Here is a 115,343-nt window from a genome sequence, read left to right on the forward strand (position 1 = left end):
AGCTCAGGAAGAAGTCTGGATCCGTCAAGGGATTAAAGCACGTCGTACCCGTAATGAAGGGCGAGTTCGGGCGCTGAAAGCGATGCGTAATGAACATGCCGCTCGCCGTAGTACCATGGGGACAGCGAAAATGCAGGTGGAAGAGTCACTGCGCTCAGGGAAAATCATTTTTGAACTGGAGAATGTAAGCTATAGCGTGGCGGGAAAAACGCTGGTAAAAGACTTTTCAGTTCAGGTTCAGCGCGGAGACAAGATTGCCCTGATTGGTCCAAATGGCTGCGGTAAAACGACATTATTAAAGCTGATGCTACAGCAGTTGCAGCCCGAAAGCGGTAAGGTGTATTGTGGGACTAAGCTGGAAGTCGCCTATTTCGATCAGCATCGGGCTGAATTAGATCCGAATAAAACCGTTATTGATAATCTGGCGGATGGCAAACAAGAAGTGATGGTTAATGGTCGTTCTCGTCACGTATTGGGCTATCTGCAAGACTTTCTGTTTCATCCTAAACGCGCCATGACACCGGTGCGAGCATTGTCTGGTGGGGAACGTAATCGTCTGTTACTGGCCCGTTTGTTTTTAAAACCCAGCAACTTACTGATCCTCGATGAACCAACCAACGATCTGGATATTGAAACGCTGGAACTGCTGGAAGAGTTATTAAATGACTATAGCGGCACCGTGCTGTTGGTCAGTCACGATAGACAATTTGTTGATAACTCGGTAACCGACTGCTGGATTTTTGAAGGGCAGGGGGTAATTAAGCAGTATGTTGGTGGTTATTTTGATGCCCATCAACAACAGGCGAATGTCAAAGAATTACGCGCTCCGTCCTCTGCTTATGCTGTAGACTCTAAGTCTGTGGCACAAAAAGCGGAAGAAAAGAAACGCACTAACAATAAATTAAGCTATAACCAACAGCGTGAACTGGAAGGGTTACCCGCTCAAATAGAGAAACTTGAGGCTGAGGTTGCTGAGTTTCAGGCTAAAGTCAGTGATGCTTCGTTCTTTAATCAACCCCATGACGTAACGCAAAAAATACTCATGGATTTGGCAACTAAAGAGCTAGAGTTTGAAAAGGCGTTTCTGCGTTGGGAAGAGCTTGAATCTCAGAAAAACGGATAACGCAGGACATAAAACCTGTGTTAAATGATTTAAAAACAGCCAGTTGATCGAATAAAATCAAGTTTTTGATGAACTTTATTAACAGAAAAAATAAATAATATGATAAAAATATTATTCGAAATGATGGTTAATAAGGTAATTATCAGCCTGTTTGAAGATACTTTTCAATTTGATGGATTATACTTGAGCGATCTAATGGGTGTTTTTTCTGAATGATAAAAGGTGGTAGCAATGTGTACTGATGCGGGTTGTTCCCATGCATCACTGCCACGGGTAAATATCAAACAGGCCCAAGGTGATGCAGTAATAATAGAAAAAACGGATGATAAGTTGGTTTTATGTCCACAATGTGATTGGATGGTAAAACTTCCAGATATCAACGAAGGGGACAAGGCTGTTTGTCCCCGCTGCCACACGACTTTGAGTGCATCATGGGTAGAACCCGTGTTACAACCCGTCTGTTGTGCCATTAGTGCATTATTGATGATGGTGTTTGCCAATCTGTTTTCTTTTGTCAATATGCAGGTTTCCGGTATCTACAATCAGATTAAACTGATGGAGATTGCCGAGGCGATGGTCAGTGATGATTACGCCAGTCTAGCAACATTATTCATTGTTTTTGTTCAGTTGATTCCGGCATTTTGTATGGTTGCCATCATCTTGCTGTGTCTAAAAGTTAAACTCCCTTACCGGCTGAAAGTGATTATGGGGCGCGTTATCTACCTCGCCAAAGTGTGGTGTATGGTGGAGATTTTTCTGGTCGGTGTCTTAGTAAGTTTTGTAAAATTAATGGCTTATGGAGACATTGGCATCGGCCCGAGCTTTGTGCCTTACTGTCTGTTCTGTTTGCTTCAGGTACGGGCGTTCCAGTGTTTAGATCGTTATTGGCTATGGCAAACGATTCAGCCCGCGCCGGATTTGCATCAAACTCCTCGGGTTGGGATGTCCGGTTTGAAACAAGGGCTAAGATCATGTCCTTGTTGTATGGCAATTTTACCGATTGATGAGCATAAATGCCCTCGTTGTCATACGGTTGGTTACGCCAGACGGCCTAATAGTTTGCAGTGGACGCTCGCACTATTAGCGACATCCATTATGCTTTATATACCCGCTAATATTTTGCCTATCATGGTGACTGAAGTATTAGGGAATCCAATGGCATCCAATATTATTTCCGGTGTGATCATTTTGTGGGAGGATGGTTCTTATCCTGTCTCATTGGTGATATTTATTGCCAGTATTCTGGTTCCTACCTTGAAAATAATGGCTATCGGTTGGTTGTGCTATGACGCTTCTGGAGCGGGGAAGAGAGATAGCAAACTGGATCGTGAGAAGATGCATTATCTTTATGAAGTTGTTGAGTTTGTTGGCCGCTGGTCAATGATAGATGTATTTGTGATCGGGGTATTGTCATCACTGGTTCGAATGGGACAATTGATGAGTATCTATCCTGACGTTGGTGCCGTACTGTTTGCTGTGGTGGTTATTTTAACCATGATTGCGGCTATGATGTTTGATCCCCGTCTTTTGTGGGATCGTAAAAAGTGATTAACCAATAAGGAGCCTGATCGTGCAGGAAAGTCATCAGGACGTAGCTAAAGTTGAAAAAATGAAACGCTGGTCGCCAGTGTGGATCATTCCGATTGTGACGGTACTCATTGGTGCCTGGATTCTTTTTTACCACTTTAGTACCCAAGGGCCCGTGGTTACGTTAATTGCGGCTAATGCAGAAGGTATTGAGGCAGGAAAAACAGCAATTAAGAGTCGTAACGTCGGTATTGGTATGGTGGAGAGCGTCAGTCTAAGTGATGACCTGAAGCAAGTGATTGTTACCGCACGTTTACACGATGGCATGAATAAACTGTTGAATAAAGGCACGGTTTTTTGGGTAGTGAAACCTCAAATTGGTCGGGAAGGCGTCTCTGGTTTGAATACCTTGCTTTCTGGCGCTTATATTGAGTTACTACCCGGGCATGATAAGCAGGAACAGAATAAGTTCACGCTAGAAGAGAACGCGCCTTTAGCATCAGCCGATACGAAGGGATTACGCGTTTCCCTAGAGAGTAAACAACCAAGCCGTCTGAATGCAGGCGATCCGGTGCTGTTTCGTGGTTTCCGTGTAGGTACTGTGGAAAGTAGTGAGTTTGATCCAAAAGAGCGGGTAATGCGGTATAGCCTGTTTATTATGGATGCTTACCGTGGGTTGGTGACCAGCAACGTTCGCTTCTGGCAAGATAGCGGTATCGCTTTTGATATGTCATCACAAGGTGTTCGGGTTGAAATGGCCTCACTGGATACACTGGTGGCAGGTGGTATTAGTTTCGATTTACCTAACGGCTGGTCGTTAGGCGATCCGGTTAAAGACAACGAAGAGTTTGAGCTTTATTCCGATCAGAAGAGTATTCAGGAGTCTTTGTATACCCGACATGAAGATTTCTTGTTGTATTTTGAAGACTCGATTCGTGGCCTTCAGCCAGGCGCTCCTGTTGAGTTCAGAGGAATTAGGGTTGGTACTGTTTCAGAGGTGCCGTTCTATATGCCAGAATTGAGAAGCTCAAAAGATAATAATTACTATGTCCCTGTATTGATTCGTATTGAGCCGGATCGGATTCAAAATCGGTTTGGTAAAGATTTTGATATGAAGGCCCATTTGTTGTCATCGATAGATACTGACGGCCTGAGAGCGTCTCTGAAATCGGGTAACCTGCTAACCGGCGCGCTGTTTGTCGATCTCGATTTCCATAAGGATGCGAAATCGTGGAAAGGGCCAAAAGAAGTCTATGGACATCCGATTATCCCGACTATGCCGGGTGGCCTAGCAGAAATTCAGAAACGTTTAATGACGGTATTGGATAAAGTAAATAGTATGCCGGTTGAACCGATGTTGGCGGAAATGACCAATACCTTAAAAGAAACCCGCAGTATGATGACCAGTTTGAATGCAATATTGTCTAGCAAAGAGGCTAATAACCTGCCTAAAGATATGCAGAAAACACTGACCGAGTTGAATCGTAGCCTTAAAGGACTTCAACCTGGCTCAACGGCATACGGCACCATGGTTGCAGATATGCAGCGCTTGGATCAGGTCATGCGTGAGTTGCAGCCAATATTGCAAAAACTGAATCAGAAGAGTAATGCATTGGTGTTTGAAGCGCCAAGTGCTAATGACCCTACGCCAAAAAAGGCCAATAACCAATGATGAAATGGACTATTGCAACCCTTGCGCTGTTATTAAGCGCCTGTAGCAGCCAGCCGCAGGTATCTTATTATCAGCTGCCATCAGCCAGTGCGGCTAAAAGTAGCTCAGCCGCTATTGCCGTTAACTCCGGTAAGCAGTTGTGGATTGAGAGTGTAACCGTGGCTGATTTTCTTAGCGGAACGGGTATTGCTTATCAAACCAGCAATGTGAAATACACCATTGCCAATAATAATCTCTGGGGTAGTAGCCTGGAGCAGCAATTAAAACAAGCATTAACTGATAATTTAAACGCTCAGCTCAACGGCTGGGTTGTTTCTGCGCAACCCATCGGTGGAAGCAGTGATGTGGATGTGCTGCGCGTAACGGTAAATGGATTTCACGGTCGTTATGACGGTTATGCTGTGGTTAATGGTTATTGGATATTGCAACACGGGAATCAAATTGTTCGTCGTCCTTTTGATATTGAGATGCCTCTACAAAAAGACGGCTATGATGAATTGGTTCACGCTTTGGCTAATGCCTGGCAGCAAGAGGCAATACAAATAGCAAAAGCGCTAAAGAATTAAATAAATCAATATAATGAGAACATTATTCGTTAATTACTGACGGATGTTGTTTAGAGCAGAGGTAGTAATGAAATTAAGTCGTATTGTTTGGAATTCATGTATTTTAGGTGCCGTACTGGCTGTTCCTGTTGCTAATGCAGACACATGGTCTATTGGGGCAGGGGCAGCGGTTGAAATGTACCCTTATAAAGGCGTTGATAACCAAGTCTCGCCTTTACCAGTGATTAATTATGAAGGTGACCACTTCTATATTCGCGGTATTGGTGCCGGTGCTTATGTCTGGAAAGATAGCCACAATCAACTGTCACTGGATCTCTATTACTCACCGTTACGTTTCCGGGCCAGTAAAAGTGACGATAACCAGATGAAGAAGTTGGATAACCGTGACTCGACTATGATGGGCGGTGCTAGTTATAAGCATACGGCTGACTGGGGTATTATCCGAACATCACTCTCTGCGGATATGTTGGATACAAGCAATGGCCTGCGTGCTGATGCTGCTTATTTACATCCTTTCGTATTGAATGATTTAAAGATTATTCCGGGAGTCGGTGCCGTTTGGTATAGCAGCAACTTTAATGACTATTACTATGGTATATCAGGTAAAGAGTCTAACCGTAGTGGTCTGGATAAGTATAAAGCTGACAGCAGTTGGTCACCTTATGCTGAATTGACCGCGACTTATAAGATCAATAATAGCTGGAGCACTTATGCTACAGGCCGTTATACAAGTCTGGCCAGTGAAGTGAAAGATAGCCCAATGGTAGATAAATCATATTCAGCAGCGGTTGCTGGTGGTGTTACTTACACTTTCTAATGCAGATTAACTGAAAGGTTGATTCTTTTCGGATAAAACCGGTCAATTGTTAAATTGACCGGTTTTATTTTATCCAAAATATCGGTTACGCAGGTTCGTTTTTATGACAGCGAATGGTCACTGATAGATATTGTGGCTTATCGCTGTGTACCTCAACCGGTTGGCTGGCATTGGCCGTCTCAACGCAGACCATGGTTTTATAGCCATCATCTTCCATATCTTTCATCGCGCTGGCACCTTCAGCCGCCGGGTTCCAGGTTACGACATCGCTGGCATTATGATGGTGAACTTCAATACTGCGACCCAAGACGGGATCCTTAATCACACTAAAGGATTCTGGCTGGCTATAAACACGATCTACAGGGCCCGCAAAGGTGAGTGTTTTATCGTGCGTGTCATGTTCAGTGCCGGTTATGGTATCGAGGTAATGAGAACCTAAACCGGATATGCTGACTTGAGAAATATCGGCAATATTGAAGTAAGTATGAAGCGCCGAAGTCATTGAGTAATCACCATGAGACTCCAGCTCAATTTCACAGGTAGTACCCAACTTAATACGAGCAATTAGGCAGAAGGCGTGAGGCCATATCTGTCGTGTTTGCTCGTTATCTTCTAGAGAGAAGGTAAGCCAGACAGCATCTTCATTTGCATCATGTGCAGTTAATTGCCAAAGCTCATTTCTGGCGAAACCATGAGCAGGGGAGGCAACTTTGCCAAACCAAGGCCAACAAATAGGAATTCCACCGCGAATTGGCGTGCCTTGTTTAAAATGACTGGCTTTGCTTAACCAGATTACAGGCTCTTCACCATTGGGCTGCCATGCCAATAAATGAGCGCCTTGTAGTGCAATAGCGCCCTTGGCTTTAGGGTGATTAACCACAATAATGGCTAATTCATCTTGTTTGCGTAGAGTCAAATAGGGAGTTAATTGTTGTTCTATTGGTAATGAAAAGAGAAAGTCTGACATAGCGTTGCCCTTTTAATCATAGCTAATTTGCAACTTGATACGGTGTAAATAAAAAGGGCAGCGATTACGCTGCCCTCTTGAATCAGAACGATTGATGTCTCTTATTTAGAAACGTGAGCAATCAGGTCTAATACTTTGTTTGAATAACCGATTTCGTTATCGTACCAAGCAACAATTTTCACGAAGTGATCGTTCAAAGAGATACCGGCTTTGGCATCAAATACAGAAGTGCATTTTTCGCCCAAGAAGTCAGTAGAAACAACGTCATCTTCGGTATAACCCAGAATACCTTTCAGAGCACCTTCAGAAGCAGCTTTCATTGCTTCACAGATAGCTTTATAAGAAGCTGGTTTGTCTAAACGTGCAGTTAAATCAACGACAGAGACATCTGGCGTTGGAACACGGAAAGACATACCGGTTAATTTACCGTTCAGTGAAGGAATAACTTTACCTACAGCTTTAGCTGCACCGGTAGAAGAAGGAATGATGTTCTGAGCTGCACCGCGGCCGCCGCGCCAATCTTTGTGAGATGGGCCATCAACGGTTTTCTGCGTTGCGGTAGTGGCGTGAACCGTGGTCATCAGTGCTTCAACAATGCCGAACTTGTCGTGCAGAACTTTAGCAACTGGAGCCAGACAGTTAGTTGTACAAGATGCGTTAGAAACGATGTCCTGACCAGCATAGGTAGAATCGTTTACGCCCATAACGAACATAGGCGTATCGTCTTTAGATGGGCCAGTTAACACCACTTTTTTAGCGCCAGCGGTGATGTGCTTACGAGCGGTAGCATCATCCAAGAACAGGCCAGTTGCTTCTGCAACAACATCAACGCCAACTTCTTTCCATTTCAGGTTTTCTGGATCTCTTTCCGCAGTTACACGGATTTTCTTGCCATTAACGATTAACTGACCGTCTTTCACTTCAACGGTACCTTTGAAACGACCGTGCGTAGAATCATACTTCAGCATATAAGCCATGTATTCAGCGTCGAGCAAGTCGTTGATTGCAACGATTTCAATATCAGTACGCTCTTGCGCAGCACGGAATACGAAGCGACCGATACGGCCAAAACCGTTAATACCTACTTTAATAGTCATGTTGTTCCACCAGCTTGTTTGTTAGTGAATGAAGCGAATTTAAAACCTGCCAATAAAATTACAAAAACCTTGCAAAACGTCAAGCGGAATCGTGTCAATCATTGTCAGCCATCACAAAAAATATTTGAGTACCAGTGAGAAACGCACGCAATTTTGCTGATTTTTTGTGCTTTTTAGGCAGTCTATCGGGTGTTGATTTTTCAATTATAACCCCATTCGATGCGAATTTGGGAATTATTGCTGTTTTGCTCACGAGAATGGTCACTTTTGCGATAAATCATCTGCCAAATTGTTAATTTATTGTTATAGTGTGAGGTCTGGAAGCTATTTTTGATCATCAGTGCTTTTTTTAGGGGGAAAGTGAATAACCCATTGAATAATAAAATCAAAGAATTATCAGATGTCCAACGCTATGTCACTCAGGAGCGCGGAACTGAAGCCCCTTTTACTGGGCATCTTTTGCATAATAAACAGGTAGGAATATACCACTGTATATGCTGTGATTCTCCGCTGTTTTACTCCGATACAAAATTTGATTCTGGTTGTGGATGGCCGAGTTTTTTTGAAGCAATGAGTCCGGATGCTGTTATCTATATTGATGATTACTCGCATAATATGCATAGAGTCGAGATTCGTTGCAACCACTGTGATGCGCATTTGGGACATGTTTTCCCTGATGGACCACCCCCTACCGGAAAGCGTTATTGTATCAATTCAGCCTCAATGGTTTTTGTTGATGAACAGAGTGGAGAGAAGACCCTCGGTTAAATTGTATCCGAATATTAACAAAATCGATTCAGCTTAATATTCGAACTAAATAATATTCGAGCCAGGTTTATTCATTTATGTTAACTCGCTGCGCAGACTTTCTGCATTAGCGTGCTGATTTGATGAGATGAAGTGAACGGTCTAGGCTCAATGTTGATTTGTCTCTGAAAGACATTGGGTTAGGTTAATCACAATACAACGAATAGAAAAAGGCCCGGTGATAAACCGGGCCTGAAAGACGATATGCTACTCAGAATAATTACTGGGTGTAGCTACAGCTTAAACAGTAAATATAGCGATAACCAGGATCGTTCATATTACCGAAGAAGCCCGGTTGTTTATTGATGTCTTCTGCGACCTGACGTAATGGCGCAGGAAGTTCAATTTTGATTGCTTCGGGCAATAGAGCGTTAACTGAAGCTGAAACTTGGCCCAACAGAATTTCCCTGACGGTCGGCTCCGTCACTGTCCATTTAATTTCATAATCTTTCAGTTTGGCGAGTTCTGCCGCCTTTTTAATGGCGTCGTCGAAATCGCCTAGTTGATCAACTAGGCCATTTGTTTTGGCATCTGAACCAATCCAGACTCGACCCTGAGCAATGCTGTCAACTTCTGCGGGTGTTTTATGACGAGACTTCGCGACTAGATTGATAAAGGTTCTATAACCATTCTCAATAGTTAATTGCATCATTTCAGAGAATTGTGGAGGCAACGCCTTGGTTACGGCTGTATCAGCCAATGGTGAGGTAGAAACCCCATCGGTATGGACACCAATAGCATCCAGCGAGTTTTCAAATGTGTTGATAACGCCAAAAATACCAATAGAACCGGTTAAAGTGCTAGGGCTGGAGATGATGTAATCCGCAGGTGTTGAGATCCAGTATCCCCCGAAGCTGCCATTCCGCCCATGGAAACGACAACAGGTTTGCCCGTTTCTTTCAGGGCCTGGACTTCTGAACGAATCATTTCCGATGCGGTGACACTACCACCCGGGCTATTTACCCGCAGTATGATGGCTTTGATTTTGTCGTTAAGGCGTGCGGCTCGTAGCTGCTTGGCAGTGGTATCACCGCCGACCATTCCCGGCATTTCAGAACCATCAACAATAGCGCCGTTAGCAAAAACTACCGCAATCTCCGACAATTTTGCTCTTTCAATAGCAGGCTCTGTCATTTGATAGTTATAGATACTGATAAAGTTGTAGTTCTTATTCTGCTGATCCCAACCAAATGCCTCTTTCAGCATTTTTTCTACCGCTGAGCGGGAAGATACCTCATCCACCAGTTTACTCTTTAGGGCGAACGCTGCGGTATCACCATCGCTGGCTTTTAATTGCTGAATTAGCTGGGTAGGTTCTGGGTAGAGCTCTGCGATCGAGATATTACGATTTGCTGCCACATCGGTCATATAGTTGGACCACAGTGTATTCACCCAACGGCTGTCGGACTGGCGAGCTTCAGGCGACATATTGTCACGAATAAATGGTTCGACTGCGGATTTATAGGTGCCTACGCGGAAAATATTGGTGGTGACTTTCAGCTTATCCAATAGCGATTTGTAATAGAGATTATTAGTGGAAATTCCGTTTAACAAAACAGAACCCTGAGGAGATAAATAGATCTTATTAGCAAAGCTGGCCAGATAATATTGACCCTGAGAATAACTATCCCCAATAGCATAGATTGGTTTTCCGCTATCGCGAAACTCCTTTAAGGCTTTACCGATATAACTCAGAGAAGGTTGGTCTGCACCGATAAAATTTTCCAGAGACAACACTATTCCGCTAATTTTTTCATCGTCTTTAGCTTGACGGATCTGTTTCACAATATCGAACAGTGAGTTTTCTTGAACGTCTTTATTACTGCCAATTAGCTCTTGCCCCAACTGACGGAATTTACTGTCAGAGCTTAAACTATCGACAACGGTACCGGTCAGGTTAACCAGCAATGCCCCTTTTTCAGGTTGAACTGTGGAATCTTGCATCTGTATATAAAGCGCAAAACCAATAAGTAGAACAAAGACGAAAATTAGATTACAAACAGCCTGGCGAATAAAATTAATAACCCGCCAAGAGAATTTAAATATGGTTGCAAAAATTTGCCATAGGGCTCGCATGTATACTCCATTCATTGAGCGGTAAAAAACATTGTTGGATATCCTAAAGCTTGGTGATAGAAAAGTCAGTGTTAAATAACCAATTGGTGACGTTATTTTTGTGTTCGTAACAAATAATTAACCTTACAATAGACAGTAACCCGTTTATCTGGAGAATTTTATGGATTCGTTAGAACTGTTACTTAACCGCCGTTCCGCTTCTCGCTTGTCTGAGCCGGCCCCCAAGATGAAGCGTTGCAGAACATTATTCGGGCAGGTATGAGAGCACCAGATCACGGAACGCTGGAACCTTGGCGTTTTATTATCATTGAAGGTGAAGCGCGCAGTCGGTTTGCGGATGTCTTGTTGGCGGCAGCGGTAGATGCCGGTCAGGATGAATCAGTACAGGAAAAATCGCAAAAGGGCCGTTTAGAGCTCCGATGATTATTACCGTGGTGGCCCATTGTACTGAACACCATAAAGTACCTCGTTGGGAACAAATAGCATCGGCAAGCTGTGCGGTTCAGGCAATGCAAATGGCTGCGGTAGCTCAGGGTTTTGGTGGTATTTGGCGTAGCGGTTTTTGGACTGAACATCCCATTGTTAGAGACGCTTTTGGCTGTCGAGAACAAGATATGATAGTCGGTTTTCTCTATTTGGGAACACCACTGGTGCAACCGGCAAAAGTTAAAGCACCAAATACCTCGCCTTTTGTTTCGTATTTTTAAAATTGATATTTCCGGGTACATATAAATAGTGTACCTGGAAATATCACTGTAATAATCATCGAATTTATCCCTTTCTTTGCGCTGTAATCTGAGCAATATATCCACGATCGGTATGGTATGACTTATCAATAGTGGCGAGTCGCGGTACTATATGCGCTTGATCTCCGTTTGCCACTCGGGCCGAAAAGAGGAATTGATAGATGACAGAGCAAAATATTCGTTTAACTCAGTACAGTCATGGGGCTGGTTGCGGCTGTAAAATATCCCCAAAAGTACTGGAAACGATCCTGCATTCTGAGCAAGAGAAATTTATCGATCCTCATCTGCTTGTGGGTAATGAAACCCGCGATGACGCAGCGGTTTACGATATAGGTAACGGTATCGGCATTATCAGTACTACCGATTTCTTTATGCCTATTGTTGACGATCCTTTTGATTTTGGGCGGATTGCGGCCACCAATGCCATCAGTGATATTTATGCTATGGGTGGAAAGCCCATTATGGCTATTGCCATCCTCGGTTGGCCCATCAATAAACTGGCACCTGAAATTGCTCAGAAAGTCATCGACGGTGGTCGTTATGTTTGCCAGCAGGCAGGCATAGCGCTGGCGGGTGGTCATTCAATTGATGCTCCAGAACCGATTTTTGGCCTAGCTGTTACAGGTATCGTGAGCACTGAACACATTAAGAAAAACAGTGCGGCAACGGCCGGATGTAAACTGTTTCTTACAAAGCCATTAGGTATTGGTGTACTGACGACGGCAGAAAAGAAAAGTAAGCTGTTGCCACAACATCAGGGAATTGCGACTGAAACCATGTGTCAGTTGAATAAACCAGGCGCAGAGTTTGCTAAAATTGAAGGGGTAACGGCGATGACCGACGTTACCGGTTTTGGACTGTTGGGCCATTTAAGTGAAATATGCCAAGGTTCAGGGTTGCAGGCCAATATCTGGTTTGATGCAGTGCCAAAATTACCGTGTGTGGAACAGTATATTGCTGAAGGTTGTGTGCCGGGCGGAACGCAACGCAACTTTGATAGTTACGGGCATCTTATTGGTTCATTGACTGATTTACAGCGGAACTTGCTGTGCGATCCGCAAACATCGGGTGGTTTGTTGATTGCTGTGACCTCTGAGGCTGAAGTGGAAGTACAGAAAATTGCCGCACAATACCAAATAACATTAACGGCAGTTGGCGAGTTGTTTGCTCCTCAGCAAGGCCGTGCATTGATCGAGGTTGATTAATGTCAACCAACAGCAGTGCTGATTATCAGCATGTATTTCTTCATGACATCCCATTGATTGATGTACGCGCTCCGGTCGAATTTGCTCAGGGCGCATTTGCTTATGCGACCAATTTGCCACTCATGATGGATGACGAACGTCAGGCGGTTGGTCTCTGTTACAAACAGCACGGGCAAAAGTCGGCTATTGAATTGGGGCAGCAATTGGTCAGTGGTGATGTTCGCGAACAACGAATCGCCCAATGGCGTGCTTTTTGCCAGCAATATCCTCAGGGGATTTTATATTGCATGCGTGGCGGTTTACGCTCCCATATTACGCAGCAGTGGCTTAAAGAGGCTGGTGTTGATTACCCATTGATAAAAGGTGGGTATAAAGCGATGCGTAATTTTCTGATAAACATAAACCAGCAGGTTGCCACCATGCCGCTGAAGGTGATTGGCGGAAACACCGGCAGTGGTAAAACTCGATTAGTAAAAGAGTTACCGTTTGGTATCGATTTAGAAGGTGCCGCTAAGCATCGTGGTTCTTCATTTGGAAGAACACTGGAAAACCAAAGTACACAGATAAATTTTGAGAACCGAATTGCCGTCTCTTTGCTAAAACAACAACACCAGGGTATTTGTCGCTGGGTGGTTGAAGATGAGGGTAAAACTATTGGTTCTAACCATGTGCCGTTGGAAATCTATGAGTCAATGCAAAATGCGAATTTAGTGGTTATTGAAGATCCTTTTGAGCTACGTTTGATGCGTTTGAAGGAAGAGTACATCGATACCATGATCGTTGGGTTTCAGCAGCAATATGGCGAAGATGATGGATGGGTGCGCTTTAGTCACTATCTTCACCATGGTCTGTTTGCCATTCGTAAACGGTTGGGAATGGAACGTTATCAGACATTGTTGAATGAGCTGGATAGTGCATTACATCATCAACAGACAGGACAAGGCAGTGATAAACATGAAAACTGGCTGGTGCCGCTGCTAATTGAGTATTATGACCCTATGTATAGCTATCAATTAAGTAAAAAATCCGATCGCATCCTGTTTCGGGGAGAATATAACGCTGTTCGTGATTTTTTGTTGAACGATAACCACTGATGCGCTTATTCATTGCCGAAAAACCGAGTCTGGCACGGGCTATTGCAGATGTACTGCCAAAACCACATAAGCGTCAGGATGGTTTTATTGTCTGTGGCAACGATCAGGTGGTTACTTGGTGCGTAGGCCATCTACTTGAGCAAGCTCAGCCCGATCAGTATGACGCTCGTTATGCGCGCTGGTCGCTTTCTGATTTACCCATTATTCCTGAAAAATGGCAGTTAAAGCCAAGAGACTCAGTAACCAAGCAGTTGAATGTGATTAAGCGGCTACTTGTTGAAGCCAATGAAGTCGTACATGCAGGAGACCCGGATCGGGAAGGGCAGTTATTGGTTGATGAGGTGCTTGATTATCTTGAGCTTGATGCCGATAAACGTCAGCAAGTACGCCGTTGCTTGATTAACGACCTTAACCCGCAGGCAGTAACCCGGGCTATTGATAAGTTGAGGTATAACCGGGAATTCATTCCACTCTGCGTTTCTGCACTAGCTCGGGCTCGGGCTGATTGGCTTTACGGTATTAATATGACCAGAGCCTACACGCTGCTGGGCCGTAATGCCGGATATAATGGCGTACTATCCGTTGGTAGAGTACAAACACCCGTGTTAGGCCTGGTGGTGCGTCGGGATGAAGAGATTGAAAATTTCGTACCGAAAGATTTTTTTGAAGTCAAAGCGCATGTTGTTACACAACAAACAGCAGAACGCTTTATTGCTATCTGGCAGCCCAGCGACTCTTGTGAGTCTTTTCTGGATGACGAAGGGCGATTACTTAACCGTACTTTAGCGGAACATGTGGTTAAGCGGATCACCGGTCAGCCAGCTTTTGTTACAGAATATAATGATAAGCGGGAAAATGATGTGGCACCGTTGCCTTTCTCGCTTTCAGCGTTGCAGATTGAGGCAGCCAAACGCTTTGGTTTTAGCGCACAGCAAGTGTTGGATCTCTGCCAGCGGCTATATGAAACCCATAAGTTAATTACTTATCCTCGTTCTGACAGCCGCTATTTGCCGGAAGAGCACTTTGCCGATCGCCATGCGGTGATTGCCGCTATTGAGACTCACCAGCCTGATATTTTTCCATTGCTCGTTGTTAATAGCGAAAAACGTAATCGCTGTTGGGATGATAAAAAAGTTGATGCTCACCACGCCATTATTCCAACTGCGCGTAGTTCCTCCGTCTCTTTATCCGCTGATGAACGGAAAATCTATCAGTTGGTTTCGCTTCAGTATTTGATGCAGTTTTGCCCGGATGCAATTTATCGCAAATGCGTCATTGAACTGGATATTGCCGGGGTAAATTTATTGCCAAAGCGCGATTTTTGGCTGAAGCCGGTTGGCGTATGTTGTTGGGCAGCAAAGAGCGTGATGAAGAGAATGAAGGAACACCATTACCGGTGGTACATAAAGGCGATGAATTGTTGTGCGAACAGGGGGAAGTCGTCGCAAGGCAAACCCAACCACCCCGTCCATTTACCGATGCAACGCTGTTATCGGCAATGACCGGTATTGCTCGTTTTGTACAGGATAAAGATTTAAAGAAAATATTACGGGCAACGGATGGATTAGGTACGGAAGCTACTCGAGCGGGTATTATCGAACTGTTGTTCAAGCGTCAGTTTTTACAAAAGAAAGGGCGGACGATTACCTCAACGGAAGCGGGTAGAGCACTGATTCACTGTTTACCTGAAATCGCGGCCCGTCCCGATATGACCGCGCACTGGGAATCTACGCTGACTCAGATTAGTGAAAAGCAGTGCCGCTATCAGGATTTTATGCAGCCGATGGTGGTGACTCTGCAAGATTTAATTGCTCAGGCAAAGCGTAATCGTATGCCTCAGGTATTTAAAAATATACAGCAAACGACAGAGATTGCAGCGGAAAAACCAAAGAAAAAGCGGGCTAAATCCAGCAAGAAAAAAAGTGAGGAGTAAGCATTATTCTAAACGCAGCGTGCGCTGATAAGCGCAAAGCAGGGGAATATCAGCTGGTGCTAGTGGGTAATTAAATGCTTCATCTGGAGTGACCCAGCAAAAATTGGTGTGGCAACGTAGTTGGATATCGCCTTGCCAAGCAACTACTCCCCAAGCCTGTAATTGAATAATGCGCCCCGGCTGTTGAATGGTACTGGTAGCAATATAGTCAGTAACCTGAATATGATGAATATTGAACTCTTCTTCTAACTCTCTAATTAATGCCTGTGCGGGTGTTTCACCTTGTTCAATTTTCCCTCCGGGAAATTCCCAGTAACCAGAAAGATCGCTTTGGTTATCCCGTTGAGCAATCAAGATCAGCCCCTGTTGTTGCATAATGGCCGCGACGACATTAACTATTTTCATATCGGTTTATCTGAGAGAAAAACCAGACCAATTAAAACAATCGGTCTGGTTGATTAAGTATCAGAGCTTAAACTCAGCCCAGATAGGTGCGTGGTCAGATGGCTTCTCCATGGAGCGGATATCATAATCAATCCCGGTAGAGACGCAGAGAGGTGCCAGAGATTGACTGGCGAGTATCAGGTCGATACGTAAACCTCGGTTGTCATCAAAACCACTGGAACGGTAGTCAAACCATGAGTAGCGATCGTGAGTTTCTTGATGGGCTTGACGGAAAGTATCAACTAATCCCCAATTGAGTAGTTTTCCCATCCATTCACGTTCTTCAGGTAAGAAAGAGCATTTTCCTGTACGTAACCAGCGTTTGCGGTTTTCATCCCCGATACCAATATCCAAATCGGTAGCGCTGATATTCATATCACCCATGATCACAGCAGGATGAGCAGGATTTAGATGTTGTTCCAGATACGATTGTAGGTCCGCATAAAATTTTTGTTTAGCTGGAAATTTAATCGCATGATCCCGACTTTCCCCCTGAGGGAAATAGCCATTGATGACGGTTAATAAGCCTGCAGGGGTTTCGATGTCGGCCATGATAATACGGCGCTGAGCATCGTCGTCATCAGTGGGAAACCCCTTTCTGACATCTACTGGCTTTGCTTTGGTCAGCAGTGCGACGCCATAATGCCCTTTTTGGCCGTGATAAAAGACGTGATAGCCATACTGGCTGACTTCATCAAGGGGAAACATATCATCATGAACTTTTGTTTCCTGAAGCCCGATAACATCAGGTTGATGTTGGTCAATAATGGCTGCAAGCTGATGGGGCGGGCTCTTAGCCCATTGATATTAAATGATATAAACTTCATGAATGCTGTCTTTTATCTGCCAAAAATATGGATTAATAGTAACAGAGATTGAGAATAATTGTTATCCGGCTATCCCATTAGGATGACCGGACTCGACTTTTATTATTTAGCCCAGCGGTTAAGGTTATGAGGCTGATATTGATCAAACTGGTTGAGTAACTCATGAGGCGAATCGCTGATTAACAACGTGTTCAGGTAGTTTTGGCGCACAAAACCTTCATCTGCCATGTGTTGTAAGAATTGGCTCATTGAGAGTAGAAGTTTTGAATGTTGAGCAAACCAACCGGGTTGGTGTGATAGCCAATTTGACTCCAAGTCCATACTTCAAACAGCTCTTCAAGCGTACCGATACCACCCGGTAGGGCGATAAAACCATCCGCCAGTTCGCTCATACGTGCTTTACGAATATGCATGTCAGAAACGACTTCGAGGGTGGTAACGCCGTGATGAGCCGTTTCAGCTTCCACTAAACGTTCAGGAATAACACCGGTAACCTGACCACCAGCATCTAATACCGCATTAGCCAGAATGCCCATCAGTCCTTTATTGCCGCCACCATATATCAGGCGACGGCCTTGTTCCGCAATTGCTGTTCCCAACTGTTGCGCCGCTTCGGCATAGGCAGGATTATTTCCGGTGCTGGCACCACAATAAACACAGATATTCTTACGCATGAGACACCCTGATAAATTAAAACAAGGGGGTTGTATAGCCTATTTAGGCTAATGCTTCAAGGCGGATGTGAAAATTATGCTTTAAATGAAAGGGAGTAAATGGTGGTGGGAGAAGGATTCGAACCTTCGAAGTCTGTGACGGCAGATTTACAGTCTGCTCCCTTTGGCCGCTCGGGAATCCCACCAGATGATAAATGAACGTTCTCTGTCATGAATGACAGGGAGGCGCATCATATCAGAAGCTTCTGTTGTGTAAAGTATTGATGTGGAAATAATGATTGTTTGTTGTTTTTTCCAACAAAACGTTGATTATTCGAACTTAATGAAAAAGGGGGGAATCCCCCTTTTCATGAGTGAAAAACGATTAAAGAATGACGGTTCGATTCCCGTAAACAAAAACACGTTGTCCTAGAACGCGATATAACCCGTGGCTCAGTACATTTTTCTCAACATCTCGTCCGGCACGCATCATATCTTCGGCACTGTATGTGTGATCCACATGAATCACATCCTGCATGATAATTGGGCCTTCATCTAAATTATCGTTAACAAAATGAGCGGTAGCACCAATGATCTTAACCCCTCGCTCGTAAGCTTGATGATAAGGACGAGCACCAATGAAAGCAGGCAAAAATGAGTGATGGATATTAATAATGCGGTTTGGATAATGACGCACAAAATCAGGGGTCAGAATACGCATATATTTAGCCAGAACGACATAATCTGGATTAATGCTGTCAATCATTTCAACCACTTGTTTATCATGTTCTTCGCGGGTTAGCCCTTCATGACTGAGCAAATGGAAGGGGATATCAAAACGCTCAACTAGCGTACGCAAGGTATCGTGGTTGCCAATAACGGCAGCAATGTCTACATCAAGCCCGCCATACACGCTTTTCATCAAAAGATCGCCCAGACAGTGCGCTTCTTTGGTGACCAGAATAACTATTTTTTGTCTTCCTGCTTCATTCAGTTCACGAATAGAACCTTCGGGTAATGCATCATCAAGATCGGCTAGCAAAGTCTCGTCATTGAAGAACCCTTCCAGTTCGGTACGCATAAAAAAGCGCCCAGTGCGGTGGTCAACAAACTCATTATTCTGAACAATATTCAGTTGGTGCTTGTAACAGATGTTCGTTATTTTTGCGATCAGGCCTTTAGCATCGGGGCAAATCGTACGGAGTATTTTTCTTTGCATGGCGCATTTAACCTTTTGATGTATTTGCTATTGCTTATCATTATGGAATAAATCGTTATTAAGCATAACGCGTCATTTCATTCAGTTATTTCCACAACATTTTTTATATTTTTTCATTGAACCACAGGGACACAGCTCATTACGACCAACCTGAGGCTTCATGCCCGAAGTATAATACCAGCTTCCATGCAGTTTGATAAAATGGGAGCGTTCGTGGAGTGCGTATTGCTGTTGTGTCTGACTATCAAGATATTTAGCAATAAATTCAACATAGCTTTCGTTACCATGCTCTGCGGTTGAAACAATACTTAATTCACGCCATTCGGTATGTTCAAAACTGCGGGTGATAGCTTCAGCCAGTTCTGGTGAGCGGAAATCAGGATGCCATGTTGTAACCAAATATTCGACATCATGGCTGACATAAGCACTATAGCGTGACTTCATTAACTCAAGTGCCGACGACGCAATGGTTTGACCAGAAATCAATGGGTGGCAGCATTCCGAAAACTCCTTTAAGCTACCGCACGGGCATAGTTTGAACAAGATAAACTCCGATGTACTGGCAACGTATTTTAGAGAACAAAGCGTTGCGGCCAGATCAATTGATAAGAATAAATCATATTTTTACAGGCACAAGTGCAAAATTTGAACCAAAATATAATAAACAGAAAGCATGGAAGTTTACAATGACACCCCCTTTAGCCAATAAACATATACTCCTTGTTGAAGATGATGCGGTATTCCGTTCAATGCTGGCGGGATATCTAACCTCATTAGGTGCAATAATTGGTGAGGCTGAAGATGGCGAGCAGGCCTTGAGCTATGTTGCCCAATTTCAGCCAGAATTGATGATTTGCGATCTGAATATGCCTAATATGGATGGCATAACGCTGGTCGATCATTTGCGCCATCAGGGGTGCCAGATTCCGGTGATCGTGATTTCAGCAACAGAAAAAATCACTGATGTTGATAAGATGCTACGCCTCGGCGTTCAGGATGTTTTGCTTAAGCCGATTACTGATTTGAACCATTTGCGTGATGCGCTATTGTCTAGCTTTTATCCTTACTTGTTCTCTTCCCCTGCCAGCGAGGAGTTAACAATGCTTGCTGACTGGAGCGATCTTAGCGAAAAGCCTCAGGAAGCCGTGCAGTTACTTAGACAACTCCAACCTCCGGCACAGCAGACTATTTCTGGTTGTAAAATTAACTATCGCCAACTGACGCTAGCGGAAAAGCCGGGAATTGTATTTGATATCGCCGCGTTGTCTGAACATGATTTTGCTTTTTATTGTCTCGATATTTCTCGGGCGGGAAATAAAGGTGTATTAGCGGCATTAATGTTACGAGCGCTATTTAATAATCTATTACAAGAACATTTAGCTGAACAAAATGAAGCATTACCGCAAATGTCTACTATCTTAAACCGCATCAATCAACTGCTACATCAGTCTTATCTGGAAGGGCAGTTTCCTTTCTTGGCAGGCTATTATCACGTACCCAAGCAGAAGTTATTAATTGTTTCCGCTGGATTGCATGTCAATATTGAAGCGAACGACCGTAAATATGAGTTAGATGACAGTGTTCCTATGGGGACCTTACAGACGCTATATCCCAGCCAGACTAGTTTAGTTGCGGATCGCTGGGTTTGTCATGTCAAAGGAAACGGTGGTCGTTTGCAACTGAACGCAACGCTTTAAGCCTGCCGATTGGTAATTTGTTATCTGGTTGGCCTATGAATGATATCGGAGAATGCTCTCTTAGCTGATATACTCTTGCCATAATTTGTTCAGGATAGTACGCCTTAGATGTGCCAGATTTTCTGCATGTTTGAAGTTTCATCTATTTTATTAATGAGCAGTGGCGAATTTTATATTAACTAACTGAATATCGTATTAATAAACGATATTTTTTTGAATAGTGAGAGCATAATTTATGTCAGCTATACAGCATAGAGTAAGAAAAGCAATTATTCCAGTTGCCGGACTGGGTACCCGCATGTTGCCTGCAACCAAAGCAATTCCTAAAGAGATGCTACCTCTGGTAGATAAACCACTAATTCAATATGTGGTTAATGAATGTATTGCTGCGGGTATTAACCATATTGTGCTGGTTACCCACTCATCTAAAAATTCCATAGAAAACCACTTTGATACCAGCTTCGAACTTGAAGCCATGTTAGAGCGCCGGGTTAAACGTCAACTCTTGAATGAGGTTCAGTCTATCTGTCCTAGCAATGTGACGATAATGCATGTTCGTCAGGGGCTAGCTAAAGGGTTGGGGCATGCCATTATGTGTGCCCACCCTCTCATCGGGGATGAGCCTTTTGCCGTGGTATTGCCTGATGTCATTATTGATGAATATGAATCTAACCTTAAGAAAGACAATCTGAGCGAGATGTTAAGTCGTTATGAGACAACGAGCCATAGTCAGATTATGGTTGAACCTGTTCCAATTAATGAGGTCAATGCCTATGGTATCGTTGACTGCAATGGCTATGGGCTTACTGCAGGTGAAAGTGCACCTATCGTTAAAGTAGTAGAAAAACCAAGCGTTGCTGAGGCACCTTCTAACCTGTCAATTGTTGGGCGTTATGTATTAAGTGCTGATATTTGGCCACTGTTATCCCGTATACCACCAGGCGCTGGTGATGAGATCCAATTGACAGATGCTATCGCAATGTTGATGGAGTCAGAGCCTGTTGATGCCTACCATATTCGGGGCCGCAGCCATGATTGTGGTAACAAAATGGGATATATGCAGGCGTTTGTTGAATATGGCTTACGTCATTCAGGGTTAGGGGCTGAGTTTGGCTCATGGTTGCAGCAGCTTCAAATTTCTAGCAAAGGTTAATAACTCTATTTGGATAATAAAAGATGAAAGTCACCGTTTTTGGTATTGGTTATGTAGGATTAGTGCAGGCTGCCGTACTAGCAGAGGTCGGTCATGATGTTATGTGTATCGATGTCGATGAAACCAAAGTAGCTAATCTTAAGAAAGGTGTTATTCCTATCTTTGAACCAGGGTTAACGCCGCTGGTGAAAGAGAATTATGATGCAGGGCGACTAACTTTTACCACTGACGCGAAAGCCGGTGTGGCTCACGGAGAAATTCAGTTTATTGCGGTAGGTACGCCTCCGGATGAAGATGGTTCTGCTGATTTAAAATATGTTACTGCGGTAGCGCGTACTATTGCTGAACATATGACTGGCTATAAAGTCATTATCGATAAATCAACCGTGCCAGTTGGTACAGCAGATAAAGTTAAATCGGTGGTGATGGAAACGCTGGCTCGCCGTCAGGTTGATTTGCCATTTGATGTGGTTTCAAATCCGGAGTTTCTGAAAGAAGGGGCTGCGGTATCCGATTGTATGAAGCCAGAGCGTATCATTATTGGAACCGATCATAACCAAGTATTGGATTTGATCCGTGAGCTATATGGTCCGTTCAATCGTAATCACGACAGAATGGTGATTATGGATATTCGTAGTGCTGAGCTAACAAAATATGCCGCTAACTGTATGTTGGCTACAAAAATTAGTTTTATGAACGAAATGTCTAATCTGGCTGAATTACTGGGCGCTGATATAGAAAAAGTTCGTCAGGGTATTGGTTCTGATTCGCGTATTGGCTACCACTTTATTTATCCTGGTTGTGGCTATGGCGGTTCCTGTTTCCCTAAAGACGTACAGGCGCTCATTCATACGGCAGAACATATTGGCTATCAACCGTTGTTATTACAAGCTGTTGAAGCGGTTAATGCGAAACAAAAACATAAGCTGTTCAGCTTTATTCAGCGTCATTTTAATGGCGATCTGAAAGGGCGTACCTTTGCGCTTTGGGGGCTATCCTTCAAACCTAATACCGATGATATGCGTGAATCATCCAGTCGGGTATTAATGGAATCGTTGTGGGAAGCGGGTGCTAAAGTTCAGGCATTCGATCCTGAAGCGATGGAAGAGGCGCAGCGTATTTATGGCACTCGCTCAGATTTGGCATTGATGGGTACTAAAGAGGCTGCGCTACAGGGTGCCGATGCTTTGATTATTTGTACTGAGTGGCAAAACTTCCGGGCGCCTGACTTTGATCTTATTAAGGCAGCATTGAAGCATGCCGCGATATTTGATGGACGTAACCTCTACGAACCAGAACGTATGGCTCAACGAGGATTTACCTATTATGGTATTGGTCGTGGCGCGTCGGTGAATCCGGTTATTTGAGGCTGATAATGAAATTTCTTGTTACGGGAGCGGCAGGGTTTATTGGTTTTCATGTTAGTCAGAGACTATTAGCACTAGGTCATGACGTGGTAGGAATCGATAATCTTAATGATTATTATGATGTCAATTTGAAGTTGGCTCGCCTTGAGTTAATTGAAAATCACCCTCAGTTTAAATTCTTTAAACTGGATGTGGCCGATAGGAATAATATAGCTCAGCTTTTTGCTGAGCAAAATTTCCAACGCGTTATACATTTAGCGGCTCAGGCTGGTGTACGTTATTCATTAGACAATCCTCATGCTTATGCCGATGCAAATCTAACCGGGCACTTAAATATTCTGGAAGGATGTCGCCACCATAATATTGAACATTTACTTTATGCCTCTTCGAGTTCTGTTTATGGTTTAAATCGGAAGTTACCCTTTTCGACAGATGATAGCGTCGACCATCCAATTTCGCTGTATGCCGCAACAAAGAAAGCGAATGAGCTAATGTCTCATACTTATTCCCATCTGTTTAATCTACCTACAACGGGATTACGTTTTTTTACCGTATATGGCCCGTGGGGACGACCAGATATGGCGTTATTTAAATTTACTAAAGCCATAGTAGAAGGGCGTAGTATTGACGTATATAACCATGGTGATATGCGTAGAGACTTCACTTATATTGATGATATTGTTGAATCAATAATTCGTTTGCAAAATGTTATTCCAACCGTTAATTCGTCATGGACCGTTGAAACGGGTACTCCTGCGACCAGTTCTGCACCTTATGTCGTTTATAATATTGGTAATAGTGAACCCGTACGTTTGATGGAGTATATTGAAGCCATTGAAAAAGCGTTGGGGGAAACAGCGCAAAAGAATTTATTACCAATACAACCTGGGGATGTAATGGAAACCAGTGCGGATACTTCGGCGTTGTATAACGTTATTGGCTTTAAACCCCATACGTCAGTAATTGATGGAGTACAGAAATTTGTTGATTGGTATCGAGGTTTTTACCAATGACAGCGAATTATTAGCCTGCATAATGCTTTAAAAAAAGGGGGACTCAGTTCCTCTTTTTTATTTGGTCAACTATCCTAAGTAATTCAAATCATTCACCGGATAAATCAGCGCTCTTGATATATAACTATATTTCTTCAGTTTATGTCATTGTCATTAACTAATAGTTACAATAGAAATAATATAATTTAAATATATCTTTCCTTGAACTTTAATTTTTATCCAAATAATAATTTATTGAGTAGCATAAAAAAATAAAGCCTCCACAAAATGGAGGCTTTATTCAAAGGGAACTGACTAAATTACATCAGGAAATCATCTAATGATTTACCTTGTTCTTCAATAGCTTTCTTGATAACGGCTGGTGTACGGCCTTGACCTGTCCAGGTTTTTAATTCGCCGTTTTCATCAATAAATTGATATTTAGCAGGACGTGCAGCACGTTTAGATTTACCCGTAACTTTTGCTACAGAAAGAGATTGAAGTAATTCATTTGGATCAATACCGTCAGCAATTAACATTTCACGATATTGTTGTAATTTACGAGTACGTTCTTGAATTTCAGCTTGGTTTGCTTGATCTTCTTCGCGGCGCTCTTTGACCACTACTTCCATTTTTTCTAACATTTCTTCTAAAGTCTCAAGAGAGCACTCTCTGGCCTGAGCACGCAAAGTACGGATGTTGTTAAGGACTTTTAATGCTTCGCTCATTGTATCGTTCTCAAATTAATTATGGATTGAAATTTTGGTTAATAATAAAGCGCTAAATTAAATTCTGCAATAGGGTATTACATAAATAAAGTTAATTTATTTATAAGCGATAGTCAAATATTGTCAATAACTGCGAGTTAATAGGATGAAAAACACATTTTGTGTGGTTATAAAAAATTCAGGCCATATGTCATTAAAAGCCAGAGCATAGGTTTATTTGTCTCGCTAAATAGAGGTATTTTTTTATATGACGCTTATTACTGTTCTCTTGCGTTAGTTTTTTTTACTATTAACGGGACAAACCCCATCAATAATGTGTTGTAACGGGCTGGAGGCAATTACTAAAAATACTTTTTGTAGTCCTATTTTATCTGGCGTAACTATATACTTTATTATTGTTATGCTCTATAGAGCAGCGTAGAGAGCCTCATAGCGTGATGACCAGCGTAAATTTCATATCACATATATTTATAACGATGAGTGATATTTATGGTCTGAAAACAAATGGTATTTTAGTAAATCATTATAATTTCAAAAAATAATTAGCATAAAAATAGATTTTTTACACTCTACAAGCGTTTCATTCAGCACTTTAATACCAAAAATAACGTGAGTGGTTATCCGTTAAAAATCAGAGGTAATTATAATAAATTCATATAAATATGGTGGTTAATTAACGCTAATTATAAGCATGTATGAGCATTTCACCAGACTACTTACCCGAAAGTAATGAGGCTATCTCGCTGATAAAAATGTGTTCTTTGTATATCAATATAATCTCTGATGAATCTATCCTGCTGGTAGGGCGAATTCTTTCAATAGATGTTTTAATTAGAACTGAGGCAACTAAAACCTGCGATAGGTATTTCCATTAAACTTAAGCGTTGGTGATCACTTTTTCAATATTATTCATAGTGTTTGAGCTATTGGGCGCGGGGTTAAGTTATGCATACGTCAGCACGCCTACTGTCATAGGATAAGGCAAGGATAACGCTTTTGATTAGGCATTCTGGTATCAGAAATTTTTGACGGCGTAGAGATGAGTTGTTGAGCGAAGTTGGTAAATACCGTTTATATAGCCCTTAAACGAGTTATAAGCGGTTTTAAGCGCCAAAGGGGGCCGGTTCAGATATAAAAAAGCCGCCCAATGAAGGCGGCTATGAAAGGAGATAGCTAAACGCTACTTTTTATCTTTTTTGGTCGGTGCTTTGGCTTTAGTTTCAACAGCCGGTTGCTGCTGTTCTTCAACGTAGTTACGTCCATAGTAAGTATCCAGCAGAATAGTTTTCAGCTCGGAAATTAATGGATAACGAGGGTTTGCCCCGGTGCATTGGTCGTCAAATGCATCTTCAGACAGCTTATCAATTTTCGCTAGAAACTCTGCTTCAGGAACGCCAGCCTCACGAATCGATGCAGGGATATCCAGTTCTTTCTTAATTTCATCTAACCAAGTTAGCAGCTTTTCAATCTTGGCGGCGGTACGATCGCCAGGCGCTGATAAACCTAAGTGGTCGGCAATTTCCGCATACTGACGCCGAGACTGTGGGCGGTCATATTGGCTAAAGGCAGTTTGCTTGGTTGGGTTATCATTTGCGTTATAGCGAATAACGTTACAGATTAACAACGCATTAGCCAAGCCGTGTGGCAGATGGAATTCTGAACCTAATTTATGTGCCATTGAGTGGCATACACCCAGGAAGGCGTTAGCGAAGGCAATACCGGCAATAGTGGCGGCATTATGAACACGCTCACGGGCAACCGGATTTTTAGCCCCTTCTTTATAGCTAACGGGCAGATACTCTTTAAGCAGTTTCAGCGCCTGTAGAGCCTGACCATCAGTATATTCATTAGCCAGAACAGATACGTAGGCTTCTAATGCGTGGGTTACCGCATCTAAACCACCAAAAGCACACAATGATTTAGGCATATTCATGACGAGATTGGCATCCACAATAGCCATATCAGGTGTTAATGCATAATCGGCTAATGGGTATTTCATACCGGTAGCATCATCAGTGACAACGGCAAACGGTGTTACTTCTGAACCTGTGCCAGAGGTGGTGGTAATTGCAATCATCTTTGCTTTTACACCCATTTTTGGGAATTTATAGATACGTTTACGAATATCCATAAATCTTAACGCCAGTTCTTCAAAGTGTGTTTCTGGATGCTCGTACATGACCCACATGATCTTAGCCGCATCCATTGGAGATCCACCGCCTAATGCGATGATGACATCAGGTTTGAAGGAGTGCATCTGCTCCGCCCCTTTGCGCACGATGCTTAGGGTAGGGTCTGCCTCTACTTCGAAGAAAACTTCAGTTTCAACACCATACTGTTTTAGTACCTTGGTGATTTGATCGGCATAACCGTTGTTGAATAAGAAGCGGTCTGTAACGATAAAGGCACGTTTGGCACCATCAGTCGCAACTTCTTCTAAAGCAATGGGTAATGAGCCACGACGGAAGTAGATTGATTTAGGAAGTTTATGCCATAACATATTTTCTGCTCGCTTAGCCACAGTCTTCTTATTAATAAGATGTTTGGGTCCCACGTTCTCGGATATCGAGTTGCCGCCCCATGAACCACAGCCTAAGGTCAGTGAGGGTGCCAGTTTAAAGTTATACAGGTCACCGATACCGCCCTGGGAGGTTGGGGTATTGATCAGAATACGGGCTGTTTTCATTTTATCGCCGAAGTACGCGATACGTTCACCCTGATTATCCTGATCGGTATAAAGGCCAGAGGTATGCCCAATACCGCCCATAGCAACCAGCTTTTCGGCTTTCTCTACGGCATCTTCAAAATTTTTGGCACGATACATTGCCAGCATTGGAGAGAGTTTTTCGTGAGCAAAAGGTTCTGTCTCATCAACGTGAGTTACTTCGCCAATCAATACCTTGGTCGTTGCAGGAACGGTTAAGCCAGCCATTTCTGCAATTTTTACTGCGGGTTGACCTACGATAGCGGCGTTGATACCACCATTTTTTAGTATGATACCCTGGACGGCTTTCAACTCCTGGCCTTTTAGCATGTAGCCGCCATGAGAGGCAAAACGTTCACGCACGGTGTCATAAATCGTATCAACCACAATAACAGACTGTTCAGATGCACAGATTACGCCATTGTCAAAAGTTTTAGACATCAGGATAGATGCAACAGCACGCTTAATATCAGCGGTTTCATCGATAACGACAGGGGAGTTACCTGCGCCAACACCAATTGCAGGTTTACCTGAGCTGTAAGCGGCCTTAACCATACCCGGCCCGCCGGTTGCCAAAATTAGGTTGATATCTGGGTGATGCATTAACTGGTTCGATAACTCAACGCTAGGTACATCAATCCAACCAATAATATCTTTCGGAGCTCCGGCTTCAATAGCAGCTTGCAGAACAATATTGGCAGCTTCATTAGTGGCGTTTTTAGCGCGAGGGTGTGGCGAAAAGATAATACCGTTACGGGTTTTCAGACTGATAAGTGCTTTAAAAATAGCGGTAGATGTTGGGTTAGTGGTTGGAACAATACCACAAATAATACCCGTTGGTTCAGCAATGGTGATCGTACCGAAAGTATCATCTTCTTCCAGAATACCGCAGGTTTTCTCATCTTTGTATTTGTTGTAAATATATTCGGAAGCGAAGTGGTTTTTAATTACCTTGTCTTCCACAATACCCATGCCAGATTCTTCAACCGCCATTTTGGCCAGAGGAATACGGGCATTTGCTGCCGCTAGGGCGGCTGCTCTGAATATCTTATCGACTTGTTCTTGAGTATAATTAGCATACTCACGTTGAGCTTTTTTCACTCGTGCAACAAGCGCGTTAAGTTCAGTGGCGTTACTTACAGTCATTGTGACTCTCCTAAGATTGATAAATTTTTTTAGTGAGTAAGTCGTGACGCAGGTATCAAGTATAGTGGAAGCTCTGTTGTCTCAATACGATTTACTTACTGAAAAAATTTAAGCTAATCTATTGTTATAACTAAATTTATTTTTATCGGTAAATAATGAAAGTGTTTCAAGGATCTATCTGTTTGGTACTTGCAACACAGCTTACCTATTCAGAGTGATTGATATTGTGATGAACATCACATAAGAAGCATGCTGACACCTTTCAGCAAGCCATTTTGTTACATTTTTATCCATCAAGCGTTCGGGCATTACATTTATATAATTTTAGTTTGCTATATTAGGGTTATATCTTTGCATTTTTCTATAACTGGGTGTTGTATCCGGTTTTTAGCGCTAGACCCTAAAAGATAACTCTATTACATTAAGCACCGTTTGAGTTTGAGCTGCGGTTATTACATAGGGAGTCCACAATGGGCCATGCCATGTTGGATTTATCAGGATACATTAAGTTCCTTGTTGGTATGTTTGCATTAGTTAATCCGGTGGGCATTCTTCCGGTCTTCATCAGTATGACGAATTATCAGTCGCCGACGGCCAGAGATAAAACCAATTTAACGGCTAACTTATCTGTAGCCATTATATTGTGGTGTTCACTGTTTTTAGGTGATGCGATATTGCATCTGTTTGGGATTTCAATCGACTCCTTCCGAATTGCGGGCGGAATTCTTATTGTGACCATCGCCATGTCGATGATTAGCGGTAAGTTGGGTGAAGATAAACAGAACAAACAAGAAAAAACGGAAACCGCAATTCGTGACAATGTTGGCGTTGTACCATTAGCGCTTCCGCTAATGGCTGGACCGGGGGCGATTAGCTCTACTATCGTCTGGAGTACTCGGTATAACACTTGGATGGATTACCTAGGTTTCTTTGTTGCGATTGCCTTCTTTTCGTTCTGTTGCTGGTTATTGTTCCGCGCGGCACCCTTGTTAGTTCGTCTGTTAGGACAAACCGGAATTAACGTGGTAACCCGTATTATGGGGTTATTACTGATGTCGTTGGGAATCGAGTTCATTATCACGGGAATTAAAGTTTCTTTCCCAGGGTTACTGGCTTAGATACGGCGTTCAGTAAGATAAATAATAAAAATCCCCGCCTAATTTGAACTGTCCAAGTTATTGGGGTCAGTTCAATTTGCGGGGATTTTTATTATCAACGATGTCAATGTCGTAATTAAGCCGACTATTCTTTCCAGAGAATATGACAGAACTTATGGTTTTTCTCCCGACTAATAAGGATTCGGGCAAAAATATCATCAACTTCGTCTTCTTCATTCGTCAGGCCAATAATAACTTCGGCGAAGAAATCCGGATTTAAATCAAAGTCTACGTGTTCAAGCCATTCATCAGAAGGATCGTGAAGCTCTGCGGCTCCACGATCTTCAAACTGCAGGTTGAACAAAATGACATCCGCTGGATCCAGATTATCGGAAGCCAGTTCTAAAAAAATATCGTAAGCCTGATCCAGCGTTTCATCTTCATCAAGCCGGTTATCTAAATCAAAATCTGCTATATCCATCGGGGTGCTCTTTAAAGAGAATCATTAAATGTTGTTGTTATAGTAATGGACTGAAGAAATAAAATAAACGTTCGATTATTCTATTCCACATAGGGCGGGTTGCCCACTCTTCCGGATTAAGTCGCGTTGACCGGGCGATATAGTCTTCCTGTACACACGCCAAATCTTCAGCAAATGTCCGGTCATCGACGGTGACGGTCACTTCAAAATTTAACCACAGGCTGCGAATATCTAAATTTACGGTTCCTACCAAACTGAGCTGGTCGTCAACCAAAACGCTTTTAGTATGGAGTAATCCACCGCCAAACTGATGTATTTTTACACCGGCTTCAAGGAGTTCAGAAAAGAATGAGCGGCTGGCCCAGCCAACCATCAAAGAATCATTTTTCTTCGGTACAATAATATTAACGTCAACGCCTCTTTGAGCAGCAGTGCAGATGGCGTGCAGTAAATCATCGCTGGGAACCAAATAAGGCGTTGTCATAATCAAACGCTTTCTGGCGGAATAAACGGCGGTAAGCAGAGCCTGATGAATCATCTCTTCAGGAAAACCTGGGCCGGAGGCGATAACTTGTACCGTATGGCCGTCTTCTTCTTCAAAAGGCAACATGGAGGTATCCGGTGCCTGAGGAAGTTGGCGTTTACCGGTTTCTATCTCCCAGTCACAGGCGTAAATGAGCCCCAGCATGGTTGCTGCAGGGCCTTGTATCCTAGCCATGAGGTCTATCCATTGGCCAACGCCTGCCCCTTGTTTAAAGAAACGAGGATCAACCATATTCATACTGCCAGTATAGGCAATATTATTATCAATAATGGCGATCTTCCGATGTTGGCGTAAATCCATACGACGAAGAAATACACGCAACACATTAACTTTTAGGGCTTCAACCAGCTCAATGCCGGCACTTTTCATTAATTCGGGATAAGGCGTGCGGAAAAAATGCATGCTTCCTGCAGAATCAAGCATTACCCGGCAGTGTACCCCCCGACGAGCCGCCGCCATCAGGGCTTCGGCAACATTATCTACCTGACCACCGCTTTGCCAGATGTAAAACACCATCTCAATACTGTGTTCAGCTAACTCAATATCATGGATTAATGATTTTATGGTGCTTTCACTGGTGGTTAACAATTGAAGATGATTGCCTCTGACTGCGGGAACACCGTGGCGATGGGCACAAAGTTGGAATAACGGTTCGGACACTGGACTAATGTGGGTGGCAAAGATACTTTGGCAATTTTTTAATTCGCCTAACCAAGTTGCCGTGGATGGCCACATCTCTTTAGCCCGCTCTGCCCGCCGTTTACCGAGATGAAGTTCTCCAAATAGGAGATAGGCCACAATACCGACTAGGGGAAGGATATAGATAACTAGCAACCAGGCCATGGCAGAGGGGACTGAACGCCGTATCATCAGCACTCGGAGCGTAACACCCGCTATCAGTAACCAGTAACCTAATACCAGTAACCAACTCAATACGGTATAGAAAGTGGTCATCGGAAATTTGTTATCCTGTTTGCTTCAAAAATAAAGCGTTGAGTTTACGCAGAGTCGCGAAAAGGTAAAACACTTCTTTCAAGTGTGTTGTAGATTTTGTTACTTATTTTTTGATTTATTCATCCCAAAGAAAAAATTGTCTGCGATACAATTAACACACCTTTAGTTGTTTGAAGATACCTTAGACATTATGCACAGATCAAGAACTGAAGTGGCACGCTGGCGCATGTTACGGCAGGCACAACACCGGCGCCATCGCTGGCTGGAAGGGCAATCTCGCAGAAATAGCCGAATACATCACATAAGGACAGATAAACAACTGGGCCGCCAACAACGCGCTCTGCTGTATGCGAATATCCACGATTGGTAATAACATAACACAGAACCGTTAATATGTAGGTAGGGGTTCCCGGTTATCGTTTTATGAGAACCCCGATAGCGCTAGAATACGCGCTTAAATGGTTTTACCGTTACATTTTGATAGACACCAGCATTAACATAAGGGTCTTTATCAGCCCACGCTTTAGCTTCTGCCAGCGTAGTAAACTCAGCAATAATGACTGAACCTGAGAAGCCTGCGGTTCCGGGGAGTTCTCCGTCAGCGATAGGATTTGGGCCTGCAACGATTAAACGCGCTTCATCCTTTAGCGATTGTAAACGTGCTAAGTGAGCAGGGCGGGCGGCGAGACGTTGCTCTAAAGAGCCGGGTACATCTTCAGCATAAATCAGATATAACACGATATTATTCCTCGATATTATGGTCACAATTTTCGGGTGATGAGAAAGATGATATTACATGATTTATTGCCGCAACTTATAGATATTATAACCTGCGTGATAAATGAAAATATGCAGACTATCGCTTGAGTAACGTGTACGCTGTAATACCAATATGTTAAATTGATATTGAATCTCATTACCATTTTCATTTAGAATTCCCCCATTCCAGAACAGTGAAGTGGTTCCTTTTGAAAAAATTCTTTCTGGCGCGTCGTTTTTCTTGGCCGCTTACTTTTTCAGTCTGTCTACATGCATCGTTTATCGGTGGGTTGGTGTTCGCCTCGATAAACGAACCGGTTGAAATTCCCGCACCAGATGATTCGGCTCCCATGAATGTTGTGATGGTTAATCCTGCCATGTTTGCTACACCTGCGGTAGTGGCAGAGGAAAATACCCCTGCACAACAACCAACGGCGAAGCCTGAACCCGAGCCGGAAAAGGTTAAACCAGAACCTATTCCTGAGCCACCGCCGGTGGAGAAGCCTAAGCCTGTTGAAGTAGAAAAACCAAAGCCGAAACCGAAGCCAAAGCCGCTCGAAGAGCCGAAAAAACCGCCCCAAAAAGAACCTAAGCCAAAAAGAGAACCGGTGAAAGAACGGACTGAACAGGCAGAGGTAGAAAAACCGGCAACAGCGCCAATCTCGACCCCTAATACCAGCCCGGTAGCCAGCGGCCCGGCATCTTCGGTCAGTGGTGCTGCGCCAGCAACAGGATCGAAGATATTAAAACAAGTCGAACCCGCTTACCCTAAACAGGCATTCGATCGCCGTATTGAGGGGCAGGTTGAGATTATGTTTGATATTGATGAAGATGGGCGTATTGAAAACGTCCGTATTTTGTCCGCTACGCCGCCAAGAATGTTTGAACGGGACGTGAAAGATGCATTGAAAAAATGGCGCTATACGCCAGTTGTGGTTAAAGATAAAAAACTGTCGATTATCTTCAAAATGGACGGTGGGGCACAAATCCGCTAATGGTTACTGGCATGCTAAATAAATAGAACAGGCCGCTATTGCGGCCTGTTCTATTTTGGAATGATTAATGACAGAGAGAGTAAAATTAATCGAAAGAGAGGTTTCTTTTGTTCTCTGGCAGCGATCGAGAGGTACCTAGATCGTTAACGGCGACATAAGTAAAGATGGCTTCTGTGACGCAATAGCGTTGTCCGATAGGTTCAGAAGCGACTTTTTTAACCCAAACTTCCATATTCACCGTGATAGAACTACGACCCGTACGCATACAGTGTGCATAGCAACACACGACATCACCTACAGTGACAGGCTTTAAGAACGTGATGGCATCGACGGCAACCGTTACTACGCGTCCGCGGGCAAGCTCTTTGGCCAGAATAGCGCCGCCAATATCCATTTGTGACATGATCCAGCCACCAAAGATATCACCATTGGCATTGGTATCTGCGGGCATTGCTAGAGTTCGGAGAACCAACTCTCCACGAGGCGTACGATCTTGTTTGCTCATAATGTGCTTCTGATAGTGTTTGTTATAAGTGAAAGATAATGGCTTATCCGTTAAGCCTAAATGTAATAGCTCATATTATTTTTACCACTCCCTGTGCCACACGCAATGGGAGCGATAAAAATAAGTATCTAACTGTGGGTTATATCATGATTCGCTGACGGAGAAACCTAGTCTTTCTTGTCACTGACCGGTGGATTTTTCTGCTCATCTGGAATATGGCGATAGATATAGAGGCCGCTAAGCAGGGTAAATACAAGCGTTAGCCCGGTCAGCCCGAATACTTTAAAGTTCATCCAAGTATCCATGGATAACCAAAATGCGACATAGATATTGAGAAGACCACAGGCGAGAAAAAATAGTGCCCAGGCAATATTTAATCGTGACCAGACGGGTTCAGGCAATGTGATCTCTTTACCTAGCATGCTCTTGATAAGTAGTTTTTTCAGTACGAACTGACTGAAAACTAATCCCAACGCAAACAGGATGTAGATAGCGGTCACTTTCCATTTAATAAAGTCAGGTGAGCGGAAAATGATGGTTAAGGTACCAAAAATAACCACCATGACAAAGGTCACGATCATCATTTTTTCTACTTTACGATACTTTATTAGACTGTAGATTACAGCCAAAGCCGTTGCGACAATCAGGGCACCAGAGGCAATAAAAATGTCGTAGAGTTTATAAAATGTGAAAAATACAATTAAGGGCAGAAAATCAAGAAACTGCTTCATAGCTCTTCCCATTGGTCAGCAAGCTGCTGACTATACCGGATTTGGCGGCAGGTTTACACTACCGTCAACGTAACAAATTACTCTTTAGCGTCCAAAATATGGACTAGGGCAGAGGTATCACAACGGCCTAGCCTACGTTACTGTAACAGGGCATAAGCTTCATCAATCTGTTTAGCAAAAGGAAGTTTAGCCCGATTGCGTTCAGTCTCATCAAAGCAGAAAACAAGATCTTTACGAATCCCAAAATCAAATTTGTTTTCACCCATCGCCTTAGTCCGGTTTTCTGGCTGCCATGAATTGCCAGAACCCATTTTGACGACATCACGCACGATTTTGACATCAAACTCACCTAGTCTTTTTCATCTCAGGGGAACGGTGGTGAAAATAACCAATTGGTATAAGAGTTTTATTAAACGGGAAGAGTAAGTAATAAAGTACACTGTTATTCCCCGCCAGCTAAGGCATTATGTTGTATGATTATTATGGTGATCTTCACAGCGCGTCTAATTAAGTGAGCGGCAATAGAGGATAAATATGTTTTCACGAGTATTTTTAAAATGGATGCCTGGATTACAGAATTTATTGGCTTACGATAAACGTTGGCTAACGGCCGATATCCGAGCCGGATTATCGGTAGCCGCGGTAGCATTACCAGTAGCCATTGCGTATGCAGAGCTGGCCAATGTGGGCGCGATTGTCGGTCTCTACTCGTGTATTTTACCAATGATTGCCTATGCCTTTTTTGGTTCTTCTCGTCAGTTAATTGTTGGGCCGGACGCGACAACCTGTGCGGTTATTGCTGCGGTAGTTACGCCATTAGCGGCCGGTAACAGTGAGATGCAGTGGCAATTAACCATCATCATGACCCTGATTATGGGAGGATGGTGCATTTTGGCGAGCAAGTTCAGGCTGGGAGCATTGGCAGACTTACTCTCTCAACCCATCCTGACCGGATTACTGAATGGCGTTGCTATCACCATTATGGTAGGGCAGATTGCTAAAATCCTCGGTATTCATATTAATGCTAATCAACTGATAGAAAAAATCATTGCCATACCATTCCAAATTATGGATAGCCATTTGCCGACTCTAGGTATTTCGGCATTAACGTTGCTGTTGTTAATCGGGATCAAAAAGTTTCGTAGGCAGTGGCCTGCTCCTCTCATTGCTATTGTCGTCACGACGGTATTGGGGTGGGGAACGGATATCCAACAATATGGCGTAGAGACCATCGGCGCAGCAGGGTTTGATTCTGGTCTTCCGATGGTTAACTGGAATCATTTTCAACCGGGCCTGATGCGAGAGTTGGTTATTCCAGCGCTTAACTTAGCGCTAATTAGCTTCGTTAGTCTGATGCTAACTGCTCGTAGTTTTGCCGCTAAAAATGGCTACGACATTGATGCAGATGCAGAATTCAGAGCGTTGGGTATTGCGAATATCATGTCGGCAGTATCGCAAGGGTTTGCAATCAGCGGCGCTGATTCCCGTACGGCAGTTAATGATGCGAATGGTGGAAAGAGCCAACTGGTCTCCATTATTGCGGCGTTGGTCATTGCTTTGGTCGTTTTATTTCTGACTAAGCCATTACAATTTATTCCAGTTTCTGCACTTGGTGTAGTACTGGTCTATTCGGCGTGGTCATTGATAGATTTACGCGGGATATGGAATCTTAGACGGCGTAATCGGCAGGCATTTAGTTTGGCGATTTTTACTTTTGTTTGCGTGTTATTAATCGGTGTTATTCAGGGAATAGGTTTAGCCGTACTGTTGGGGCTATTACAGTTTTTACGTACGGTGTTTCGGCCAACAGAGCAACTACTTGGCGTCAATGAAGATGGTATGATCCATTCATTGGGAAATACGACAGCGGTTAAAGCGGTTCCTGGGGTAATGATGTACCGATTCAACTCTCCGCTGACTTATTTTAACGTAGCCTATTTTAAACGCCGTATCTTAAATTTGGTGGACAGTACGCCATATCAGCCTCGCTGGGTGGTGATTGATGCGGTGGCTAGTTTTACTTATGCCGATATCAGTGTGCTGGCATCTATTGATGAACTGAAGCGAGATCTTAAATTACGTCAGATTAAACTAGTATTAGCCGGGCGTAGAACAGAGTTGACCCGCTGGTTTAAGGATAATCGACCGGCAATGAAGGAGGAGGAGATCATGCTAGTTCCCGATCTCTATCTGGCGCTTAAATTTATTCAGAGTAAAGAAAGTGTACAGACTTCAGAAGAACCATCCTGAAGATGAATTTGTCGAGGATATAAAAACCGGTAACAACCGGTTTTTATTGATTTTCATGTCGGTTTAACCTGCATATACAGCCGGAACAGGTAGACAAACAGAAATGCCGTCACCAGATTGCTGATGGCGCTAAGTAACAGTGCGACAGCCATTGGCGATACGGCAGATAAATTGATCGTGATCACCAGCAAAATGAATTTAGTTGACAGTGTAAATAGCAGAATAGGAAGGACAATTCTCAGATTGGCAAACGCCATCCCCCAACTGGTGCTAATGGCATAAATTAAACCCTTACGAGATTCCAACATAATAATAGGGGATAACACCAACACAAACGCAAAAAAGAGGCCAGGCAGTAGGTATAAAGATAATCCAAAAGTAATTAACATTGACGAGATAACAAGTAAAACGATTAACATTGGCAATGAAGTTATTGAAGAACCAATTGCTCTTAAGGCACTCGATGATTGCCCTTGAGAGACCTGAATAACCAGTGTGATTGTTCCAGCAATAAGCAGTGTTTGACTGAGTAAAAAGCTCAGAGCCATAGCGCCAAATAGTGGCGCCGCTGTTTCAACAATGGCTAATTGCTGTTCATGTGACATCCCTTTAATGATTTGTTCCACTTCTCCACGCGTCATAGCGGAAGAGCCAACAGACCCAGTGATCATCTGATGAAGACCCGTAGTATCCGGCATCATGGCTTGAAGCAAAACATAAGATATAAATGACGCCAGTAATGCCAGCATAATGAAGCTGGATAATTGGTTACGTATGAAATTTACGCTGTCACGGAAGAGGGAATTGGCCGTGATGGGCATGGAGTCTCCTGTCTAAAGATAATATGGACTATTGTGGTGATTGTAACCTGTTAACCCATACTCTTGAACTTTATTATCCATGCTGATGGTTATCAGTAGAAAATTAAGCTGCCATCATGTTGTCGCTAAGTCATGATACCCGTTCAGGTATTAGGATTTCTTTCTTTTGATGAAGATATCAGTATCGCTAAATGCGTTGCATATCGATGAATGCTTATCTAGATCAAATGTGGAATATCAGTAAAAAATAACTAATTTGTTGATCTCGGTGTTGTGTCAATTTTTGTCATGAACTGTGATCGGTATTGGATCCAATTTACTACCAATGAGGTATATTTCACACACATTTACCCTAAAAGGAATATGGATAATGAAAAAACTCCCTCTGGTTTGTTTAATTACTGCAACATTAGCACCTTCATTTGCTTTTGCTCATCAGGCAGGTGATTTTTTATTCCGAGCTGGTTCCGTTACAGTGAGACCGAATGAAGGTTCTGATAATGTGTTGGGTCTGGGCTCATTTAACGTCAATAATGATACACAGCTTGGATTAACTTTCGGTTATATGATTACGGATAACATCGGTATTGAATTGTTAGGTGCGACACCGTTCAATCATGATGTTGGCTTAAAAGCCACAGGTACGATTGCGACAGTTAAACAATTACCACCATCACTAATGGCTCAGTATTATTTTGGTAGTAAAGAGAGCGTATGGCGTCCTTATTTGGGGGCGGGTATTAACTACACCACATTCTTTAGTGAAGACTTCAATAATACTGGCAAAAGTGCTGGTTTAAGTAACTTAAGCGTTGATGATTCATGGGGAGTGGCGTTACAAGCGGGTGTTGACTATAACGTTGATAAAAACTGGGTAGTGAATACTTCTGTGTGGTGGATGAACATCGATACTGATGTTAACTTCACATCAACCGATGCGGCGGGTAACCGTACTGGTCATAGCATCAGTACGCGACTTGACCCATGGGCATTTATGTTTGGTGTTGGCTATAAGTTCTGATTGAGTTAGCCAGATGAAATTGAAACGCCGGTGACACCGGCGTTTTTGCTACTTACCTTGATATTTAGGTTATTCATCATCATTTTTTAGCAATAATTTCCAACCGGCTACATCCTCCCAATATTCCTGCTCTTTTTCCAGATCGGCGAGTACCAAGCTATTTTTATCTAGATACTGAGGCGGGAAAATCAGTGTGATATGGTAGTCATCGCTATAAAGTCGACAATACTCAGGCTCTGTCGTTGCTTGGCGTTGATTGTTCAACAGGATCGCCAAGCGAAGAATTTGGATCAGCGGAATAAACTGACGCTTCTTCACTAAATTAAAGTTGGGGAGTTCATCTAATTTTATCCCTTTACGATGAAAGCGAACTAGAGAGGCTAACAGAAGTTGATGCTCCTGATTAAAACCTGGCAGGTTCGTATTTTGAAGAATATAGGCGGAATGGCGCTGCATACTACTGTGGTTAATGCTTAATCCCACTTCGTGTAACATAGCGGCCCAACCAAGCAAGGCTTCCAACTGAGGGTTTGCCAGTGAGGGGCTTTGAGCAAGCCATTGAGCATAGAATGATTGGGTAGTGGTTAATACTCGGTTGGCCTGTTCCCGGTCAATATTGTAATGTTCAGCTAAACTGATGGCCGTTCTGCTACGAATATCCTGATGGCGGAAACGGCTCTCCATTTCATACAGAACACCTTCTCGCAACGCACCATCAGATAATCTTAGCTCTTTAATTGCCAGTGCATTAAATATGCCGCATAAAATAGCTAGACCGGGAACAAAAACGCTTTGGCGATCGGGAGACAGGCCTTCTAAATCAATAGCATCGAAGGATTTGAATTTGAGTGTAGCATTAACCACTTGCTCCAGACGTTCAGGCGTAATTATGCCGTCTCGTTCTCCCATTTCTTCAACAAGCACATTGTGTACGGCTTTAATGGTTCCTGATGCGCCTAAGGCATATTGCCAGCCCTGAATACGGTATTGCCAGGCCAGATTTTCCAGCTTTTGTTCTGCCGCCAGTTGTGCACGTTGGAAATTCTGCTTAGTGATCTGATTATTGGGAAAGAATAACTTGGCGAAGCTGACGCATCCCATACGCCGACTCTCAGCAATAATCGGTGAGAAATCTTCGCCAATAACCAATTCGGTAGAACCACCGCCAATATCAATAACCAGTTTACGGCCTTTTTCCGGTTGGGTATGGGCCACTCCCATATAGATCAGACGAGCTTCTTCTTGTCCTGCGATAATTTCAATTGGATAGGGCAGAATTTCACTGGCGCGCTGTAGAAAATCTTGGCCGTTTACTGCCAGACGTAAAGTATGGGTGCCAACGATACGCACACTGTCTGGAGAGAAGCCCTGAAGGCGCTCCGCAAATAGGCTTAAACAGTTGAGTCCACGTAGTATCGCTTCTTCACTGAGATAGTTATCCCTATCCAGACCATCAGCCAGATGAACTCGCTGTTTCAAACGACCTAAAATTTGCAATGCTCCGTTAACAACACGGGCGATAACCATATGAAAGCTGTTAGATCCTAAATCAATAGCGGCGATTTCTTGTGGTTTTGTTGTTATTGAATCGTTTAAATGCATTATTATTTCTCTGCTATATCCGTCGACTCTATGTTGGACGGCTGTTCCAATGCTTTCAGATAGTCATAAATGGCAATTTGCGAACGAACTTTTCGGCGGTTTCCTCGAGGTACATATTGATTATTTAACTCTTTATCAATAATGCGGGCTTTAACCGTGTCAGAGAGTTGAATATCAATGATATCGAGAACCCGTTGTTTAAGCACCGGATCGAGAATGGCAACGCCGACTTCAATACGGTAGTCAATATTTCGGGTCATCCAGTCAGCCGAGGAGATAAATACCTGGTTGTTGCCCTGATTCTCAAAAATATATACGCGAGCATGTTCCAAGAATCGGTCAACGATACTGGTAACTTGAATATTTTCGCTAATACCAGGGAGATTAGGCACCAGTGAACACATACCGCGTACAATAAGGCGAATTTTCACGCCGGCACCAGAAGCCGCGTAAAGTCTGTCAATTAGCTCTTTGTCTACTAGATTGTTAATTTTTAAAGTGATACCCGCATCCAATCCTGCCTGAGCAAAGGAAATTTCTCTGTCGATCAGCTTGTTAAGCATTAAGCGAGAGTTTTGAGGTGAAACCAGTAAATGCTCAAAACTAACGGGACGATAAGGATTTTCAATAAAGTTAAATACTCGGCGTACTTCATTAGTAATACGGGAATCTGCGGTAAGCAGAGAAAAGTCAGTATAGAGACGGGCGGTTTTCTCATTAAAATTACCGGTACCAATATGGGCATAGCGAACAATCTGACCATCTTCTATTCGAGAAATAAGGAAAAGTTTGGCATGAATTTTCAGGCCAGGGGCCGAGAAGATAACGTGCACCCCCGCTTCCGTTAAGCGTTTCGCCCAATGAATATTGGCTTCTTCATCAAAGCGTGCCTGCAGTTCTACAACCACAGTGACTTTTTTGCCATTGTGTGCAGCATTAATCATTGATTCGATAATGCGAGATTCTTTGGCAACTCGATAAATATTAATTTTGATGGCTAATACGTTGGGGTCAAATGACGCCTGACGAACCAGTTCAAGAACATGCTCGAAAGTATGGTAAGGATAGTAGAGCAGTACGTCGCGCTCTTTGATGGCATCAAATCCATTACGGAAATTATTGAACCAGATGTGTCTTAAACGGGGTAACGGTTTATTGACCAGATTGGCCTTACCAACATTTGGGAAACTGATAAAGTCTTTAAAATTATGATATCGGCCACCGGGAATCACCGAGTCATAAGAGGAAATACCCAGTTTTTTACGCAGGATTTCCACCATATCATTTGGCATATCACGTTGATAAACAAAACGAACAGGTTCTGCAGTGAGACGCTGTTTCAGGCTGGAGGACATAAGTTCAAGCCAGCTGGATTCCATTTCGTTTACTAGGTCATATTCGGCATCTCGAGTCATTTTCATCGAGTAAGCATCGAGAGACTGATAATCGAAGAAGCCTTTAAAGATATCATCAAGGCAAAAACGAATAATGTTATCTAACAAGATCATTGGCTTACGCCGGCGAGGTGGCTCAGGCGGCAAAGTAATAAAACGAGAGACCTTATTAGATGGAATTTCTAACAGGGCATAGTCTTTCTTCTCTGCATTAATTACGATTTCAACGGCCAAATAGGTGTAGTCGTCTTTTAAAAATTCAAGCAGGCTGATGTCGTTATTAAGCAGAATAGGGGTAATGTGTTGTCTAAGATGGTTTTTGAAGTAATGACGTAGCCAGATTTGCTGGTTTTCAGATAATTGACGTTCATTGATCAGAAACACCTGATTACGGGCCATTTCCAGCAGCAGTTCATTGTATAAGTTGTCAAATTCTAGGTCAGTCTTTAATACTTTGGCCTGAATTTTTTTTAAAACCTGTCTGGAGCTGGATGCAGATCCTTGTTCTTCTTTAATCAGAATACGCCGTTTTACATCGGCAAAACGAACCTTGTAAAACTCATCGAGGTTGCTGGAATAGATGCCTAAAAATCGGATCCGCTCAATCAACGGGTTACTTTTATCAGCAGCTTCCTGTAACACCCGCTCATTGAACGATAACCAGCTCAGTTCTTTCTCAATATAGAGCTTTTCCTGATTCATCATGACTCCGTGACAGCTGAATAATAAGACCATTATGGCGATTAGTGTGGGGGCAAGTCCACAGATACCTGAGAGGAATTGTTCTGCAGTTAATAGTTTAGCCAACCTTGGTAAGATCGTGCATCTCTATGAAGAAGCATCTAAACAACCGCCGATAAATATAAATAGCTCAAACAATAAAGACGTATTCCATTGGGATGAAATACGTCTTTATTACGATGGTGAAAATCACCCTAAATCAATAAACGGCGATTTTTAGAATGCGCTGGTGTCTTTGAACAGACCCACTTTCAGATCGGTTGCGGTATAAATTACGCGTCCATCGACTAATACTTCGCCATCGGCTAATCCCATAATTAAACGGCGATTAACGATACGCTTCAGATGCAGACGATAAGTCACTTTTTTCGCCGTTGGTAATATCTGACCAGTAAGTTTAACTTCACCCACGCCTAATGCACGGCCTTTACCTTCACCACCTAACCAGCCTAAATAGAAGCCCACTAATTGCCACATAGCATCTAGACCTAAACAACCAGGCATAACAGGATCGCCAATAAAGTGACAACCAAAGAACCACAGGTCAGGATTAATATCTAATTCTGCTTCTACATAACCTTTGTCATATTGCCCGCCGGTTTCGGTCATTTTTACAATGCGATCCATCATTAGCATATTTGGTGCTGGTAATGGAGGTCCGCCTGCGCCAAACAATTCACCACGACCTGAAGCAAGCAGGTCTTCTTTTGTATAGGATTCGCGTTTTTCAAACATAATTGTACTAACCTTATCTTTTAAATATGTAAAAGGGCAGTCTACCCATCAGTAATATCGCACTAGATTAGCTTACAGTTGTAAGCTGAACAAGTCCGATCAGCCGCGATTGAACCAATTAAGCCAACGAAGAGGCCATGGCAGGCGGTTACGATCGTTACCTGCTACTTGAGTAATGCGTTCCTGAATGGAACCAATGATGCTTGGTTTATTTTCATCAACGTAAGGTAATCCCGTTAGTAATGGCAGGGCATCTTGTGCATGGTCGATAGCCCATAAATGGAAATGACCGGCCTTGACCGCTTCAACAACCTCATCTTTTAAACAGAGATGACGAATATTAGTCAGCGGCAAAATAACGCCTTGAGAACCAGTTAATTCACGGTTATTACAAACGTCAAAAAATCCTTCGATTTTTTCGTTAATTCCACCGATGGTTTGAACATTACCAAACTGATCGACTGAACCGGTTACGGCAATTTGCTGATTAATAGGTTGCTGTGATAATGCGCTCATCAGTGCACACAGGCCGGCTAAAGAAGCGCTATCACCATCTACTTCGCCATAGGATTGTTCAAATACGATAGAACCAGAAAATGGGAACTGTTGGTCTGAGGCCAGCTCTGCGGCAATAAAGGCCTGCATAATCATGATGCCCTTGGCATGTAGATTACCGCCCAACTCGGACTTTCTCTCCACATCCATGATTTCTCCATCACCCAGATGAACCACACAACTAATGCGTGATGGTTCTCCCATAGCGCGGGGATGCCCCGGATATTCTAAAACGGATAATCCATTGATTTGACCAATAACAAAACCTTCAGTTTCGATGCGAACCTGACCAAGGTCTATATCGTCTAATACCATTTCGGAGAGATAGCTCTCACGCCACTGCTTCTCTTGTTCGGACTGCTCCAAAGACTGAGCGGTAATATTAGGCATGGCAAAAGGCACGGCATCGCTGAGTATATGGCTTAACCATTGAGGGCAGAGGGGCAATTTTTCCTGATCGCCGCTTTTTCTAATGGCGATATTAATCAACGAAGGGTAAGCATTGGCATCAATAGAAGGTAACTGATAGTGACAGGCAACAGAATTGAGATATTCACACCAAGTCACAATATCCTCGTCCTGACTAACGACGAGATCGGTTTCGAATTCAGTATAAATAACCTGTTCAATGAGTTCAGGTTCCAACTCTTGAAATTCACCCAATCCGTAGCGATCGCCGACTAAAATAACTTTCAACTCTAATGGCATTGAAGGAATTGATAGTGGTAAAGGGCGTGTATCATCAACAGAAAACCACTGAAAACGCTTGCTAACTACAGCTTGCTTTAACCGGAACCACAGATGTGGTTGGGTGAGTAAGGTGCGAACAGAAAGAATCAGAATCCCACCGTTTGCTTGATGAATCAAACCGGGTTCCAGCGTATAGCTATCATTGTGTTTACGCAGGCAGCCAAACAGTTGTTCTATTTCCAACCATTCTTCATACAGGCAGTCATCAGTAGCTGCGAAATTGTCGCTTTTACTTTGGGCATCAACACGGCTTATAACCGTATTGTTGATTTCATATCGACTACCAAAAGTGTCAGAGCGTGCGGGCTGAATATTTTTTACCGCATCATGGATCAGTGAGAGGTAGGCTCGGCTATCAACGGCTTTTATCAACATGAACGGTGAAGCCGTCGCATGTTGATGACAGAAAGTAGATAGAGACTTCTGCAAACGAGGCTGTGTGATTGCAATGTTTAGTGGTTCGCGACGATATTCTCGTTCGAACAAGCCTGTACAGGCTGCGGTATTTGGCAATAACTGTTGCCATTCAAGTCGATTGATAGTCAAAGTATTCGCTGTTTAATTCAAAAAGGAAAACGAGATTATACAAGAAACACACGGAGTTCATACTCCCGTGATTCACTTAACTAATTGTCTGATCAATATTATAGACAATGGCGACAAAACTGTTGGGGCAAAGTATTGAGAAGGCTTCAAAAGCTGCTATGCTACAAATGTTACACGGTCACTCAATTAGGTGCTTTATGAAATATCAGCAGTTAGATAATCTTGAAAGTGGGTGGAAGTGGAAGTATCTGGTTAAAAAACATCGGGAAGGTGAAGAGATAACTCGCTATCTAGAATATAGCGCCGCCCAGGAAAAAGTGGATGAGTTGCTGCAGTTAGAGAATGAACCGTATCGGGTTCATGAATGGATCGGTGCTCATATTAATCCTGATCTATTAAACCGGTTGAAACAAACTATCCGAGCCAGACGTAAACGCCATTTTAATGCAGAACAGCAGCACACGCGTAAAAAGTCTATCGATCTTGAGTTCTTGGTGTGGCAGCGTCTCTCTGCCTTATCTCAACGCCGTGGGTCAACGCTATCTGAAACTATTGTTCAGCTTATCGAAGATGCTGAAAGAAAAGAGCAGTATGCTAATCAGATGTCGTTACTGAAACAGGATTTGAAAGATATTTTAACTCAGGATAAGTGATATCTGCGGTGAAGCAGAGAAATGCTGATGTGATTGGTCAGTTTTATTATTCTTAATAAAAAACCCCGCAGAGCGGGGTTTTTGCATAACGCTATCTTAGAGGGCTATTACTTTCTAACAGCTTCTTTAACTTCAGTTACGATGTCTTTAGCGCCTTTAACTTCGATCTCTACACGACGATCTGGAGACAGACAGTCGATCAGAGCAGCACCACGTTTCAGACCATCACAGGTAGAACCGGTAACTGGGTTAGATTTGCCTAAACCACGAGCAGAAATCTTATCAGAAGGGATGCCTTTAGATACTAAGTAGCTAACAACGCTATGAGCACGTTGTTCAGACAGTTTTTGGTTGTACTTTTCAGAACCGATACGGTCAGTATAGCCCAGAACAACTAAAGAACCGTTGGTTGGGTTGATTGAACTTAATTCACCGTATAATTGATCCAGAGCTTGCTTACCTTCTGGCTTCAGGTTTGCTTTGTTGAAAGCAAACAGAACGTCAGATTTCAGAGTGAAACGCTTAGTTTCAACAACTGGTACAGCAACTACTGCTGGAGCTGCAGCTTTGGTTTGACCAAAACGGTAAGCTAGGCCTAAGCTCAGCATGCCGTTGTCTGGACGGGTATTAACGCTATCAGCGTCGCCGTTACCGATGTTGTTAACCCACTGGTAATCTAAACGAGTAGCGATGCTTGGAGTGATAGCGTATTCAACACCAACTGCTGCCAGTGGAGAAATACCGGTATCGTGAGCTTTGCCTTCGCCACCAGATGCTGGATGAACTTTAGCGTCACCACGCCAGCCCATAGCACCTAAACGGGTGTAGATATCCAGATCGTTCATGATTGGATAGCTCAGTTTAGCTGCTAATTGGATGCCTTGAGCTTTATAAGCGGCACTGTTATCACCACGGTAAGTCATACGACCTAACCAGTCATAACCTAATTCAAAACCTAAATATTGGTTAGCTTGATAACCGAAATAAGCACCAGCACCTAATTGATTAGGGTGGGTATTTTGGTTGTTCAGTGTATCTAAACCATTACCGTTCTTGTAAAAGCCAGTGTCATGGTAAGAAGACCAACCCACTTTAGCACCAGTGTACCAAGTGTTGTCTAATGGAGCGGCCTGTGCTGCAGTAGCTAAACCGGTCAGTGCCATTGCTAGTGCAATTGCTGTCTTTTTCATTTTGCGCCTCGTTATCATCTAAAATAGTAGTGATATAAGTTAATGCTATGTGGTTCTAGTTTTAAAGTTCGAAGTTAAAGTACCCACATCAATCCATGACTGACATCGAGAATCCGGAACCATAAAGCAACCTAATCAAGGTAAAGTTTACAACGTGTAAGAAAAGTTACAAGTGTTGAGTACTAAAAGCAGATAAAAATATCCTGATTAGTTTAATTATTAACGTCTGTGTTACGTCAGTAACTCCTAATTAAAAGCTAATCTGAGAGACAGTATAATAATCAAGTTGAATAAATCATAGTGATAAATTAATGATTATGAGAGAAGAAAGGAAGGTGTTAAGCATTCTGTGCTATTGGTGGATTCTTATAATGTAACATAAAATTACACAACAGGGGGTTTGTAATTTTATGTTAACTTAAGTAAAGATGCGATGAGGTCTGATAATCCAATTGTTTGATACAGAGGGAAGAGTTGTTTCTGACGGCAATAAAAGAATCTTTACCATTGGAAGTAATTATATTGGGTTATGATTATCCGTGGGAAAATGTCTACAAATCCCCCTACATTTAATATTTAATGTCTATTTTTAGTCTATTAATGTATTCATCTACAAAATGGGTGCAGGCTAATTGGTAAATATAAATATTTACTTAAAATAAGTTTTAATGCTTAGGCCTTTTCTTATCAATAGCAACGCATTGGGCTAAATTTCAGGGCGTAGTATTACGATGTGTTATCAAATTTCTAACCATATATACCCTATTGGTTGATTATATAGGGCACTATATCGGTTAGTGCCAATGAGATTTACTAAACAGATCATTATGCAACAGGGAATTCTGTAACATTGGAAGAGGTTGTAAGATGAATCCATAACAATCACCTTCCTTTGCCGCTTGGTTTAATCTTTCTTTAAGCGTCATACTCATGGCGGGTAACCAAGCAATTACAGAACTGAAGTTACCGCTACGTAATGCTTTCTCCATCATTTCAATGCCGCTCTCAGTTGAAACAGAATTTAATCCGATGGTTTTATTTTCCGGTAATCCCAAACTATTTATCCAATAGCGGTTTAGGCGACGTTCAGGTGAAAGCCAAAGTTGCCAGCGTGGTTGATGGCCTAATTGCTGAAGGAAAGGAAGTAACAGGTGAAGTGTGAATGGATTTTGCGGATCGTAGATGATTTCACTCACTTGTCTGGAAGTATAAACATGCTCCTGGACAGAACCTATGGTATTAGTTAATGCATATAAAGCGTTATGTTGTGTTTGTTGTATTGAGCGCATAATTTAATCACCTGTAACTGTACTGTATTTTTATACAGTACTCGAGGCGTTGTAGGAAATCAAGTATTTTCATGATGCTTCGCAAATTTTGCATTAATTATGAATTAACTCACTATGACTTCTAGATATTTTTTGAAAATTGATTATGTTGAAAATAGTTTCGACACGTTACTTTATGTCGTTACATATCGAACTAAACGGAAATTATCTATGAACAGCAACATAAGAGGTCATATGGACAGAGAAAATACCAAACAATTAGTCAGGAACGTTATCGAGCATTTTAGCGAATTGGGAGAACTCACATCTCGTTCAATGTTTGGGGGCTATGGGATATGTAAAGGCAAGGTAATGTTTGGATTAGTATCTGAAGATAAATTTTATTTAAGAGCAAACAACCAACTGGAATCAATTTTTGTTACGTATGGTATGAGTCAGTTTGTGTACAACAAGAGGGGGATCCCTGTGTTACTGAAGTATTACCACGTGAATGAGTCTCTATGGAGGAATAAAGAAGTTTTACGACGATTTGCTACCTATGCACTTTCTGCGGCTTCATCTGAAATGAGGGAAAAAGATACTCAGGAGTATGTGAGAATAAAGGATTTACCCAATCTTAATTTGGCAATAGAACGGATGTTAAGGCAAGCAGGAATTAAATCTTGTGAAGAGCTATTTAGCCTAGGGGCATTACATTCTTTCATTAAGATTCGAGAAATGAAAAAAGGTATTAAACTCGAGCTACTTTTTTCATTAGCGGGCGCAATAGAGGGGTGCCATGTTGCTATTTTACCCGCCGAACTTCGTAATGATTTGGCCGAGCAGTTGGAGCTTTATGATAAGACAAAAAAGTAGATTTTGTTAATGCTGAAAAAATAAAATAATTCAATAAATAGCGCTCTTAATTGGTGGACACGGGAGATGTGTTTATCTCAGTATAGATTGTATCTGACAGAGAGATAAACTCAGGCAGCAGCCCAATTATTAGCGCTAGTTGTTGTGTAACTAATTGGTTTTTATTTTTAGAATGACTGCTGAGTATTTTGATTTTTTGATTAACAGCATTGAGAGTTGAAATTATTTTCTCATTCTGTTCAGTATTTATTTGTAACGCATCATCAATATAACAAACAGCATCATCAAGAAGAGACAGTATTTCTGGGCTATCGGTTAACTGTTCTCGTTGGGCCCCTAATGCTGAAATGTAACCCAGCAAAGAGTGGCTTAAGCAGAGTAAGCGGAAACCATTATCCAACTTACGGGCATCTTTATTCGGTTCCGCAGCCATGCTGGAAATTACAGAGGCCAGTTCAGCATCACAGTTGTGGGCATTACGTCGTACTATTCGGTAGTCGACACTGTTGTTCTTGCCCTGATGATATTGCTCCAGTATGGCATCAAGATAACGGCAATTTGCATCAATAGCATTCTTCAGTACTACGGGTAGCTGTCTGAATTTCCAGTCAGGCCAAATAAAACTAACCGCAGCCCAGGCAATACCGCAACCTAGCAGTGTATCGATAATTCGGGGAAGAGCGACTTGAAAACCTTCGCCTAACAAGTTAAAACAGCAAAGTACTAATAGTGTGATAAACATGGTCGCATAGGCATAACGAACATTTCGGAAGGTAAAAAACAGAACGCCACTGATAACAATTAGGATTAGCTGGCCTTCCTGAGAAGGAACAAAATAGAGGATTGGTAGACCCAATAAAATACCAGCGACAGTACCCACAACTCTTAACGTCAGACGAGTTCGAGTTGCATTATAGTTCGGCTGGCAAACAAATAAACTGGTTAGCATAATCCAGTAACCATTTTGCAAATTAGCGAGTTGGATAATGGCATACCCAATGCACAAGACCACAGACATTCTCACCGCATGGCGAAATAGGGCTGATTGCGGCGTTAGATTTTGAGAAATTCTTATCCAGATATCTTTTAAGCCCGTAAGTTTGTCATCAGCCAACGTGCTGTCTGGCACTGATTCAGTGTTCGTTATTTGTTCCGATTCGATGTTATTTAGCTGGAAATCAATAGCTTTAAAATTATTCAGCAGATGCTGTAATGACTGTGTCATAGCGACAGGTAGTTTATAGCTGGACGCCAGATTAGATAAACTTTTTTCCAGATGCGTTATCGCTTGAGTCTGATAAGTATCATGAACATACTTTTGCTGGTATCGAATAGAATAGGCAACATTTCGACATGCTTTTGACTGCAAGGTTAAAAGACGTTGGAGGCGAAAAAGAATATCGGTATAGCGCAGCGCCTCACTTAACTGTTGGTACTGAGCATGAGAAGAACTAGCCTGTTCGTGAATATCCTGAGCAACAAAATAGTAATGTAGCATTCTGCGGGTACTACGCTGCCCTCTATCGCCTTTAAGGCGGGTCAGCAGTGAAACTTTCGTCTGGTTTAGCGTGCTAACCAATACACCATTTGCCATGGTGGTATGAATCAGTTGGTCGGTAAATTGATGCTCTTCATCGGGGTCAAATAACATTGATTTGGTATCAAGATAGTTGGCTAGGCTATCAAAACCGCGAGCCAGATTATCTTGCAGTGGGCGAATAGGTAAAATCAGATGCCCTAACAGAGTAATGAGGTTATACCAAATGGCTCCCGCCAACAGCAATACTGGCTGTGTATACCATGATTCGTACAGTGATTCTCCCAACATAGTATAGATAGCGATAAGTAAAGCACCAAAAGCGATGGTGGCATAACGTTGACCAAGGGATCCTAACAGAATAAATCCTGCTGTTGAGAAGAGTAAAGCAACAGCAAATAGCCAAGGGTAGGGGAACAATAATTCAATAGAAACAGAAGCCAGAAAAAAGCAGATAAGCGTAATCAACAAATTACGCAGCCGTCCGCTCAGGCGGTCGTCCAGATCGGTTAAGGCTGCGGCAACAACACCGAGAGTTAATGGAAGAGTGAGTAAACTTTGATTAATCCACCAAGGAACAAACACCACACCGGTTAGTGCTATAAAGATACGGATGCTATAGAGCAGATTACTATTATAAAAGTAACGACGAAGCCCTAATATCAATGAAATCACATCCGTATCCTGTTACTCATCATGAAATGATAAAGGTTTAACGCTGCTGAAGTTGGCGCTGAGCTTTAGATATACGGGCTTCTTGTGCGACTTCAACTGACACGACACGACGACCAACTGGCCATAGCGCGATAACGGCTATTTTGAAGTTAGCAATTCCCACGGGAATACCAATAATGGTAATACACTGAGCTATGCCGGCACAGATATGAGCCAAACATAACCACCAACCAAAAAAGATAAACCAAAAAATATTCAGCGCAGTTCCGCCGACATTCATCAATGCACTTTTCTCATTAGGATTGAGATCGTCAACATGTATGGCTTCATTACCAAATGGAAACAATGAAAGTTTGGTTATTTCCCAACAGGAACGCGTTAATGGCAGAGTAAATATCAGCACAATGGTTACGATTGTTGCCAGTAACCATCCTAATGTAGTGATCACACCACCGAGAATAAAATTGAGTATATTTAATATACTACGCATCAGATAACTCCGCACATTGATAAGAGAATAGATATAACGATCGTATTGTTACGGTTTATTCAAATTTACTCAATGGAAAAGAGTTACCGATCATAATTCCAACTGATAAATTCAGCATGTTTCGCAGTTCTGGCTGGAGAGCACGGTGTAATAAAGGGTAAACTGTGATTCGAATTTTTACTGCACAAAACAGGCGCTGTTAACACGATGGAATTGAAATCAACTTCAGTTGGGCAACATTTAGCACAGCATCCCTATAATCGGGTGAAAATGCTGAATGCTGGCGTTGAAGTCAGTGGTCCGAAACACGTCTACACTCTTCCTTTCAATCAATTGGTCGCCGTTCGCTGTAAAAGAGGCATTGTCTGGGGAGAACTGGAGTTTGAATTACCTGGGCAAAAAGTAGTTCGCCTTCATGGCACTGAGTGGCAAGAAACCCAGCAATTCTATCATCATTTGATGAGCGTTTGGCAGCAGTGGGGAGAGGAGATGAGCCAGATTGCTGCCGATTTGCTAAAACAACAGGCAGAAAAAATTAATGTTCGTTTACGACAGGAACGATGGCTCACGAATGATGATTTATTAGATATTCAGGATGAAGTAACCGCAGTTGTGAGTTCGGTTCCGTTACCTGTGGAGCGTTTGACAGAGTTTGCTAACTGCCAAGCTTGTTATTCATTTTGTTCAAAATGGCTAACGGGTGGAAATCAGCTGATTGATACGACTAATCAGCATTGGGTTCAAACAATGCTAAAGCAACATCGTCAGTTTTTTGACCATATCGAGACACAACCGCTGAATGAAGCACAATGCAGAGCCGTTATTAGTGGTGAAAGAAATGTTCTAGTTCTGGCGGGAGCTGGCAGTGGTAAAACATCCGTTTTGGTTGCCAGAGCTGGGTGGCTACTATATCGAAAAGAAGCAATCGCTGAGGAAGTATTATTACTGGCATTTGGGCGTAATGCTGCTGATGAGATGAATAGCCGTATCCAGCAACGTTTAGGTAGAACGGATATTCAGGCTAAAACATTTCATGCGTTAGCATTATCAATAATCAGTCAATGCAGCAAGAAAGTTCCACTGATTAGTAAACTGGAAACAGATACCAAAAACCGGCAGAACTTCTTGATTCAGCAGTGGCAGTTAGCGTGTGCAGAGCAAAAAAGTCAGGCATCTGGTTGGAAAAACTGGTTATCTCAAGAGTTAGGGTGGCAACTGGCAGAAGAAGCATTCTGGAAAGACAGTGTCTTATCTGAGCGCTTATCCGTGAGGTTGGATTACTGGCTTGGTTTAATTCGTAATCGTGGTGGAAGTCAGGCTGAGATGATTGAATCTGCACCAGAAGAGTTGAAAGCAGATTTTCAGAAAAAAATACGCCTGCTTACACCGCTATTAAAAGCCTGGAAAAAAGCGCTGAAAGAAGAAGGCGCAGTGGATTTCCCCGGCTTACTTCATCAAGCCGTTAATTTGATTGAAAAAGGAAAATTTGTTAGTCCCTGGCGTTACATTTTGGTGGATGAGTTTCAGGATATTTCACCCCAACGGGCGACATTAATTAATGCACTACGGGGCCAGCAAACGGGAAGCAGCCTGTTTGCTGTTGGTGATGATTGGCAATCCATATATCGATTCAGTGGCGCAGAACAGTTATTAACGGCAAACTTCAATCATATATTTGGGGTGGGTGAGCAATGTCATTTGGATTTAACGTATCGCTTTGGTCAGCGTATTAGTGATATTACCAGCCGTTATATTCAGCAAAATCCGGCTCAGATAAAAAGAGATATCTCCAGCCAGATTCAGGGAGAAAAACACCCGATTACTATTTTGCCCGATAACCAGTTAGAAGCATTGTTCGATAAGTTAAGCAGTTATGTTAAGCAGAATGAAAAAATTCTTGTTCTGGGGCGTTATCATTATTCGAAACCCGCTGTTTTGGCTAAAGCCTCAACGCGGTGGCCAAAATTGAATATTGAATTTATGACAATGCATGCCAGTAAAGGGCAACAGGCTGAGTATGTGATTATTACTGGATTACACTCAGGACGTGATGGTTTCCCATCGATAGAAAATAGTTCTGTAATTGAGCAGGTGTTATTACCGCAAACGGAACGTTTTCCCTATGCAGAAGAGCGACGTTTGTTGTATGTGGCACTAACTCGTGCCAAGTACCAAGTATGGCTATTGCAAGATACCGAGTCTCCATCGGTATTTGTTAAACAATTAGCGGATACGGGTGCCGTAATAAAACGAAAACCTTAAGCCCATTAGGTAGCAACAGGCTTAAGGTCAGGTTGAGGCCTATTTCAGACGTTCTTGCAGGTATTTCTGATAATCAGGTATATCAATGACTATCTCTTTTTCAAATAGACCTGAAGATATCAACATGTCGGCAGTTGCCCTGTTGGTTGCGACAGGAATATTCCAGACAGTTGCCAGTCGTAATAAGGCTTTGACATCAGGGTCGTGAGGGACAGCATTGAGTGGATCCCAGAAGAAAATTAATACATCAATTTTACCTTCAGAGATCATGGCGCCGATTTGCTGGTCCCCGCCCATTGGCCCGCTAAGCATACTGGAGACAGGAACATCTGTAGTTCTCTGAATTAAATTGCCTGTGGTTCCAGTGGCAAATAGCCGGTGTTTAGCCAGAACGGATTTGTTGTCTTCAGCCCATTTTAACAGATACTGTTTACAGTGATCGTGAGCAACCAGTGCAATGTTCTTTTGTATTGGAATTGCTCGTGTTGTTAGTTGCATATTAAACCAAACCTCTATTTAAATAGTTATTCTGTATAGATTACTGAAACTCCGTTTCGGAAAAAAGCGATAATATATAAAAGTATACATCTTATTGATCTTTGCCTTAATCAGAGCATCAACAGGGCAATTAAACTGAGATAAAGCAGAAAAAATAATTTAGGGAGTAAATGATTATGCAAGAAAGTGAAATAAAGAGTTTGTTACAGCAAGTTAAAACCATCGCCCTAGTAGGAGCAAGTGATAAGCCGACACGGGCCAGTTATGTAGTGATGGCCTATTTGCTGTCTCAGGGATATGAGGTTATTCCTGTTAGCCCTAAATTGGCAGGACAGACCTTACAAGGGCAAAAAGTTTTTGCCCATTTAAAAGAGATCGATCGCCCAGTTGATATGGTTGATGTTTTCCGTAATTCAGATGCCGCGTATGAAGTGGCAGAAGAGGCGATAGCCATTAACGCTAAGGTTTTATGGTTACAACTGGATGTGATTAATCTTGAAGCTGAAGCGATAGCTCAGCAAGCCGGGCTGAAAGTTGTGATGGATAGATGCCCGAAAATTGAAATTAAAAAACTGGGATTGGAGAAGGTGTTATAGAGAGAAATATCTAACAGCATTTTGATAAACGCAAAAGGATTGGCGTTAAAATCGACAAAAAACATTGTTTTTGATGTTTTTTCAGCCGAACGATCAAAATAGCTCAATTATCCTCTTTACAAGGTACCTCAAGCTGTTCTATATTTCACGCCGTTGCGGAGGAGTGGCCGAGCGGCTGAAGGCAACGGTCTTGAAAACCGTCGATGGGCAACCATCCGTGAGTTCGAATCTCACCTCCTCCGCCAAAAAATTCAACGGGTTAGCTTAGGCTAGCCCGTTTTGCTTTTCAGGTGTTAGAACTGACTTAGAACTTTTTGCTAGAACTTTTCCCATTTTATCCATTCACTTTAAGTTAACTATCAGTTAACAAATCGATTTTTTTCTGAAATCAAAGGCGCGTCCAACGATGGTGTAACAGCTATTTTTCTGTCATACGTAATAACCTGTTGCTCTGTTTTATGGCCACTGAATAACTGCTTATCTTTTGATGAACCAGTGTAATCGGATATACCTTTAGCTTTGATATCATGATAAGTGAACGAAAGAGGGCGACCGAGTTTTTCAGATGCTAGCCAAAGCGATTGTTAATCATGAAAATGGTTATCAACCATACGATGATGAGACGTACGAAAGGGCGTTTAATTTGCTATGACGTGGTGCACATTTCTGCCTACTACCGCAATAGCGGTTTTTTTGTGCTCATTTTAAATATCTGGCACTTATGGTCAGCTAACGACAGATTAAGGTCTGGCAATCCGATGCCGACTGATCAACAGGATTCTGCTTACGAGATATTGATAAAATTCAGATACAGCAGAATAGAGCGGCTGGACGGGATAAACGAACAACAGAGAAACTCTATGCCTCAGAGTCTGACAATAGCCGCCTTCGTAAGTCTTCGTAATGAGCTTACCGTTAGTAATCACAACCTGTGTATCAAAGCCAAATCTCCAACCACCTCCACCGGCAATATGGGCAATGATGCCAGCGTCGAACTATCTGACTCTATTGGACGAACTGTTTTCGATATCCGAGCTGGAATCATTCGAGAACGGGCAAAAAATAGAGTATTTACAAGCTTACATAAATGAGAACTGCTTTTCTCAATAGAGGTAGTCATACCATCACCGGAAGAGTAACTTGAGGATCAGGGATAAAATAATAAATCCATTTATGCAGAAACTTGTAAGGAACAACAAGAATGCGACAATTCCAAGCACCGTTATTTTTTTTCTTAAAATGGATGCAATTCCTGATAACACAAGAGTTGCAAGGATTAGTCGGAAGATGATTTTTGCAAGAATGAAACTTGGATTAGGTAGGAGAATGATTTCAGCTAAATTGGTAGTGGGTATTTTCCTGTAACAAGTTTTTTTAGCACGGTAGTTTTTGTCCGGTTTAGAAAATCCAGCGTAATTATAGGGTAAAAATAAATTGGAGAGCACTACCAATGCTAAGTGTTCGATCCTGTAAGCAATCCGTTTTATTTCTGTATTGTACCGCTTCATGACCATTGTGCTATTGCATTGATATATTTATTAATATTCTAATGATCGCAATTAATGGAAATCCACAGCGCCATTATCAGAAGCCAATTCAAACGCGGTATGCCATTGTATGTACTTGGCGTAAAAATAGGTGTCTTCAGAGAATGATTGTGCGCGCTGGTTAAAATTAGCAAAGTCTTTTGCGAGCTTTGCAGAAACAGCGGTTCCGATTACTCCCCCGCAATCACTGAAATTGATTAGCTCTGAAAATGGACCTTGTTCGCTATTCAAGCATGCAACACGGTAACTTTTGCGGTCTAGCCCATGGTCGTCACGTGATCCGAGTGAATATCCTGCCAATTTAGCTAAATCATCACGCCAGTTGTTGTAGTTGCGGTAAGTGCCAGCGCTGAATTCCATTGAATTTGAATATGTGTAAACGGCTCCATCATCAATTTCATCAGCACGACCAGGGAAATTAGAATTCAACTCAGCCTGAAAGTAATTAATTGCCAATGGCTTACCCGTCGCGTTATCGATGGGTAAGCCGTCGTCATCAAAGAGAGTGTCAATTTTATTGAGCTGATGGTATGCGGTAATATTCAGTCCCATAATTGTTTTTTCCCAATACGTGATTGATAACATAACTCTTTTTGATACTTTGCATGTTCTGAAAATAGAGTGGTTACTTACGAAATAATTAAGATAGTTTATGCATGCAATATCGATGATGTAAATTATGAACGCATAACTTAACGTGTATTTTTTGATTATTCGTATTTTATCCGGGGTTATTGAGTAATATTAAGGTTATTGTTAGTTAACAGATAAAAGAATAATCCCTTGAATATTTAAGCTATTTATAGCTTAATAAAAATTCAACCAACTTGTACACAGGTGGCTTATGTCTCAAAAAATGGATGCTATACAGAAAATCATCGGTGAAACAGTCGTTAAGTTATGTGAAAAGAAGGTTCCGGTAAGCAAAGACTCCATAACGGAGAGATTGTTACGGGTTATACACAAAGATTCTGTTGATTCAGAAAAAGGTAGAATTGCTACGTCAGCATTGGAGTTTTTGGCACAGAGTGAGCCTACATCTTGAGCATTATTAAGGTGTAGTGGGGAGTACCTGTTTCAGGAACCGTTTATTATCACTGAGGTGAAACGCATTTAGCATTGCTACTCCTAACGAATTTAAAATAAAGGGTTAGTCTAAGACTAGCCCTTCTTCATTTAATCAGAATATGCAGATTAGCCAAAAAAGATTGTTTGTAGCATCTTCAGACTTAACAGTATTAGTAAGCAAGCAAAAACTTTCTTAAGTGTGGCGACCGGCATTTTGTGCGCCAGTCGTGCACCAATCGGCGCAGTAAAATAACTTAATGTCGAGATAAGAATGACGGCGGGAAAATAGACATAACCAACGCTGTAATCAGGGGTATTTGATGCATTCCAGCCATTAATCATATAACCAATGCTGCCAGCCAGCGCGATTGGCATACCAACGGCGGCAGAGGTTCCAATCGCGTGCTGTATACGCACATTACACCAGGTCAAGAAGGAGACTGTGAGTGAGCCTCCACCGATGGCAACCAGTGCGGATATACCGCCTATAGATAGCCCTGCAATAGAGATGCCTGTAGTCCCTGGTAATTGTCGGCTAGGTTTGGGTTTGATGTTCAATATCATTTGTAAAGCGACATAAGCCATAAAACAAGAGAAGAATATACCTAACGACTTTGTGGGTAATAGTGCCGCTAACCAGGTTGCTGATAGGGTGCCAACCAATATTGCCGGGGTCATTTTCCAAACAACTGGCCATAAAACAGCTTGGTGGCGATTGTGTGCTCTTAAGCTTGAAAATGCAGTTATAACAATAGAAGCCATTGATGTGCCTAAGGCTAGATGTACCAGATGCTCCTGCGGAATTCCCTGAGCGGAAAAAATGGTTGTTAAGATCGGCACCATAATACCGCCGCCGCCAATTCCCAGTAGACCCGCCATAAACCCCACCACGGCACCCAATAACAAATACGCTAATATCCATTCAATAGCCATTGACTATCCTTGATTAAAATTTTGATATACCACACGTTAATCTATATTAACTCTGTTATCAGATAGAGCATAGGTACTGAGTATAGAGTTTTTACGTTACAATGATTAAAAATCAAAATCTTCATTAATAACAATGCTGAGGTTGTATGTTCGAGTTTGAAGGACGCATGGTAGAGACCGATACCCAAGGGTATCTGCTCAACAGTAATGACTGGAGTGAATCAATGGCTGTGATTCTGGCCCAGCAGGAAAACATTGAGCTAACAGCAGAGCATTGGGAAGTTATCCACTTTGTAAGAGATTTCTATCAGGAATTTAATACTTCACCAGCCATTCGAATGTTAGTTAAAGCAATGACGCAAAAGTATGGTGAAGAAAAGGGGAACAGCCGCTATCTTTATCGCCTTTTTATCAAAGGCCCCGCAAAACAAGCCACCAAAATCGCGGGTTTACCTAAACCAGTTAAGTGCATTTGAATGTAAAGTTAAGTGAGTTTAACGTTGAAATTGTTCCAATAGCACAATTTAACTTGAAATATGACTGATTCCCCCCATATTTAAGAAAAAGGCAGGATCTGAATACGAGGAGGCTACGATGATTACCAGTAAATTTTCTATTGGTCAGCAAGTCAGACATAAGTTACTGGGCAATCTCGGCGTAATAATTGATATTGATGCCGAGTATTCCCTAGAGCAGCCAGCTTCGGATGAAGTTGGTGCGGATGATAACTTGAGAAAAGCCCCCTGGTACCACGTTGTTATGGAAGACGAAGAGGGGCAACCAATCCATACCTATCTTGCAGAGATACAGCTTGCCGGAGAGGATGCAGAAACACATCCTGAACAACCTTCTCTTGATGAACTGGCTGCATCGATCAGAGATCAACTGCAAGCCCCTCGCTTGAGAAATTAATATTTACCCTGAAAAACCATTCTGTTTGCCGCTGAATGGTTTTTTTATTGTCTGAAAATGGCTGGGTTCGGTTATAAAATGTCGAATGAAAAAGCAGCGTCAGTGTGGGGGTTGGTTAGGCTATGCAAAATCAGAACAAAAAATAGCCGTGAAACCCAAAAGTGTGTGGAGTCGGTTTCACGGCAAACCAAAAACAGTCAATTTGTCACTGATAAAACGCTGGGGCCATTATCACTGATATTCGATCTATAAAACAAGCTGGTAAAAACACTAGTTTTTTAGCTGATGATAAATATATCGATGCGTTTTTTTTAAAGAATATGACCTCATAATGGTCATTGATAATTTTATTTGAAAATATAAAGATAATAATTATATTTAAACTATTGCTATTTATAAATTCTTAAGGCAAGAGTGTATATATGGTTGATTTTTCAAGTGCAGACTATTTAAAGCAGATCGAAATATTACGTTCAAAATCTAGCCATCAGTTGAAGGATATTGGCGATCAGTGGTGTACTCCAGACGCATTATTTTGGGGAATTGATAGTTTATATGGGCCATTGGTTCTAGATTTGTTCAGCGATGGTGAAAACAGCAAATGCCCAGATTATTACACGGCCGCAGATAATGCGTTGATGAAAAACTGGGCGGAGCAATTATCCAAACTTGATGGGGCGGCATTTGCTAATCCCCCGTATTCCCGTGCCAAGCAACATCAGGGACACTATATTACAGGCATGTCTCATATTATGCGCCATACTATTGAGCAGCGAGAATTGGGTGGGCGTTATGTCTATTTGGTTAAGGTCGCAACGTCAGAAGAATGGTGGCCTAGAGATAAGGCCGATCATATAGCCTTTATTTGTGGGCGAATTTTATTTGATATGCCTAAATGGTTCATTCCCGCAGGCAAGCAACAAGAAGTTGCAACGGCTGCATTTGGGGTAGCAATATTAATTTTTGATAAAACATGGACGGGACCACCGTTAAGTTATGTTCGTCGCGATGATCTTCTTGCTAGAGGAAATACAGTAATGAATATGATGAAACACAGTCGGTCTCGTATTGTTGTGGCTGTCTGAGCAGAGTTTATACAATAATGATTCGACTCGACCGTGAATCATTTCAGTTTTCAGTTAGAGAAACATTAATATCGAGAATCTTACCATTCACGCTTTAACATCAAAAGAAGCAACGCGTTTTGATGTCTCACCCAATAGTGTTCAACTAATTTGAGGTCAGTAAATAAAAGATACCGTCAACTTCTCCGGTTTGCAGGTTTGCAGGTTTTCAGTTCAGATCGTTAAAATAACATCACGTTCATTATTAATGCTTTCAACCAAAGAAAGATCGCTTATGGATGTTTTTTAACCTAGCTGTCTTTTTATGAAGGGAATTGTGTTGGTTAACGTTCTAACGCATTGACACATCGACGGACGAATTATCACTAATATTTCACTCATTAATGTTGTCTTCTTATTCCAATATATAAGCTTTGTAGCCGTATTTAGGTTATTAGATTATCCTTACAGACGGATAGCTATATTATTGATATAATCATAAAAATGACAGTATGGTAGTAAATCTTTTCGTTGAGTTTGCAGTGAGTATATGTAAACCTTAGTTACCTTTAAAAGATGGATTCGTTGGCAGATTGAATATATTTTGATTTTTAAATGGTGTTCCGCCCTGTATTATCAGTCGGTTGAGTGCTTTTTATGAGCCATTGTGTAATGCTTAAAAAGCATCACGTTACCTTTCTTGTTTGGAGACTTTCTGTTGATAAGCGTTCTTCTTGTTGATGACCACGAATTGGTGCGCGCAGGGATCCGACGCATTCTGGAAGATGTCAAAGGAATAAAAGTTGTTGGCGAAGCACAGACCGGCGAGGATGCCGTGAAGTGGTGTCGTTCCAATAGCGTAGATATCGTCTTAATGGATATGAATATGCCGGGCATTGGTGGTCTGGAGGCTACGCGTAAGATTTTGCGCTACTCCCCCGATATTAAAGTCATTATGTTGACGATTCATACTGAAAACCCGCTACCCGCAAAAGTGATGCAGGCGGGGGCTTCCGGCTATTTGAGTAAAGGTGCAGCACCGCAAGAAGTGATTAATGCTATTCGAGCCATTGCTTCTGGGCAGCGTTACATTGGTGCTGATATTGCCCGACAAATGGCATTAAGTCAGTTAGAACCGGAGGCGGATACACCGCTATCCAGTTTGTCTGAACGTGAACTGCAGATTATGCTAATGATTACTAAGGGATTGAAAGTCAATGAGATTGCGGAAACGCTTAATCTTAGCCCTAAAACGGTCAACAGCTATCGTTATAGAATGTTTAGCAAACTGAATATTAGTGGTGATGTAGAGTTAACACATCTTGCTATCCGTCATGGAATTGTGACATCAGAGAAATTGTTAAATAGTGACTGATAGTTTTGATAGTAAAGCATTTTTAAAATATGTAACTAATGAGCCAGGGGTTTATCGTATGTACGATACTTCTGGCGTTGTTATTTATGTAGGAAAAGCAAAGGATCTCAAAAAACGTCTATCCAGCTATTTTCGCCAGAATGTAAGCAGTCGAAAGACAGAGGCGTTGGTTAAAAATATCGCTAATATCGATGTTACAGTTACTCATACTGAAACTGAAGCGTTATTACTCGAACATAACTATATTAAGTTATACCAGCCTCGCTATAACGTTTTGCTGCGCGATGATAAGTCCTATCCATTGATCTTCCTTAGTTCAGATAAACACCCCCGCTTAAAAATGCATCGAGGAGCGAAGCATGCCAAAGGCGAGTATTTTGGGCCATTCCCCAATTCAGGTGCGGTACGTGAAACATTAGCATTGCTACAAAAACTTTTTCCTGTACGTCAATGCGAAGACAGTGTTTATCGCAATCGCTCGCGTCCTTGCTTGCAATATCAAATTGGTCGTTGTTTGGGACCTTGTGTTGCAGGGCTGGTTAGTGATGATGAGTATCAGGAACAGGTTAACTATGTTCGATTGTTTCTGGAAGGTAAAGATCAACAAGTACTGAACCAACTGATAGCCAATATGGAGCAGGCAAGTCTGTCACTCAATTTTGAAGAGGCAGCCCGCATTCGCGATCAAATTCAGGCAATTCGACGGGTCACTGAAAAACAATTCGTTTCTGGCGATAGCGATGATTTGGATGTCATCGGCGTTTCTTATGAGAGTGGCTTGGCATGCATGCATGTATTGTTTCTACGACAGGGCAAGGTACTTGGTAGCCGGAGTTATTACCCTAAAATTCCTAAAGGAACTGAACTGGATGAAGTGGTTCAAACTTTTGTTGGTCAGTTCTATTTGCAGGGAAGCCAATCAAGATCGTTACCCGGAGAGATTCTACTCGATTTCCCCTTACCGGATAGAAATGCACTAGAAGAAACATTGTCAGAAGTCGCCGGGCGGAAAATTCAGATACAAAGCAATCCGAGAGGGGATCGTGCTCGTTATTTAAAACTGGCAAGAACCAATGCGCAAATTGCACTTAAAACTAAAATTTCCCAACAATCAACTATCCATCAGCGTTTCGCATCATTAACTGAAGTGTTGAAGCTAACCAAAATTAATCGGATGGAGTGTTTTGATATCAGCCATACAATGGGGGAAGAAACCGTTGCCTCTTGCGTGGTATTTGATAGTAATGGTCCACTGCGTTCTGAGTATCGGCGTTACAATATTACCGGTATAACACCTGGTGATGATTATGCAGCAATGTCGCAAGTGTTAAAACGGCGATATGAAAAAGCACTGATGGATGAGAAAATTCCAGATGTCATTTTTATTGATGGTGGAAAAGGGCAGTTGGGGCAAGCCATCGAAGTTTTTAACCAGTTGAATGTGAATTGGGATAAAAACAAGCCACTACTCGTTGGCATTGCAAAAGGCAGCGATCGTAAAGCGGGGCTGGAAACGCTATTTTTAGCCGCAGAAGGTGAGGGATTCTCTTTACCGCCTGATTCTCCAGCGCTGCATGTTATTCAACATATTCGTGACGATTCACACGATCATGCTATCTCTGGGCATCGCCAACGGCGAGCAAAAGTTAGAAATACCAGCGCGTTGGAACATATCGAAGGTGTAGGGCCAAAACGGCGTCAGGCATTGTTAAAATATATGGGCGGTTTACAACCCTTATTGAGTGCAACCGTCGAAGAGATTGCAAAAATACCTGGAATATCGCAATCTTTAGCAGAAAAGATACACAATGCATTGAAACCCTGAAGAGGATGTAGCAACATAGGCGTATGCCTTCCTTTTTATACTGAACAGCAATAGAGCACCAGAGCACTATGCAATTTAATATACCGACTCTGCTTACACTTTTCCGCATCATTTTGATCCCATTCTTTGTTGTGGCGTTTTATTTGCCGGCTCAATATCAATGGGCTCCAATGGTCTGTGCCATCATTTTTGTGGTTGCTGCGGTAACTGACTGGTTTGATGGTTTTTTGGCACGACGTTGGAAGCAAACAACGCGTTTTGGTGCTTTTCTCGATCCTGTCGCTGATAAAGTGATGGTTGCGACGGCATTAGTGTTAGTTTCTGAGTATTATCACGTTTGGTGGGTATCCTTACCGGCGGCTACGATGATAGCGCGTGAAATCATTATTTCTGCGTTGAGAGAGTGGATGGCTGAAATTGGTAAACGAAGCAGCGTTGCGGTTTCATGGGTGGGTAAAGTGAAAACCTCAGCACAGATGCTGGCTTTAGTCATATTGTTGTGGCGACCTAACCCTACGGTGGAGATTTTTGGTTTTATTCTGTTGTATATCGCCACCATCTTAACATTCTGGTCGATGTTCCAATATTTGAAAGCCTCGAAGGCAGACTTGCTGGAACCATAGACGATACGCCGGAAAAAGCAGCAAACGAACCAAATGTTTTAATAATTCTATTGACTCACCTCGTCAGGCAAGTAGAATGCACAGCATCCAATTACGGCAGCAGTCTAATTAGGATAAGCAGCTAAATCAGTAAGTTCTGATATAATGCTTCAGGTGCGGGAATAGCTCAGTTGGTAGAGCACGACCTTGCCAAGGTCGGGGTCGCGAGTTCGAGTCTCGTTTCCCGCTCCAAATTAATATTCAATATGAATATTACGGCGCGTTGGCAGAGTGGCCATGCTGCGGATTGCAAATCCGCCTACCTCGGTTCGACTCCGGGACGCGCCTCCAATATCAAGCATGCCCGGGTGGTGAAATCGGTAGACACAAGGGATTTAAAATCCCTCGGCGGCAACGCCATGCGAGTTCAAGTCTCGCCCCGGGCACCATTTGATATTGATGAAATCAGAATATAGCGTTAGCTAACCACCTATCAGGTGGTTTTTTTATGTCCGAAATTTGAGGTTTGGTCTATCTGGCCTGTCAGTCATCAGTTGGTGTTGGCTTCTGGGTGCTGAGGAATGTTACTATTTGATCGGTAAATTTTAAGCTTATGTGGATTAATATAAACACGGTTATCAATACCGCTCAGGAAACCTGATGGAACTTACGGATTTTATTCTTCATGCACAGCAGAGCTGCCCAGACGCTTTAGTTACCATAGAAATCGATCCAATAAAGAGTGTGGTGAAGATACAGTGGCGTTGGGATGATAAACAAGGAGAGCGATTATTTGAGCGCGCAATCTTGTTTAAAGAATTGAATTACGATGAGGCCATTACTGTTTTTCTGTCTCGTTGTAAGCTGGCGATGGATACGCTTTGTGATGAATAGTCATTTCAGATATCACATAATGAAAAGCGATATTAGCCAGCAAGAATATTGATTATTTCTTCTTCTCAGACTTTTTCGTTAATACCACAATTAAAGAACCAATCAGCCCGATAACCAGCAGGGCGACAGGTAGAATCATCAATCCATTCATAACGGCCGCTTGATGGTGCTTATATAATGGCGTCAGGCTGATGAGATAGCCCAGAGTCGTCACGACACTTACCCATAACACCGCACTCAACCAGTTAAAAATTTGAAAGCGTTTAGCATCAAGTGCAGAGAGGCCTGCAATAGTTGGTAATAAGGTACGCACAAATGCCAGAAAGCGACCAATTAGCAATGCGAAGAAGCCATGTCGATAGAATAATTGATGTGCCCGTTGGTGGTAGTGAGCGGGAATCTTCGACATCCATCCTTGAACCGTTTTAGTTTTGCCTAGCCACCGTCCTTGAAGGTAGCTAAACCAGCAGCCGAGTGCTGCTGCGGTAGAAAGAACCAGGATTGTAAGAAGAAAATGTAGAGAGCCCTGAGCCACTAACGCACCCGACAGCAACAATAGGCTGTCTCCAGGTAAAAATGCGGCAGGTAATAAACCATTTTCAAGAAAAATTATTAGAAATAAGATGCCGTATATAGCCCAAAGAAATTCTGGATTAGCTAATGTTTTGAAGTCCTGATGCAGGAGTGCCTGGAATAAATCTGTTATCGAACCCATTTTCTTTCCTATGCGTGACATTAGCGGAGGCTGTTTCAGACAGAGTTAATGCGGTAAAGATAGAATGACTGCCAAAGTCTGGCTGATGCCGATAAGTTTAACATCATTAGCATTAACTATACAGTTAACCAGAGGAAATCAGCATTGAAATGTATAATGATATTGCTTTTCCGAAAGTCGTCACCGGTACACATAACGTTCATTCGATCTATGCATATTTACTGATTAAGTCACTTCGGGCTACCAGTGATTGTACTGGTGAAAATTGTGAAGTTGACCGAATAGCGTTTTAAATCATCATAATTTAGAGAATAGCCACTGTGGAACACGATAGTGGTTATAAAAACATCAACATTAACGGTGAAATACAGTCACTGGAATTCCCGACAAATTAGTCGAGTATTTTCTTCGGGAATGGATTCTTGAGTTAAACCGCAATGAGACTTTCCTTGTTGTTTTTGATGAAATCTGCATTGATAGCATTCACCAAATATTCGCTGATTTTCTTGTTTCTGCAATTGCCGCAGTAGTTGAAATAGCTGTTCCCGTAGTGTTTCTCCCTCATGTGCAAGGGATGTACATGCTTGGTCAATCATGTTCTCAGATATCACTTCATTGAGGCTCTCTTTGGCTTTGTCAGTTATAAATAACCGCACAATGCGTTTGTCATGACGGTCACCCTCACGGCTTATCCACCCCTGACTTTCCAGTTTACGTAATGACTGTGAAATTGTACCTTTGGTAAAACCTAGATACTCCGCGACGGCACCCGGCGTGTTAGAGTAGTGATTGCAGCGAGAAAGGTAATGTAATGCACCGATCTGCACTGAAGGCAGATGACGTAGTTGTGAGTTATGATAAAAGCAACTTTGTTGCAGATTTGCCAGTCGTTCCAAGATATCAAATAGTGTCATTATTTCCCTCCGCGACCAATATAGTATCGATTCGAAACAATATTGACAAGTAGGTATCTTATTCTTTATTGTTATTTGGTATCGATTCGATACTAAATTAAATGAGGAAATAAAAATGGTCCATAATAAAGCGAAAGAAGTGACTTTTTATCATGCTGGCTGTCCAGTCTGTATTAGTGCTGAGAATTCGGTATTAAGCCTCATTGATCCTGCGGTAAAGGTGACGATTGTCCATTTAGGCAAGGAGAAAGAAAAAATTGCTGATGCACGGAAAGCTGGAATAAAAAGCGTTCCAGCGCTGTTGTTAGGTCAGGAAGTTTTACACATTAACTTTGGTGCCAGTCTGGACGATATTAAATAATTAGGTCAGAAATAATGGGGCGCTTTAATCGCGCCCTATATTAGAAATTTTAAAGCTATAACTATTTTAGTTCATCAACCATATTAATCGCATAGCCAATATAATTTGCTGGTGTCATGGCTTTCAGTCGTGTTTTTTCATCTTCCGGTAATTCCAGCTTATTGATAAAGATCTTCATATCTTCCGCAGTCACGCGTTTCCCACGCGTTAACTCTTTCAGTTTCTCATAAGGTTTTTCGATACCATAGCGACGCATCACGGTTTGAATTGGCTCTGCCAGAACCTCCCAGTTATGATCGAGTTCATTTTGAAGGTTACTTTCATTAACTTCCAGCTTACGAATGCCTTTCATGGTGGATTGATAAGCGATCATGGCATAACCAATACCAACGCCCAGATTACGCAGTACGGTAGAATCCGTCAGATCCCGCTGCCAGCGGGATACCGGCAGTTTAGCGGCCAGATGGCTCAACATAGCATTTGCCAGCCCTAAATTACCTTCGGAGTTTTCAAAGTCGATTGGGTTCACTTTATGCGGCATGGTTGAAGAGCCAATCTCACCGGCAATCGTTTTTTGTTTAAAGTGATTGAGAGCGATATAACCCCATATATCACGATCAAAATCCAGCAGGATGGTATTGAAACGGGCTACACAATCAAACAGTTCGGCAATGTAATCGTGAGGTTCAATTTGTGTGGTGTAAGGATTCCATATAATGCCTAAAGAAGTGACAAAACTTTCGCTGAACTGGTGCCAATTCACTTCAGGGTAGGCCACCATATGTGCATTATAGTTGCCTACGGCACCGTTAATTTTTCCCAAAACATCAACTAGACTCAGTTGCTTATATTGACGTTCCATACGATAAGCAACGTTTGCAAACTCTTTGCCAATTGTACTTGGTGTCGCCGGTTGGCCATGGGTGCGGGAAAGTAGGGGGATATTTCGGTATTCAGCAGCCAGATTTTTAATCGAATCAATAATTTCACGCCAGGCCGGTAACAGCACCGTTTGACGGGCGGTAGACAGCATTAGAGCGTGAGAAAGGTTATTAATATCTTCCGAAGTACAGGCAAAGTGAATGAATTCTGAAATGGCCTGTAACTCAGGAATAGCGGCCACTTTTTCTTTGAGGAAATACTCTACGGCTTTAACGTCGTGATTAGTTGTTCGTTCAATCGTTTTAATTCGCAGGGCATCAGATTCATTAAAGTTAATGACAATCTTATCGAGGTAATCGTTTGCTTCTTTGCTAAAAGCAGGAACTTCTTTGATTTGTGCGCAATCGGCCAATTTTTGTAGCCAGCGAACTTCCACAGTAACGCGGAATTTAAGCAAGCCAAATTCGCTGAAGATTGAGCGTAATGAACTGACTTTATCTCCGTAGCGTCCATCAATAGGGGATACGGCGGTCAGTGAAGATAATTCCATCAGTAAGACTCCTGAAGTCTGAAAGTTTAACGATGAGCAGAAATTTCTCTGGCCTGCTGTAACAGGCGATTGCGTGAAAACATAAATTGTAGGCGGCTCCCGCCAACCTGTTGCCAAAGTACTGTGGCGCGAATACCGGCTAACAGCGCCGCACGAACTTTAGCCTGAACCAGTGTTTTTTGCAGCGTTTCCGGGGAACCCGTCACCTGAATGCGCGGCCCTAATGGGCTAACGATATCAACATAGATACTGGCAAGAGCGTTGATGATGGTTTCTGATTCAATATCAAAATGCGCCAGTTGACGCTCGAGTTGACTGATTCGGGTAGATAGCTCGTTCAGTGCTTGAGGATTACCTGAAAGCTTACGTTCTAGTACCATCAGGCTAAGTACATAACGAGTAATTTCTGTGCTTAACGCTTGGCGGTTATTGGTTAACACACAAGGTAAGGTATCCAGTCCTACACTTAGATCGCTTTCATGACCGAAAACAGCCAATGTAGAAGGGGAATCCGTCACCAGAATGCTTTTTAGTGAAACAGAAAGGGCATCGTTATCACACTGTCCGTTATGTGCCAACTCTTGAACCAGACGCGCTGACTGCGCGATGCCAGCCAGAGCCACAGTAATATCATAATAATTTTTTGCCACAATTAATCCTGTAAACGTTCTTCAATAACGCCGCCGCCAAGGCAAACTTCGTTCTGATAAAAAACAGCCGATTGACCTGGGGTAACCGCTGCTACGGGTTCGTCAAAACGAACTTCAATACGATCTGGGCCATGAGGGATCACCGTACAAGGAATGTCCTGCTGGCGATAGCGAGTTTTGACCGTACAGTGGAAAGTATCAGTGATTTCATGACGATCGACCCAGTGGAGTTGCTGAGCAATTAAACCCGTAGAGAACAGGCTAGGATGCTCATGACCCTGAGCAACAATCAAGCGATTGTTAATTAAATCTTTATCAACCACATACCATGGATCCTCACCGCCGTCTTTTAAACCGCCAATGCCTAATCCTTTGCGCTGGCCTAACGTATGGTACATCAGCCCCTGATGGGTGCCAACGTTGTCACCATCAACGGTAACGATTTCACCCGGTTGAGCAGGTAAATAGCGAGCCAGAAAATCTTTGAATTTGCGTTCACCGATAAAACAGATACCCGTGGAGTCTTTCTTTTTCGCCGTCGCTAAGTCTAACTGTTCGGCAATTTTGCGAACTTCCGGTTTTTCCAGTTCGCCAACAGGGAACAGGCTTTGAGCAACCTGTTCGTGACTGAGGGTGTAAAGAAAGTAACTTTGATCTTTATTAGCATCAACACCGCGCAGCAGGCGACTCTTACCATCAACATCCTGACGGCGTACATAGTGGCCAGTAGCAATATAGTCTGCGCCAAGGTCTTCTGCGGCGAACTCCAGAAATGCTTTAAATTTGATCTCTTTATTGCACAGAATATCTGGATTCGGTGTCCGACCTGCCTTGTATTCAGCTAAAAAGTGTTCGAATACATTATCCCAATATTCCGCGGAGAAGTTGATGGTATGTAGCTCAATCCCTAACTTATCACAGACGGCTTGGGCATCCGCTAGATCGGTAGCTGCGGAACAATACTCATCGGAGTCATCCTCTTCCCAGTTTTTCATAAATAAACCGGCCACCTGATAGCCTTGCTGTTGTAGCAACCAGGCTGAAACGGAGGAGTCAACACCGCCGGACATTCCGACAATGACTTTTTTCTGGCTATTATCTGACATGGGGCTCTCGCGTACTGTTATGACTTAGGGTGATACAAAATATATCGTTGGAACTGCTTCGCAGTGCGCTATTTTAGCACGTTGGTAGCGCTGGCGCACCGCTTAAACCAGCGCCTTCTTCGCTATTTAAAGTTTTCCAGTATGGAAAGGGGGTAGCGTTCCGGTTGCAGGTAGCGAATCATGCTTTCTCTGACTAAAGGAGAACGGAGATTAGGCGCATGAATAATTTCCTCCGCCGTTAACCACAAGCAGCGATCAATATCGCTGTCGTGAGGCATGGTTTCGGGTATTTCAGGCAAATCAATGGCAAAAGTAAAACGGATAAACGGTGTACCATCGCTGGCAATCCACTGATAAATTTGCAACAGGGATTGCGGTGATGCATGAATACCCGTCTCTTCCCACAGCTCTCGCTGCGCACCCTCGAACAGCGTTTCATTGGCTTCAAGATGGCCCGCCGGTTGATTTAATGTCGGCAAACCGTGGATCCGTTCTTCTACCATTAGAAAACGATTTTCAGCCTGAACAACACAGGCCATGGTGACATGGGGTTTATATTGGTCGTCAGACATATTTCACCTCTTTCCATTCGCCAGGGGCAAGATCATCAAGATTCCAGTTTTGTAGACTGTAACGGATCAATCGTAGGGTTGGAAATCCAACATGGGCCGTCATTCTACGAACCTGACGATTCCTTCCTTCATACAGAGTGATTTTTATCCAACTGGTTGGAATTGCCTTGCGCTCGCGGATTGGTGGATCCCGTGGCCATAACCACTCGGGTTCAGCAATGAGTTCAGCGCCAGCCGGAAGCGTTTGCCCGTCATTGAGCGTAATGCCGTGACGTAATTTTTCCAGCGATTCAGTGTCAGGAATTCCTTCCACCTGAACCAAATAGACCTTCCCTGTTTTATGTTGCGGTTGTGTTAATTCTGCCTGTAATTTACCGTCATTTGTCAAAATCAGCAGGCCTTCACTATCGCGATCGAGTCTTCCTGCGGCATAAACACCGGTTACAGGAATATAATCTTTTAACGTTTTTCTGCCGGCTTCGTCTGTGAATTGAGGCAAGACATCATAGGGTTTATTGAACAAAATTACCCGCCGTGGGCCTTTTGGCGCACGGTTGACGGTTTTTTGTCTTCTGCTAGTGGCAGAATTTTTTTTAGTTGCTAGTTTTAACATGACATTTCGCGTGTTGAATCGTTAAATCATTATACTTGAAAAAGTTTTTGATTGGCGGACTGAAAGTATTCAAGTAGTATCATGTACGCATCTTACAAAAAATTAACAAACATGTCCTCAGAGGAGAGTTTGATGGAAAGCAAAGTAGTTGTTCCTGCCACAGGTAAAAAAATTACAGTTAACGCTAATGGCAAACTCACAGTTCCGCAAGATCCTATCATTCCTTATATCGAAGGAGACGGTATTGGTGTCGATGTAACGCCTGTTATGATTGATGTTGTTGATGCAGCAGTAAAGAAAGCTTACGGCGGCGAGAAAAAAATATCTTGGATGGAAATCTATACTGGCGAGAAATCAACTCACGTATATGGTAAAGACATCTGGTTACCTGATGAGACGCTAGATTTAATTCGTGAATATAAAGTAGCTATTAAAGGCCCTCTGACAACGCCTGTTGGTGGCGGCATTCGTTCTTTGAACGTAGCATTACGTCAACAGTTGGACCTCTATATTTGTTTGCGTCCGGTACGTTATTTTGAAGGAACACCAAGTCCGGTTAAGCGTCCTGATCTGACCGATATGGTGATTTTCCGTGAAAACGCAGAAGATATTTATGCCGGTGTTGAGTGGAAAGCGGGCACCGCTGAAGCGGATAAAGTGATTAAATTCCTGCGTGATGAAATGGGTGTTACTAAAATTCGCTTCCCACAGCAGTGTGGTATCGGTATTAAACCGTGCTCGGAAGAGGGAACTAAACGCCTGATTCGTGCCGCAATTGAGTATGCAATTGATAACGACCGTGACTCCGTTACGTTGGTACATAAAGGCAACATCATGAAATTTACCGAAGGCGCTTTTAAAGACTGGGGTTACCAGTTAGCGAAAGAAGAGTTCGGGGGTGAGCTGCTTGATGGTGGCCCATGGCTGAAGGTTAAAAATCCTAAGACTGGCAAAGACATTATTATCAATGATGTTATTGCTGATGCTTTCCTACAGCAAATTCTGCTGCGTCCAGAAGAGTATGACGTTATTGCGACGATGAATCTTAATGGTGACTATATTTCTGATGCGTTGGCCGCGCAGGTTGGTGGTATCGGTATTGCGCCGGGGGCAAACATTGGTGATGATTGTGCGCTGTTTGAAGCGACTCACGGCACAGCGCCAAAATATGCCGGTCAAGATAAGGTGAATCCTGGTTCAGTTATCCTGTCTGCGGAGATGATGCTGCGTCATATGGGTTGGACTGAAGCGGCTGATCTAATCATCAAAGGCGTGGAAGGGGCAATTAAGAATAAAACTGTCACTTATGACTTCGCCCGCATGATGGATGACGCGACAGAGCGCAAATGCAGTGAGTTTGGTCAGGATGTGATTGCTTGCATGTAATTGCAAAAAGTGTCACAAACATTAACGGGAGCCTGATGGTTCCCGTTTTTTATTGTTAGCTCGCTATCTATTATCAAAACATTATCAAAACGTTTTATCAAAACCCCTCACTTAAACGGCTATAACAATCCAGTTTTTACCCCGGTCATCATGGTACTGTTCTGTCTGTCTCTGAGATTTGTGACCCAACAGTAATTGGGTATTTATTCCCTGCTCACCGTATAACCTTTCTGATAGTGACCGTTGTTCATGGAATGTTGCTGGTGTGCCATTACTCCAATCAATTCCAGTTAGGTCCAGAGCCTTACTGAAGTTGGTTGAGAGTGTATTAGGGCTAACTTGTCCACCACGTTTCGCCATTGATGTTGGCTTGGTATAGTGAACAAGATAATGGCTCACTACGCGATCGCGGCATTTTGTGATCACATCCTTTAACATCCAGTTAATGGCGTGACATTTTATAGAAAGGGGGATCGCCAGTTTTGCCCTAGTCTTTTCCTGCACAATATGTATGTAAGTACCCCATCCAAACGCCTCATTCACTTTTAGAGATCTTCTGACATACTGATTATATCCCCAGAGGAGATTGTCCACTTCCCTATATTTAGGAAAGAAAGCGATATAAATTTAGGATTAATTGCCCAGAATGTCAGAGACGCTATCCCCCTAGCCGTGCATGGGGAAGAGTTAGCTGATGATATTACGTTAGAAAAGCCACTAACGCTAAATACAACTGCATTAATTGCGGTACTAATTGGGGCCATTAAAGAACTAAATTCGAAAGTTGATGAGTTGGTTGCCAAATTGGATTCTATAAATTAACTCAGAGATAAGTAATATTTATCATAAAATCAATACACTAAAACGATAAAGCCCACTTGAGTGGGCTGTTCAGTTGTGATGAATGAGAATAATTATTCATTTATAGCTGACTTCAAAATCATTTTTGACACATAGGCTGATCCTTCTGGGGTCATATGACCATAATCCCATACAATCGGAGTGTTATTATCATCAACTTTTGCTAGGCAAATATCTCCTTTACAGAGCTTGTTAAGCAAAGAGATATATTCAACATTTTCACTATTATTGTATTTTTTCTGCATTTTTGCGTCAGTTTGGAAAAAGTCGCGATTTAAAGCAACATCAGCAAACATTCGTTCACTTTTATTCCAATGCCTAGCGGCAATAACGGCTGGTAAAGCAATGTCATACTGTGTTATTGGACCTACAATAATGATTTTCTTTACGCGAATTTCTTTGAGTTTTTGGATAATAGCATCGTAGTCATTAAGGTCATGATGTGCACGCTGGGCCATTATAACAATATCCGGGTGAAGATTTGCTATTGAACTCAGTGCTTCTTTGTTGGATCTATCGCACGATATAGTAACCTCTCCTTTTGTCTCCGTGTCAGGTATTATGCCGGGCTTGCATGATGATGATGCCACTTGATAAAACGGTAGATCTTTAAAGACACTTCTGATCCCTTGACCTAATGCCTGAGCATGAGAGTCTCCCCAAACAAAAACACCACCAATGCCTTTTTTCTCTACACATGAATGATCAATATATTCTTTAGCTTTGTTAGTAACAGCATCATAAAAATTACATTTTTCGAGGAAACTATCCTTCATACTTTGGGTAAAATATTTGTCGGGAGAATAGATCGTGGGGTAAACCGCTTTCTTATCCTGAGCCAAGCTTCTTGCGCTCACATCTGCACCATAGGTGACCCAGACAGAACTGAACAATGCAATGACTAAGGCAACACATGATAAAATATATTTTAAATTAAATGACTTTGATTTATTTTCGATAATCATATATGAAAAAAAGCCGGCTACCAAAGATGCCAGCATTCCACTAATGACATATCTATAATCGTTCAACATTGAGTTTGTATAAAGTAATACAACAATAGGCCAGTGCCATAGATAAATGGAATATGACGCACTACCTATCTTTTGGAAAAAGTAGTTACTAGTGAAAAAGGAATTATTATTGTTTGCAATAATAACCATTAAAGCTCCCAACACAGGCACTGTTGTAAGCATGCTAGGCCAAGTATCTTTATTACTGAAGAGGGTGTATGACAATACAATCAGCAGTAAACCTGCCAATTCAGTATATTTTTTTTGTTTTTGCGACAAGCTAAAGTTATATAGGTATGCCACTCCCCCAATTATCATTTCCCAAGCGCGAGTGGGTATAAGATAAAATGACATTGAAGGCCAGCGTGGAGATAAAACAAGACATAAAGAGAAACTTACGAATAGCACACACATTACAATAGATCGAGCCTTTGCAAGGCCAAATATGTTTCTGGCAAAGATGACTATCAGAGGATAGATCAGATAGAACTGCCATTCTACTGATAGTGACCAAGTGTGGAGTAGCCACTTAGAAAATGAGTCTACAGCAAAATATGAGGCCTCGTTCCAATATATTATATTGGATATAAATAGAAGACTTGTCCCGCTATGCAAAGAAAGCAATCTGTAGTCGTTTGGGGCAAGATAAAACCACCCAAATATAAGCAAGACTACACATAATGTGAGTAGCGCAGGAATTATCCTCCTACACCTTGCTGCATAAAATTTTGTCAGCGAAAAGGTTTCTTTTTCACATCCGGAGAAGATTATTTTTGTCATTAGGAAACCCGAAATGACAAAGAAAACATCAACTCCAGCAAACCCACCAGGCAAGAGCGTGTGGTTAAAATGGAAGACAAGAACACCCAAGATAGCTATAGCTCTTAGGCCATTTATATCCTTTCTAAACTCCATACTTTTCTCCAACTTGTTAACGCACTGGATTATATAGCAAAGATGTTTCGATTCATAAGTTATGTTAAGTGTAAGAGGCTTATTATACAGAATAGCCTAGAATATCAGTATTATAAAAAAATGAGCCGCGAGTCATCTGCGGCTCTTTTCAAATCCTACCTATGCTGATTTATTCATTAGATATTCATTGCGCCGGTAAAGCTGCTCTACAGCTGCAGTGATAAATGAATACAATTCCTCACTCGTCACATACATTTCACCAGTGGCCACCTTAGCCGCCATTTCTTTTACTAACATTACGCAGGCATCATCCGGTACTGGAACGGCGCTTTGCCTTCCATCACAGATACTGACCAGAAAGCGCTTAGGTAAGGCAGAAATAACAGGTTCTTGGATCTTCTGGATAAAATAACTGTCTTCTAGCTTCTCAAATACTTCCCATGCCTGATCGGTTTCCAGCATCTTTGCGTGTCTGGCTGCGCCACGTTCGGTCCATAATATGAGGTGCTTTGCTCTGTTAGCGACTAAGTTACTTTGAGTAACCTTGTTATCAACTAAGTAACTTTGAGTTACTCTGTTTTTGAAATCCTTTAGTTCTGAGCCTTCCAGCTTAAAATAATGTTTACCTAAAATAAAACGATCAGTATTTCTGTAGTGATTAACTTTAATGCTGTTTGTCTCAGTACCATATAACCGTGCTAATAATTCGGTTGTAATAACAGGATGGTTGTTATGAGTAACGACAGAAAGGCTTGATACAGGCAATTGATCAGTCATGATCTTGACCTCGATAATTGATTGTTTAAATCACCACTTACGAGACCAATCGTTGGGTTGTGAACTGGACAAGGTTGGTCTACTGGTCAATTATCGAACCCCAGCGCTCTTTCGAGCCCTCACCCAGCCCACCATAGACTAGATGTAAAAAAACTGCTCACGCAGTTTAGTGCGATAAATTGATATTCAGGAGACCAATCCCAGCACTGAATGAGTCAGTGCGTGGTCACTATAGCCTCGAATATCTGAATTAGTCAAATTGTTGAGCGCTGACAAACTAGTGAATAGTTTCACCATTGTTACGCCATAGTTTCGCTATGAGGGTAAACAGAGAGAGAGATAAAAACCAGCCACAATTGACTGGTTTTTATGGAGGAATTTGGTCGGCACGAGAGGATTTGAACCTCCGCCCCCTGACACCCCATGAAAGAGCTATAACTACAGCCAGTTACGAATATCTGTGGCAATAGCTCTAACTTGAGCTAATTTATCTTTATCCGAAGGTGTATCAGGAAGTTTTAGCTCATCAAGTAACCACTCGTCGCTGTCTTCAATATAAACCCCAGGATCTGAGGCGTAATCATCGCGTGCAGTAAGGATATTTCGTACCTTATTAATGGCACTATCACGAGAATATCCATGTTTTAAAATTAGTATTGCTGCTTTTTCAGCAATAAGATCTTTCATCTGTTCGTTGAAATCGCTTTCCTGCTGTTCTGTAATCCAATCATCAGCCATGATAACTCTCCTTGATGCAGTGTATAAATATCGATTATCAATATGAAGATACTAGTCAAAAATGTAATGCTACACAATTAAAATACCAGTTAAAACTTCAGTAAATTATCATTATCAAAACTCAAAAATAGTTTCTATAAGTCAATGAGTTATAAATACCCTCAAACCGTTCAATCTTATTGTTGAAATTATGACTTTTTGATTACAATTCAATTGGTTAATTAATATCTACCAATCTACTGCTGCGTCATATGGGTTGGACTGAAGCGGCTGATCTAATCATCAAAGGCGTGGAAGGGGCAATTAAGAATAAAACTGTCACTTATGACTTCGCCCGCATGATGGATGACGCGACAGAGCGCAAATGCAGTGAGTTTGGTCAGGATGTGATTGCGAATATGTAATCATACTCGCTAAATTAACTCATTAATCGGGAGCGTAATGCTCCCGATTTTTTTTACTTTGAGTAAAGCTATCGTTTACTTTTAATACAAATGTTTGTTTTTGGATCTCAATGACTTTTTTCGGATGTAATTACCGAACAAGGAGTTAGAAGCATTGAATATCAAAATATTAAGATAGATATAATGTGTTCTAGTACGAAAAAATCTATTTTCTTAGGTTAATAATTTATTTCTGAACGTTTGACACAATTTATGGCATTATCGTCAGTGTAAAGTATTTTTAGTTTCCAGCAACTGTCTAAAAAATGATTTAATCGAAGCCATTGAATACGTTATTGCAAATAGTGAATTTTATAAATTGAAAAAGAGGATATAGTCTATTTTTTATATCTAACATGGTTTTTTATATTAATTTTTCTTTTTCAAGCATTAAATGAATTCGTTTTTTAACAACAAAATCACTAATGATTTCTTAAAATAGGCATAGATAAAATTTGATTTGGCTATTGATTATTCTAAAGCTTTATCGGTAGTATACTTAGATTATTTATAATAATAAATTATGTAATTAAAATAGTCTAAGTGTTATTCTCATTGGGAAAAACTAAGGGAGAGATTGTTTTGAAAATCAATAGAGATCTGCAAAACACGATATTGAAGATTCTATCTAACGTATACCCGAATAATATTCATCGAGAGGAATGGCTACCATTGCTTTCAGTCGCTGGTGATAAAGATACTCTTGTTGCTAATTTACTCTATCTTGAAGAACATAAGCTTTTATCCAGCGGGATCACTCGTTGTGTGAACGATTATATGATTAATTTGGGACAGTTACGCATTACAAATAGGGGCCTAGACTTTCTCCTTAATGATGGGGGAGTGAATGCGATACTGGATGTTTCAATGATTAAATATCACGATGATACAATTCAGTGCTTTAATGATTTTATAGAAAAATCAAATTTAGATGATATTGATAAGTCGAAGCTGACGACTAAATTAAAATCACTACCGGTCGATACGATCAAAGATATTGCCATTAAGTTAATCGACAATGGGTTAGAAAGAATGCCTGATGGAGCGCATTGGCTTGGCAGGGTGCTTTTATAAGTAAGCAATAAATATGTCACCGTAAGTGGGAGTATCGTCTCCCATTTCTACGAATATAATTAGTAGGGCCTATTTATTTCTTAATGACACAAATATATGGATTGGTGTCAAAAACAAAACCAGCATATCTATTACCCTATTCATTTATAATAGGGTAATCCCCCGAAAAATCAGAGTGTCCTTAAGTGTGATAAATATCACATAATTCAGTTGTGTGTGATTTTAGCCGCATAAGAATAAACATCAACACTTCTATTTCTATTTTTTGATTTGTACACATAAATGATCTGGATAAGGTCGTGAGCAGTTACAGATCGTGTTTGATTGATATTGTTAAATTGTAGTAACGATGGCGCTTAAGTCCGGCGAATGCTCTATCAATGAAATGGTCGGTTGTTTATTGGGGCTATCGAGTGGGGTAAGAACCAGAAAAGCAAAAAATGACTTATTTAACCAAAGAGCACCCCTATTTATTAGCGAGTACTCTTCAGTCAGATGACCCTGAGTAAGCTGACTTATTTTTCATTAGCAATGTAGGGTAACTTACCTAAGTGGTAAGGATTGCTGCGATAGAAATCGACGCGTTGTTTAAAGTACTCCCGAAGGTTGATAGGAATTAACGCTTCGATTTCACGAAAATTAAACGGCATACCATAACGTTCTTTATACACAATACCTGATGCATGCAGATTAACATCGATTTTTTCACGGTCTTCTTTTGGAAGATCTGCCAGATTATGACCCATATCTAAACTCCTCTGTATCTAGCAACGATTATACCCTGACTTTTAGATGATTTCATTGTGTTAGTTTTTATTGTTACGGAGATATATCCTGATATCTATTTTTATGCGGTCAGAAGAGTAAAAACACTCTTCTTAAGATATTGGTCATTTTAACGGTTGGGAATATTATCGATATTAGTCAATTGATATGCTTACAGATAGTAATAATGGCTTTGAGTTAATATGGGGAACGCTGGATTGATAAGGGTTTCGTTTAATTATTCGGTTTTTTATGTATGTTTTTTATTCGTTTTTTAGTGGTTTTATTATTATTTATTAATTATTTTCTGTTTGGTTTTTTGTGTGGGGATGTGATGTCGTGGTTTTTATGGCTATAGGGTGGTTTTTATTTATATAAAATTACTTTTTATTTTTAAATAAAGAAAATAAATGATTTATTATTGATATAAATAATTTATTTTATTGATTTATATGAAATTTTTTTATTTAATTAAATGGTTTTGAATGAGTTTAATAATTTATTGATTTCTTCTATGAGATAGGTGTCCTCTTTTATTTCTGCCTAAAATATATTCTATAGAAATTTTATCTTTATTTTTTTTGAATATTCATTATAGTCGTTTTGGATTCTAATTGAGTAGCGGATGTTTATGGTCAGACGACTGTGTGTTCTTTGTACTTTTAACTTCATTTGATCTGTTAAAAATCCTCATATTAGTTTGTTTAAGGCTTTTTTATATTTTTGGCGTTACTCTTACTTTCATAGAATAAGATAACGATGTTAATTGAAAACAATATTGTTGCGCTATGATTTATTTGAGCAGAATAAACTGGTGCAGATGATATTTATCAATAGGGATATTTAGATATGTCGATAGTTAATTCGAAATTGAAGCCATTATCTGTTTTTATTAGTAGAACATTGCCTGTTGTAGCGCTTGTTGCTGCCACTGGGTACTCAAGTTTTAGCGAAGCGGGTACCAAGATTGGTAAAGGTGTGAACTCTGCAGTTGAAACGATTAGTTCTGATATGGATTTAACTTCAGTTGGTGGTTCAACTGATTCAGAGTTTGGTGCTATTGGAACTGGGCATGGTCTATATGCACACGATGGCTATTCAATTACTGAAAGTACACCTAGTAGTGTTGCACTTATTACAGCAAATGAAGGTAACGGTATTAATGTCACTTCTGGCGGTAAAGTTACGTTTAACAGTGCGGCAAAAATTGTCACTGGTTATAATTTAGCTACTGATGAGGTTACCACAGGAGATGGAACTGCTATTTTTGTTAGTGATGCAAACAGTTTCATCGGGCTTGATAATGATATAAATATTAATATAAATGGGCCTACAGGATCAGGGATTGTTGCTGTTAATGACGGGACCGTAAGTATCCTTGGTGCTTCAAATATCGCAGCGAATGGGGTTGCTCTTAAAGCAGATTCTGCGGGTGCAATTAATTTAGCTGCTTCAGCACAGATTACCTCGGTGAACGCTCCAGCTATCCAAGCTTCAAATGGTTCCCGCATGTTCATCGGTCATAATGCTGTCTTAAGTAATATTTCAACAGCAGCAACGGACTTAATAGAACTGGATGGTACAGGTACGGGCGGAGAGTTATCTTTCACATATGCCAAATTGAGTGCTGCAGATACAGGTGTTAATGCAAAAGATGGTGGTTGGAAAGTTATACTAGACAATTCTACATTAAAAGTAGGTAAGGATGCAGTTGCACTAACTGGCAATTCAGATGTTGTTGTGAATGCACTTAACGGTTCCATCGTTGAAGGTAATATTACTGCTGCATCATCATCCAAGTTAAATATGACTTTGGATAACCAGTCAACATTGACAGGTATTGCAACTGGTGACCAGTCTATAAATTTAGTGGTTAATAATAAAAGTGTCTGGAATATGTCAGACTCTTCACAAATCAATTCCCTAGCCTTATCAAACGGTATCGTCAAATTTGCCGTACCAACGGGTACCACTTATAACCGTGTATTAACGACCAACAGCCTGTCAGGTAATGGTGATTTCTACATTCATACCGAACTCAATGAAGGTAACGCCAGCACCAACTCTGATCAAATTCACGTAACGGGTGATGCAGAGGGTAATCACCGTCTGTTTGTTACCTCTTATGGTTCGGGTGCTTATACCGTTGATGATGGTATCAAAGTTGTTCAAATTGACGGCAACAGTACCTCTAAGTTTACCTTAGGGCAGAGCGTCAAGATTGATGCATATGAGTATACGTTGTATGAAGGTGATGCAGCGGGTACTGATCCTAACGACTGGTATTTACGTAATGAACTGATTCCTGTTCCAGAAGAACTGCCTGTTAATCCAGATACCGGATTACCTGTTATTCCAGCCGGTTTGCCGGATAACTATCGCGCAGAGATTCCAGGATATGCAGCAGCACCTTATGTCAATATGCTGTATGGCTATCAGACGGTTGGTACTCTGCATGAGCGTATGGGTGATACCCAGCAAATCTCTAAAGGTGTAGATAATAAAACTTGGGGCCGTTTCGGTGGATCTCATTTAGAGTCTACGGCGGGTCGTTTCAATTATGATATCGACACCATGTTTGCTCAGTTTGGCCGTGATATCTATCAGGGAACTACCGATGCGGGTACTGATGTTACTGGTGGTTTAACCGTAACTTTAGGTCAGGAACATACCAAAGCTAAAGATACTAAACGTGATAATGTTAATACGGGCGATATCACTACCAATGCTTATAGCTTTGGCGGTTACTATACTCGTTATGCTCAGGATGGTGGCTACATTGATGCGGTGTCTCAGTTTACGTATTACGATAATAGTTATAACAGTGAGCTTGATGCTAGCCAGAATAGCTATGGTGTGATTGCTTCTCTAGAAGGTGGCAAGCCATTCACTGTAACTGAAAACTGGAAAATCGAGCCACAGGGTCAATTAGCGTATCAGTACCTGAAATCAGAAAGCTTCAAGGATGGTAGAGCTGAGGTCAAAGGTGATGATTATAACAGTGGTTTAGCGCGAGCGGGTGTTCGTTACTTCCGCGATCAGGCTCAAGATAAAGATAACGAAATCTTTAAACCTTATCTGACACTGGATGCCGTCTCTACTATTGGTAGTGACCCAACAGTTAGAGTTGGTAATAGTGATGTTAAAGCCAACTTTGATTCTACTTGGTGGCAAGCGGGTGCAGGTATCACTGCGAATGCAGCTAAAAATACTTCGTTCTATGTAGATGCTAAATATCTGCAAAGTTTTGAAGGTGATTTAGATGGCTACACCGTACATGCAGGTGTTCAGGGCCGTTTCTAATACTCTGAGTTAGTGCAAGCTGTCCTATCTATTACCGGCCTCGTTTGAGGCCGGTTTTTTATAATATTTCCTGTCATTATTGATGCAGCATAGTGATCCCTGTGTATTCGGGCTATAATCCTCAAATATTTAATTAGTTGCCGTTAGTACTTTCTGGCTATTTATGGATAGGTATCATGGATTCAGCGTCAATTTTTCGCATAATTATTCTGGTTGGCTGTCTGGTATTGGTCGCTAGGGGAACGCGATTCCATCTACGCTATTTTTTGATTGCGATTGCCGCTATTGCAGGTTTAACCCTAGTTATTGATGCTTTTCATTTATCGTAAAGCTTGAAACAGTAGGAATATCTCACTCATACTGAAAGCATCTGACTCATGCTTATTTCTATATAAGAGGCACCTATGGCTGAAGAGACTATTTTTAGTAAAATTATTCGTCGTGAAATTCCATCAGATATCGTTTATCAGGATGAACTGGTAACGGCATTTCGTGATATTTCTCCACAAGCCCCAACCCATATTCTGATTATTCCTAATATTTTGATCCCAACGATAAATGATGTGAAACCAGAACATGAGCAAGCGCTGGGAAGAATGATGATTGTGGCTTCTAAAATTGCTGAGCAGGAAGGCATTGCTGAAGATGGCTATCGTTTGATAGTTAACTGTAATCGTCATGGTGGTCAAGAGGTTTACCACATCCATATGCATTTGCTGGGTGGTAAAATTCTGGGGCCAATGCTATCCCGTTAACTGGAGCTGAGAATGAAAAAGATTTTGTTTTTGGGAGTAGGCTTGGCGGTTTTAGCGCTTGCTGGCTGTAATGGTACTAAGCCTCAACCGAAGCCGCCGGTAGTGGCAACTCCGTCACCACCGCCGCCAGTTCAGCCTCCGTATCAGCCACCGCCAACGCCGCCTACGTTACCACCACCGGAAGCCCCGATTAACTGGATGGCCAGCGTACAGCCATTAGTTAATAAGATGATTAGTGCTTCTGCGGCAGAAACGAATAACGGGATTTTGTTGCTGAATCAGGTAAAAAATAATACATCCGGCAGTATTTCGACGGTAGATGCTACGGATGCGTTAAAAGAAGCGATGCAATCCAACAGCCATTTTGAACTGGTATCAGAAAGTAAACTGAATGAAGCTCGTCAGGCGTTGGGACTGCAAGGCGATGATAGTTTGATTTCCCGGGCGAAAGCGGTGAGTTTGGCGCGCTATTTAGGTGCTAAATATGTGGTCTATGCCTCCGCGAGTGGTAGCCCAAGCCTGCCGGAAATCATGATTCAGCTGTTGCAGACGTCGACCGGTGAAATTGTTTGGTCTGGTCAGGGAAATACCCAACGTTGATGAATTGAATCGCTTATTAGGCCAGTCTCTTTAAAGGGCTAAATCTGTTTGATGCAGGTTTGGCCTGTTTTTATAACAGGGCAGTTGTTTTAAACATAATAAAATATATAGCCCGTTCAGATTTATATTAATTCAGAGTATTAAGTGAGGTTGATGTGGGACCAGTGATGTTAGATGTTGTCGGCTATGAGCTGGATGCCGAAGAGCGCGAGATATTAAAGCATCCTTTAGTGGGCGGTTTGATATTTTTTGCCCGTAACTTTCACGATCCTAAGCAATTAGCCGAATTGGTTCGTCAGGTCAGGGAGGCTTCTCATCATCGCCTGTTAGTGGCAGTAGATCAGGAAGGTGGCCGAGTACAGCGTTTCCGTGAGGGATTCACACAATTACCCGCACCGCAATCATTCGCTGCGTTGCTGGAAGATCGCCAGGCAGAACAGATGGCTCAGGAAGCCGGTTGGTTAATGGCGGCAGAATTGACCACCATGGATATTGATATCAGCTTTGCCCCCGTACTTGACGTCGGACATACCAGTGCGGCAATAGGCGATCGCTCATTCCACAGCGATCCAGAAGTCGTTATGCTGTTAGCCAGCCAGTTTATTCAGGGAATGAATAGTGCAGGAATGCGTGCAACCGGTAAGCATTTCCCGGGGCACGGTGCAGTATCTGCCGATTCCCACAAAGAAACACCGATCGATACGCGTACTTATCAGCAACTGTTTGATAAAGATATGTCGGTATTCCGCCATCTGTTTTCAGCGGGGCTATTGGATGCCGTGATGCCGGCCCATGTGATATATCGTGAGGTAGATCCTCGACCAGCTAGCTGTTCACCCTATTGGTTAAAGAATATTCTTCGCCAACAGCTAGGGTTTAGCGGCGTAGTGTTTTCCGATGATATGTCGATGGAAGGTGCTGCGATTATGGGAGGTTACGCCGAGCGTGGTCAGGCCGCTCTGGATGCCGGATGCGATATGATTCTGGTATGTAATAATCGGCAGGGAGCCGTAAGCATTCTGGATGGGTTGCCTTCCGACATGCGTATTCATGCCGAACGTATTGCGCCGCTTTATCATAAAAATAAGATGACGCGTCGTGACTTGCTGGCATTACCACGTTGGAAACAGGCTAATAAACAGCTAAGTGAGTTGAGCGAACGTTGGGAACAACACAAACAGCAGTTAAAAGAAAGACAAGACTGAATTGATAAAAGAGTTGAACAAAAACACGCTTTTTGGGCAAGATAAGATAATGATGTCGTACACCGGTAAGCAGTGGGGCTAAGATGATTATTTATTTACACGGTTTTGATTCAACCAGTCCGGGGAATCATGAGAAGGTCTTACAGCTACAGTTTATTGATTCGGATATCCGGTTTATCAGTTACAGCACGCGCCATCCGCGTCATGACATGCAATATTTATTGAAAGAGACAGATAAGGCTGTTCAGCAATCAGATGATAGTTCACCGTTGATTTGTGGCGTTGGACTTGGCGGTTTTTGGGCTGAAAGAATAGGGTTTCTGTGCGGTATTCGCCAAACTATTTTTAATCCGAATTTGTTTCCTCATGAGAATATGTCTGGGAAAATTGACCGCCCTGAAGAGTATCTGGACATTGCGACCAAGTGTGTGGCTGAGTTTCGCACCAAAAATCGGGATAACTGTTTAGTGATACTTTCTCGCCATGATGAAGCACTGGATAGCCAGCATAGTGCAGAAGTGCTTAGCCCTTATTATCCATTGATTTGGGATGAAAAGCAGTCGCATAAGTTCAAAGAGATATCCCCCCATCTACAGGCTATTAAAGCGTTTAAACAACGATAATATTGTTTTTAGATAATCAACCGGCAGCCAGTTTTCTGCCGGTTTTTTTATGTCTGTCGTCCGCATTAATAGAGTTAAAGTGTGTAATTATGATGTAAATTGATTTATATCAATTTTGGTATGACCAAATACCCAACTATGATATTCTGTCTCCAATGTAGTAATGAACATCAAGTCGAACTGTTGTTTTAAAAGGCGATAAGAGAAAACCATTACCTGAATTTGTGGTTTATTTTTTAGTGGGATATTAACGTGGAAACAGAAACTAAAAAAATTGTCATTGTTGGTGGCGGTGCGGGTGGTCTTGAACTTGCGACCAGTCTAGGTAAAAAACTGGGTCGGAAAGGAAAGGCTGAAATCACTCTGGTAGACCGTAATCACAGTCATTTATGGAAGCCGTTATTGCACGAAGTGGCAACCGGTGCGTTAGACGATGGAGTGGATGCATTAAGCTATCTGGCCCACGCTAGAAATAACGCTTTTCACTTTCAGTTAGGTACCCTGATGGATATCAACCGTGAAGAAAAGGTTATTCGTCTGGCACGTATTGATAATGAGCAGGGGGAAGAGCTAGTACCTGAGCGTAATCTATCTTATGACATTTTGGTGATGGCGCTGGGCAGTGTCTCCAACGATTTTGGGACTGCGGGGGTAAAGGATCATTGTATCTATCTGGACAATCCAAAACAGGCGCAACTTTTCCATAATAAAATGCTGAATCTGTTCCTGAAGTTTTCTTCTCAGCCTCATGAAGAAGAGCGCGTCAATATTGCTATTGTTGGCGGCGGAGCGACGGGGGTTGAGCTTTCGGCTGAGTTGCACAATGCGGTAAAACAGTTACACAGTTATGGTTATAAAGGGCTGGATAGTAAAGCGCTAAACGTTACCTTGGTTGAAGCAGGTGAGCGTATTTTACCGGCACTGCCAATACGCATATCGTCGTCGGCCCATCAGGAGCTGACCAATTTGGGCGTCAATGTGTTAACTAAAACCATGGTAACCAGTGCCGATGCGAATGGCCTGCATACTAAGGACGGTGAATTTATTAAAGCCGATCTTCTGGTTTGGGCCGCTGGCATTAAAGCACCAGACTTTATGAAAGATATTGCTGGTCTGGAAACCAATCGTATCAATCAGTTAGTGGTTGAACGGACATTACAAACTACTCGGGATCCTTCCATTTTCGCTTTAGGCGATTGTGCTAACTGTATGCAAGATGATGGCACACCGGTTCCTCCGAGGGCACAGGCGGCACATCAAATGGCCACTTTGTGCTATCACAATATCATGGCTCAGCTTAACGGCGGAACCTTGAAGAACTATCGTTATACTGACCGTGGCTCGCTGGTTTCATTGTCGAAGTACAGCACCGTTGGCAGCCTGATGGGTAATTTGACCAAAGGTTCTATGATGATCGAAGGGCGACTGGCTCGTTTGGCCTATATTTCTCTTTATCGTATGCATCAGGTCGCGCTGTTTGGCTGTGTGAAGACCGGACTGATTGTTTTGGTGGGAAGTATTAACCGGATTATTCGACCAAGGTTGAAGTTGCATTAATTATTTTATTACATGCAAAACTAAAGGGGAATTCAGTTAATAGCTGAATTCCCCTTTATATTAACCCGTTATCATAGCCAGTTAATTAAGAAGCTAACCGATGCTGTTCAAAATTTTTCAGTAACTCACTGATAAACTCCAATCGCTTTATTCTGTCGGTTAAGTCGATATTAAACTTCAGTTTGGTTGGGCCATCTAGGCGGTAGCGTTGTGGTTGTTTTTGTAACAGTCCAATCAGATAGCTTGGGTCAACATGGTTACGTTCACTGAATTCAATAAAACCGCCTTTTTCATTACCTTCAATACGCTTGATGCCCAGCTTTTTGGCTCGTTGGCGTATGGCGGCGGTTTGTAGCAGATTACGGGCCGCATCAGGTAACAAACCAAAACGGTCAATCAATTCGATTTTCAGTTCGTCCAGATCGTCTTCAGTCATGGCGCTGGCGATACGTTTGTAGAACGACAGGCGGGTATTGACATCCGGCATATAGTCGTCGGGCAGCAGGGCCGGTACTCGTAGTTCCACGTCGGTCTGGCTTTGGGTCAGGTCTTCTAATGACGGTTCTCGGCCTTCTTTCAGAGCATCTACTGCACTTTCAAGTAGCTCCATATACAGAGAGAAACCGATGGTGGTGATTTGACCACTTTGGTCTTCCCCTAATAGCTCGCCGGCACCGCGAATCTCTAGGTCATGAGTCGCTAACGCAAAACCAGCACCCAGATCTTCCAGTGATGCAACGGCTTCTAAGCGTTTGACCGCATCGGTCGTCATGGCTTTTGGATGGGGGGTTAACAGATAGGCATAGGCTTGATGGTGAGAACGCCCCACACGCCCACGTAACTGGTGAAGCTGAGCCAGTCCAAAACGGTCGGCACGTTCAATAATAATGGTATTAGCATTAGGAATATCAATACCGGTTTCAATAATGGTGGTACATACCAGAACGTTAAAACGCTGATGGTGGAAGTCGGACATCACGCGTTCCAGATCCCGCTCATGCATTTGACCGTGACCGATAGTAATACGCGCTTCAGGGACTAACTGAATCAAGTGCTCTGTCGCTTTGTTAATGCTGGCTACATCATTATAGAGATAATAAACCTGCCCGCCGCGTAATACTTCCCGCAGAATAGCTTCGCGAATAATCAGATCGTCATACTCGCGCACAAAGGTCTTAACCGCTAAGCGACGTGCTGGTGGCGTGGCAATAATGGATAGGTCGCGCATACCGCTCATTGCCATATTTAACGTGCGGGGAATTGGGGTTGCGGTTAGCGTTAGAATGTCGACATCAGCACGCATAGCTTTAATGCGTTCTTTCTGGCGTACACCAAAGCGATGTTCTTCATCAACAATCAATAGCCCTAAATCTTTCCAGTGAAGATCGCTTTGAAGTAATTTATGGGTACCAATCAGAATATCAATTTTACCTTCGACGGCAGCTTCTAAAATTTGCTGTTGTTCTTTAGCGGTTCTGAAACGTGACATCACCTCAATGCGCACTGGCCAGTTAGCAAAACGATCGCGGAAATTATCATAATGCTGTTGGGCTAATAGCGTTGTGGGTACCAGAATGGCTACTTGCTTATTGTTCATAACGGCAAGGAAGGCGGCGCGCATTGCTACTTCGGTTTTACCAAAGCCAACATCGCCACACACTAAACGGTCCATAGCGTTAGCGCGGCACATATCGCCTAATACCGCGCCAATAGCGTTGGTTTGGTCCAGCGTCGGCTCGTAAGGGAATGATTCACAGAATTGCTGATACTGTTCACGATCCTGTTTGAAGGCAAATCCAGGTTTAGCTTCGCGACGGGCATAAATATCCAGCAGTTCAGCCGCAACATCGCGTACTTTTTCTGCCGCTTTTTGCCGCGCTTTGCTCCAGGCTTCACCACCCAGTTTATGTAAAGGCGCATTCTCTTCAGCACCGCCGGAATAACGACTGATCAGATGCAAAGAGGAGACAGGAACGTACAGCTTATCTTCACCGGCATAAGTCAGAATCAAATATTCAGCTTTAATACCGCCTGCTTCTAATGTGGTTAGCCCCGCGTAGCGGCCAACGCCGTGCTCAAGGTGAACCACAGGCTGACCTGGGCGAAGTTCTGCGAGGTTACGTACCAACGTATCGGTATTGATTGCCCGGCGATTATCCTGACGGCGAGTCATAATACGTTCGCCTAACAAATCGCTCTCACAGATAACGGCAAGCTGATTGTTATTATCTAGAAAACCGTGCTCACAACCGCCAATCATCAGATACTGGCCCGGTTGCTGGGCCTGAGTTAGTTCGTTTATTAGCACCGGACGTAGCTTAATGCGCGCTAATAGCTCCTGTAGCGTTTCTCTGCGACCTTCACTTTCCACCGAGAACACCACTTGCCCTTGAAAGGTGTCAATAAAGCGACGCAGGTTATCTAATGGCGACTTATTCTGATGCTGAACGGCAATATCCGGCAGTGGTTGATAGTCTAGATTCAGGCTCCCCGCTTTTTTACTAATGCTTTCATGATCAAGCTGAATTCGTGGCCACTGTTTTAATTCAGAAAACAGTTGATCGACACGTAGCCACAGGTTGTCCGGCGGCAGAAGGGGGCGCATTGGGTCAACGCGACGGTTATCAAAACGCTGTGAAGCATCAGCCCAGAAGCGTTCGGCAGCGTGCTCGACATTTCCTAGCGTGACTAACAGAGTATTCGTTGGTAAATAGCTAAACAGGGCCGGAAGCGGCTGACTGAAAAACAGCGGCTGCCAGTATTCAATACCCGCAGGCCAAACGCCTTTGGATACCTGCTGGTAGACATGTTCTGCATCACGTCGTACTTCAAATTGCTCACGCCACTGACTGCGAAATAACTCAATCGCATTCTTATCCGTTGGGAACTCGTGGGCAGGCAAGAGATTAATATGGTCCACTTCATTTAGGGTACGCTGAGTATCCACATCAAATAGACGAATACTGTCGATTTCATCATCAAAGAAGTCCAAGCGATAAGGCTCTTCGCTTCCCATAGGAAAGAGATCCAGCAGGGCACCTCGGGTAGCAAATTCACCGTGCTCCAGTACCTGATCTACCGAGCGATAGCCCGCTTGTTCCAGTTGAGCTCGCAGATGATCCCGCGACAGACGGTCGCCTTTTTTTGCGACCAGCGCGTGCCCCATCAAAAATGAGTGAGGGCAAACTTTCTGCATCAGGGTATTCATTGGCAGAATCATTACGCCATCTTGCATCTGTGGTAGTTGATACAGGCTGGATAGGCGTGAAGAGACAATTTCCTGATGGGGGGAGAAACTGTCATAAGGCAGCGTCTCCCAGTCTGGCAACGTCGTTACCGGCTTACGAGTAAACTGACGCAGTTCATCGTTAATTCGCAGAGCCTGTTGCATATCCGCAGCAATTAATAGAACCGGACCAGAATGCCGGTTAATAATTTCAGCGCTGATAACTGAAATGGAGGAGCCATATAAATGACCGATCTGACGCAGATCACCCGGGCGCTCTGGTAACGTAAAACGATGTTGAAGGGACATTCTGTAATAAAATCTCTTTATCTGGCAGGTAGCTAAACCCGCAGGGACGGGCGTTGCAAGCGCTATCCCATATCAATCTGGCTGAGTGTACGTAACGCTGCGCGTTATGCCACAGGTCATGGTGCGTTCTATTTTAATCTAATCTATGGGGTGTTGTCCGGTGAAATAAGATTTAAATCTGTGTAAAGGTTCGAGTAACAGGGATTTTTCCATTGGTATATCAATGATAAAATGCGCCGGAAGAAATATCGGCAGATAAGCGCTTAAAGGTTCCATAAAGTGCCATCAGCCTTTATTATCGCTGAGTGATAACGCAATGAAAGCGTTTGTCACCATACGATGATTTTTATTACTGGCTGACTGACTTACCGGGAAGTACTCAACGGTGAGCGTCCATAAAAAGAGTAAATAGATCTTAATGTATCAACCCGTTGCGTTATTTATAGGTCTGCGCTACATGCGTGGAAGAGCGTCAGACCGGTTTAGCCAGTTTGTCTCGTGGTTGTCCACCATCGGTATTACCCTCGGTGTGATGGCATTGATTACCGTATTATCGGTAATGAATGGCTTCGAGCAGGAGCTGGAAAAGAATATTCTGGGATTGATGCCACAGGCGTTAGTCACCACCAAGCAGGGGAACGTCAATCCTCAGGAACATCCCGTTACCCAGCTATCATCACTGCCGGGTGTAACACGCATTGTTCCGTTAACCACCGGTGATGTGGTTTTACAGAGCGCCAAGGGGCTCTCTGTCGGCGTCATGTTGGGTATCAATAAAGAAGATAATGATCCACTGGCAGGTGCTGTTTATGGTACCCATGTTTCCCAACTAGAGCCAGGCAGCTACCGGGTAATTCTCGGTGAGAAGCTGGCAGAACAGTTGGGAATTAAACTCGGGGATCAGATCAGAATTATGGTGACCGGAGCCAGCCAGTTTACGCCGATGGGGCGTATTCCCAGCCAACGATTGTTTACGGTAATTGGTACGTTTGGTGCTGGTAGTGAAGTGGATGCCAGCGAGCTGCTGGTGAATCAACAGGATGCTTCCCGTTTAATGCGCTATGCGGTGGGGAATATCAGCGGTTGGCGTTTGTATATGCAAAAACCGTTGGATGTGGTTTCCCTCAGTCAACAACCGCTGCCCGAAGGGCTGGTGATGAAGGACTGGCGGGAGCGTAAAGGTGAACTGTTTCAGGCTGTACGGATGGAAAAAAATATGATGGGGTTGTTGATTGGCCTGATTATCGCCGTCGCCGCCTTTAATATCGTTACCTCTCTGAGCTTGCTGGTGATGGAGAAACAAGGGGAAGTGGCTATCCTGAAAACTCAGGGGCTTAAACGTCGTCAGATTATGAGTGTCTTTATGGTTCAGGGGGCTACCGCAGGCGTCATTGGTACGCTGTTGGGTTCATTATTCGGGATTTTGCTCTCCAGTCACCTGAATGCACTGATGCCATTTATTGGGCGTTCCTTATCCGGAGTTGCTTTACCTGTGGTTATCGATTATTCCCAAGTCATTATTATTGCGCTGTTCTCTATAGGGTTGGCGCTGCTTTCTACACTTTATCCTTCCTGGCGGGCTGCCGCCGTACAACCCGCAGAGGCATTACGCTATGAATAATTCTTTGTTACTGCAATGTGTAGACCTTTGCAAAACTTATCAGGAAGGCAAACTGAAAACCGAAGTGTTAAAGGACGTCGCCTTTTCTATGGCACCTGGCGAATTAATGGCGATTGTCGGTAGCTCGGGTTCGGGAAAAAGTACGCTATTGCATCTGCTGGGGGGGTTAGATGCTCCAACCTCCGGTGATGTCATTTTTAAAGGCCGTTCGTTGAGCGCTATGAGTTCAACGAACAAAGCGGAACTGCGTAATACACAACTGGGGTTCATCTATCAGTTTCATCATCTGTTGCCCGATTTTACCGCATTAGAAAATGCCGCCATGCCGTTAATGATTGGTCAGGTTAAGCCTTCTGAAGCAGAAGATCGTGCCAGAGCCATGTTGGCTGCGGTTGGGCTCGAGAAACGCGCGGCGCACCGTCCGTCAGAGCTATCCGGCGGAGAACGCCAGCGCGTGGCGATTGCCCGGGCACTGGTCAACAATCCGGCGCTGGTGTTGGCTGATGAACCGACGGGAAATTTGGATCAACGCACAGCGGATAGTATTTTTGAACTGTTGGGCAAGCTGAATCAGCAGCAGGGCACCGCTTTTCTGGTGGTGACTCATGATTTGAAACTGGCTCGTCGTCTCGATCGTCAGCTTGAAATGCGTGATGGCCACCTGAGTCAGCAGTCAATGATGCTGGAGGCTGAGTAATGTCTGCTGCGCCTCTGTCGTTAAAGATAGCACTTCGTTTTAGCCGTGGACGTCGACGTAGCGGAATGGTATCGCTGATATCCATCATTTCGACCATTGGTATTGCGTTGGGTGTAGCGGTATTGATTATTGGCCTGAGCGCCATGAACGGTTTTGAGCGTGAGCTGAAAAATCGCATTCTGGCGGTTGTTCCTCATGGTGAAATTGAGGCCGTTGATCAGCCATTTAATGACTGGCCTGAAGCATTAAAAAAGGTTGAGCAAACGGACGGCGTGGCAGCGGCAGCGCCTTTCATTTCATTTACCGGCTTGGTGGAAAGCGGTACGCAACTGCGCGCTATTCAGGTTCGTGGCGTACAACCGGATCAGGAAGAAAAGCTGAGCGCTTTGCCGCAGTTCGTGCAGGATAACGCCTGGAAACAGTTTAAAGCCGGTGAGCAGCAACTGATTTTAGGCAAAGGTATTGCTGATGAGCTAAATGTAAAGCAAGGGGATTGGGTAACGGTCATGATCCCAAGTAGCGACCCAAGCGGTGAGATGAAAATCGGCCAGCCTCAACGAATTCGTTTGCATATCGCAGGAATCTTACAGCTAAGTGGGATGCTCGATCATAGCTTTGGTATGGTGCCACTGAGCGATGCACAGCAATATCTGGAGATGGGGAACAGCGTCACCGGCATTGCGTTCAAAGCGAATGATGTTTTCACTGCCAATGTGGTCTCTAAGCATGCGGTGAATGCCACGGGTAAATATGCCTATTATCGCAGTTGGATTTCTACTTATGGCTATATGTACCGCGATATTCAATTGGTACGTAGCATCATGTATTTGGCGATGATTCTGGTGATTGGCGTTGCCTGCTTCAATATTGTTTCAACGCTGGTGATGGCGGTAAAAGATAAAAGCTCAGATATTGCGGTATTGCGAACCCTGGGGGCGAAAGACCGGTTGATTCGTTCAGTGTTTATTTGGTACGGATTAATGGCAGGGTTGATTGGTAGTATCAGTGGAGTTGTCGTGGGGGTTATCGTATCCATGCAGCTCACGAATGTCATTAAGATGATAGAAAACATGATTGGACATCATTTCTTGTCGGGAGGCGTCTATTTTATTGATTTCTTACCGTCAGAATTACATTTGCTTGATGTGGTTAGCGTACTGGTTACATCCATTATTCTGAGCCTGATAGCCAGTTGGTATCCAGCCAGACGGGCAAGCCGTATCGACCCGGCACGAGTGCTGAGTGGGCAATAATTATCTGGGAACTAATAATCGAGAAGGGAAGGAATATGTACTACGGTTTTGATATGGGCGGTACCAAAATAGAGTTCGGTGCTTTTGATGAACATCATCATCGCCTGATTCAAAAACGGGTTCCTACTCCTCGTGATGACTATCCGACACTACTAAAAACACTGACTGAGTTAGTCCTTGAGGCCGACCGTCAATTAGGGTGTCAGGGCAAGGTCGGTATTGGTATACCCGGTATGCCCGATGGGGAATCCGGTAAACTATTTACCGCTAATGTCCCAGCCGCAATGGGTAAGCCACTGGCTAACGATTTGGCAGCGTTAATTCAGCGCCCTGTACGAATAGATAATGACGCCAACTGCTTTGCCCTGTCAGAAGCTTGGGATGGTGAATTCCGTCAATATCCCAGCGTATTGGGTATTATTCTGGGTACTGGCGTTGGCGGCGGCATTGTTATTAACGGAAAAACCTTTAGTGGTCGTCACTATATTGCCGGTGAATTTGGTCATCTGAGATTGCCGGTTGATGCACTGGAAGTCCTGGGCAGAGATATTCCTCGGGTAGCCTGTGGTTGTGGTCACGCGGGTTGTATCGAAAACTATATTTCCGGTAGAGGATTTGAATGGGTGTATCAGCATTTCACTGGCGAAAAATTACCGGCTCAGCAAATTATTCAGCATTACCGTGCAGGAGAGGCCAAGGCGGTAGAACATGTTGACCGTTTCTTAGACTTACTGGCTGTTTGTCTGGCCAATATTTTTACGGTTCTCGATCCTCATCTGGTGGTGATTGGCGGTGGATTATCCAACTTTGATGAGATGTATCCTTTGTTACCAGAGCGAATTAGGCCACACTTATTAAGCGTGGCAAAAGTACCTCGCATCGAAAAGGCCCGCTGGGGCGATTCTGGCGGTGTTCGTGGTGCCGCATTTTTAAATTTATTGGATTAAATCCGGGTAATAAAAGGAGTTTGTAGCCATGCGAGTTCATCGCCGTTTGTTTCGTTCGAGGGTGAAACATATACGACATCAGCGCCATCGTATGCGTTATTACCACAGCGTACTTTGTTCAGCGTGTGAAGAGGTGAAAGCCAGCCAGAATCCATCGGTAGTAGTATTAACCGGTGCGGGCATTTCTGCGGAGTCCGGAATACGAACTTTCCGTGCTTCAGACGGGCTATGGGAAGATCATCGTATTGAGGATGTTGCGACTCCAGAAGGTTTTGAAGCCAATCCAGAACTGGTTCAGACATTCTATAATGCCCGCCGCCGCCAATTGCTCAACCCTGAAATTCAACCCAATGAAGCACACAAAGCGCTGGCGAAATTGGAAGACTCTCTGGGCAATAACTTTCTACTGATTACGCAAAACGTCGATAACTTACATGAACGTGCCGGCAATATGCGAGTTATCCATATGCATGGCGAATTGATGAAAGTTCGTTGTACTAAATCAGGCAAGGTCAGTGAATGGAAAGGGGATATATCGGTTAACGATCTCTGCGACTGCTGCCAGCCTCCACAGCCAATGCGTCCACATATCGTCTGGTTTGGTGAAATGCCCTTTGAGATGGATAAAATCAATCAGGCCATTGCTGAAGCCGATTACTTTATTGCTATCGGAACTTCGGGTCATGTTTATCCTGCCGCTGGATTTGTACGCAGTGCTCGTTTATATGGCGCCCATACCGTTGAGTTGAATCTGGAAGAGAGCAAGGTTGGCAGTAGCTTTACGGAAAAACACTATGGCTTAGCCAGTGAAGTGGTACCGAAATATATTCAGGATACGTTTCTGAACACGCTTACAACTGATTGTGTAAATAAGTAATGGTGCTATAGGGTTAATAAATAAGGGGATTATTTATTAACCCTAAAATCTTAATTATTTGATATACCCGATCATCTTTAACTTAAAACCAATGATAAAGGCAAGATGAGATGAATAACAATCTGATATTCCTTGCCGATGCATCAGAGTATCCGCAGATTACCGAATTATGGGAGCGCTCTGTCAGAGCCACTCATGACTTTTTACCAGAAGAGGATATTCAGTTCTTTCGCCCGCTGATATTGAATGAATTCCTACCAATGGTAACGCTGTTTTGCACCAAAACTATGCAGGGCCGTATCAGCGGATTTATTGGCATAGCAGAAGATAAAGTCGAAATGCTGTTTATCGATCCTGACTATCGCGGTCAGGGGTTAGGTAAACGACTATTAAACTATGCTATTGCTCAGAAACATATCACTCAGGTAGACGTGAACGAACAAAATCAGCAGGCAGTTGGCTTCTATCTTAATTGTGGGTTTGAGGTAGCGGGGCGATCTGAACTGGATGGTATGGGGAAAGCGTATCCGATATTGCAGTTGAGGTTGAAGTCGGGAAGTTAGTTAGGTATTGCGTTTTGAGTCAGTTTCGCCCGCAATTAGGGTGGTGTGTTATCAAACTACCGTGCGGCGGTCGAGCAAGAGGCGTTAAGGCGAACGCTTCCTGCACCTCCGCGCCTTCGCACACGAATGAAGGTCGCTACGCGACTGCCTTCCTCCTTCACTCGGGCTTACGCACCGGCATGGATTCGTTCCAGACGAAGCCATGCCTCGCCAAACATTCATGTTTGGCGTGCTACCCTCTCTCAGTCGTCAGCTGAATTCCAGTGCTTTTAAAGGTTAACAGAAGAAGGTCAAAGGATTGTTTAGTATTCAGGGCGTTGCCCTGAATATTTTTTCTTTTTCTTTTTCTTTTTCTTTTTCTTTTTCTTTTTCTTTTTTAGCTATAGCTAATCGTTGGGAGAGACCGCCGTTGGGGGCGACTTGGCGTGAGCCAACGACAAACAGGCAAAGCCTGTTTGAACAGCGCTAGCGCTGGTCCGAAGGTGCCCCTAGGGGGGACTAGGCCCAACGCGCTCCAGGCTTAAGTACTGATGGTCTTTCGGCCGGGCACACCGGCAATATAAGCACATTGCCATTACGGCCGGAATGTCCTCACGAGTCAATTTTACCAGAGCGGATTAAGTCCAGCGTCCACCGGGCTCAGTTACAAATGGCCTTCCGGCCGGGCACATCGGCAATATAAGCACATTGCCATTACGGCCGGAATGTCCTCAGGAGTCAATTTTATCAGAGCGGATTAAGTCCAGCGTCCACCGGGCTCAGTTACAAATGGCCTTCCGGCCGGGCACACCGGCAATATAAGCACATTGCCATTACGGCCGGAATATCCTTTAGAGCCAATTTAAACGATTTTATCAAACATCAAACATCAAACATCAAACATCAAACATCAAGCGTCCGCCAATTCTCCCATTGCCTGCCGTAGAATCTCTGCCGCCAGAATCACATCTTCAAACTCACTATACTCATCCGGATGATGGCTAACGCCTTCTTTTGACGGAATAAACAACATACCTGCTGGGAAGTCTTTCGCCATATACATGGTGTCATGACCCGCGCCACTCATCATGGTAACGTAAGGAACACTGTGTTCCTGACAAATGCGCTCCAGACGCTGCACAATCTCATCTTTCATCAATACCGGCATATCATTCGCCAGCTCAGAAACGTGAATCACAACATCTTGTGCTGCTTTAGCATGCTCTATCGATGATAGGAATTTAGCCACCACACGGTTAACACTGGCTTTATCTACGCCACGGATATCTACATAGAAAGTGACATCCCCCGGAATAACGTTTATGGCATTAGGCGTTACATCAAGACGACCCACGGTACCCACCGTTCCATAAGTAGACTCATAGCAAGCGGCGGCGTTGATATCAGTAATAATAGCGGCGCTGGCTACTAATGCATCATGGCGTTGAGACATTGGCGTTGCACCAGAGTGGTCTGCGTGACCATGAACCTCAACACGATAGCGACAGGGGGCAGCAATACCGTTAACCACACCAATACGCTTATGTTGATGTTCCAGCACTTTGCCTTGCTCAATATGAGTTTCGATAAAAGCATCGAAGTAATTCGCAGGCAGACGGCACTCATCTAATTTCTGGCTTTGATAACCACAGTTATCTAATACCTGAAAAATATTGTTGCCTTCACTGTCGGTATTTTTTGCCCACTTATCAACGTCGGCCTGACCGGACATCACTTTACTGGCCATACAGGCAAAACCAAAGCGGCTGGACTCTTCAGCGCGGAAGATCACTAGCTCAAGGGAGCGTTTTAATTGTTGGGGTTTAAACTGGGAGATGGCATATAAGCCAGCAATAACACCGATAACACCATCATAAGCCCCACCTTGAGGTACCGAATCAATGTGGGATCCCGTACCGATAGCCGGTAGTTCCGGATTTTTGCCAGGCAGGCGAGCGAAAATATTCCCCATCGAATCTTGGCGCACTTGCAACCCCATTTGTTGTATTTTATCCATCATCAGTTTATGGGCTTGTTCATCTTCTTTTGAGTAGGCTAGGCGGGTAATTCCGGGTGTTGAATCATTAACGCTGAAGGTTGTAATTTGCTCAAAAAGATCGAGAGCCGATTGCTTTGTTAGTGCTTGAACCATTCCAGTTATCCTCTTGTCACCCTCAAATTTCAGGCTGTGTCATATTGCGATGAGTATTTATCCTTATATCAGAAAACGATGAGATAAATAAACCCACGCATATGAAGCAATATCATTAACGGCAAAACGTGCCCGATTATCATAATAATGGATACTTTAGACCTTAGTCTAATTTTTGCATTGAGTTGATATACATCCTATCGTCCTTACACTGAACGATGGGAAGAGAAGGAATAACAGGGTGGTAAGAATAAAAAAATACCGGAGAGAGGCTATATGCCATTCTCCGGTAGTATCAGTTAATCTGTGCTAAAAGGTAGGGTAAGGCTAATCAGCCGCCTGCTTTTAGGTTTTGGAATAATGTTTCATACAGTAAACCAGACTCACCGACAGAACCCTGCCATTGACCATTTTTAATGGTTTCCTCGTCAGGATACAGCGATTTATCTTCAGTTAGCGCTTTAGGTAACAGTTTTCTCGCTTCAATGTTTGGCGTTGGATAACCAATTTCGTTAGCAATTCTGGCTGCAACTTCAGGGCGCAGCAGATAATCGATTAACTTCAGCGCACCTTCAACGTTTTTGGCGTTTGAAGGAATAGCCATACTGTCCATCCAGAAGATGGCACCTTCTTTAGGCCAGATAAACTGGAGGTGTACCCCTTCTTGGCGGGCCATATAAGAAGAACCGTTCCACAGCATGCCAATATCAATATCCCCTTCAATATAAGGGTTAGCTGGCGCATCGGAGTTAAACACGACCACGTTAGGCATCAGCTTACGTAATTCTTCGTAGGCTTCCTGAATTTGTTTAGGATCGGTGGTATTAATGGAGTAGCCAAGTTTTTGTAACGCAATAGGAAATACTTCACGCGCATCGTCTAGAATCAGAATACGATCTTTAAAACGCGGACTCCACAGGTCAGCCCAACTGGTCACAGTTTTTGGATCGATAACGTCAGTATTAACCGCAATAGCTGTAGCACCCCAAGTATAAGGGATGGACCATTCGTTGGTTGGGTCGAAAGGTTTTGACTGTAACGCAGGGTCAATGTTTTTGAAATTTTTCAGCTTACTGGTATCAATCTTTTGGATCATACCTTCATCACGCATACGAGCAACAAAATACGCCGACGGCACGACTAAATCGTAAGCCCCGTCTTTGTATGTTTTCAGCTTGGTATACATGGTATCGATCGACTCAAATGACGAGTTGATCACTTTAATACCGGTCTCTTTGGTGAAATCGTCCATTAATCCCGGTGGAACATATTCAGACCAGTTATAGAAATAAACGACATCTTTATCGGCCTGAGCGGCACCGATAGAGAGCAGCATGGCTCCTGCAGCCAGCAGATGAGACCACTTTTTCATTCAGCGTATCTCCTTAAAAGGGAGCGGTGGAGATGAAACGCCGGAGCAGGGCTCCGGCGATAAACTTATTTGGTATTGCGCTCGCGCATAACCAGCTGGCTGGCCAGCACCATAAGCAGTGAGAACGCTAGCATAATGGTGGCTAATGCGTTCACTTCTGGAGACATACCCACTTTCACCATTGAATAAATCTTCAACGGTAGAATTTCATAGGATGGACCCGTCACAAAGGAGGAGACCACAACGTCATCCATTGATAGCGTAAAGCTCAGCAACCAACCGCCTATAACCGCAGGCATAGCGATAGGTAGCACGATTTTACGCATAATAGTGAACTCAGTGGCACCCAAATCGCGAGCTGCTTCCAACATTCTGACGTCAAAACCTTTCAGACGAGAGTAAACGGTAATGACAACGAAAGGCAGACAGAAAGTGATATGCGCCAACATTAGTGACCAGAAACCGAGCGATAACCCCAGTAACATATACAACGCTAACAGCGATATGGCCATTACAATATCCGGAGACATCATCACCACAAACAGCATGCCGCTAACAAAGTGCTTGCCGCGGAACTGATAGCGATATAGTGCCACTGCCGTCAGTGAACCAATCAGTGTCGCGAAGGTGGCAGAGAAGGTGGCAATTACCACCGAGTGACCGGCAGCCTGTAACAGGCTGTCGTTGTTCAACAGGATTTCATACCACTGGGTGGTAAACCCTTTCCAAGTCACACCATACTTTGCTGAGTTAAAGGAGTTTACGATCAGAATACCGATCGGGATATATAAAAAGGCATAAACAGCGGTCATAAAGCCGCCACGGAAAAGGCGTCCAATCATTCCAGTTCATCCTTCCGGTTAAGTAACTTAGCTACACGGTAATAGAAATACAGCATCAGACCCATCAGGATGGTTAAGCTAATACTGGTTGCTGCACCGAATGGCCAGTCGCGCAATCTCAGGAACTGGTTCTTTATTACGTTACCAACGAGTAGGTTCTTTGCACCACCCAGCAGGTCTGCAATATAGAACATGCCCATCGCCGGCAGTAAAACCAGTAAACAACCGGCAATAATACCCGGCATGGTTAATGGAATAATGACGCGGATAAAAGTCTGAACCTTTTTCGCCCCCAGATCCCGGGCTGCCTCAATATAGTTTTTATCCAGTTTTTCGATACTGGAATAGAGCGGAAGCACCATAAACGGTAGCAGAATATAGACTAAACCAATGATCACCGCTTCCTGTGAGTACATGATACGCAGTGGTTCATCAATGAGACCAATGCCTAACAAGATCTGGTTCAATACGCCTTTGGTACTGATAAAAATTTTCAGACCATAGGTACGAATCAGTGAGTTAGTCCAGAATGGAATGATCAACAGGAATAGCATAATTGGCTGGATGCGTTTTGGCATACTGGCAATACAGTAGGCAAACGGATAGCCGATAATCAAACAGAAGAATGTTGCAATCAGCGCCATATTCAGCGAGTGCAATACCACCTGCAGATACATCGGGTCAAACAGCCGACTGTAGTTGTCCAGACTGAATACCAGCGAGATAAGATTCGCATCGTCCCGGGTAAGGAAACTGGTTCCAATAATCATCAGGTTAGGTAAGAAAACAAACAGTACCAACCAAGATACGATGATCGCTATGGAAACCTGTTGAAACAGCTTACGCTGTGACGGTTTATTGTGCGCCTTCATCTGCCAGTACCACCTCCCAGCGTTCAACCCAGGTCACTGCGACTTTGTGGTCCAGTGAGTGATCGACATCAGGATCGTCTTCGTTGAAGAATTCACTGATCGTCACCATTTTGCCACTTTCTAACTCAACCACAGATTCCAGCATCATCCCTTTGTAGTTGTGTTCGCGAATGTAGCCAACCAGCCCATCCACTCTTTCACCGTCTTTAACGGCCACAACAGCAAGGTCTTCAGGACGCAGTAGAACTTTAACTTTATCCCCGGGTTGTACATCCAGATCGGTCAGAATACCGCACTCCCGGCCTTCAACGTTGGCCCAGACGCGTTTTTCATCAATACGGTTGATAATCACCGCATCGAATTCGTTAATTTCACCGATAAAGCGAGCAACGAACATATTTTTTGGCTCTTCGTAGATTTCACGAGGAGTACCATCTTGTTCGATTTGACCGTTACGCATAACCACAATACGGTCAGACATGGTCAGCGCTTCTTCCTGATCGTGAGTAACGAATACGAAGGTGATGCCTAATTTGCGTTGTAATGCCTGTAGTTCACTCTGCATCTGCTTACGTAGTTTGTAATCCAGTGCAGACAGTGATTCATCCAGCAGTAAAACTTTTGGCTTATTCACAACGGCACGAGCAATGGCAACGCGCTGCTGTTGACCACCGGAAAGCTGATGAGGTTTACGCTGGGCATAAGAGTCCAGTTGTACCATCTTCAGCGCGTCCATTACGCGAGGCGTAATCTGGTCTGCCGGCGTTTTTTGCATACGCAGGCCAAAAGCGACGTTTTCAAAAATCGTCATATGTGGGAATAGCGCATAGCTCTGGAACACGGTATTAACATGCCGTTGTTCCGCAGGCTGGTGCGTAATATCCTGATTGGTCAGTAAAATCTGTCCATCATCAACGGTTTCTAAACCGGCAATCAGACGAAGTACTGTCGTTTTTCCGCAGCCGGAAGGGCCCAGAATTGTCAGGAACTCACCATCATTAATCGTTAAATTAAAATGGTTAATGATGTCACGACCGTCGAAAGCTTTACGTACGTTTTTAAGTTCGACAACCGGTAAAATAGAGGTGTTATCAGTCATTTAATTTAGTTACTCTATCCCGTGGATTGAGGCAGATAGAACCATCACTGGAAAGACTGCATGGATAAACATTAAGTGTAGCGCAATTGACTTATTCCGCTTATTTCTGCCAATCCAAAACCAGTGACCCCATTCGATTTTTCGAGCGCGGATAATAGACCCTGACGCCAATAAATGAAAGCCTATTTAGGCAATTATTGTGTGTTTTTTTATCAATATAATTTTTTATGGTTAACAACGAGTTGCCGAAAAGAATAAATTGGCCTTTAGATATTATTTTTTTGCTACCTATTTCCTTTAAATATCATGTAAAAACAGGTCTAAAACTGACTTGACGCAATATTTTGAACCGAGGGATACGCATAATGATAAGGATATATTTAAGGGGATAAAAATGGATAGACTACTCGATCGCTTTTTTCACTACGTCTCGTTTGATACTCAGTCAAGACCGAATGCTCGCCAGATCCCGAGTACGGAAGGGCAAACCGTGTTGGCGAAAAACCTGCGAAAGGAATTGATTGAACTGGGATTAACGGATGTTGTATTAAGCGACAGTGGCTACTTGATGGCAACGTTACCCTCAAATGTTGGCTGGTCAGTTCCCACCATCGGTTTTCTTGCCCACATGGATACCTCACCCGAAGTTTCAGGCAAGGGGGTAAGGCCGCAAATTGTAGAAAATTATCGCGGTGGTGATATTGCATTAGGTATTGGTGATGAAGTGTTATCCCCCGTGATGTTTCCGATATTACATCAACTGTACGGTCATACACTGATCACCACCGATGGAAAAACATTGCTGGGTGCGGATGATAAAGCAGGTATTGCGGAAATTATTACTGCGATAGCCTGTCTTAAAGGTCGTAATGTACCTCATGGCGATATTCGAATTGCGTTTACAACCGATGAAGAGGTGGGTAAAGGCATGAAGAATTTTAATGTTGAACAGTTTGGCGCCAAATGGGCCTATACCGTGGATGGCGGTGGCGTGGGTGAACTGGAGTGTGAAAACTTCAACGCCGCTCAGGCGACGATAAAAATTGTCGGTAACGCGGTACATATTGGTTCAGCCAAAGGGGTGATGGTTAGCGCACTTTCTCTGGCCGCCCGTTTTCAGCAGGCGCTTCCCGAAAAGGAAACGCCAGAACATACCGATGGACATCAGGGTTTTTTCCACTTAAATGCCATGCGCGGCGGCGTTGATTACGCTGAAATGAGCTATCTGATTCGTGATTTTGAGCGTGATGGTTTTGATCGTCGTAAACGTATGTTGATTGAGGTTGCACAGCAGGTCGGGGAAGGGTTACATCGAGACTGCCATATTGAAGTTAGCATCAAAGACGTTTATTACAATATGCGCGATGAAGTCGCTCGTTATCCTCACGTTATTGATATTGCGCGTCAGGCGGTACTAGATAACCAGATTGAACCGATAGTCAATCCTATCCGTGGGGGAACCGATGGGGCGCTCCTTTCTTATATGGGGGTTCCTTGTCCCAACATCTTTACAGGTGGCTACAATGCTCATAGCAAATATGAGTTTGTTACGGTTGAGGGTATGGAGAAGGCGGTTTCAGTCATCATGCGCATTGCGGAATTAACCGCAGATAAAGCTAAAACGCATACTTTTTGAGTTAAACAAATTAACTAGGTTGCACGATAAATGACGATGTTATTATTCAGTGCAACCTTTTTTGTTTAATTTTTAAACCAAATTATTCAAAAAGTGTGATGAAATTCAGAGTTTTAAAACTAATCCTTTCTCTATTGCTTAATTCTTCTTTTTCCCTTCTTGTGAAAAAAGATAACAGCGATTTCTCATCTGGTATTTCAAATAAAAAAATAACATTAGCGATTTAATTAACTAATTATTTGTTATTTTTTAGCATAAAAATACAAAATCGCTTCAACCATTCTGATTTAAATTTTATGGCTATACTTCATTTGCGTAAATGTTAATGAAATGTATCTTTTATGCGATTTGTTATTTATCACCCGTATAGGGTTGCGCTGGTCATTGACTGTTTATTGATCGCTAAGTCAATAAACGATCAATATAAATAATAAATTGCGTTACTGAAATGCAAAGAAACTACCGTTAACCGGATCGTAAACAAAACAAGCAAACGACATCCTATTATCGTGGGAGTTAATAATGAAAAAGAAGTTACTTAATTTGAGTATTGGACTGGCTGCGCTGGGTCTTGTCGCCGGTGCACAGGCAAATACATTGGTATATTGCTCTGAGGGATCGCCTGAAGGCTTTAGTCCACAATTGTATACCAGTGGTACAAGCTTTGATGCCAGCTCGGTGCCTATTTATAACCGTTTAGTCGAGTTTAAAATTGGTGGTACTGAAACTATTCCCGGTCTGGCCGAGAAGTGGGACGTGAGTAGCGATGGTAAAATCTATACTTTCCATTTGCGTAAAGGCGTGAAGTTCCACAGCAATAAAGATTTCAAACCCACCCGCGACTTTAACGCGGATGACGTTATTTTCTCTTTCATGCGTCAAAAAGATGAAAACCATCCGTACCATAAAGTATCCGGTGGCAACTATGCCTACTTTGGTGATATGGGCATGAAGGATCTGATTCAAAGCATTGAGAAGGTCGACGATTACACGGTTAAGATAGTATTAACGCGCCCAGAAGCGCCGTTTATTGCTGATATTGCGATGGATTTTGCCTCTATCTTCTCTGCAGAATATGCTGATGCCATGATGAAAGCGGGCAAGCCAGAGCAGGTTGATTTGTCGCCTATCGGTACCGGCCCATTCCAGTTAATGCAGTATCAGAAAGATGCTCGCATTCTGTATAAAGCGTTCGACCAATATTGGGGCACCAAGCCAAAAATCGATCGTTTAGTCTTCTCTATCACCCCAGATGCTTCTGTGCGTTACGCTAAAATTCAGAAAAATGAATGTCAGGTAATGCCCTATCCAAACCCAGCGGATCTGGAAAAAATGAAGCAGGATAAAGATATTGTTCTGCAACAGAAAGCGGGTCTGAATGTCGGCTATCTTTCATTTAACATGCTTAAGCCACCGTTGGATAATCTGAAAGTTCGTCAGGCATTAACGATGGCGGTCAATAAAAAATCAATTATTGATGCGGTATTCCAGGGGGCAGGTCAGCCCGCTAAAAACCTGATCCCACCAACCATGTGGTCTTATAACGATGATGTAAAAGACTATGAATACGATCCGGCTAAAGCTAAGGCGCTGTTAAAAGAAGCTGGTTTGCCAGATGGTTTCAGTATCGATCTGTGGGCAATGCCGGTACAGCGACCTTACAACCCGAATGCTCGTCGTATGGCAGAGATGATTCAGTCTGACTGGGCGGCTATCGGTGTGAAAGCCAAGATTGTTACCTATGAGTGGGGAGAGTATCTGAAGCGCACTAAGAGCGGTGAACATCAGGCGATGCTGATCGGCTGGACCGGTGACAACGGGGATCCCGATAACTTCTTCGCCACGCTGTTTAGCTGTGATGCGGCTAAAGATGGCTCAAACTATTCTCGTTGGTGCTATAAGCCGTTTGAAGATCTGATTCAGGCTGCTCGCGTTGAATCTGACCACAATAAACGTATTGCGCTGTACAAAGAGGCTCAGGTAGTGATGCACGATCAGGCTCCTGCACTGATGATTGCACACTCAACCGTGTCTGAACCGGTACGTAAAGAAGTTAAAGGCTATGTGATTGACGGTCGTCGCCATGCTTTTGCTACCACGTCCATTGAAAAATAGAAGTAGTTAATTCTGACCCCGTTTCGGCGCTAGACGCTGGCACGGGGTCAGTCGACTAAACCGCGTCTCTCTGTAACAGACCCATAATCTGTCGTCATGACAATAACTACTGAGATACACAATTATGCTTCAATTCATCCTAAGGCGTTTCGGACTAATTATTCCAACCTTCATCGGAATTACCTTATTAAGCTTCGCCTTTATACATGTCATTCCCGGCGACCCGGTCATGATTATGGCGGGCGAGCGGGGTATATCAGCGGAACGTCACGCACAAATGATGGCTCAACTGGGGCTGGATAAGCCGCTGTATGAGCAATACATCAATTATGTGGTCAATTTATTGCATGGTAACTTAGGGATATCCATCAATACTAAAATCCCTATTTGGGACGAATTTGTTCCTCGTTTTATGGCGACGTTTGAACTGGGTTTCTGTGCGATGTTATTCGCTATCGTAGTCGGTATTCCCGTGGGTGTATTGGCGGCGGTAAAACGCGGTTCGGTGTTCGACCATGCTTCTGTCAGTTTGGCATTAACCGGTTATTCCATGCCGATCTTCTGGTGGGGAATGATGCTGATTATGCTGGTCTCGGTTCATTTTAATCTGACGCCGGTCTCCGGACGTATCAGTGATTCTATTTTTCTTGATGATAGCCAACCGCTAACCGGTCTGATGCTGGTAGATACCTTATTGTATGGAGGGGCTGGAGACTTCTGGGATGCAGTTCACCATATTATTCTACCCGCGCTGGTGCTGGGCACCATTCCTTTGGCAGTGATTGTGCGTATGACTCGCTCGTCAATGTTGGAAGTGCTGGGGGAAGACTATATTCGTACCGCGCGGGCCAAAGGGCTGAGTCGCATTCGGGTGATTGTGATTCACGCACTGCGTAATGCGCTGTTGCCAGTAATAACCATCATTGGATTACAGATAGGTACGCTACTGGCGGGTGCAATTTTAACTGAAACCATCTTTGCTTGGCCGGGGCTGGGGCGTTGGTTAATTGATGGTTTACAGCGCCGAGATTATCCGGTGGTACAAGGTGGTGTATTACTGATCGCCATTATGATTATTCTGGTTAACCTGCTGGTAGATATTCTCTACGGCGTGGTGAATCCACGTATTCGGCATAGAAAATAGGAGGCGCATCATGAGTGAAGTCATCGTATCCGCGCCAAAACCAATGACGCCGCTGCAGGAATTCTGGCACTACTTTCGCCGTAATAAAGGTGCAGTAGTGGGGATGATATATATCATCATCATGTTAATTATTGCCGTTGGCGCCCAGTGGTTAACGCCATATTCACCAGCAGAGCAGTTTCGTGATGCGTTGTTGACACCACCGGCCTGGCAGGATGGCGGCAGCATGCAACATATTTTAGGTACCGATGACGTAGGCAGGGATATTCTTTCTCGCCTGATGTACGGTACACGGTTATCGCTGTTGGTTGGCTGTCTGGTGGTTAGCCTGTCGCTGGTCCTTGGTGTGATTTTAGGGGTTATAGCCGGTTATCTGGGCGGTATTATCGATATCGCGATTATGCGAGTAGCCGATATTATGCTGGCGCTACCCAGCCTGTTGTTAGCTTTGGTGCTGGTAGCGATTTTTGGTCCCTCAATTGTTAATGCTTCGCTGGCCCTGACCTTTGTCTCATTGCCGCACTATGTGCGTTTAACGCGGGCAGCGGTATTGTCAGAGGTTAATCGCGACTATGTCATCGCGTCTCGCGTGGCGGGGGCGGGTCCAATACGCCAGATGTTTATTAATATTCTGCCAAACTGTCTGGCTCCGTTGATCGTTCAGGCATCGTTGGGTTTTTCTAACGCTATTTTGGATATGGCCGCATTGGGTTTTCTAGGGATGGGGGCACAGCCGCCAACGCCTGAATGGGGAACCATGCTTTCTTCCGTATTGCAGTTTGCTCAAAGTGCTTGGTGGGTGGTGACATTCCCTGGGCTGGCTATTTTGTTTACCGTACTGGCCTTCAACTTAATGGGGGACGGCCTACGTGATGCGCTCGACCCTAAACTTAAGCAGTAATCGGGGGAAGAAATGGCACTATTAGACATTGAACAACTGTCCGTTCACTTTGGTGATGACAGTACCCCGTTCCGGGCAGTTGACCGCATAAGCTACAGCGTCGAGAAAGGGGAAGTGGTTGGCATTGTAGGGGAGTCCGGTTCCGGTAAGTCGGTCAGTTCACTGGCCATTATGGGGCTGATTGATTTCCCCGGTAAAGTGATGGCTAACGGCTTGCATTTCGATGGCAGGGATTTGCGTACCATCACTGAAAAAGAGCGCCGCCAGATTGTGGGGGATGAAATCGCCATGATTTTTCAGGACCCCATGACCAGTCTCAATCCATGCTATACAGTGGGTTATCAAATTATGGAAGCGCTGAAAATTCATCAGGGTGGTAATCGAAAAACGCGTCGCCAGCGCGCCGTTGATTTATTGACTCAGGTTGGTATTCCTGCACCGGAATCCCGTTTGGATAACTATCCTCATCAACTATCCGGCGGTATGAGTCAGAGAGTGATGATTGCGATGGCCATCGCCTGCCGCCCTCAGTTGTTGATTGCTGATGAACCAACCACGGCGCTGGATGTGACCATTCAGGCGCAAATTATCGAACTACTGCTAGCATTGCAGCGCCGCGAGAATATGGCGTTAATTCTGATTACTCACGATTTGGCACTGGTGGCTGAAGCCGCACAGTACATTATTGTGATGTATGCCGGTCAGGTGATGGAAAGCGGTAAGGCGGAAGAGATTTTCCGTACTCCACGCCATCCTTATACTCAAGCGTTGTTGCGTGCATTACCTGAATTTTCTAGCGAGAAAGAGCGCCTAAATTCGTTACCCGGCGTTGTTCCCGGGAAATACGATCGGCCTCAGGGCTGTTTATTAAGTCCTCGTTGCCCTTATGCCACTGATTTTTGCCGCAAACAGGAGCCGGATTTAAAAGGGGAAGCAAGAAGACAGGTGAAATGCCATACGCCGCTTGACGATCAGGGGAGGCCAACGTTATGAGTCAGGAATATCCATTATTACAGGCCATTGGTCTGAAAAAGTATTATTCGGTTAAAAATGGGCTGTTCTCTCCTCAACAGCAGGTTAAGTCCCTTGATGGCGTCTCTTTTACTTTGGAACGAGGGAAAACGCTGGCGGTGGTGGGAGAGTCCGGCTGTGGCAAGTCAACGCTGGGTCGTATGTTGACCATGATTGAAGTGCCTACCGAGGGTGAACTCTACTATCAAGGACAAGATCTGCTAAAACACGATCCTGCCGCCCAAAAGCTTCGCCGTCAGAAAATTCAGATCGTATTCCAAAATCCTTATGGTTCGTTGAATCCTCGCAAGAAGATTGGCGACATACTAGAAGAACCTTTACTGATAAATACTTCTTTATCTAAAGCGGAACGCCGTGAACAAGCGCTGGCAATTATGGCTAAGGTTGGGCTGAGAACCGAGCATTATGAACGTTATCCCCATATGTTCTCGGGCGGTCAACGCCAGCGTATTGCCATTGCGCGTGGGTTGATGCTTAATCCGGATATTGTGGTGGCGGATGAGCCGGTATCGGCATTGGACGTTTCTGTTCGGGCACAGGTACTGAACCTGATGATGGATTTGCAGCAGGAAATGGGGCTATCTTACGTCTTCATTTCCCATGATTTATCAGTGGTTGAGCATATTGCCGACGATGTGATGGTGATGTATTTAGGCCGTTGCGTAGAGCAGGGTACTAAAGACCAGATTTTTAATAATCCACGTCATCCTTATACTCAGGCGTTACTCTCGGCGACTCCGCGTCTAAACCCTGATGTACGTCGTGAAAGAATCAAACTGACCGGTGAACTACCAAGCCCGTTAAATCCACCGCAAGGCTGCGCTTTTAACGCCCGCTGCCAACGCGCCTTTGATACCTGTTTTGAAGTAAAACCCGTATTGAAGAATTATAACGGACAGTTGATCGCCTGTTTTGCGGTGGAGCAGGATGACGGAAATAAAGTCTGTGGTCTTAAAAAAGCAGTATAGCGCTTTGATATAGTCTGGTTTGCTCATGCTGATATGAAAAGGCCTCGCATATTGCGAGGCCTCTATTTATAACAAATTTTATAACAAATGGATGATATCAGTAATCATTAAAATACCAATACCCACTATTCACCAGATGAGCCAGCACTGCGACAAATGCCGGGTCTTCCAATGCATCACCCAATTCTTTCTGGCTGATTAATGGATAGCGGCATAAAGCATCGGCTGCTTCAAGGTGCGGAGTATCAATAAGCTCACCGTTTGCAAAGCAAAGGTCACCAACACGCAGCACACGTAGGCCACTTAGGCGAATTAAGCTTTCCCCCTGTACTAATGAATCGTAGATTTCATCAGAACGGTAGGCGGGTTCAGCCGGTGCAATATCCAACTCATGGCGTGACGTTGTCACGAAACGACCAAACCATTGATTGAAATCTTCTGGCTGATTAATCAGATTAATCATCATGCCGCGCAGGCGTTCCAGCTCATAGTTTTCAACCACAGCCGGGTGTTCTCTCAGCTTCAGATCCGGATCGCTATAGTGTTCACCACCCAGATCGTGTTCCAGTACATAATCGGCGAAATTACTGATAAGATCGCGAGAGTTAGGCCCACGATAGCCGACGGAGTAGTTCAGTGCGGTTTCATGAGTATAGCCATCGTGCGGGAATCCAGGTGGAATATACAGAATATCGCCCGGTTCTAAATCTTCATCAATAATCGGATCAAAAGGCTCAACGTGCAGCAAGGCAGGATGTGGACAATATTGCTTTAACGGCTTTTTATCCCCCACGCGCCAACGGCGACTGCCCATACCCTGAATAATAAAGACGTCATATTGGTCAATATGAGGGCCTACGCCGCCGCCTGGAACGGAAAACGAGATCATCAAATCGTCAAGGCGCCAGTCAGGTAACTTACGGAACGGACGAACCAGAGCAGCAGAAGGCGCATGCCAATGGTTAACGGCTTGTACTAATAATGACCAGCCTTTTTCTCCCAAGTGATCGTAGCTTTCGAAAGGCCCATTACTGGCCTGCCAGTGACCGTTTGGCTGGCTCACCAAGCGGCTGTCAACTTCGCTCTCCATAGCCAACCCTGCTAATTCATCCGGCGAGATTGGATCAATAAAGTTTTTGATGACGTTCTTCAGTACTACAGGGCGTTTTTGCCAGTAGCGGTTTAAGAAGTCATCCCAGTCTAAATCAAGTTGATAATCCATCGTTTCAGTTACCATTCAGCAGGAAATTGGCGTGATTATATCGAAGGTTGATTAAGAATACCGGACTGGATTCGCAGTTTTTTCTATTTCTGATTGATAACTGATTTTTCAGATAAAAATTGAGCAACATAAAGATGAAATATCATCCATTTTGCACGATTGAAAAATGAAGAGTGGGAGTCGTCGTAGTGACATGCGTACTCTGGTTTTACATCAAAAAAACGTCTGAAATAAATCTTATTATCTGTTAGGGGCAATCAGCATTAAGCGTTATCATATAGAGAAAATAAGCGAATATTATCCATCCAGTGCATTGTCATTTGGTTGAAGAGATTCATATACCACCAGATAGTAAAGTAGGATCACGTTAAATCCCCATGTCTTTAGATAGCCCACAATTACCCTCTGATGCCCAAGAGAATGAGCCGGTTTCTGTGACAGTTTCACCAGAACTGCCGCGTTTCCCGCTGTACGATCTCCACAGTCACACTAACGCATCTGACGGTATGTTAACGCCTGCACAATTAGTAGAGCGAGCAGTTGAAATGCGCGTCAGCGTGCTGGCGATTACCGATCATGACACCACCAGCGCGTTAGGGGCTGCGAAACAAGCTATTGACGAAAAGGGGTTGGCGCTGTGTTTAATTAATGGCGTAGAAATCTCAACAGGTTGGGAGAGTTTTGATATTCATATCGTTGGCTTGAATATCGATCCCGATTCCAAGGCTATGATCGATCTACTCGCGGAACAAAAGATTAGAAGAGCAGAACGGGCAAAAGAGATAGCCCGACGATTGGAAAAACACCAGATTCCTGACGCACTGAACGGAGCACAACGTTTTGCCGGTGATGCGGCTATTACTAGAGCGCATTTTGCCCGCTATTTAATTGCGTTGGGAAAAGCGTCTGATATGGCTCAGGTGTTTAAAAGCTATCTGGCCCGAGGGAAAACCGGCTATGTACCGCCTCAGTGGTGTACAATAACAGACGCAGTGGAAGCCATTCATCTTGCCGGTGGACAGGCTGTGCTGGCTCATCCGGGGCGTTATGAGCTGTCGGCCAAATGGTTACGACGTCTAATTATCGAGTTTAAACAAGCTGGCGGTGACGCAGTAGAAGTCTCCCAATGCCAGCAAGCCCCACAGGAACGCGCGCAGTTGGCGCTGTATGCTCAGGAATACCAACTACTGGCTTCCCAAGGCTCAGATTTCCACTACCCCTGCGCCTGGGTTGAACTTGGACGGCGACTCTTCCTACCGGATAAAGTCACGCCCGTATGGCATAACTGGTTTGTGTAGTTGATGCATCGTGAAAAATTAAAATAGGGCATTTGTTGATTAGAGTGGTTTTATTTATTAATACCGCCTGGCACCACAGGAGTTCCCATGAGTCAGTTTTTTTATATCCATCAGGATAACCCCCAACCGCGGTTGATTAGCCAGTCGGTAGAGTTTTTACGTAAAGGCGGAGTGATTGTCTATCCGACGGATTCTGGATATGCATTAGGTTGTATGCTGGAAGATAAACACGCGATGGAGCGCATTTGTCGAATTCGTCAGCTAGACAGCAACCATAACTTTACGTTGATGTGCCGCGATTTGTCTGAGCTTTCCACCTATGCTCACGTTGATAATAGCGCTTTCCGGCTTATCAAAAACAATACGCCGGGGAACTACACTTTCATTTTAAAAGCGACGAAAGAAGTTCCACGCCGCCTGATGAATGAAAAGCGTAAAACCATTGGTCTACGCGTGCCATCGAATCCGATAGCATTGGCGCTGTTGGCAGAATTAAATGAACCGATGATGTCCACTACGCTGATGCTGCCGGGTAATGACTTTGCCGAATCCGATCCGGAAGAGATTCGCGATACATTATCAAAGCATGTTGATTTGATTATCAACGGTGGCTATCTAGGCCAACAGCCTACGACGGTAGTTGATCTGACCGATGAGTCACCGGTCGTAGCGCGAGTAGGGGCCGGAGATCCAACACCGTTTCGTTGATGGATAGGGCCGCATAAGGTATGATTCAGATCCACTGATAAATTAATCACTATGACAGATTTATCACTATTATGACGCCTGTGAAGGCGACAAACGAGGTTGCTCAATGAGCGAAAAGTTACAAAAAGTTCTGGCTAACTCTGGTCACGGCTCTCGTCGCGAAATCGAAGCGATGATTCAGGCTGGTCGAATCAGTGTCGACGGTAAAATTGCTACTTTGGGGGATCGCATTGAAGTCAATGCATCAATCAAAGTACGTATTGATGGTCATGTGGTTGCTCTGCGTGAACCGGAAGAGACCGTATGTCGTGTGCTGGCCTACTACAAACCGGAAGGGGAACTCTGTACCCGTAAAGATCCGGAAGGCCGCCCAACCGTATTTGACCGCTTGCCTAAAATGCGCGGCTCCCGCTGGGTTGCGGTAGGGCGTCTGGACGTCAATACCTCAGGCCTGCTGCTGTTTACTACCGATGGTGAACTGGCAAACCGTTTAATGCACCCAAGTCGTGAAGTTGAACGTGAATACGCGGTACGTGTGTTCGGTCAGGTTGATGAAGAAAAAATAAAACAGTTACGAAAAGGCGTACAACTGGAAGACGGCATGGCCGCATTCCGCACTATCAGCTTTCAGGGTGGTGAGGGAATGAATCAGTGGTATAACGTCACGCTGACAGAAGGACGTAACCGTGAAGTTCGTCGCCTGTGGGAAGCGGTTGATGTTCAGGTTAGCCGCCTGATCCGTATTCGCTATGGTGCGTTGGGCTTGCCGAAAGGACTGCCTCGCGGTGGTTGGACCGAGCTCGATCTGAACGCCACAAACTACCTG

At 43.2% G+C, this 115,343-nt stretch carries 97 protein-coding genes, 5 tRNA genes and 8 pseudogenes (2 of these 110 running past the window's edge); 61 read left to right on the forward strand and 49 right to left on the reverse strand.

Features of this window, described 5'->3' with window-relative positions; genetic code table 11:
* The 5 genes from HYN51_RS05995 to HYN51_RS06015 form a co-directional block, all read left to right on the forward strand.
* On the forward strand, positions 1–1,123 hold the 3' portion of the coding sequence (locus HYN51_RS05995; protein ID WP_108899183.1) for an ABC transporter ATP-binding protein. 788 nt of this gene lie to the left of the window's left edge; 1,123 of the gene's 1,911 nt are visible here — the last part of the coding sequence; the start codon falls outside the window, past its left edge; the stop codon is at positions 1,121–1,123.
* A 357-nt stretch (positions 1,124–1,480) separates the two neighbouring features.
* Complete coding sequence (gene pqiA, locus HYN51_RS06000; protein WP_230514052.1) at positions 1,481–2,671, forward strand: membrane integrity-associated transporter subunit PqiA; 1,191 nt, start codon at positions 1,481–1,483, stop codon at positions 2,669–2,671.
* Positions 2,672–2,732: 61 nt separating this feature from the next.
* Positions 2,733–4,322 carry an intermembrane transport protein PqiB gene (pqiB, locus tag HYN51_RS06005; protein WP_108901980.1) on the forward strand — a complete coding sequence of 530 codons (1,590 nt, stop codon included), beginning with the start codon at positions 2,733–2,735 and terminating at the stop codon, positions 4,320–4,322.
* Positions 4,319–4,888 (forward strand): membrane integrity-associated transporter subunit PqiC, encoded by a 570-nt coding sequence (gene pqiC, locus HYN51_RS06010; protein ID WP_108899185.1) that lies wholly within the window; start codon positions 4,319–4,321, stop codon positions 4,886–4,888. The genes pqiB and pqiC overlap by 4 nt, the downstream gene beginning before the upstream one ends.
* Positions 4,889–4,955: 67 nt before the next feature.
* On the forward strand, positions 4,956–5,705 hold the full coding sequence (locus HYN51_RS06015; RefSeq protein ID WP_108899186.1) for a MipA/OmpV family protein: 750 nt from the start codon (positions 4,956–4,958) through the stop codon (positions 5,703–5,705).
* A gap of 85 nt (positions 5,706–5,790) precedes the next feature.
* Here HYN51_RS06015 and HYN51_RS06020 read toward each other — a convergent pair whose 3' ends face one another.
* Positions 5,791–6,672 (reverse strand): D-hexose-6-phosphate mutarotase, encoded by an 882-nt coding sequence (locus HYN51_RS06020; RefSeq protein WP_108899187.1) that lies wholly within the window; start codon positions 6,670–6,672, stop codon positions 5,791–5,793.
* 101 nt (positions 6,673–6,773) lie between these two features.
* Positions 6,774–7,769, reverse strand: coding sequence for a glyceraldehyde-3-phosphate dehydrogenase (gapA, locus tag HYN51_RS06025; RefSeq protein WP_108899188.1), 996 nt, complete (start codon positions 7,767–7,769; stop codon positions 6,774–6,776).
* 360 nt (positions 7,770–8,129) lie between these two features.
* Here gapA and msrB point away from each other — a divergent pair, with 360 nt between their 5' ends.
* Positions 8,130–8,537, forward strand: a complete 408-nt coding sequence (gene msrB / locus HYN51_RS06030) for a peptide-methionine (R)-S-oxide reductase MsrB (protein ID WP_108899189.1) — start codon at positions 8,130–8,132, stop codon at positions 8,535–8,537.
* Positions 8,538–8,796: 259 nt separating this feature from the next.
* Here the strand turns inward: msrB and sppA are convergent.
* Positions 8,797–10,652: pseudogene (gene sppA, locus HYN51_RS06035) on the reverse strand (signal peptide peptidase SppA).
* A 160-nt stretch (positions 10,653–10,812) separates the two neighbouring features.
* Here sppA and HYN51_RS06040 point away from each other — a divergent pair.
* The 4 genes and pseudogenes from HYN51_RS06040 (at position 10,813) to HYN51_RS06055 (ending at position 15,630) form a co-directional block, all read left to right on the forward strand.
* Positions 10,813–11,359, forward strand: a pseudogene (locus tag HYN51_RS06040) (NAD(P)H nitroreductase).
* A 200-nt stretch (positions 11,360–11,559) separates the two neighbouring features.
* A complete protein-coding gene (gene selD, locus HYN51_RS06045; RefSeq protein ID WP_108899192.1) occupies positions 11,560–12,603 on the forward strand; it encodes a selenide, water dikinase SelD in 1,044 nt (347 codons plus the stop codon).
* Positions 12,603–13,697, forward strand: coding sequence for a tRNA 2-selenouridine(34) synthase MnmH (gene mnmH / locus HYN51_RS06050; protein WP_108899193.1), 1,095 nt, complete (start codon positions 12,603–12,605; stop codon positions 13,695–13,697). Before selD ends, mnmH begins: the two co-directional genes overlap by 1 nt.
* Positions 13,697–15,630, forward strand: a pseudogene (locus HYN51_RS06055) (DNA topoisomerase III). The gene mnmH and the pseudogene HYN51_RS06055 overlap by 1 nt, the downstream one beginning before the upstream one ends.
* A 3-nt stretch (positions 15,631–15,633) precedes the next feature.
* On the opposite strand, the gene HYN51_RS06060 reads toward HYN51_RS06055, so the two are convergent.
* The 6 genes and pseudogenes from HYN51_RS06060 to HYN51_RS06085 form a co-directional block, all read right to left on the reverse strand.
* Positions 15,634–16,035, reverse strand: coding sequence for a pyrimidine (deoxy)nucleoside triphosphate diphosphatase (locus HYN51_RS06060; protein ID WP_108899195.1), 402 nt, complete (start codon positions 16,033–16,035; stop codon positions 15,634–15,636).
* A 60-nt stretch (positions 16,036–16,095) separates the two neighbouring features.
* A pseudogene (gene xthA / locus HYN51_RS06065) lies at positions 16,096–16,901 on the reverse strand (exodeoxyribonuclease III).
* A gap of 102 nt (positions 16,902–17,003) precedes the next feature.
* Positions 17,004–17,575 (reverse strand): annotated as a pseudogene (locus HYN51_RS06070) (LOG family protein).
* Between the two features lie 100 nt (positions 17,576–17,675).
* Positions 17,676–17,760 (reverse strand) — tRNA-Tyr (locus HYN51_RS06075).
* 179 nt (positions 17,761–17,939) lie between these two features.
* Complete coding sequence (purU, locus tag HYN51_RS06080; protein WP_108899198.1) at positions 17,940–18,773, reverse strand: formyltetrahydrofolate deformylase; 834 nt, start codon at positions 18,771–18,773, stop codon at positions 17,940–17,942.
* An 81-nt stretch (positions 18,774–18,854) separates the two neighbouring features.
* Complete coding sequence (locus HYN51_RS06085; RefSeq protein WP_108899199.1) at positions 18,855–19,316, reverse strand: YchJ family metal-binding protein; 462 nt, start codon at positions 19,314–19,316, stop codon at positions 18,855–18,857.
* Positions 19,317–19,459: 143 nt separating this feature from the next.
* Here HYN51_RS06085 and rssB point away from each other — a divergent pair, with 143 nt between their 5' ends.
* The 4 genes from rssB to HYN51_RS06105 all read left to right on the forward strand — a co-directional run bounded on the left by rssB (position 19,460) and on the right by HYN51_RS06105 (position 24,003).
* On the forward strand, positions 19,460–20,470 hold the full coding sequence (rssB, locus tag HYN51_RS06090; protein ID WP_108899200.1) for a two-component system response regulator RssB: 1,011 nt from the start codon (positions 19,460–19,462) through the stop codon (positions 20,468–20,470).
* Between the two features lie 235 nt (positions 20,471–20,705).
* Complete coding sequence (galU, locus tag HYN51_RS06095; RefSeq protein WP_108899201.1) at positions 20,706–21,623, forward strand: UTP--glucose-1-phosphate uridylyltransferase GalU; 918 nt, start codon at positions 20,706–20,708, stop codon at positions 21,621–21,623.
* Between the two features lie 23 nt (positions 21,624–21,646).
* On the forward strand, positions 21,647–22,990 hold the full coding sequence (locus HYN51_RS06100) for a UDP-glucose dehydrogenase family protein (RefSeq protein ID WP_108899202.1): 1,344 nt from the start codon (positions 21,647–21,649) through the stop codon (positions 22,988–22,990).
* Positions 22,991–22,998: 8 nt separating this feature from the next.
* Positions 22,999–24,003, forward strand: a complete 1,005-nt coding sequence (locus HYN51_RS06105; protein ID WP_108899203.1) for an NAD-dependent epimerase — start codon at positions 22,999–23,001, stop codon at positions 24,001–24,003.
* Between the two features lie 299 nt (positions 24,004–24,302).
* Here HYN51_RS06105 and hns read toward each other — a convergent pair whose 3' ends face one another.
* Together hns and adhE are read right to left on the reverse strand one after the other, a co-directional pair.
* A complete protein-coding gene (gene hns / locus HYN51_RS06110; RefSeq protein ID WP_108899204.1) occupies positions 24,303–24,710 on the reverse strand; it encodes a histone-like nucleoid-structuring protein H-NS in 408 nt (135 codons plus the stop codon).
* 1,180 nt (positions 24,711–25,890) lie between these two features.
* The gene (gene adhE, locus HYN51_RS06115; RefSeq protein ID WP_108899205.1) at positions 25,891–28,560 is read right to left on the reverse strand and encodes a bifunctional acetaldehyde-CoA/alcohol dehydrogenase; all 2,670 of its coding nucleotides are present in this window, start codon (positions 28,558–28,560) and stop codon (positions 25,891–25,893) included.
* Positions 28,561–29,030: 470 nt separating this feature from the next.
* Between adhE and HYN51_RS06120 the strand changes: the two genes are divergently transcribed.
* Positions 29,031–29,678: a YchE family NAAT transporter gene (locus HYN51_RS06120; protein WP_108899206.1), complete on the forward strand. Its 648-nt coding sequence runs from the start codon at positions 29,031–29,033 to the stop codon at positions 29,676–29,678.
* A gap of 124 nt (positions 29,679–29,802) precedes the next feature.
* Here the strand turns inward: HYN51_RS06120 and HYN51_RS06125 are convergent, their stop codons facing one another.
* A complete protein-coding gene (locus tag HYN51_RS06125) occupies positions 29,803–30,138 on the reverse strand; it encodes an HI1450 family dsDNA-mimic protein (RefSeq protein ID WP_108899207.1) in 336 nt (111 codons plus the stop codon).
* 37 nt (positions 30,139–30,175) lie between these two features.
* The gene (gene cls / locus HYN51_RS06130) at positions 30,176–31,636 is read right to left on the reverse strand and encodes a cardiolipin synthase (protein ID WP_108899208.1); all 1,461 of its coding nucleotides are present in this window, start codon (positions 31,634–31,636) and stop codon (positions 30,176–30,178) included.
* A 190-nt stretch (positions 31,637–31,826) separates the two neighbouring features.
* Between cls and HYN51_RS06135 the strand changes: the two genes are divergently transcribed.
* Positions 31,827–32,006, forward strand: a complete 180-nt coding sequence (locus tag HYN51_RS06135; protein WP_108901981.1) for a YciY family protein — start codon at positions 31,827–31,829, stop codon at positions 32,004–32,006.
* Between the two features lie 71 nt (positions 32,007–32,077).
* On the opposite strand, the gene HYN51_RS06140 is transcribed toward HYN51_RS06135, so the two are convergent.
* On the reverse strand, positions 32,078–32,374 hold the full coding sequence (locus HYN51_RS06140) for a YciI family protein (RefSeq protein ID WP_108899209.1): 297 nt from the start codon (positions 32,372–32,374) through the stop codon (positions 32,078–32,080).
* Positions 32,375–32,604: 230 nt separating this feature from the next.
* On the opposite strand from HYN51_RS06140, the gene HYN51_RS06145 reads away from it, so the two are divergent.
* The gene (locus tag HYN51_RS06145) at positions 32,605–33,390 is read left to right on the forward strand and encodes a TonB family protein (protein ID WP_108899210.1); all 786 of its coding nucleotides are present in this window, start codon (positions 32,605–32,607) and stop codon (positions 33,388–33,390) included.
* Positions 33,391–33,475: 85 nt separating this feature from the next.
* On the opposite strand, the gene yciA is transcribed toward HYN51_RS06145, so the two are convergent.
* From yciA to HYN51_RS16300, 3 genes are all read right to left on the reverse strand, one after another.
* On the reverse strand, positions 33,476–33,895 hold the full coding sequence (gene yciA, locus HYN51_RS06150) for an acyl-CoA thioester hydrolase YciA (protein ID WP_108899211.1): 420 nt from the start codon (positions 33,893–33,895) through the stop codon (positions 33,476–33,478).
* A gap of 167 nt (positions 33,896–34,062) precedes the next feature.
* Positions 34,063–34,626, reverse strand: a complete 564-nt coding sequence (locus tag HYN51_RS06155) for a septation protein A (protein WP_108899212.1) — start codon at positions 34,624–34,626, stop codon at positions 34,063–34,065.
* A gap of 137 nt (positions 34,627–34,763) precedes the next feature.
* Positions 34,764–34,955 carry an NAD(P)-binding domain-containing protein gene (locus tag HYN51_RS16300; protein WP_157952994.1) on the reverse strand — a complete coding sequence of 64 codons (192 nt, stop codon included), beginning with the start codon at positions 34,953–34,955 and terminating at the stop codon, positions 34,764–34,766.
* A gap of 205 nt (positions 34,956–35,160) precedes the next feature.
* Between HYN51_RS16300 and HYN51_RS06160 the strand changes: the two genes are divergently transcribed.
* Entirely contained in the window at positions 35,161–36,876 is a 1,716-nt protein-coding gene (locus HYN51_RS06160; protein WP_108899213.1) for a SulP family inorganic anion transporter, read from the forward strand.
* A gap of 53 nt (positions 36,877–36,929) precedes the next feature.
* Here HYN51_RS06160 and HYN51_RS06165 read toward each other — a convergent pair whose 3' ends face one another.
* Positions 36,930–37,697: a YciC family protein gene (locus tag HYN51_RS06165; protein ID WP_108899214.1), complete on the reverse strand. Its 768-nt coding sequence runs from the start codon at positions 37,695–37,697 to the stop codon at positions 36,930–36,932.
* 370 nt (positions 37,698–38,067) lie between these two features.
* Between HYN51_RS06165 and ompW the strand changes: the two genes are divergently transcribed.
* Positions 38,068–38,718, forward strand: a complete 651-nt coding sequence (ompW, locus tag HYN51_RS06170) for an outer membrane protein OmpW (protein WP_108899215.1) — start codon at positions 38,068–38,070, stop codon at positions 38,716–38,718.
* A gap of 69 nt (positions 38,719–38,787) precedes the next feature.
* Here the strand turns inward: ompW and ppx are convergent, their stop codons facing one another.
* From ppx to HYN51_RS06195, 4 genes are all read right to left on the reverse strand, one after another.
* Complete coding sequence (ppx, locus tag HYN51_RS06175) at positions 38,788–40,320, reverse strand: exopolyphosphatase (protein ID WP_108899216.1); 1,533 nt, start codon at positions 40,318–40,320, stop codon at positions 38,788–38,790.
* A gap of 2 nt (positions 40,321–40,322) precedes the next feature.
* Positions 40,323–42,416, reverse strand: a complete 2,094-nt coding sequence (gene ppk1, locus HYN51_RS06180) for a polyphosphate kinase 1 (protein WP_108899217.1) — start codon at positions 42,414–42,416, stop codon at positions 40,323–40,325.
* Positions 42,417–42,671: 255 nt separating this feature from the next.
* Positions 42,672–43,190: a bifunctional 3-hydroxydecanoyl-ACP dehydratase/trans-2-decenoyl-ACP isomerase gene (gene fabA, locus HYN51_RS06190; RefSeq protein WP_108899219.1), complete on the reverse strand. Its 519-nt coding sequence runs from the start codon at positions 43,188–43,190 to the stop codon at positions 42,672–42,674.
* A 99-nt stretch (positions 43,191–43,289) separates the two neighbouring features.
* A complete protein-coding gene (locus HYN51_RS06195; RefSeq protein ID WP_108899220.1) occupies positions 43,290–45,041 on the reverse strand; it encodes an AAA family ATPase in 1,752 nt (583 codons plus the stop codon).
* A gap of 197 nt (positions 45,042–45,238) precedes the next feature.
* On the opposite strand from HYN51_RS06195, the gene matP reads away from it, so the two are divergent.
* The gene (matP, locus tag HYN51_RS06200) at positions 45,239–45,694 is read left to right on the forward strand and encodes a macrodomain Ter protein MatP (RefSeq protein WP_108899221.1); all 456 of its coding nucleotides are present in this window, start codon (positions 45,239–45,241) and stop codon (positions 45,692–45,694) included.
* 107 nt (positions 45,695–45,801) lie between these two features.
* Here matP and ompA read toward each other — a convergent pair whose 3' ends face one another.
* The gene (gene ompA, locus HYN51_RS06205; protein WP_108899222.1) at positions 45,802–46,884 is read right to left on the reverse strand and encodes a porin OmpA; all 1,083 of its coding nucleotides are present in this window, start codon (positions 46,882–46,884) and stop codon (positions 45,802–45,804) included.
* A gap of 794 nt (positions 46,885–47,678) precedes the next feature.
* Positions 47,679–48,173 carry an SOS-induced cell division inhibitor SulA gene (sulA, locus tag HYN51_RS06210; protein ID WP_108899223.1) on the reverse strand — a complete coding sequence of 165 codons (495 nt, stop codon included), beginning with the start codon at positions 48,171–48,173 and terminating at the stop codon, positions 47,679–47,681.
* 210 nt (positions 48,174–48,383) lie between these two features.
* Here sulA and HYN51_RS06215 point away from each other — a divergent pair, with 210 nt between their 5' ends.
* Positions 48,384–49,028: a TfoX/Sxy family DNA transformation protein gene (locus HYN51_RS06215; RefSeq protein ID WP_192878456.1), complete on the forward strand. Its 645-nt coding sequence runs from the start codon at positions 48,384–48,386 to the stop codon at positions 49,026–49,028.
* Positions 49,029–49,074: 46 nt separating this feature from the next.
* Here the strand turns inward: HYN51_RS06215 and yccS are convergent, their stop codons facing one another.
* Positions 49,075–51,240: a YccS family putative transporter gene (yccS, locus tag HYN51_RS06220; RefSeq protein ID WP_108899225.1), complete on the reverse strand. Its 2,166-nt coding sequence runs from the start codon at positions 51,238–51,240 to the stop codon at positions 49,075–49,077.
* A gap of 37 nt (positions 51,241–51,277) precedes the next feature.
* Positions 51,278–51,730: a YccF domain-containing protein gene (locus HYN51_RS06225; RefSeq protein WP_108899226.1), complete on the reverse strand. Its 453-nt coding sequence runs from the start codon at positions 51,728–51,730 to the stop codon at positions 51,278–51,280.
* Between the two features lie 207 nt (positions 51,731–51,937).
* On the opposite strand from HYN51_RS06225, the gene helD reads away from it, so the two are divergent.
* Positions 51,938–53,992: a DNA helicase IV gene (gene helD, locus HYN51_RS06230; protein WP_108899227.1), complete on the forward strand. Its 2,055-nt coding sequence runs from the start codon at positions 51,938–51,940 to the stop codon at positions 53,990–53,992.
* A 39-nt stretch (positions 53,993–54,031) separates the two neighbouring features.
* On the opposite strand, the gene HYN51_RS06235 is transcribed toward helD, so the two are convergent.
* A complete protein-coding gene (locus HYN51_RS06235; RefSeq protein ID WP_108899228.1) occupies positions 54,032–54,490 on the reverse strand; it encodes a methylglyoxal synthase in 459 nt (152 codons plus the stop codon).
* A 176-nt stretch (positions 54,491–54,666) separates the two neighbouring features.
* Between HYN51_RS06235 and HYN51_RS06240 the strand changes: the two genes are divergently transcribed.
* Both HYN51_RS06240 and HYN51_RS06245 read left to right on the forward strand, forming a co-directional pair.
* Positions 54,667–55,086 carry a CoA-binding protein gene (locus tag HYN51_RS06240; protein WP_108901982.1) on the forward strand — a complete coding sequence of 140 codons (420 nt, stop codon included), beginning with the start codon at positions 54,667–54,669 and terminating at the stop codon, positions 55,084–55,086.
* A 157-nt stretch (positions 55,087–55,243) separates the two neighbouring features.
* A tRNA-Ser gene (locus HYN51_RS06245) sits at positions 55,244–55,331 on the forward strand.
* A gap of 114 nt (positions 55,332–55,445) precedes the next feature.
* On the opposite strand, the pseudogene HYN51_RS16575 reads toward HYN51_RS06245, so the two are convergent.
* Positions 55,446–55,655: pseudogene (locus HYN51_RS16575) on the reverse strand (integrase); the annotation flags it as partial.
* Positions 55,656–56,067: 412 nt separating this feature from the next.
* On the opposite strand from HYN51_RS16575, the gene HYN51_RS16580 reads away from it, so the two are divergent.
* The gene (locus HYN51_RS16580; RefSeq protein WP_230514053.1) at positions 56,068–56,196 is read left to right on the forward strand and encodes a hypothetical protein; all 129 of its coding nucleotides are present in this window, start codon (positions 56,068–56,070) and stop codon (positions 56,194–56,196) included.
* Positions 56,197–56,645: 449 nt separating this feature from the next.
* On the opposite strand, the gene HYN51_RS06270 is transcribed toward HYN51_RS16580, so the two are convergent.
* Both HYN51_RS06270 and HYN51_RS06280 read right to left on the reverse strand, forming a co-directional pair.
* Entirely contained in the window at positions 56,646–57,185 is a 540-nt protein-coding gene (locus HYN51_RS06270; protein ID WP_108899231.1) for a hypothetical protein, read from the reverse strand.
* Between the two features lie 642 nt (positions 57,186–57,827).
* Positions 57,828–58,634 carry a sulfite exporter TauE/SafE family protein gene (locus tag HYN51_RS06280; RefSeq protein WP_108899233.1) on the reverse strand — a complete coding sequence of 269 codons (807 nt, stop codon included), beginning with the start codon at positions 58,632–58,634 and terminating at the stop codon, positions 57,828–57,830.
* A gap of 146 nt (positions 58,635–58,780) precedes the next feature.
* Here HYN51_RS06280 and tusE point away from each other — a divergent pair, with 146 nt between their 5' ends.
* The 10 genes from tusE to HYN51_RS06330 all read left to right on the forward strand — a co-directional run bounded on the left by tusE (position 58,781) and on the right by HYN51_RS06330 (position 65,306).
* The gene (gene tusE, locus HYN51_RS06285) at positions 58,781–59,110 is read left to right on the forward strand and encodes a sulfurtransferase TusE (protein WP_108899234.1); all 330 of its coding nucleotides are present in this window, start codon (positions 58,781–58,783) and stop codon (positions 59,108–59,110) included.
* A gap of 118 nt (positions 59,111–59,228) precedes the next feature.
* Positions 59,229–59,546 carry a heat shock protein HspQ gene (gene hspQ / locus HYN51_RS06290; RefSeq protein ID WP_108899235.1) on the forward strand — a complete coding sequence of 106 codons (318 nt, stop codon included), beginning with the start codon at positions 59,229–59,231 and terminating at the stop codon, positions 59,544–59,546.
* Between the two features lie 422 nt (positions 59,547–59,968).
* Entirely contained in the window at positions 59,969–60,631 is a 663-nt protein-coding gene (locus tag HYN51_RS06295; RefSeq protein ID WP_108899236.1) for a phage N-6-adenine-methyltransferase, read from the forward strand.
* Positions 60,632–61,328: 697 nt separating this feature from the next.
* Positions 61,329–61,985, forward strand: coding sequence for a UvrY/SirA/GacA family response regulator transcription factor (uvrY, locus tag HYN51_RS06300; protein ID WP_108899237.1), 657 nt, complete (start codon positions 61,329–61,331; stop codon positions 61,983–61,985).
* On the forward strand, positions 61,978–63,810 hold the full coding sequence (gene uvrC, locus HYN51_RS06305) for an excinuclease ABC subunit UvrC (RefSeq protein ID WP_108899238.1): 1,833 nt from the start codon (positions 61,978–61,980) through the stop codon (positions 63,808–63,810). The genes uvrY and uvrC overlap by 8 nt, the downstream gene beginning before the upstream one ends.
* A 68-nt stretch (positions 63,811–63,878) precedes the next feature.
* Positions 63,879–64,433 carry a CDP-diacylglycerol--glycerol-3-phosphate 3-phosphatidyltransferase gene (pgsA, locus tag HYN51_RS06310; protein ID WP_108899239.1) on the forward strand — a complete coding sequence of 185 codons (555 nt, stop codon included), beginning with the start codon at positions 63,879–63,881 and terminating at the stop codon, positions 64,431–64,433.
* 155 nt (positions 64,434–64,588) lie between these two features.
* A tRNA-Gly gene (locus HYN51_RS06315) sits at positions 64,589–64,664 on the forward strand.
* 25 nt (positions 64,665–64,689) lie between these two features.
* Positions 64,690–64,763 (forward strand) — tRNA-Cys (locus tag HYN51_RS06320).
* An 11-nt stretch (positions 64,764–64,774) separates the two neighbouring features.
* Positions 64,775–64,861, forward strand: a tRNA-Leu gene (locus HYN51_RS06325).
* 211 nt (positions 64,862–65,072) lie between these two features.
* On the forward strand, positions 65,073–65,306 hold the full coding sequence (locus HYN51_RS06330; protein ID WP_108899240.1) for a hypothetical protein: 234 nt from the start codon (positions 65,073–65,075) through the stop codon (positions 65,304–65,306).
* Between the two features lie 52 nt (positions 65,307–65,358).
* Here HYN51_RS06330 and HYN51_RS06335 read toward each other — a convergent pair whose 3' ends face one another.
* Positions 65,359–66,021, reverse strand: a complete 663-nt coding sequence (locus HYN51_RS06335) for a DedA family protein (RefSeq protein WP_108899241.1) — start codon at positions 66,019–66,021, stop codon at positions 65,359–65,361.
* A gap of 371 nt (positions 66,022–66,392) precedes the next feature.
* Entirely contained in the window at positions 66,393–66,935 is a 543-nt protein-coding gene (locus tag HYN51_RS06340; RefSeq protein ID WP_108899242.1) for a MarR family winged helix-turn-helix transcriptional regulator, read from the reverse strand.
* Between the two features lie 115 nt (positions 66,936–67,050).
* Between HYN51_RS06340 and HYN51_RS06345 the strand changes: the two genes are divergently transcribed.
* Entirely contained in the window at positions 67,051–67,296 is a 246-nt protein-coding gene (locus HYN51_RS06345) for a cupin domain-containing protein (protein ID WP_108899243.1), read from the forward strand.
* A 61-nt stretch (positions 67,297–67,357) separates the two neighbouring features.
* Here the strand turns inward: HYN51_RS06345 and purB are convergent, their stop codons facing one another.
* The 5 genes from purB to rluE form a co-directional block, all read right to left on the reverse strand.
* Positions 67,358–68,728 carry an adenylosuccinate lyase gene (gene purB, locus HYN51_RS06350; RefSeq protein ID WP_108899244.1) on the reverse strand — a complete coding sequence of 457 codons (1,371 nt, stop codon included), beginning with the start codon at positions 68,726–68,728 and terminating at the stop codon, positions 67,358–67,360.
* A 26-nt stretch (positions 68,729–68,754) separates the two neighbouring features.
* Positions 68,755–69,378: a high frequency lysogenization protein HflD gene (hflD, locus tag HYN51_RS06355; protein ID WP_108899245.1), complete on the reverse strand. Its 624-nt coding sequence runs from the start codon at positions 69,376–69,378 to the stop codon at positions 68,755–68,757.
* Between the two features lie 2 nt (positions 69,379–69,380).
* Positions 69,381–70,484 (reverse strand): tRNA 2-thiouridine(34) synthase MnmA, encoded by a 1,104-nt coding sequence (gene mnmA, locus HYN51_RS06360; protein WP_108899246.1) that lies wholly within the window; start codon positions 70,482–70,484, stop codon positions 69,381–69,383.
* Between the two features lie 122 nt (positions 70,485–70,606).
* Entirely contained in the window at positions 70,607–71,056 is a 450-nt protein-coding gene (locus HYN51_RS06365) for an NUDIX hydrolase (RefSeq protein ID WP_108899247.1), read from the reverse strand.
* A complete protein-coding gene (gene rluE, locus HYN51_RS06370; RefSeq protein ID WP_108899248.1) occupies positions 71,049–71,669 on the reverse strand; it encodes a 23S rRNA pseudouridine(2457) synthase RluE in 621 nt (206 codons plus the stop codon). Before rluE ends, HYN51_RS06365 begins: the two co-directional genes overlap by 8 nt.
* 132 nt (positions 71,670–71,801) lie before the next feature.
* Here rluE and icd point away from each other — a divergent pair, with 132 nt between their 5' ends.
* On the forward strand, positions 71,802–73,055 hold the full coding sequence (gene icd, locus HYN51_RS06375; protein ID WP_108899249.1) for an NADP-dependent isocitrate dehydrogenase: 1,254 nt from the start codon (positions 71,802–71,804) through the stop codon (positions 73,053–73,055).
* A 111-nt stretch (positions 73,056–73,166) separates the two neighbouring features.
* Here the strand turns inward: icd and HYN51_RS06380 are convergent.
* The 4 genes and pseudogenes from HYN51_RS06380 to HYN51_RS06395 form a co-directional block, all read right to left on the reverse strand.
* Positions 73,167–73,565 (reverse strand): annotated as a pseudogene (locus HYN51_RS06380) (tyrosine-type recombinase/integrase); the annotation flags it as partial.
* 404 nt (positions 73,566–73,969) lie between these two features.
* Positions 73,970–75,844, reverse strand: coding sequence for an acyltransferase family protein (locus tag HYN51_RS06385; RefSeq protein ID WP_108899251.1), 1,875 nt, complete (start codon positions 75,842–75,844; stop codon positions 73,970–73,972).
* 159 nt (positions 75,845–76,003) lie between these two features.
* Entirely contained in the window at positions 76,004–76,621 is a 618-nt protein-coding gene (locus HYN51_RS06390) for an ORF6N domain-containing protein (RefSeq protein ID WP_108899252.1), read from the reverse strand.
* A 438-nt stretch (positions 76,622–77,059) separates the two neighbouring features.
* Entirely contained in the window at positions 77,060–77,359 is a 300-nt protein-coding gene (locus tag HYN51_RS06395; protein ID WP_108899253.1) for a hypothetical protein, read from the reverse strand.
* A gap of 236 nt (positions 77,360–77,595) precedes the next feature.
* Here HYN51_RS06395 and HYN51_RS06400 point away from each other — a divergent pair.
* Both HYN51_RS06400 and HYN51_RS06405 read left to right on the forward strand, forming a co-directional pair.
* A pseudogene (locus tag HYN51_RS06400) lies at positions 77,596–77,763 on the forward strand (isocitrate/isopropylmalate family dehydrogenase); the annotation flags it as partial.
* A gap of 621 nt (positions 77,764–78,384) precedes the next feature.
* The gene (locus tag HYN51_RS06405; RefSeq protein WP_108899255.1) at positions 78,385–78,876 is read left to right on the forward strand and encodes a hypothetical protein; all 492 of its coding nucleotides are present in this window, start codon (positions 78,385–78,387) and stop codon (positions 78,874–78,876) included.
* Between the two features lie 515 nt (positions 78,877–79,391).
* On the opposite strand, the gene HYN51_RS06410 is transcribed toward HYN51_RS06405, so the two are convergent.
* Positions 79,392–79,622 carry a DNA polymerase III subunit theta gene (locus tag HYN51_RS06410; RefSeq protein ID WP_108899256.1) on the reverse strand — a complete coding sequence of 77 codons (231 nt, stop codon included), beginning with the start codon at positions 79,620–79,622 and terminating at the stop codon, positions 79,392–79,394.
* An 868-nt stretch (positions 79,623–80,490) separates the two neighbouring features.
* On the opposite strand from HYN51_RS06410, the gene HYN51_RS06415 reads away from it, so the two are divergent.
* From HYN51_RS06415 to HYN51_RS06440, 7 genes are all read left to right on the forward strand, one after another.
* Positions 80,491–82,944: an autotransporter family protein gene (locus tag HYN51_RS06415; protein ID WP_108899257.1), complete on the forward strand. Its 2,454-nt coding sequence runs from the start codon at positions 80,491–80,493 to the stop codon at positions 82,942–82,944.
* Positions 82,945–83,120: 176 nt separating this feature from the next.
* The gene (locus tag HYN51_RS16305) at positions 83,121–83,273 is read left to right on the forward strand and encodes a hypothetical protein (RefSeq protein ID WP_157952995.1); all 153 of its coding nucleotides are present in this window, start codon (positions 83,121–83,123) and stop codon (positions 83,271–83,273) included.
* Positions 83,274–83,348: 75 nt separating this feature from the next.
* On the forward strand, positions 83,349–83,699 hold the full coding sequence (gene hinT / locus HYN51_RS06420; protein ID WP_108899258.1) for a purine nucleoside phosphoramidase: 351 nt from the start codon (positions 83,349–83,351) through the stop codon (positions 83,697–83,699).
* A gap of 12 nt (positions 83,700–83,711) precedes the next feature.
* Positions 83,712–84,299 (forward strand): penicillin-binding protein activator LpoB, encoded by a 588-nt coding sequence (gene lpoB, locus HYN51_RS06425; protein ID WP_108899259.1) that lies wholly within the window; start codon positions 83,712–83,714, stop codon positions 84,297–84,299.
* A gap of 167 nt (positions 84,300–84,466) precedes the next feature.
* Positions 84,467–85,504, forward strand: coding sequence for a beta-N-acetylhexosaminidase (gene nagZ / locus HYN51_RS06430; RefSeq protein ID WP_108899260.1), 1,038 nt, complete (start codon positions 84,467–84,469; stop codon positions 85,502–85,504).
* An 83-nt stretch (positions 85,505–85,587) separates the two neighbouring features.
* Positions 85,588–86,127 (forward strand): alpha/beta hydrolase YcfP, encoded by a 540-nt coding sequence (ycfP, locus tag HYN51_RS06435; RefSeq protein ID WP_108899261.1) that lies wholly within the window; start codon positions 85,588–85,590, stop codon positions 86,125–86,127.
* A 252-nt stretch (positions 86,128–86,379) separates the two neighbouring features.
* Entirely contained in the window at positions 86,380–87,684 is a 1,305-nt protein-coding gene (locus HYN51_RS06440; RefSeq protein WP_108899262.1) for an NAD(P)/FAD-dependent oxidoreductase, read from the forward strand.
* Between the two features lie 85 nt (positions 87,685–87,769).
* On the opposite strand, the gene mfd is transcribed toward HYN51_RS06440, so the two are convergent.
* Positions 87,770–91,219, reverse strand: coding sequence for a transcription-repair coupling factor (gene mfd, locus HYN51_RS06445; protein WP_108899263.1), 3,450 nt, complete (start codon positions 91,217–91,219; stop codon positions 87,770–87,772).
* A gap of 418 nt (positions 91,220–91,637) precedes the next feature.
* On the opposite strand from mfd, the gene lolC reads away from it, so the two are divergent.
* The 6 genes from lolC to HYN51_RS06475 all read left to right on the forward strand — a co-directional run bounded on the left by lolC (position 91,638) and on the right by HYN51_RS06475 (position 97,177).
* Entirely contained in the window at positions 91,638–92,840 is a 1,203-nt protein-coding gene (gene lolC, locus HYN51_RS06450) for a lipoprotein-releasing ABC transporter permease subunit LolC (RefSeq protein WP_108899264.1), read from the forward strand.
* Positions 92,833–93,537, forward strand: a complete 705-nt coding sequence (lolD, locus tag HYN51_RS06455; RefSeq protein ID WP_108899265.1) for a lipoprotein-releasing ABC transporter ATP-binding protein LolD — start codon at positions 92,833–92,835, stop codon at positions 93,535–93,537. Before lolC ends, lolD begins: the two co-directional genes overlap by 8 nt.
* The gene (lolE, locus tag HYN51_RS06460; RefSeq protein ID WP_108899266.1) at positions 93,537–94,790 is read left to right on the forward strand and encodes a lipoprotein-releasing ABC transporter permease subunit LolE; all 1,254 of its coding nucleotides are present in this window, start codon (positions 93,537–93,539) and stop codon (positions 94,788–94,790) included. The genes lolD and lolE overlap by 1 nt, the downstream gene beginning before the upstream one ends.
* 35 nt (positions 94,791–94,825) lie before the next feature.
* On the forward strand, positions 94,826–95,737 hold the full coding sequence (gene nagK, locus HYN51_RS06465) for an N-acetylglucosamine kinase (protein ID WP_108899267.1): 912 nt from the start codon (positions 94,826–94,828) through the stop codon (positions 95,735–95,737).
* Between the two features lie 28 nt (positions 95,738–95,765).
* Positions 95,766–96,614: a Sir2 family NAD+-dependent deacetylase gene (gene cobB, locus HYN51_RS06470; protein ID WP_108899268.1), complete on the forward strand. Its 849-nt coding sequence runs from the start codon at positions 95,766–95,768 to the stop codon at positions 96,612–96,614.
* Between the two features lie 110 nt (positions 96,615–96,724).
* Positions 96,725–97,177: an acetyltransferase gene (locus HYN51_RS06475; RefSeq protein ID WP_108899269.1), complete on the forward strand. Its 453-nt coding sequence runs from the start codon at positions 96,725–96,727 to the stop codon at positions 97,175–97,177.
* Positions 97,178–98,066: 889 nt separating this feature from the next.
* On the opposite strand, the gene HYN51_RS06480 is transcribed toward HYN51_RS06475, so the two are convergent.
* From HYN51_RS06480 to potA, 5 genes are all read right to left on the reverse strand, one after another.
* On the reverse strand, positions 98,067–99,308 hold the full coding sequence (locus HYN51_RS06480) for a Zn-dependent hydrolase (RefSeq protein WP_108899270.1): 1,242 nt from the start codon (positions 99,306–99,308) through the stop codon (positions 98,067–98,069).
* 331 nt (positions 99,309–99,639) lie between these two features.
* Complete coding sequence (gene potD, locus HYN51_RS06485) at positions 99,640–100,680, reverse strand: spermidine/putrescine ABC transporter substrate-binding protein PotD (RefSeq protein ID WP_108899271.1); 1,041 nt, start codon at positions 100,678–100,680, stop codon at positions 99,640–99,642.
* Positions 100,681–100,745: 65 nt separating this feature from the next.
* Positions 100,746–101,522, reverse strand: coding sequence for a spermidine/putrescine ABC transporter permease PotC (potC, locus tag HYN51_RS06490; RefSeq protein ID WP_108899272.1), 777 nt, complete (start codon positions 101,520–101,522; stop codon positions 100,746–100,748).
* Entirely contained in the window at positions 101,519–102,394 is an 876-nt protein-coding gene (gene potB, locus HYN51_RS06495) for a spermidine/putrescine ABC transporter permease PotB (RefSeq protein ID WP_108899273.1), read from the reverse strand. The genes potC and potB overlap by 4 nt, the downstream gene beginning before the upstream one ends.
* Positions 102,378–103,493, reverse strand: coding sequence for a spermidine/putrescine ABC transporter ATP-binding protein PotA (gene potA / locus HYN51_RS06500; protein ID WP_108899274.1), 1,116 nt, complete (start codon positions 103,491–103,493; stop codon positions 102,378–102,380). The genes potB and potA overlap by 17 nt, the downstream gene beginning before the upstream one ends.
* A gap of 394 nt (positions 103,494–103,887) precedes the next feature.
* Between potA and pepT the strand changes: the two genes are divergently transcribed.
* The 6 genes from pepT to dppF all read left to right on the forward strand — a co-directional run bounded on the left by pepT (position 103,888) and on the right by dppF (position 111,289).
* The gene (gene pepT / locus HYN51_RS06505; protein WP_108899275.1) at positions 103,888–105,129 is read left to right on the forward strand and encodes a peptidase T; all 1,242 of its coding nucleotides are present in this window, start codon (positions 103,888–103,890) and stop codon (positions 105,127–105,129) included.
* A gap of 522 nt (positions 105,130–105,651) precedes the next feature.
* The gene (gene dppA, locus HYN51_RS06510; RefSeq protein ID WP_108899276.1) at positions 105,652–107,244 is read left to right on the forward strand and encodes a dipeptide ABC transporter periplasmic-binding protein DppA; all 1,593 of its coding nucleotides are present in this window, start codon (positions 105,652–105,654) and stop codon (positions 107,242–107,244) included.
* A gap of 124 nt (positions 107,245–107,368) precedes the next feature.
* Positions 107,369–108,388, forward strand: a complete 1,020-nt coding sequence (gene dppB, locus HYN51_RS06515) for a dipeptide ABC transporter permease DppB (protein WP_108899277.1) — start codon at positions 107,369–107,371, stop codon at positions 108,386–108,388.
* A gap of 10 nt (positions 108,389–108,398) precedes the next feature.
* Positions 108,399–109,289: a dipeptide ABC transporter permease DppC gene (dppC, locus tag HYN51_RS06520; protein WP_108899278.1), complete on the forward strand. Its 891-nt coding sequence runs from the start codon at positions 108,399–108,401 to the stop codon at positions 109,287–109,289.
* Between the two features lie 12 nt (positions 109,290–109,301).
* The gene (dppD, locus tag HYN51_RS06525; protein ID WP_108899279.1) at positions 109,302–110,282 is read left to right on the forward strand and encodes a dipeptide ABC transporter ATP-binding protein; all 981 of its coding nucleotides are present in this window, start codon (positions 109,302–109,304) and stop codon (positions 110,280–110,282) included.
* Positions 110,279–111,289, forward strand: a complete 1,011-nt coding sequence (dppF, locus tag HYN51_RS06530; RefSeq protein WP_108899280.1) for a dipeptide ABC transporter ATP-binding subunit DppF — start codon at positions 110,279–110,281, stop codon at positions 111,287–111,289. The genes dppD and dppF overlap by 4 nt, the downstream gene beginning before the upstream one ends.
* Before the next feature lie 97 nt (positions 111,290–111,386).
* On the opposite strand, the gene HYN51_RS06535 is transcribed toward dppF, so the two are convergent.
* Entirely contained in the window at positions 111,387–112,511 is a 1,125-nt protein-coding gene (locus HYN51_RS06535; RefSeq protein WP_108899281.1) for a ribosomal protein uL16 3-hydroxylase, read from the reverse strand.
* Positions 112,512–112,888: 377 nt separating this feature from the next.
* Here HYN51_RS06535 and rnm point away from each other — a divergent pair, with 377 nt between their 5' ends.
* The 3 genes from rnm to rluB all read left to right on the forward strand — a co-directional run.
* Positions 112,889–113,809, forward strand: coding sequence for an RNase RNM (rnm, locus tag HYN51_RS06540; RefSeq protein ID WP_108899282.1), 921 nt, complete (start codon positions 112,889–112,891; stop codon positions 113,807–113,809).
* A gap of 87 nt (positions 113,810–113,896) precedes the next feature.
* Positions 113,897–114,517: an L-threonylcarbamoyladenylate synthase gene (locus tag HYN51_RS06545; RefSeq protein ID WP_108899283.1), complete on the forward strand. Its 621-nt coding sequence runs from the start codon at positions 113,897–113,899 to the stop codon at positions 114,515–114,517.
* Positions 114,518–114,623: 106 nt separating this feature from the next.
* Positions 114,624–115,343, forward strand: the 5' portion of a protein-coding gene (gene rluB / locus HYN51_RS06550; protein ID WP_108899284.1) for a 23S rRNA pseudouridine(2605) synthase RluB. Its footprint extends 162 nt past the window's final position; the window shows 720 of its 882 coding nt (coding positions 1–720); it begins with the start codon at positions 114,624–114,626; its stop codon lies beyond the right edge, outside the window.

Source organism: Limnobaculum parvum, from assembly GCF_003096015.2.
GTDB classification, from domain to species: Bacteria; Pseudomonadota; Gammaproteobacteria; order Enterobacterales; family Enterobacteriaceae; genus Limnobaculum; species Limnobaculum parvum.

Coding starts and splice junctions, on each gene's coding strand:
- lolE (WP_108899266.1), top strand. CDS start 93,537: ATGTCTGCTGCGCCTCTGTCGTTAAAGATAGCACTTCGTTTTAGCCGT.
- pqiC (WP_108899185.1), top strand. CDS start 4,319: ATGATGAAATGGACTATTGCAACCCTTGCGCTGTTATTAAGCGCCTGT.
- HYN51_RS16580 (WP_230514053.1), top strand. CDS start 56,068: ATGCCAGCGTCGAACTATCTGACTCTATTGGACGAACTGTTTTCGATA.
- lolD (WP_108899265.1), top strand. CDS start 92,833: ATGAATAATTCTTTGTTACTGCAATGTGTAGACCTTTGCAAAACTTAT.
- HYN51_RS06545 (WP_108899283.1), top strand. CDS start 113,897: ATGAGTCAGTTTTTTTATATCCATCAGGATAACCCCCAACCGCGGTTG.
- HYN51_RS06295 (WP_108899236.1), top strand. CDS start 59,969: ATGGTTGATTTTTCAAGTGCAGACTATTTAAAGCAGATCGAAATATTA.
- pqiA (WP_230514052.1), top strand. CDS start 1,481: ATGGTAAAACTTCCAGATATCAACGAAGGGGACAAGGCTGTTTGTCCC.
- HYN51_RS06060 (WP_108899195.1), bottom strand. CDS start 16,035: ATGAAAATAGTTAATGTCGTCGCGGCCATTATGCAACAACAGGGGCTG.
- lolC (WP_108899264.1), top strand. CDS start 91,638: ATGTATCAACCCGTTGCGTTATTTATAGGTCTGCGCTACATGCGTGGA.
- hinT (WP_108899258.1), top strand. CDS start 83,349: ATGGCTGAAGAGACTATTTTTAGTAAAATTATTCGTCGTGAAATTCCA.
- ppk1 (WP_108899217.1), bottom strand. CDS start 42,416: ATGAATCAGGAAAAGCTCTATATTGAGAAAGAACTGAGCTGGTTATCG.
- hspQ (WP_108899235.1), top strand. CDS start 59,229: ATGATTACCAGTAAATTTTCTATTGGTCAGCAAGTCAGACATAAGTTA.
- HYN51_RS06410 (WP_108899256.1), bottom strand. CDS start 79,622: ATGGGTCATAATCTGGCAGATCTTCCAAAAGAAGACCGTGAAAAAATC.
- selD (WP_108899192.1), top strand. CDS start 11,560: ATGACAGAGCAAAATATTCGTTTAACTCAGTACAGTCATGGGGCTGGT.
- potC (WP_108899272.1), bottom strand. CDS start 101,522: ATGATTGGACGCCTTTTCCGTGGCGGCTTTATGACCGCTGTTTATGCC.
- dppC (WP_108899278.1), top strand. CDS start 108,399: ATGAGTGAAGTCATCGTATCCGCGCCAAAACCAATGACGCCGCTGCAG.
- adhE (WP_108899205.1), bottom strand. CDS start 28,560: ATGACTGTAAGTAACGCCACTGAACTTAACGCGCTTGTTGCACGAGTG.
- HYN51_RS06120 (WP_108899206.1), top strand. CDS start 29,031: ATGGGCCATGCCATGTTGGATTTATCAGGATACATTAAGTTCCTTGTT.
- HYN51_RS06225 (WP_108899226.1), bottom strand. CDS start 51,730: ATGCGTAGTATATTAAATATACTCAATTTTATTCTCGGTGGTGTGATC.
- HYN51_RS06340 (WP_108899242.1), bottom strand. CDS start 66,935: ATGACACTATTTGATATCTTGGAACGACTGGCAAATCTGCAACAAAGT.
- dppD (WP_108899279.1), top strand. CDS start 109,302: ATGGCACTATTAGACATTGAACAACTGTCCGTTCACTTTGGTGATGAC.
- ppx (WP_108899216.1), bottom strand. CDS start 40,320: ATGCATTTAAACGATTCAATAACAACAAAACCACAAGAAATCGCCGCT.
- HYN51_RS06335 (WP_108899241.1), bottom strand. CDS start 66,021: ATGGGTTCGATAACAGATTTATTCCAGGCACTCCTGCATCAGGACTTC.
- mnmA (WP_108899246.1), bottom strand. CDS start 70,484: ATGTCAGATAATAGCCAGAAAAAAGTCATTGTCGGAATGTCCGGCGGT.
- matP (WP_108899221.1), top strand. CDS start 45,239: ATGAAATATCAGCAGTTAGATAATCTTGAAAGTGGGTGGAAGTGGAAG.
- ycfP (WP_108899261.1), top strand. CDS start 85,588: ATGATTATTTATTTACACGGTTTTGATTCAACCAGTCCGGGGAATCAT.
- pgsA (WP_108899239.1), top strand. CDS start 63,879: ATGCAATTTAATATACCGACTCTGCTTACACTTTTCCGCATCATTTTG.
- dppB (WP_108899277.1), top strand. CDS start 107,369: ATGCTTCAATTCATCCTAAGGCGTTTCGGACTAATTATTCCAACCTTC.
- HYN51_RS06385 (WP_108899251.1), bottom strand. CDS start 75,844: ATGGAGTTTAGAAAGGATATAAATGGCCTAAGAGCTATAGCTATCTTG.
- HYN51_RS16305 (WP_157952995.1), top strand. CDS start 83,121: ATGGATTCAGCGTCAATTTTTCGCATAATTATTCTGGTTGGCTGTCTG.
- HYN51_RS06345 (WP_108899243.1), top strand. CDS start 67,051: ATGGTCCATAATAAAGCGAAAGAAGTGACTTTTTATCATGCTGGCTGT.
- purU (WP_108899198.1), bottom strand. CDS start 18,773: ATGCAAAGAAAAATACTCCGTACGATTTGCCCCGATGCTAAAGGCCTG.
- nagZ (WP_108899260.1), top strand. CDS start 84,467: ATGTTAGATGTTGTCGGCTATGAGCTGGATGCCGAAGAGCGCGAGATA.
- nagK (WP_108899267.1), top strand. CDS start 94,826: ATGTACTACGGTTTTGATATGGGCGGTACCAAAATAGAGTTCGGTGCT.
- helD (WP_108899227.1), top strand. CDS start 51,938: ATGGAATTGAAATCAACTTCAGTTGGGCAACATTTAGCACAGCATCCC.
- HYN51_RS06270 (WP_108899231.1), bottom strand. CDS start 57,185: ATGGGACTGAATATTACCGCATACCATCAGCTCAATAAAATTGACACT.
- HYN51_RS06125 (WP_108899207.1), bottom strand. CDS start 30,138: ATGGATATAGCAGATTTTGATTTAGATAACCGGCTTGATGAAGATGAA.
- hns (WP_108899204.1), bottom strand. CDS start 24,710: ATGAGCGAAGCATTAAAAGTCCTTAACAACATCCGTACTTTGCGTGCT.
- HYN51_RS06160 (WP_108899213.1), top strand. CDS start 35,161: ATGTTTTCACGAGTATTTTTAAAATGGATGCCTGGATTACAGAATTTA.
- HYN51_RS06165 (WP_108899214.1), bottom strand. CDS start 37,697: ATGCCCATCACGGCCAATTCCCTCTTCCGTGACAGCGTAAATTTCATA.
- rnm (WP_108899282.1), top strand. CDS start 112,889: ATGTCTTTAGATAGCCCACAATTACCCTCTGATGCCCAAGAGAATGAG.
- dppA (WP_108899276.1), top strand. CDS start 105,652: ATGAAAAAGAAGTTACTTAATTTGAGTATTGGACTGGCTGCGCTGGGT.
- potD (WP_108899271.1), bottom strand. CDS start 100,680: ATGAAAAAGTGGTCTCATCTGCTGGCTGCAGGAGCCATGCTGCTCTCT.
- dppF (WP_108899280.1), top strand. CDS start 110,279: ATGAGTCAGGAATATCCATTATTACAGGCCATTGGTCTGAAAAAGTAT.
- HYN51_RS06020 (WP_108899187.1), bottom strand. CDS start 6,672: ATGTCAGACTTTCTCTTTTCATTACCAATAGAACAACAATTAACTCCC.
- fabA (WP_108899219.1), bottom strand. CDS start 43,190: ATGTTTGAAAAACGCGAATCCTATACAAAAGAAGACCTGCTTGCTTCA.
- HYN51_RS06235 (WP_108899228.1), bottom strand. CDS start 54,490: ATGCAACTAACAACACGAGCAATTCCAATACAAAAGAACATTGCACTG.
- HYN51_RS06135 (WP_108901981.1), top strand. CDS start 31,827: ATGCACAGATCAAGAACTGAAGTGGCACGCTGGCGCATGTTACGGCAG.
- galU (WP_108899201.1), top strand. CDS start 20,706: ATGTCAGCTATACAGCATAGAGTAAGAAAAGCAATTATTCCAGTTGCC.
- yciA (WP_108899211.1), bottom strand. CDS start 33,895: ATGAGCAAACAAGATCGTACGCCTCGTGGAGAGTTGGTTCTCCGAACT.
- HYN51_RS06475 (WP_108899269.1), top strand. CDS start 96,725: ATGAATAACAATCTGATATTCCTTGCCGATGCATCAGAGTATCCGCAG.
- HYN51_RS06280 (WP_108899233.1), bottom strand. CDS start 58,634: ATGGCTATTGAATGGATATTAGCGTATTTGTTATTGGGTGCCGTGGTG.
- HYN51_RS06365 (WP_108899247.1), bottom strand. CDS start 71,056: ATGTCTGACGACCAATATAAACCCCATGTCACCATGGCCTGTGTTGTT.
- HYN51_RS06415 (WP_108899257.1), top strand. CDS start 80,491: ATGTCGATAGTTAATTCGAAATTGAAGCCATTATCTGTTTTTATTAGT.
- HYN51_RS06390 (WP_108899252.1), bottom strand. CDS start 76,621: ATGACTGATCAATTGCCTGTATCAAGCCTTTCTGTCGTTACTCATAAC.
- mfd (WP_108899263.1), bottom strand. CDS start 91,219: ATGTCCCTTCAACATCGTTTTACGTTACCAGAGCGCCCGGGTGATCTG.
- cls (WP_108899208.1), bottom strand. CDS start 31,636: ATGACCACTTTCTATACCGTATTGAGTTGGTTACTGGTATTAGGTTAC.
- potA (WP_108899274.1), bottom strand. CDS start 103,493: ATGACTGATAACACCTCTATTTTACCGGTTGTCGAACTTAAAAACGTA.
- HYN51_RS06480 (WP_108899270.1), bottom strand. CDS start 99,308: ATGGTTCAAGCACTAACAAAGCAATCGGCTCTCGATCTTTTTGAGCAA.
- sulA (WP_108899223.1), bottom strand. CDS start 48,173: ATGCGCTCAATACAACAAACACAACATAACGCTTTATATGCATTAACT.
- tusE (WP_108899234.1), top strand. CDS start 58,781: ATGTTCGAGTTTGAAGGACGCATGGTAGAGACCGATACCCAAGGGTAT.
- ompW (WP_108899215.1), top strand. CDS start 38,068: ATGAAAAAACTCCCTCTGGTTTGTTTAATTACTGCAACATTAGCACCT.
- purB (WP_108899244.1), bottom strand. CDS start 68,728: ATGGAATTATCTTCACTGACCGCCGTATCCCCTATTGATGGACGCTAC.
- HYN51_RS06105 (WP_108899203.1), top strand. CDS start 22,999: ATGAAATTTCTTGTTACGGGAGCGGCAGGGTTTATTGGTTTTCATGTT.
- mnmH (WP_108899193.1), top strand. CDS start 12,603: ATGTCAACCAACAGCAGTGCTGATTATCAGCATGTATTTCTTCATGAC.
- pepT (WP_108899275.1), top strand. CDS start 103,888: ATGGATAGACTACTCGATCGCTTTTTTCACTACGTCTCGTTTGATACT.
- HYN51_RS06155 (WP_108899212.1), bottom strand. CDS start 34,626: ATGAAGCAGTTTCTTGATTTTCTGCCCTTAATTGTATTTTTCACATTT.
- ompA (WP_108899222.1), bottom strand. CDS start 46,884: ATGAAAAAGACAGCAATTGCACTAGCAATGGCACTGACCGGTTTAGCT.
- HYN51_RS06100 (WP_108899202.1), top strand. CDS start 21,647: ATGAAAGTCACCGTTTTTGGTATTGGTTATGTAGGATTAGTGCAGGCT.
- HYN51_RS06240 (WP_108901982.1), top strand. CDS start 54,667: ATGCAAGAAAGTGAAATAAAGAGTTTGTTACAGCAAGTTAAAACCATC.
- cobB (WP_108899268.1), top strand. CDS start 95,766: ATGCGAGTTCATCGCCGTTTGTTTCGTTCGAGGGTGAAACATATACGA.
- pqiB (WP_108901980.1), top strand. CDS start 2,733: ATGAAACGCTGGTCGCCAGTGTGGATCATTCCGATTGTGACGGTACTC.
- HYN51_RS06330 (WP_108899240.1), top strand. CDS start 65,073: ATGGAACTTACGGATTTTATTCTTCATGCACAGCAGAGCTGCCCAGAC.
- rluE (WP_108899248.1), bottom strand. CDS start 71,669: ATGTTAAAACTAGCAACTAAAAAAAATTCTGCCACTAGCAGAAGACAA.
- icd (WP_108899249.1), top strand. CDS start 71,802: ATGGAAAGCAAAGTAGTTGTTCCTGCCACAGGTAAAAAAATTACAGTT.
- HYN51_RS06015 (WP_108899186.1), top strand. CDS start 4,956: ATGAAATTAAGTCGTATTGTTTGGAATTCATGTATTTTAGGTGCCGTA.
- gapA (WP_108899188.1), bottom strand. CDS start 7,769: ATGACTATTAAAGTAGGTATTAACGGTTTTGGCCGTATCGGTCGCTTC.
- potB (WP_108899273.1), bottom strand. CDS start 102,394: ATGAAGGCGCACAATAAACCGTCACAGCGTAAGCTGTTTCAACAGGTT.
- HYN51_RS06535 (WP_108899281.1), bottom strand. CDS start 112,511: ATGGATTATCAACTTGATTTAGACTGGGATGACTTCTTAAACCGCTAC.
- HYN51_RS06395 (WP_108899253.1), bottom strand. CDS start 77,359: ATGGCTGATGATTGGATTACAGAACAGCAGGAAAGCGATTTCAACGAA.
- HYN51_RS06215 (WP_192878456.1), top strand. CDS start 48,384: ATGAACAGCAACATAAGAGGTCATATGGACAGAGAAAATACCAAACAA.
- rssB (WP_108899200.1), top strand. CDS start 19,460: ATGACACCCCCTTTAGCCAATAAACATATACTCCTTGTTGAAGATGAT.
- lpoB (WP_108899259.1), top strand. CDS start 83,712: ATGAAAAAGATTTTGTTTTTGGGAGTAGGCTTGGCGGTTTTAGCGCTT.